This is a genomic window from Rhizobium sp. CF122, from assembly GCF_000282035.1.
Classification (GTDB): domain Bacteria; phylum Pseudomonadota; class Alphaproteobacteria; order Rhizobiales; family Rhizobiaceae; genus Rhizobium.
This window is the reverse complement of record NZ_AKKA01000095.1, coordinates 1-115,343: the sequence shown is the minus strand read 5'-3', so window position 1 is coordinate 115,343 and position 115,343 is coordinate 1. Positions and strand designations below refer to the sequence as shown.

The 115,343-nt window shown below is 59.5% G+C and carries 103 protein-coding genes and 8 pseudogenes (1 of these 111 running past the window's edge); 65 read left to right on the top strand and 46 right to left on the bottom strand.

The window, feature by feature from the left end:
- The 3 genes from PMI09_RS24495 to PMI09_RS24485 all read right to left on the bottom strand — a co-directional run.
- On the bottom strand, positions 1-463 hold the 5' portion of the coding sequence (locus PMI09_RS24495; protein WP_007800772.1) for a maleate cis-trans isomerase family protein. It extends 290 nt beyond the left edge of the window; the window shows 463 of its 753 coding nt (coding positions 1-463); it begins with the start codon at positions 461-463; the stop codon falls past the left edge of the window.
- 74 nt (positions 464-537) lie between these two features.
- Positions 538-1,338: an alpha/beta fold hydrolase gene (locus PMI09_RS24490; RefSeq protein ID WP_007800770.1), complete on the bottom strand. Its 801-nt coding sequence runs from the start codon at positions 1,336-1,338 to the stop codon at positions 538-540.
- Positions 1,335-2,471 carry an FAD-dependent monooxygenase gene (locus tag PMI09_RS24485; protein ID WP_007800768.1) on the bottom strand — a complete coding sequence of 379 codons (1,137 nt, stop codon included), beginning with the start codon at positions 2,469-2,471 and terminating at the stop codon, positions 1,335-1,337. The genes PMI09_RS24490 and PMI09_RS24485 overlap by 4 nt, the downstream gene beginning before the upstream one ends.
- A 358-nt stretch (positions 2,472-2,829) precedes the next feature.
- Here PMI09_RS24485 and PMI09_RS24480 point away from each other — a divergent pair, with 358 nt between their 5' ends.
- The 11 genes from PMI09_RS24480 to PMI09_RS24430 all read left to right on the top strand — a co-directional run bounded on the left by PMI09_RS24480 (position 2,830) and on the right by PMI09_RS24430 (position 19,571).
- The gene (locus PMI09_RS24480) at positions 2,830-3,369 is read left to right on the top strand and encodes a (2Fe-2S)-binding protein (RefSeq protein WP_007800766.1); all 540 of its coding nucleotides are present in this window, start codon (positions 2,830-2,832) and stop codon (positions 3,367-3,369) included.
- A complete protein-coding gene (locus tag PMI09_RS24475; protein ID WP_007800764.1) occupies positions 3,366-6,908 on the top strand; it encodes a molybdopterin cofactor-binding domain-containing protein in 3,543 nt (1,180 codons plus the stop codon). The genes PMI09_RS24480 and PMI09_RS24475 overlap by 4 nt, the downstream gene beginning before the upstream one ends.
- A gap of 13 nt (positions 6,909-6,921) precedes the next feature.
- On the top strand, positions 6,922-9,606 hold the full coding sequence (locus PMI09_RS24470; protein ID WP_007800762.1) for a hypothetical protein: 2,685 nt from the start codon (positions 6,922-6,924) through the stop codon (positions 9,604-9,606).
- Between the two features lie 17 nt (positions 9,607-9,623).
- Positions 9,624-11,879: an MGH1-like glycoside hydrolase domain-containing protein gene (locus PMI09_RS24465; RefSeq protein WP_007800760.1), complete on the top strand. Its 2,256-nt coding sequence runs from the start codon at positions 9,624-9,626 to the stop codon at positions 11,877-11,879.
- Between the two features lie 355 nt (positions 11,880-12,234).
- Positions 12,235-13,311, top strand: a complete 1,077-nt coding sequence (locus PMI09_RS24460; protein WP_007800758.1) for an ABC transporter substrate-binding protein — start codon at positions 12,235-12,237, stop codon at positions 13,309-13,311.
- Positions 13,301-14,215, top strand: a complete 915-nt coding sequence (locus PMI09_RS24455) for an ABC transporter permease (RefSeq protein ID WP_007800756.1) — start codon at positions 13,301-13,303, stop codon at positions 14,213-14,215. Before PMI09_RS24460 ends, PMI09_RS24455 begins: the two co-directional genes overlap by 11 nt.
- A gap of 10 nt (positions 14,216-14,225) precedes the next feature.
- The gene (locus PMI09_RS24450; RefSeq protein WP_007800754.1) at positions 14,226-15,005 is read left to right on the top strand and encodes an ABC transporter permease; all 780 of its coding nucleotides are present in this window, start codon (positions 14,226-14,228) and stop codon (positions 15,003-15,005) included.
- A complete protein-coding gene (locus PMI09_RS24445; RefSeq protein WP_007800753.1) occupies positions 14,992-16,041 on the top strand; it encodes an ABC transporter ATP-binding protein in 1,050 nt (349 codons plus the stop codon). The genes PMI09_RS24450 and PMI09_RS24445 overlap by 14 nt, the downstream gene beginning before the upstream one ends.
- A gap of 2 nt (positions 16,042-16,043) precedes the next feature.
- On the top strand, positions 16,044-16,640 hold the full coding sequence (locus tag PMI09_RS24440; protein ID WP_007800751.1) for a cysteine hydrolase family protein: 597 nt from the start codon (positions 16,044-16,046) through the stop codon (positions 16,638-16,640).
- Positions 16,641-16,695: 55 nt separating this feature from the next.
- A complete protein-coding gene (locus tag PMI09_RS24435) occupies positions 16,696-17,184 on the top strand; it encodes a MarR family winged helix-turn-helix transcriptional regulator (RefSeq protein WP_007800749.1) in 489 nt (162 codons plus the stop codon).
- Between the two features lie 38 nt (positions 17,185-17,222).
- A complete protein-coding gene (locus tag PMI09_RS24430; RefSeq protein ID WP_007800747.1) occupies positions 17,223-19,571 on the top strand; it encodes a beta-glucosidase family protein in 2,349 nt (782 codons plus the stop codon).
- 292 nt (positions 19,572-19,863) lie between these two features.
- On the opposite strand, the gene PMI09_RS24425 is transcribed toward PMI09_RS24430, so the two are convergent.
- Positions 19,864-20,859: a LacI family DNA-binding transcriptional regulator gene (locus PMI09_RS24425; protein ID WP_007800745.1), complete on the bottom strand. Its 996-nt coding sequence runs from the start codon at positions 20,857-20,859 to the stop codon at positions 19,864-19,866.
- A 175-nt stretch (positions 20,860-21,034) separates the two neighbouring features.
- Here PMI09_RS24425 and PMI09_RS24420 point away from each other — a divergent pair, with 175 nt between their 5' ends.
- The 6 genes from PMI09_RS24420 (at position 21,035) to PMI09_RS24395 (ending at position 26,363) form a co-directional block, all read left to right on the top strand.
- The gene (locus tag PMI09_RS24420; protein WP_007800743.1) at positions 21,035-21,982 is read left to right on the top strand and encodes a sugar ABC transporter substrate-binding protein; all 948 of its coding nucleotides are present in this window, start codon (positions 21,035-21,037) and stop codon (positions 21,980-21,982) included.
- Between the two features lie 124 nt (positions 21,983-22,106).
- Positions 22,107-23,228 (top strand): ABC transporter permease, encoded by a 1,122-nt coding sequence (locus PMI09_RS24415; RefSeq protein WP_007800741.1) that lies wholly within the window; start codon positions 22,107-22,109, stop codon positions 23,226-23,228.
- A gap of 2 nt (positions 23,229-23,230) precedes the next feature.
- A complete protein-coding gene (locus PMI09_RS24410) occupies positions 23,231-24,025 on the top strand; it encodes an ATP-binding cassette domain-containing protein (RefSeq protein ID WP_007800739.1) in 795 nt (264 codons plus the stop codon).
- 82 nt (positions 24,026-24,107) lie between these two features.
- Positions 24,108-24,911 (top strand): TIM barrel protein, encoded by an 804-nt coding sequence (locus PMI09_RS24405; RefSeq protein WP_007800737.1) that lies wholly within the window; start codon positions 24,108-24,110, stop codon positions 24,909-24,911.
- A gap of 42 nt (positions 24,912-24,953) precedes the next feature.
- Positions 24,954-25,946, top strand: coding sequence for an inositol 2-dehydrogenase (gene iolG, locus PMI09_RS24400; RefSeq protein WP_007800735.1), 993 nt, complete (start codon positions 24,954-24,956; stop codon positions 25,944-25,946).
- 129 nt (positions 25,947-26,075) lie between these two features.
- Positions 26,076-26,363, top strand: a complete 288-nt coding sequence (locus PMI09_RS24395) for a MurR/RpiR family transcriptional regulator (protein WP_007800733.1) — start codon at positions 26,076-26,078, stop codon at positions 26,361-26,363.
- 472 nt (positions 26,364-26,835) lie between these two features.
- Here the strand turns inward: PMI09_RS24395 and PMI09_RS24390 are convergent, their stop codons facing one another.
- The 5 genes from PMI09_RS24390 to PMI09_RS24370 form a co-directional block, all read right to left on the bottom strand.
- On the bottom strand, positions 26,836-28,020 hold the full coding sequence (locus PMI09_RS24390) for a M20 aminoacylase family protein (RefSeq protein WP_007800731.1): 1,185 nt from the start codon (positions 28,018-28,020) through the stop codon (positions 26,836-26,838).
- 72 nt (positions 28,021-28,092) lie between these two features.
- Positions 28,093-28,872 carry an amino acid ABC transporter ATP-binding protein gene (locus PMI09_RS24385; protein ID WP_007800729.1) on the bottom strand — a complete coding sequence of 260 codons (780 nt, stop codon included), beginning with the start codon at positions 28,870-28,872 and terminating at the stop codon, positions 28,093-28,095.
- Complete coding sequence (locus tag PMI09_RS24380) at positions 28,869-29,795, bottom strand: amino acid ABC transporter permease (protein ID WP_007800728.1); 927 nt, start codon at positions 29,793-29,795, stop codon at positions 28,869-28,871. Before PMI09_RS24380 ends, PMI09_RS24385 begins: the two co-directional genes overlap by 4 nt.
- A complete protein-coding gene (locus PMI09_RS24375; protein WP_007800726.1) occupies positions 29,792-30,679 on the bottom strand; it encodes an ABC transporter substrate-binding protein in 888 nt (295 codons plus the stop codon). Before PMI09_RS24375 ends, PMI09_RS24380 begins: the two co-directional genes overlap by 4 nt.
- A 60-nt stretch (positions 30,680-30,739) precedes the next feature.
- The gene (locus tag PMI09_RS24370) at positions 30,740-31,708 is read right to left on the bottom strand and encodes a hypothetical protein (protein WP_007800724.1); all 969 of its coding nucleotides are present in this window, start codon (positions 31,706-31,708) and stop codon (positions 30,740-30,742) included.
- Positions 31,709-31,811: 103 nt separating this feature from the next.
- Here PMI09_RS24370 and PMI09_RS24365 point away from each other — a divergent pair, with 103 nt between their 5' ends.
- The gene (locus PMI09_RS24365) at positions 31,812-33,137 is read left to right on the top strand and encodes an aminotransferase-like domain-containing protein (protein WP_007800722.1); all 1,326 of its coding nucleotides are present in this window, start codon (positions 31,812-31,814) and stop codon (positions 33,135-33,137) included.
- Positions 33,138-33,333: 196 nt separating this feature from the next.
- Here the strand turns inward: PMI09_RS24365 and PMI09_RS24360 are convergent.
- From PMI09_RS24360 to PMI09_RS24350, 3 genes and pseudogenes are all read right to left on the bottom strand, one after another.
- A pseudogene (locus PMI09_RS24360) lies at positions 33,334-34,072 on the bottom strand (cell division protein FtsZ); the annotation flags it as partial.
- A 73-nt stretch (positions 34,073-34,145) separates the two neighbouring features.
- Positions 34,146-35,444 carry a beta-ketoacyl-ACP synthase II gene (gene fabF / locus PMI09_RS24355; protein ID WP_007800719.1) on the bottom strand — a complete coding sequence of 433 codons (1,299 nt, stop codon included), beginning with the start codon at positions 35,442-35,444 and terminating at the stop codon, positions 34,146-34,148.
- 200 nt (positions 35,445-35,644) lie between these two features.
- Positions 35,645-36,238 carry a TetR/AcrR family transcriptional regulator gene (locus PMI09_RS24350; protein WP_007800716.1) on the bottom strand — a complete coding sequence of 198 codons (594 nt, stop codon included), beginning with the start codon at positions 36,236-36,238 and terminating at the stop codon, positions 35,645-35,647.
- 98 nt (positions 36,239-36,336) lie between these two features.
- Here PMI09_RS24350 and PMI09_RS24345 point away from each other — a divergent pair, with 98 nt between their 5' ends.
- From PMI09_RS24345 to PMI09_RS24330, 6 genes and pseudogenes are all read left to right on the top strand, one after another.
- A complete protein-coding gene (locus tag PMI09_RS24345) occupies positions 36,337-37,452 on the top strand; it encodes an efflux RND transporter periplasmic adaptor subunit (protein WP_007800714.1) in 1,116 nt (371 codons plus the stop codon).
- Positions 37,449-40,559: an efflux RND transporter permease subunit gene (locus tag PMI09_RS24340; RefSeq protein WP_007800712.1), complete on the top strand. Its 3,111-nt coding sequence runs from the start codon at positions 37,449-37,451 to the stop codon at positions 40,557-40,559. The genes PMI09_RS24345 and PMI09_RS24340 overlap by 4 nt, the downstream gene beginning before the upstream one ends.
- 81 nt (positions 40,560-40,640) lie before the next feature.
- A pseudogene (locus PMI09_RS32565) lies at positions 40,641-40,748 on the top strand (TetR/AcrR family transcriptional regulator); the annotation flags it as partial.
- Positions 40,749-40,796: 48 nt separating this feature from the next.
- The gene (locus PMI09_RS32365; RefSeq protein ID WP_244423819.1) at positions 40,797-41,186 is read left to right on the top strand and encodes a TetR/AcrR family transcriptional regulator; all 390 of its coding nucleotides are present in this window, start codon (positions 40,797-40,799) and stop codon (positions 41,184-41,186) included.
- 29 nt (positions 41,187-41,215) lie between these two features.
- Positions 41,216-41,341: a hypothetical protein gene (locus tag PMI09_RS32560; RefSeq protein ID WP_007800709.1), complete on the top strand. Its 126-nt coding sequence runs from the start codon at positions 41,216-41,218 to the stop codon at positions 41,339-41,341.
- 199 nt (positions 41,342-41,540) lie between these two features.
- Positions 41,541-42,374: an SDR family NAD(P)-dependent oxidoreductase gene (locus PMI09_RS24330; protein ID WP_007800707.1), complete on the top strand. Its 834-nt coding sequence runs from the start codon at positions 41,541-41,543 to the stop codon at positions 42,372-42,374.
- 445 nt (positions 42,375-42,819) lie between these two features.
- Here the strand turns inward: PMI09_RS24330 and PMI09_RS24325 are convergent, their stop codons facing one another.
- Both PMI09_RS24325 and PMI09_RS24320 read right to left on the bottom strand, forming a co-directional pair.
- Positions 42,820-44,247, bottom strand: a complete 1,428-nt coding sequence (locus tag PMI09_RS24325) for an aldehyde dehydrogenase family protein (RefSeq protein ID WP_007800705.1) — start codon at positions 44,245-44,247, stop codon at positions 42,820-42,822.
- A gap of 165 nt (positions 44,248-44,412) precedes the next feature.
- Entirely contained in the window at positions 44,413-44,823 is a 411-nt protein-coding gene (locus PMI09_RS24320) for a winged helix-turn-helix transcriptional regulator (protein ID WP_007800703.1), read from the bottom strand.
- Between the two features lie 100 nt (positions 44,824-44,923).
- Between PMI09_RS24320 and PMI09_RS24315 the strand changes: the two genes are divergently transcribed.
- On the top strand, positions 44,924-46,045 hold the full coding sequence (locus tag PMI09_RS24315) for an NADH:flavin oxidoreductase (protein ID WP_007800701.1): 1,122 nt from the start codon (positions 44,924-44,926) through the stop codon (positions 46,043-46,045).
- 242 nt (positions 46,046-46,287) lie between these two features.
- On the opposite strand, the pseudogene PMI09_RS24310 reads toward PMI09_RS24315, so the two are convergent.
- Positions 46,288-46,896: pseudogene (locus PMI09_RS24310) on the bottom strand (HEPN domain-containing protein); the annotation flags it as partial.
- 2 nt (positions 46,897-46,898) lie between these two features.
- Between PMI09_RS24310 and PMI09_RS31035 the strand changes: the two are divergent.
- Positions 46,899-47,186, top strand: coding sequence for a hypothetical protein (locus tag PMI09_RS31035; RefSeq protein ID WP_007800698.1), 288 nt, complete (start codon positions 46,899-46,901; stop codon positions 47,184-47,186).
- On the opposite strand, the gene PMI09_RS24300 is transcribed toward PMI09_RS31035, so the two are convergent.
- A complete protein-coding gene (locus PMI09_RS24300; RefSeq protein WP_007800696.1) occupies positions 47,180-47,497 on the bottom strand; it encodes a DUF736 domain-containing protein in 318 nt (105 codons plus the stop codon). The genes PMI09_RS31035 and PMI09_RS24300 overlap by 7 nt on opposite strands.
- Positions 47,498-47,628: 131 nt before the next feature.
- On the opposite strand from PMI09_RS24300, the gene PMI09_RS24295 reads away from it, so the two are divergent.
- Positions 47,629-47,901 (top strand): CopG family ribbon-helix-helix protein, encoded by a 273-nt coding sequence (locus PMI09_RS24295; RefSeq protein WP_007800693.1) that lies wholly within the window; start codon positions 47,629-47,631, stop codon positions 47,899-47,901.
- Positions 47,889-48,182, top strand: coding sequence for a type II toxin-antitoxin system RelE/ParE family toxin (locus PMI09_RS30670; protein WP_081499108.1), 294 nt, complete (start codon positions 47,889-47,891; stop codon positions 48,180-48,182). Before PMI09_RS24295 ends, PMI09_RS30670 begins: the two co-directional genes overlap by 13 nt.
- Positions 48,183-48,720: 538 nt before the next feature.
- Here the strand turns inward: PMI09_RS30670 and PMI09_RS24285 are convergent.
- From PMI09_RS24285 to PMI09_RS24235, 11 genes are all read right to left on the bottom strand, one after another.
- Positions 48,721-49,269 (bottom strand): sugar O-acetyltransferase, encoded by a 549-nt coding sequence (locus PMI09_RS24285; RefSeq protein WP_007800688.1) that lies wholly within the window; start codon positions 49,267-49,269, stop codon positions 48,721-48,723.
- Positions 49,270-49,769: 500 nt separating this feature from the next.
- Positions 49,770-50,951, bottom strand: a complete 1,182-nt coding sequence (locus PMI09_RS24280; protein ID WP_007800686.1) for an amino acid aminotransferase — start codon at positions 50,949-50,951, stop codon at positions 49,770-49,772.
- A 63-nt stretch (positions 50,952-51,014) separates the two neighbouring features.
- On the bottom strand, positions 51,015-51,797 hold the full coding sequence (locus PMI09_RS24275; RefSeq protein WP_007800684.1) for an ABC transporter ATP-binding protein: 783 nt from the start codon (positions 51,795-51,797) through the stop codon (positions 51,015-51,017).
- Position 51,798: 1 nt separating this feature from the next.
- Positions 51,799-52,659 carry an ABC transporter permease gene (locus PMI09_RS24270; protein ID WP_007800681.1) on the bottom strand — a complete coding sequence of 287 codons (861 nt, stop codon included), beginning with the start codon at positions 52,657-52,659 and terminating at the stop codon, positions 51,799-51,801.
- Positions 52,660-52,683: 24 nt separating this feature from the next.
- Positions 52,684-53,700, bottom strand: a complete 1,017-nt coding sequence (locus PMI09_RS24265; RefSeq protein WP_007800679.1) for an ABC transporter substrate-binding protein — start codon at positions 53,698-53,700, stop codon at positions 52,684-52,686.
- A gap of 23 nt (positions 53,701-53,723) precedes the next feature.
- On the bottom strand, positions 53,724-54,236 hold the full coding sequence (locus PMI09_RS31500; protein ID WP_007800677.1) for an alpha-hydroxy acid oxidase: 513 nt from the start codon (positions 54,234-54,236) through the stop codon (positions 53,724-53,726).
- Positions 54,237-54,239: 3 nt separating this feature from the next.
- Positions 54,240-55,529 (bottom strand): hypothetical protein, encoded by a 1,290-nt coding sequence (locus tag PMI09_RS24255; RefSeq protein WP_007800676.1) that lies wholly within the window; start codon positions 55,527-55,529, stop codon positions 54,240-54,242.
- 32 nt (positions 55,530-55,561) lie between these two features.
- Positions 55,562-56,293 carry a histidine utilization repressor gene (gene hutC / locus PMI09_RS24250; protein WP_007800674.1) on the bottom strand — a complete coding sequence of 244 codons (732 nt, stop codon included), beginning with the start codon at positions 56,291-56,293 and terminating at the stop codon, positions 55,562-55,564.
- Positions 56,294-56,329: 36 nt separating this feature from the next.
- Entirely contained in the window at positions 56,330-57,343 is a 1,014-nt protein-coding gene (locus PMI09_RS24245; protein WP_007800672.1) for a zinc-dependent alcohol dehydrogenase, read from the bottom strand.
- Positions 57,344-57,347: 4 nt separating this feature from the next.
- Positions 57,348-58,676, bottom strand: coding sequence for a histidinol dehydrogenase (hisD, locus tag PMI09_RS24240; protein WP_007800670.1), 1,329 nt, complete (start codon positions 58,674-58,676; stop codon positions 57,348-57,350).
- Between the two features lie 281 nt (positions 58,677-58,957).
- The gene (locus PMI09_RS24235; protein WP_007800668.1) at positions 58,958-59,728 is read right to left on the bottom strand and encodes an SDR family NAD(P)-dependent oxidoreductase; all 771 of its coding nucleotides are present in this window, start codon (positions 59,726-59,728) and stop codon (positions 58,958-58,960) included.
- Positions 59,729-60,389: 661 nt separating this feature from the next.
- Here PMI09_RS24235 and PMI09_RS24230 point away from each other — a divergent pair.
- A complete protein-coding gene (locus PMI09_RS24230; RefSeq protein WP_007800666.1) occupies positions 60,390-61,568 on the top strand; it encodes a Fic family protein in 1,179 nt (392 codons plus the stop codon).
- A 97-nt stretch (positions 61,569-61,665) separates the two neighbouring features.
- Here PMI09_RS24230 and PMI09_RS24225 read toward each other — a convergent pair whose 3' ends face one another.
- The 3 genes from PMI09_RS24225 to PMI09_RS24215 form a co-directional block, all read right to left on the bottom strand.
- The gene (locus PMI09_RS24225) at positions 61,666-62,442 is read right to left on the bottom strand and encodes an SDR family NAD(P)-dependent oxidoreductase (protein WP_007800664.1); all 777 of its coding nucleotides are present in this window, start codon (positions 62,440-62,442) and stop codon (positions 61,666-61,668) included.
- A 119-nt stretch (positions 62,443-62,561) separates the two neighbouring features.
- Positions 62,562-63,455 (bottom strand): NmrA family NAD(P)-binding protein, encoded by an 894-nt coding sequence (locus PMI09_RS24220; protein WP_007800662.1) that lies wholly within the window; start codon positions 63,453-63,455, stop codon positions 62,562-62,564.
- A 68-nt stretch (positions 63,456-63,523) separates the two neighbouring features.
- Positions 63,524-63,949 (bottom strand): MarR family winged helix-turn-helix transcriptional regulator, encoded by a 426-nt coding sequence (locus PMI09_RS24215; RefSeq protein ID WP_007800660.1) that lies wholly within the window; start codon positions 63,947-63,949, stop codon positions 63,524-63,526.
- A gap of 201 nt (positions 63,950-64,150) precedes the next feature.
- On the opposite strand from PMI09_RS24215, the gene PMI09_RS24210 reads away from it, so the two are divergent.
- Positions 64,151-64,555 (top strand): hypothetical protein, encoded by a 405-nt coding sequence (locus tag PMI09_RS24210; protein ID WP_007800658.1) that lies wholly within the window; start codon positions 64,151-64,153, stop codon positions 64,553-64,555.
- A 76-nt stretch (positions 64,556-64,631) separates the two neighbouring features.
- Here the strand turns inward: PMI09_RS24210 and PMI09_RS24205 are convergent, their stop codons facing one another.
- Positions 64,632-65,603 carry an alpha/beta fold hydrolase gene (locus PMI09_RS24205; RefSeq protein ID WP_007800657.1) on the bottom strand — a complete coding sequence of 324 codons (972 nt, stop codon included), beginning with the start codon at positions 65,601-65,603 and terminating at the stop codon, positions 64,632-64,634.
- Positions 65,604-65,696: 93 nt separating this feature from the next.
- On the bottom strand, positions 65,697-66,383 hold the full coding sequence (locus tag PMI09_RS24200) for a glutathione S-transferase family protein (protein ID WP_007800655.1): 687 nt from the start codon (positions 66,381-66,383) through the stop codon (positions 65,697-65,699).
- 104 nt (positions 66,384-66,487) lie between these two features.
- Between PMI09_RS24200 and PMI09_RS24195 the strand changes: the two genes are divergently transcribed.
- Entirely contained in the window at positions 66,488-67,063 is a 576-nt protein-coding gene (locus PMI09_RS24195; RefSeq protein WP_037083978.1) for a TetR/AcrR family transcriptional regulator, read from the top strand.
- Between the two features lie 667 nt (positions 67,064-67,730).
- Here PMI09_RS24195 and PMI09_RS24190 read toward each other — a convergent pair.
- A complete protein-coding gene (locus PMI09_RS24190) occupies positions 67,731-68,681 on the bottom strand; it encodes a PhzF family phenazine biosynthesis protein (RefSeq protein ID WP_081499107.1) in 951 nt (316 codons plus the stop codon).
- Between the two features lie 109 nt (positions 68,682-68,790).
- Here PMI09_RS24190 and PMI09_RS24185 point away from each other — a divergent pair, with 109 nt between their 5' ends.
- Both PMI09_RS24185 and PMI09_RS32360 read left to right on the top strand, forming a co-directional pair.
- The gene (locus tag PMI09_RS24185) at positions 68,791-69,381 is read left to right on the top strand and encodes a sugar O-acetyltransferase (protein ID WP_007800649.1); all 591 of its coding nucleotides are present in this window, start codon (positions 68,791-68,793) and stop codon (positions 69,379-69,381) included.
- A gap of 363 nt (positions 69,382-69,744) precedes the next feature.
- Positions 69,745-69,939: pseudogene (locus PMI09_RS32360) on the top strand (hypothetical protein); the annotation flags it as partial.
- A gap of 46 nt (positions 69,940-69,985) precedes the next feature.
- Here the strand turns inward: PMI09_RS32360 and PMI09_RS24180 are convergent.
- On the bottom strand, positions 69,986-70,894 hold the full coding sequence (locus tag PMI09_RS24180) for a LysR family transcriptional regulator (protein ID WP_007800647.1): 909 nt from the start codon (positions 70,892-70,894) through the stop codon (positions 69,986-69,988).
- Positions 70,895-71,042: 148 nt separating this feature from the next.
- Here PMI09_RS24180 and PMI09_RS24175 point away from each other — a divergent pair, with 148 nt between their 5' ends.
- The 7 genes and pseudogenes from PMI09_RS24175 to PMI09_RS24145 all read left to right on the top strand — a co-directional run.
- Entirely contained in the window at positions 71,043-71,789 is a 747-nt protein-coding gene (locus tag PMI09_RS24175; RefSeq protein ID WP_007800646.1) for an RraA family protein, read from the top strand.
- A gap of 4 nt (positions 71,790-71,793) precedes the next feature.
- The gene (locus PMI09_RS24170) at positions 71,794-72,795 is read left to right on the top strand and encodes a D-2-hydroxyacid dehydrogenase family protein (protein ID WP_007800644.1); all 1,002 of its coding nucleotides are present in this window, start codon (positions 71,794-71,796) and stop codon (positions 72,793-72,795) included.
- Positions 72,792-73,580: an SDR family NAD(P)-dependent oxidoreductase gene (locus PMI09_RS24165; protein WP_007800642.1), complete on the top strand. Its 789-nt coding sequence runs from the start codon at positions 72,792-72,794 to the stop codon at positions 73,578-73,580. Before PMI09_RS24170 ends, PMI09_RS24165 begins: the two co-directional genes overlap by 4 nt.
- Before the next feature lie 38 nt (positions 73,581-73,618).
- On the top strand, positions 73,619-74,905 hold the full coding sequence (locus PMI09_RS24160; RefSeq protein WP_007800641.1) for an MFS transporter: 1,287 nt from the start codon (positions 73,619-73,621) through the stop codon (positions 74,903-74,905).
- A 25-nt stretch (positions 74,906-74,930) separates the two neighbouring features.
- On the top strand, positions 74,931-75,335 hold the full coding sequence (locus PMI09_RS24155; protein ID WP_007800639.1) for a RidA family protein: 405 nt from the start codon (positions 74,931-74,933) through the stop codon (positions 75,333-75,335).
- A gap of 161 nt (positions 75,336-75,496) precedes the next feature.
- Entirely contained in the window at positions 75,497-76,462 is a 966-nt protein-coding gene (locus PMI09_RS24150; protein ID WP_007800637.1) for an MBL fold metallo-hydrolase, read from the top strand.
- Between the two features lie 242 nt (positions 76,463-76,704).
- A pseudogene (locus PMI09_RS24145) lies at positions 76,705-76,881 on the top strand (Re/Si-specific NAD(P)(+) transhydrogenase subunit alpha); the annotation flags it as partial.
- 88 nt (positions 76,882-76,969) lie between these two features.
- On the opposite strand, the pseudogene PMI09_RS30655 reads toward PMI09_RS24145, so the two are convergent.
- A pseudogene (locus PMI09_RS30655) lies at positions 76,970-77,526 on the bottom strand (glycosyltransferase family 2 protein); the annotation flags it as partial.
- Positions 77,527-78,192: 666 nt separating this feature from the next.
- On the opposite strand from PMI09_RS30655, the gene PMI09_RS24135 reads away from it, so the two are divergent.
- Both PMI09_RS24135 and PMI09_RS24130 read left to right on the top strand, forming a co-directional pair.
- On the top strand, positions 78,193-78,522 hold the full coding sequence (locus PMI09_RS24135) for a hypothetical protein (protein WP_007800631.1): 330 nt from the start codon (positions 78,193-78,195) through the stop codon (positions 78,520-78,522).
- 125 nt (positions 78,523-78,647) lie between these two features.
- On the top strand, positions 78,648-78,830 hold the full coding sequence (locus PMI09_RS24130) for a hypothetical protein (RefSeq protein WP_007800629.1): 183 nt from the start codon (positions 78,648-78,650) through the stop codon (positions 78,828-78,830).
- 154 nt (positions 78,831-78,984) lie between these two features.
- On the opposite strand, the gene PMI09_RS24125 is transcribed toward PMI09_RS24130, so the two are convergent.
- Positions 78,985-82,116: an ATP-binding protein gene (locus PMI09_RS24125; RefSeq protein WP_007800626.1), complete on the bottom strand. Its 3,132-nt coding sequence runs from the start codon at positions 82,114-82,116 to the stop codon at positions 78,985-78,987.
- 418 nt (positions 82,117-82,534) lie between these two features.
- Between PMI09_RS24125 and PMI09_RS24120 the strand changes: the two genes are divergently transcribed.
- The 7 genes and pseudogenes from PMI09_RS24120 to PMI09_RS31495 form a co-directional block, all read left to right on the top strand.
- A complete protein-coding gene (locus PMI09_RS24120) occupies positions 82,535-84,133 on the top strand; it encodes an ABC transporter substrate-binding protein (RefSeq protein WP_007800623.1) in 1,599 nt (532 codons plus the stop codon).
- 183 nt (positions 84,134-84,316) lie between these two features.
- Positions 84,317-85,282, top strand: coding sequence for an ABC transporter permease (locus PMI09_RS24115; RefSeq protein ID WP_007800622.1), 966 nt, complete (start codon positions 84,317-84,319; stop codon positions 85,280-85,282).
- Positions 85,283-85,323: 41 nt separating this feature from the next.
- The gene (locus PMI09_RS24110; protein WP_085990708.1) at positions 85,324-86,121 is read left to right on the top strand and encodes an ABC transporter permease; all 798 of its coding nucleotides are present in this window, start codon (positions 85,324-85,326) and stop codon (positions 86,119-86,121) included.
- Positions 86,122-86,129: 8 nt separating this feature from the next.
- Complete coding sequence (locus tag PMI09_RS24105; protein ID WP_085990710.1) at positions 86,130-87,953, top strand: dipeptide ABC transporter ATP-binding protein; 1,824 nt, start codon at positions 86,130-86,132, stop codon at positions 87,951-87,953.
- A 1-nt stretch (position 87,954) separates the two neighbouring features.
- Entirely contained in the window at positions 87,955-88,164 is a 210-nt protein-coding gene (locus PMI09_RS24100; RefSeq protein WP_037083973.1) for a hypothetical protein, read from the top strand.
- 49 nt (positions 88,165-88,213) lie between these two features.
- Positions 88,214-88,891: an HAD hydrolase-like protein gene (locus PMI09_RS24095; protein WP_007800615.1), complete on the top strand. Its 678-nt coding sequence runs from the start codon at positions 88,214-88,216 to the stop codon at positions 88,889-88,891.
- Positions 88,892-89,084: 193 nt separating this feature from the next.
- A pseudogene (locus PMI09_RS31495) lies at positions 89,085-89,198 on the top strand (LacI family DNA-binding transcriptional regulator); the annotation flags it as partial.
- Between the two features lie 16 nt (positions 89,199-89,214).
- Here the strand turns inward: PMI09_RS31495 and PMI09_RS32355 are convergent.
- Together PMI09_RS32355 and PMI09_RS24085 are read right to left on the bottom strand one after the other, a co-directional pair.
- Positions 89,215-89,327 (bottom strand): annotated as a pseudogene (locus PMI09_RS32355) (integrase); the annotation flags it as partial.
- Between the two features lie 11 nt (positions 89,328-89,338).
- Positions 89,339-90,196: a helix-turn-helix domain-containing protein gene (locus tag PMI09_RS24085; protein ID WP_037083985.1), complete on the bottom strand. Its 858-nt coding sequence runs from the start codon at positions 90,194-90,196 to the stop codon at positions 89,339-89,341.
- 228 nt (positions 90,197-90,424) lie between these two features.
- Between PMI09_RS24085 and PMI09_RS24080 the strand changes: the two genes are divergently transcribed.
- The 9 genes from PMI09_RS24080 (at position 90,425) to PMI09_RS24040 (ending at position 99,513) form a co-directional block, all read left to right on the top strand.
- Complete coding sequence (locus PMI09_RS24080) at positions 90,425-91,654, top strand: amino acid ABC transporter substrate-binding protein (RefSeq protein WP_007800609.1); 1,230 nt, start codon at positions 90,425-90,427, stop codon at positions 91,652-91,654.
- 67 nt (positions 91,655-91,721) lie between these two features.
- Entirely contained in the window at positions 91,722-92,594 is an 873-nt protein-coding gene (locus tag PMI09_RS24075; RefSeq protein ID WP_007800607.1) for a branched-chain amino acid ABC transporter permease, read from the top strand.
- Positions 92,591-93,544 (top strand): branched-chain amino acid ABC transporter permease, encoded by a 954-nt coding sequence (locus PMI09_RS24070; RefSeq protein ID WP_007800605.1) that lies wholly within the window; start codon positions 92,591-92,593, stop codon positions 93,542-93,544. Before PMI09_RS24075 ends, PMI09_RS24070 begins: the two co-directional genes overlap by 4 nt.
- Positions 93,541-94,269, top strand: a complete 729-nt coding sequence (locus PMI09_RS24065; RefSeq protein ID WP_007800602.1) for an ABC transporter ATP-binding protein — start codon at positions 93,541-93,543, stop codon at positions 94,267-94,269. Before PMI09_RS24070 ends, PMI09_RS24065 begins: the two co-directional genes overlap by 4 nt.
- A complete protein-coding gene (locus PMI09_RS24060) occupies positions 94,262-94,975 on the top strand; it encodes an ABC transporter ATP-binding protein (RefSeq protein ID WP_007800600.1) in 714 nt (237 codons plus the stop codon). The genes PMI09_RS24065 and PMI09_RS24060 overlap by 8 nt, the downstream gene beginning before the upstream one ends.
- A gap of 21 nt (positions 94,976-94,996) precedes the next feature.
- Positions 94,997-96,448 (top strand): aldehyde dehydrogenase, encoded by a 1,452-nt coding sequence (locus PMI09_RS24055; protein WP_007800597.1) that lies wholly within the window; start codon positions 94,997-94,999, stop codon positions 96,446-96,448.
- A 67-nt stretch (positions 96,449-96,515) separates the two neighbouring features.
- Entirely contained in the window at positions 96,516-97,217 is a 702-nt protein-coding gene (locus PMI09_RS24050) for an SDR family oxidoreductase (protein WP_081499106.1), read from the top strand.
- 17 nt (positions 97,218-97,234) lie between these two features.
- Entirely contained in the window at positions 97,235-98,956 is a 1,722-nt protein-coding gene (locus PMI09_RS24045; protein ID WP_007800593.1) for a thiamine pyrophosphate-requiring protein, read from the top strand.
- Between the two features lie 23 nt (positions 98,957-98,979).
- Positions 98,980-99,513 (top strand): 2,4'-dihydroxyacetophenone dioxygenase family protein, encoded by a 534-nt coding sequence (locus PMI09_RS24040; RefSeq protein ID WP_007800590.1) that lies wholly within the window; start codon positions 98,980-98,982, stop codon positions 99,511-99,513.
- A 170-nt stretch (positions 99,514-99,683) separates the two neighbouring features.
- Here PMI09_RS24040 and PMI09_RS24035 read toward each other — a convergent pair whose 3' ends face one another.
- The gene (locus PMI09_RS24035) at positions 99,684-100,163 is read right to left on the bottom strand and encodes an Lrp/AsnC family transcriptional regulator (RefSeq protein WP_007800588.1); all 480 of its coding nucleotides are present in this window, start codon (positions 100,161-100,163) and stop codon (positions 99,684-99,686) included.
- A 165-nt stretch (positions 100,164-100,328) separates the two neighbouring features.
- Here PMI09_RS24035 and PMI09_RS24030 point away from each other — a divergent pair, with 165 nt between their 5' ends.
- The 5 genes from PMI09_RS24030 (at position 100,329) to PMI09_RS24010 (ending at position 104,373) form a co-directional block, all read left to right on the top strand.
- Positions 100,329-101,108, top strand: coding sequence for an ABC transporter ATP-binding protein (locus PMI09_RS24030; protein ID WP_007800586.1), 780 nt, complete (start codon positions 100,329-100,331; stop codon positions 101,106-101,108).
- 45 nt (positions 101,109-101,153) lie between these two features.
- Positions 101,154-101,927, top strand: a complete 774-nt coding sequence (locus tag PMI09_RS24025; protein ID WP_007800584.1) for a transporter substrate-binding domain-containing protein — start codon at positions 101,154-101,156, stop codon at positions 101,925-101,927.
- Positions 101,928-101,939: 12 nt separating this feature from the next.
- Positions 101,940-102,662, top strand: coding sequence for an ABC transporter permease (locus PMI09_RS24020; protein WP_007800583.1), 723 nt, complete (start codon positions 101,940-101,942; stop codon positions 102,660-102,662).
- A gap of 12 nt (positions 102,663-102,674) precedes the next feature.
- Positions 102,675-103,364, top strand: a complete 690-nt coding sequence (locus PMI09_RS24015; RefSeq protein WP_007800581.1) for an ABC transporter permease — start codon at positions 102,675-102,677, stop codon at positions 103,362-103,364.
- A gap of 100 nt (positions 103,365-103,464) precedes the next feature.
- The gene (locus tag PMI09_RS24010) at positions 103,465-104,373 is read left to right on the top strand and encodes a homocysteine S-methyltransferase family protein (protein ID WP_007800579.1); all 909 of its coding nucleotides are present in this window, start codon (positions 103,465-103,467) and stop codon (positions 104,371-104,373) included.
- Positions 104,374-104,641: 268 nt separating this feature from the next.
- Here PMI09_RS24010 and PMI09_RS24005 read toward each other — a convergent pair whose 3' ends face one another.
- The 7 genes from PMI09_RS24005 to PMI09_RS23975 all read right to left on the bottom strand — a co-directional run bounded on the left by PMI09_RS24005 (position 104,642) and on the right by PMI09_RS23975 (position 112,469).
- On the bottom strand, positions 104,642-105,640 hold the full coding sequence (locus tag PMI09_RS24005; protein WP_007800577.1) for an Ldh family oxidoreductase: 999 nt from the start codon (positions 105,638-105,640) through the stop codon (positions 104,642-104,644).
- A gap of 1 nt (position 105,641) precedes the next feature.
- The gene (locus PMI09_RS24000) at positions 105,642-107,627 is read right to left on the bottom strand and encodes an oxidoreductase (RefSeq protein ID WP_007800575.1); all 1,986 of its coding nucleotides are present in this window, start codon (positions 107,625-107,627) and stop codon (positions 105,642-105,644) included.
- A gap of 281 nt (positions 107,628-107,908) precedes the next feature.
- The gene (locus tag PMI09_RS23995; protein ID WP_007800572.1) at positions 107,909-108,985 is read right to left on the bottom strand and encodes a quaternary amine ABC transporter ATP-binding protein; all 1,077 of its coding nucleotides are present in this window, start codon (positions 108,983-108,985) and stop codon (positions 107,909-107,911) included.
- A complete protein-coding gene (locus tag PMI09_RS23990) occupies positions 108,978-109,865 on the bottom strand; it encodes an ABC transporter permease (protein WP_007800569.1) in 888 nt (295 codons plus the stop codon). The genes PMI09_RS23995 and PMI09_RS23990 overlap by 8 nt, the downstream gene beginning before the upstream one ends.
- A 96-nt stretch (positions 109,866-109,961) precedes the next feature.
- Positions 109,962-110,963 (bottom strand): ABC transporter substrate-binding protein, encoded by a 1,002-nt coding sequence (locus PMI09_RS23985; RefSeq protein WP_007800567.1) that lies wholly within the window; start codon positions 110,961-110,963, stop codon positions 109,962-109,964.
- 69 nt (positions 110,964-111,032) lie between these two features.
- Positions 111,033-111,827 (bottom strand): pyrroline-5-carboxylate reductase family protein, encoded by a 795-nt coding sequence (locus tag PMI09_RS23980; protein ID WP_007800564.1) that lies wholly within the window; start codon positions 111,825-111,827, stop codon positions 111,033-111,035.
- Positions 111,828-111,839: 12 nt separating this feature from the next.
- Positions 111,840-112,469: a TetR/AcrR family transcriptional regulator gene (locus tag PMI09_RS23975; RefSeq protein ID WP_007800562.1), complete on the bottom strand. Its 630-nt coding sequence runs from the start codon at positions 112,467-112,469 to the stop codon at positions 111,840-111,842.
- Positions 112,470-112,613: 144 nt separating this feature from the next.
- Here PMI09_RS23975 and PMI09_RS23970 point away from each other — a divergent pair, with 144 nt between their 5' ends.
- Together PMI09_RS23970 and PMI09_RS23965 are read left to right on the top strand one after the other, a co-directional pair.
- Positions 112,614-114,650 carry an NADH:flavin oxidoreductase gene (locus tag PMI09_RS23970; RefSeq protein WP_007800560.1) on the top strand — a complete coding sequence of 679 codons (2,037 nt, stop codon included), beginning with the start codon at positions 112,614-112,616 and terminating at the stop codon, positions 114,648-114,650.
- A gap of 40 nt (positions 114,651-114,690) precedes the next feature.
- Positions 114,691-115,326, top strand: a complete 636-nt coding sequence (locus PMI09_RS23965) for a dimethylsulfonioproprionate lyase family protein (protein ID WP_007800558.1) — start codon at positions 114,691-114,693, stop codon at positions 115,324-115,326.
- Positions 115,327-115,343 lie beyond the last annotated feature (17 nt).

The window sequence follows — 115,343 nt, the reverse complement described above, 5'->3', positions numbered from 1 at the left end:
CGAAGCCCTCTTCGCGAATATAGTTCACGACGAGTTCGGTGAGGGGCTTCATATACGGTGCGACGACGGCAATCTTCTTGGCCTTCATCACCTTCAGGCCTTCGATCAGCGCGCCGGCGCTGGTAACAACCGGAATGTTCGTGTCGTTTTCCTGAGTGCGGCCGGTGAGGCGCTTTTCCGACTGGCGGTGATAGCCGAGGCCCATCGCCATGATCGCAACCAGGCAGGCGTATCCGAGAACATCGACGCGGGCGTCGGAAAGCTCGACGGCGCAACGGTCGGATTCGGCGTCCATCGCTGCCAGTTCTTCCTTGACCACTTTCTTCATCCGCATGCGGCTGGAGTGGAAGGTGAAGCGCTCGGGGCGGATGGACTGGCGTGCCGTCAACATGGCGGGAATTTCGGTCTCCATCGTTGTATTGGAGCTCGGAACGATCTGGCCGATACGGTAATATTTCTGCACGGATGGAATCCTCTGCGTTGCAAAAGCGAGTGTCAAACAAACGCCGGTGGATCGTCGATCCGCCGCCGTTCCAATCAACGGGAGAGAAAATCTCCAAGCGCGGCAAAGAAGCCGTCGAAATCATCCCAAGGGATCATGTGCCCGGCATTGGGCACCCGGGTGATTTCCAGCGCCGGATACAGCGAGCGGGCCTCGTCCTCGTCCACGGTTTCGATCACGCCTCCTCGGCCGGCCACCATCAGCATCACCGGCCGCTTGAGCTTCGGCAGATCCGGGAGGATGTCGTCCTTGTGGAAGTCCTCGAAGGCGGTGACGATGGCGGGCTCGTAGCAGGTGTGCAGCCATTCGGCGCGCAGTTTCAGCTGTTCGTCGGTCCATGTCGGGCAAAACGCCTTCATGCCTTCCGCATCGATGCCCTTCAGCGCAAGGCGGATGCTGTCGACATACCAAGGCAGCTTGCTCGGGTAGGCGCGGCGTCCGGGGCCAGAAACCGGCGGATCGATCAGCGCGAGCCTCGAAAACGCCTCGGGCGCCGCAACGGCGGCGCGGATGGCGATGCGCGCGCCCATCGAATGGCCGAGTAGGGCAGGGGCAGGAAGCCCGAGCGCTGTGGCGAAGCCGACCACGTCGGCGGCCATCGCGTTGAGGCCGTAATCAAGGTCGGGCCCCGTCGAAGACAGCCCCCGGCCGCGCACGTCGATCACGTAGACGTCGTAGCGTTCGGCGAGCCGCTCGGCGACGAAACCCCATGTGATCGCCGGGCTGGTGATGCCAGGGATCAGGATGACCGCAGAGCCGCTTCCGCCGTAGCGCAGATAGTGTTGCCGAATGCCGTTGGCGAAGACGTTCGCACCGTACAAGGCGCCGCCGCTCATGCTGCGGTCTCGCTCTTCAGCGGCTCGGCATAGATGTCGTAGCCATAGACCCACGCGGGATCCTCCTGCTTGAGCAGGAAGGTGTTGGCGTTCGAAACGCTCTGGACACGCGTCGCGCGGTCGCGGCGGTTAGTCTCATACAGTCCGAAAGCGGCGCGGAAATCGTTGATGCCGGTTTCCTGCAGGCAGCGGGTCAGCATGGCGGCGTCTTCGATCGCCATCGCGGCACCCTGCGCCATATGGGGTTTCATCGGATGGCAGGCATCTCCCAGCAGCACGAGGCGGCCCTTGCTCCAGAGTGGCAGCGGGTTACGGTTGAACAACGGCCACTTCGTCACCTCATCGGTGCTTTCGATCAGAGCCTGGATGATCGGATGATAACCCTCGAACGCCGCCGCCATCTCGTCGCGGCTGCTGTCGACGAAAGCCGAATCGAACTCCCAGGCTGGATGCGGAACGCCGGTGACATAGTAATATTCGTCGCGGCGAGCCGTCGTGTAGTAGACCATCATGTGACGGTCCGAACCCCACCACTTGACGCAATCCTCAAACGTCAGGTCGTATTTCTTCAGCTTGTCGGACGAGATCAGAGCGCGATGGCCGACCCAGCCGCTGTAATTCGGCCTTTCTGCGCCGAGCAGCGTTTCGCGAACGCGCGAATTGATACCGTCGGCGCCGATCACGATATCGGCGCGCACCGAGGTTCCATCTTCGAATTCGATCAGCACATCGGTGCCGTTGTCGTCGAGGCGGGCCAGCTTCTTGCCGAAATGCAAGGTGCCCGGCTGCAACGCATCGCACTGAATGGCCTGCAGGTCTCCGCGGTGAACGGTGCAATAGGTCTGGCCGTAACCTTCGAGCGGAACCCGCGCGGTGTATTCGCCGGTAATGCCGTCGCGGCTGAGCCAATGGCTCGGCGTGCTGCTGATGCGGATGACCTTCTTGTCGACGCCGATGCGCTCGAAAATCTTCAGGACGTTCGGCCCCATATGGATGCCGGCACCCAGGCGCGAGAAGCTCGGCGCCTGTTCATAGACGTTGACGTCAAAACCCGCGTGCTGGAGTAGCGCACCCGCGACGGCGCCACCGAGGCCGGCGCCGATAATCGCGATCTTTTCTTTTCCGTTAGACATAGCGACCCTTCTTAGCTGTCTTTCGACGCATTGTTCCCACGATTGGTGGCTTGGCAAAAGTCTAGCGCATACGCTCTAAATAGCAATAGCGAGGCTTTAATTTTCATCAAAATTGCGCAGAAATTCCTTCGTCAATTGAATATACTAGGGAAATCGCAATCGCCAAATCCGACTTGTCATCTGTCACTATAAAGCGTATACGCTTTTTAATAAAATAAAAGGGGCAATAGATGCGAAGAGTCGGTGACTGTCGCATCGTTATGATTTGTGGGCGTCCGCGCGATGTCTGCTGCGTAGCGGTTCGGCCGATGGAAAAAGGCGTGGTCTGTGTTTCGTTCTCCGGTGCGGAGGGCCTGCTTTGACACTGCCAGTTTGCTTCAGTTTGAATGTGAACGATGCCGTAGCGAGCGTCGAAGCAAGCCCGGAAACACCGCTCCTGTACATCCTAAGAAACGATCTCTCTCTCAACGGCCCGAAGTACGGTTGTGGGCTCGGGGAATGCGGGGCGTGCGCCGTTCTCGTGGACGGTCGTGCCGTCCGGTCCTGCACGGTGCCGCTCGGTGCGGTTGGCGCGCGCCGCGTAACCACGCTTGAAGGCCTCGGGACACCCGAGCATCTGCATCCGGTCCAGGCAGCCTTTATCGACGAGGCCGCCGCTCAGTGCGGATACTGCCTGAATGGCATGATCATTGCCACCGCTTCCCTGCTCAATCGCAATGTTGATCCGAACGAGGAAGACATTCGCGAAGCACTGCGCCATCATCTCTGCCGCTGTGGGACGCATATGGAAATACTCGCTGCAGCCAGGCGGGCCGTCGGCTATGCCAAAGCCGAACGTGCGCGCCGACCCATGCCGGATCCCGTGCCGCTGGACGCCGTGAAGGAGGTTTCTCCATGACCAATCACCGCGAAATGCCAAAATCCGGCTATATGTCCGCTGCAGACATGCTGCTCATCGTCAATGATGCGTCGCTGGGCGATGCCGCAGAGCTTTACATCGCGGTCGGTGCGGATAGCCGTGTGACCGCATTCAACGGTCACGTCGATCTCGGGACCGGCATCCGTACCTCGCTGGCGCAGATCGTAGCCGAGGAGCTCAGCGTGCCGTTCGAGCAGGTGGATATGGTGCTCGGCGCCACCTCGGCTGCCCCCAATCAGGGTGCGACGATCGCCAGCGAAACGATTCAGATCACTGCCATTCCCCTGCGCCAGGCCGCCGCCACCGCCCGCCATTATCTGCTCGCCAAGGCGGCAAACAAGGCTGGCGTGGCGCTTGAGCGGCTGATCGTGGACAATGGCATCATTCGTACGGATGGCGGCGAGAACTGGCAGCTCAGCTTCGGCGACATCATCGCCGGCGACCATGTGAGGCTGTCGATCGACAAGACAGCCGCGCTAAAGCCGGCGGCGGACTATCGGCTCGTCGGCTCGTCGCGTCCGCGTGTCGATATTCCTGAAAAGGCCACCGGGCGCTGGACCTACGTGCATGATGTACGCGTGCCCGGCATGCTGCACGGTCGGGTCGTGCGCCCTCCCTATGCCGGTTTCGATCACGGCGAGCATGTCGGCAATAGCCTGATTTCGATCGATGAAGGATCGGTCGCGCATATTCAGGGGCTGGTCGGTGTGGTCGCCATCGGCGATTTTGTTGGTATCGTCGCGACCCGCGAGGAGATCGCCATCGAGGCGGCCAAGAGCCTGAAGGTCGTCTGGCGCGCGCCGCCCGAGTGGCCGGATCTGAACGCACCTGAAAAGGCGATTCGAGCCAACCCGGCGAGGCCGCGCAAGCTTGCCGACCTTGGCAATGTCGATATGGCGCTGGCCGGCAGCGCCCAGCCGATGAACCGCACGTATGTATGGCCCTACCAGATGCACGGCTCCATCGGTCCGTCCTGCGCGGTGGCGGACTATACCGAGACAGGTCTCACGGTCTGGTCGGGCACGCAGAACCCATTCCCCATGCGCCGCGATCTGGCACTCCTTCTCGACATGCCGGAAGATCTCATCCAGGTCGAGCGGCTGGAAGCTGCGGGCTGCTATGGCCGTAACTGCGCCGACGACGTCACGGCTGACGCAGCACTGCTGTCGCGCGCCGTCAAGGCACCCGTGCGGGTGCAACTGACCCGCGAGCAGGAACATGCCTGGGAGCCGAAGGGCGCCGCCCAGATCATGGACGTGCGCGGCGGTCTCGATCTGGAGGGTGGTCCGTCTGCCTACGATTTCGAAACCCGCTATCCCTCCAATCTCGCCCCGACGCTCTCCCTGATCCTCACCGGCAAGGTGCCGCCGGTCTCCGATGTCGTGCAGATGGGCGATCGCACTGCGATCCCGCCCTATGCCTATGGCAATCTTCGCGTGACCGTGCATGACATGCCACCGATTGCGCGTGCATCGTGGTTCCGTGGCGTCTCGGCGATGCCGAACACCTTTGCCCACGAGTGCTACATTGATGAACTGGCCGCTGCCGCCGGCGTCGATCCGATCGAGTATCGGCTTCGCTATCTCCACGATCCGCGCGCCGTCGATCTGGTGCATGCGCTGGCCGAACGGGCGAAGTGGGTGCCGCATACGGCATGGGGCACCCTCGGCGGCGAGGGCGACCTGCTCTATGGGCGCGGGTTTGCCTATGCCATTTACATCCACGGGCCGTTCCCGGGCAAGGCCGCCGCATGGGCCGCTTGGGTCGCCGATGTCGCCGTCAACAAGAAGACCGGCGAGATCGCGGTGACCAAGGTCACCTGCGCGCAGGATTCCGGGATGATGATCAATCCCGATGGCGTGCGCCACCAGATCCATGGCAATATCATTCAATCCACCAGCCGGGTGCTGAAGGAGAAGGTCGAATTCTCGTCGACCGCCGTGCAGTCGAAGGAATGGGGCGGCTATCCGCTGATCACCTTCCCCGAGGTCCCCGCCATCGACGTGCTGATGCTGCCGCGGCAGGACGAACCGCCGCTCGGCGTCGGAGAGTCCGCCTCCGTTCCCAGTGCCTCGGCAATTGCTAACGCGGTCTATGACGCCACCGGCATTCGCTTCCGTGAATTGCCATTGACGCCGGAGCTGGTGCTCGCTGCGCTGAACGGCAAGAAGGATGAAACCCCTTCCGCCCCGCCCGCAAATAAGCGTAAGTGGTGGAACATCGGTCTGTCCGCCGTCGGTGCTGTCGCGGCACTGTCCGGCATCGTCACCGTGTCCTCGCCATGGCGACCGGCAATCAGCACCATTCAGCGGCCGGATACCAACGTCTATAGCGCCGCCACAATCGAGCGTGGACGGCTGGCGGCTGCTGCCGGTGCCTGCAATGTGTGCCATGTCGGCCCCGACGGTACGCCCTTTGCTGGCGGCCGACGCTTCGACACGCCTTTTGGGGCGGTCTATGCCACCAATATCACGCCGGACACCGAAAACGGTATTGGCGCGTGGTCCTATCCGGCCTTCGAGCGGGCCATGCGCGAGGGCGTGAGCCGTGACGGCCATCACCTCTATCCCGCCCACCCCTACACATCATTTGCGGGTGCCGATGATGCTGATCTTCAGGCGCTCTATGCCTACATGATGACGCAGGCCCCGGTTGCCAAAAAGGCGCCGGAGACGAAACTGAAATTCCCCTACAGCATCCGCGCGATCATGGCGGGCTGGAACGCGCTTTTCCTGAAAGCGGAGCCGTTCAAATACGTCCAGGCCCGTGATGCACAGTGGAACAGAGGCGCTTACCTAGTGGAAACGCTCGGCCACTGTTCGGCCTGCCACACCGATCGAAACGTGCTCGGCGCGGAAAAGAGCGGCAGCGCCAGGCTTTCCGGCGGCTTTGCCGATGGCTGGGAAGCGCCGGCCTTGAATGCCTTCGCCAAGGGTCCGGTCGGCTGGACCGCCGATGCTTTCTACGACTATCTGCGCACCGGTCACTCGCGCGATCATGGCAGCGCGGCAGGCCCGATGGCGCATGTCGTCGAAGTGATGCGGCCGCTGCCGGACTCCGATATCCGCGCCATGGCAACCTATCTCGCAAGCCTGAACGAAGCGCCTGCCGACACCAAGGCACAGAGTGAAGCGGCCGTTGCGGCGAGCGAAGCCGCCAAGGCCTCTGCTGCGCATATTTCACCGAAGGGCGAGCGGCTTTTCAACGGCGCCTGCGCCACCTGCCATACCGGAAACACTATCCTGTCGTCGCTTGCCCTCAACAGCAACCTGCATGCAGACACACCCGACAATCTCATCCAGGCGATCCTGAACGGCGTCGAGGCGCCGGCGATCCTTGCGCAAACCACCGGCCGCGAAGGCCCAGAGGTGATGTCGATGCCGGCGTTTCGCGAGACGTTGAACGAAAGCCAGATCAAGGATCTCGCCGCCTATCTCAGGGCGCGCTTTGCTCCTGACAAGCCGGCCTGGACGGAGACGACAAACGCCATACAGCGCGTCACGGCATCAAGCCACTGAGGGAGCAGACGAGTTGGCCCAGATCCGAACCGGACAGGATATCGACCACCGCGGCGTGTTCGAAAAACCGACAGCCGCCTTTCGGCCCTCGGCCTACTGGTTCTGGCATTCGATCCCGACGGAGGAGGTCTGCCACGCACAGCTCGACGATTTCAAACTGAAGGGGATCGGCACCATCCTCATCCAGGCGCGTCTTGCGATGTCGCGGGATGATTATCTGTCGCCTGATTACCTCAATGCCTATCGCGTTGCGGCCGAAATCGCCGGTAAGCTTGGCCTGAAGCTCGGCATTTATGACGACTACAACTGGATCAGCGGTCACGCCGGCGGGCGCACGGTTGCGGGCTGTGACGCGGTGCGCGAACGCCACCTGTTCTGGGCCTCGTCCGAGCAGGCTGAGGGGCAGATCAGCGGCATCCATCCGCCTTTCACGCAAAAGATGGGGTCGGACATTTTCGAGTGGCAATATGAAGGCGGTCGGGTCGAGTGGTGCGAATGGGTGGTCGCGTCCGCCCTGCTGCATTCCTCCGATGAGGTTGGCGGTCTGGACGAGATTGTCGATGTGATCACACAGACATCGGTCGTTAGAAGCGACGATGTTTCCTGCACCTACGCATTCGACGGCGAGATTAAAGACGGCCAGACGTTGACGGTCTTCATCAGCGCGCGCTCAACGACCTCCCGGCTGATCAACTACCTCCTGCCGGAAGCCGCGGAGCGGTTCATCGACGTCGGGCTTGATCCGCTCGTCGAAGCGCTTGGTGATCTCGTGCCTGATCCCGTCGGCTTCGTGTTCTATGACCAGCCGGCGGCCGGGTTTTACAAGTGGGATCAGATTTCGGGCAGTCTCGGCAACAGTCTGCTGTTTGCTTCGACGCTGCCGGATGCCGCTTTGCATAGCACGGGCCAGCCGTTCGCCAAGACGCTGCTGGCGCTGCTGCGCGATGTCGGGCCTGAAACCTTGCGGTTGCGCGCGCAATTCTATGCTGCCTATTCAGCCCTGATGAACGATGCCTTCTTCGGCACGCTGCGTCGATGGGCCGAGGGCAAGGGCATCGCGCTGACTGGACACGAGATCCTACCGCATATCAGCGCGTGGTCTTTGAACGGCGGTTTCACCAGCATAGACCCCAGGGTTGCGCTCGCTGTGGATTTCTTCGGCATCGACGCTTTCAGGCATGAGACGGCGGTCGATTCCAACAATTTCATTGCCCAGCTTGCGCCGAAGCTGGGCGATTCCGTTGCCCGCTCGAATGGCCGCAGCCGCTGTGTCGTGGAGACCTATGCCAGCGCCGAGCGAACGCCCGTGCGCGCCGCCGGCCAATGGGAGCTGACGCTGGAGACAATGCGCGCGCAAGCGATCCGGCTCTATTGCCTCGGCACCCGACAGTTTCTCTGGCACGGCGTTTACCAGAGCGATGGTCACGACGACGATCCGACGCCCTTTGCCAATCCGCGTTTTGATTTCGGGCCGGGCATCAATTTCGAGCCGTGGTGGAGTTATCACGATCTGTTCGCGCAGGAGACCGCACGCATCTCCGCCTTCATCGAGCCGGCCAAACCCCGTACCCCCGTTGCAATCCTCTATCCGCTTCAGACTGCGTTCGCAGAAGGCCCGCGCCACACACATGCCACCCACATCGGCGCATGGTGCGAAAAGCTTCTGACGCAGGGACGCGACTTCATGTTGGTGAGTGAGGCTGATCTTGCGACTGCAACGATAGAGAGTAGCCGTCTCCTGGCATCGGGCCTGGTTTTCGATGCGATCGTCCTGCCATCTGTGACCGTGCTGGAGACTAAGGCGACGTTGCAAACCCTTGATGCCTTCAAGGCTGCGGGCGGTGTCATCTGGTCGTCGGGCGATCACTTGTCCACCGTCTGCGATAGCGCAATACGGGATGCCGTCGAGGTTTCAGTGCATGTCGAAGGGATGCCCGGCGACAGCGATGTGATCGCTCTGTTGCAGTCGCTTCCGTCGTCCGGTCCCGACTTGGTCTGCCGCTCTGGGAACAAGCCATGGCAATGGGTCGGATACGAGCCCGACGGCTGGTGGCGTGTCGTGCTGTTCAACGATTGCTCAACGGAGCTCGTCAGCGAGATCTCCTTCGGAGACGGCTTCGAGTGTGAGGTTTGGGCCGCGACGACAGGCGAGGTGAATGAGGCATCCACCTTCGGTCGTCTGGCGGTCGCGCTCGCACCACAGGAAGTACGTTGCATTCGGCTGCGGCAAGTGCTGCAGAAGGCAACGATCCAAGGTCAACTCTCGGATCAACCGCTTCTTGATGCTGGACACGCGATATCGCTTGTCGACGGTTGGAGCTTTGCGCCGGGCACCGGTTTAGAGTTCGTGCCGATTTCGGTGCTATCAGGTTGGGAGATGCAGGGCTTTACCGATTTCTCCGGTACCGGCATCTATCGGCTGACGCTGGAAATAGGCGATGAGGCCGATTGGGTCCTAGAATTGCCTGAGGTCAATACCGTGGTCGCCGCGTGGCTGGACGGCAGGCAGATCGATCGCCGCGGCTGGCGGCCCTATCGTTTTGCCTTGGGTCGGTTGGTCTCCGGTGTTCATTCGCTGGAACTGCGCGTCGCCAACACGGCCGCAAATCGCTATTACAGCAACACACCCTATCTCGGCGACAGCCTCGACAAGAGCGGATTGACCGCAGCACCGAAACTCATCCCGCAGACAAACTGACCGGAAACCACCTAGCCATGCCAGAACATTCGACGATCCCCCTGATGCGCGCCTGGAACAGCTGGTCCAACCGGCCGGCCGAAATGGTTTTCCTGCCCCTCGGCGTGCGGATCACGCCGATTCTGTACTCGACCCGCAGCAAGTCGACCTCTGTCATCGAACCGCGCCGCGACTCGGTCCGGCTGGGGCGCCACACGATCGACGGCTCGCTGATCGAGCTGGAGACCGATCACAGCGGCACGACCGTGGCCTTTTCGACCACGAAGACCGATCCCTTCGCCGTTCGCGGCAGCTGGGACGGCAAGGTTTCGGCCGAATGGGGGCTGCGCTTCTGGGTGACGCTGGCGATCTCGTCCGATGGCAGTGAGCTAGCCGTCCATGATGCAGGGCGAAACGTCACTCTCTTGAAGATCGGCACCCGGTTCGTGGCGGTCGCGACCTCCGAACCGCCGATCCATGTCACCGGCCACGAGACGATCGACGCATTGTGCGCGGATTTCGAGGAGAACGGCTACTTCTACACCGCCACCCGCAAGAACGAGGCACCTGTCATCGCCTTGCGCTTCAATCTCGAAATGATGCGCAAGGGCGCCTATGCCGCAGGCGTTGCCGATAGCGCGGAGCTTGCCATTTCGAAGGCGCAGGCCTGTCTCGCTGCCGGTGCGCCCGCCGAAATCGGCGATGTCCAGGCAGGCGTGTTCGAAGGCGCGCTCGACGCCATCCGCGATGTGGTCGCCTGGAACACGATCTGGGACGAAATCAATGCGCGCCCCTATACGGCAGTGACGCGGATCTGGAACCTCGGGAAGTTCGCGGTCTGGTACAATGACCAGATTTTCGCGGCTCTATTGGCCGGCGTCTTCGACGCGGATCTGGCGCGCGAGAATATGGCCACTGCGGTGGCGGGTGCGACGCCGCAGGGAAATATCGCCTGCATCGTCACCTCCAACGACGCATGGGTCGATCGTACGCAGCTTCCGTTCGGTGCTTTGGTGGTCTGGCAGTTGTATCAGCGCACCGGCGAACGCTCGATGATCCAGGCAAGCTATGATGCGCTGGTCCGCAATCGGCGCTGGTGGCAGGAAAACCGCGATCCGGATGGTTTAGGGCTGCTCTCCTGCGGTACGTCGGATGTTGGCGAGGGCCTGTACAAGGGGACTGCCTTTGCCGCGCGCAATGAAACCGGCATGGACAATTCTGCGACCCATGACGAGGCGGTCTACGATCCCGTCACCCGCACCCTGTCGACGTTCGACCTCGGCCTCAACTGTGCAGCGGCTCTCGACGCCGAGATGCTGTCGAAAATGGCCGCGGTGCTCGGCAAGCCCGAAGATGCACGCGAATTCGCCGCCCTTGCCGAGCGCAGCCGCAAGCTGATCTCGGAAACACTGTGGGACGAAAGCCGTGGCATATTCGCCAATCGCCAGCGGCGCGGTGGCTTCGTGCGGTCGCTATCGCCGACCAGCTTCTACCCGCTGCTATGCGGCGCGGCCACGCCAGTGCAGGCCGCCCGCCTGCTCGAGCATCTGAGCGATGAAAGCACGTTCGGCGGCGACTACGTTCTTCCGAATGCTACGCGCGACGATCCTGCGTTCGCCGACAATGTCTACTGGCGCGGACGCATTTGGCCGAATGTTAACTACATGGTCTGGCTCGGCCTGCGCCGCTATGGCTTCGTTGCGGAAGCGAGCAAACTTGCCGCCCAGAGCTACGACCTCTTCATGAAGTCCTGGCGCGAGGATCGCATCGCCTCTGAAAACTACAATGCGGTGACCGGCGAGGCGATGGACCAGGGCGATACCGACCCGTTCTACATCTGGGCAGCGATGCTGCCTCTGATGGCCGCCGGCGAGATCGTCGAGTTCGATCCCTGGACGGGCTGGACCGTGCGCAACACTGGGCAGGATGTCGCTCTCGGGCCGATGGTGTCGCCGTCAGGAACGCTGCATCTGGCCGTTGAAGCAGGCATTCTTGCCTTGACGCTGAACCGCCGCACCGCGCTCAGGACCGACCTGCGGACCACGCTCTCGCGCATCACCATCGCAGAAGGGCGGATTGCCTGCACCGTCGCGCCAACCGCCGAAGACGGCTATATCGAGCTGCCTGACCTGAACATTCGTCAGGTCGTTGCTGTCCGTCTGGATGGGGAGAATGTCGCCTTTGTTGCATCACAGCAAGGGATACGCCTCATGATTGCCGAGAGCGCCCGTGACCGCCAACTCGACGTCTATTTTTCACCACGCGAGCCGCTCCCCACGCAAGGTAGCGCTTGACACAAGTCAATTCCTCATCAATAGTTTGTATACAAATAAAAAACGAAAAGACTGATACTAATATCAGAGGGTTTGAACTGAGGTCGGCGACAAATCGAATGATTGAAGTTGGCTTTCTATCGGCGTTATACGCTATTATCCGTCTATAAAACGATGTTCCGCAGCTGTGCGGCGCAGGTTTTCACTTGCCCGGAAAAATGCGTGTTCGAATATTCGATTTCCTCTGATGATAGTTTGCATACAAACAATTAGATGTGCCTGGCATGTCGCCTGTTTTCGGCTTAGCCGATCCGTTGAGGTCGCTGACTGCGGTCGCGATCGTCTATAACTGTGTATGTTCAAGAGGGGTGCCACAATGACTGAACTCACCAGACGCAATACGATGAAGTTGATGTCCGCAGCGCTTGTCGCTGGCGTCAGTTTCTCCAGCCTGCCGCGCAAGGCCTTTTCGGCTGGCACCATCACGGTATTGAACTGGCAAGGCTACGGCACGGACGAAGCATGGTCCGTCAAGGCTTTCACCGAAAAGACCGGCATTGCAGTCGTTCACGACTACTATAGCTCGGAATCGGAGATGCTGACCAAACTGCGCACCAATCCGGGCGCTTACGATCTCGTCGTTCTCAACGCCGCACGTTGCGCCCAGGCCGTTGCCGAAGATCTGCTGCAGCCGATCGATTTCAGCAAGGTTCCGAACGCAGCGACGGTCGATGAGAACCTGCGCTCCAACCCGAACTTCAGCAAGGACGGCAAGGGCTTCGCAGTTCCGTGGGTCTGGGGCATGACCTCGCTCGCCATCCGTGAAGGCATGCCGGTTCCCGATAGCTACGCCGTTCTCGCCGACCCTGCCTATAAGGGCCGCGTTGCCATGGACGACGATGCGATCATCAACGTTGCCGTCGGCGCCCTAATGAGCGGCCAGGACATCAACGATCCAAAGGATCTGGCCGCTGTTACGGCTGCACTCAAGTCGATCAAGCCGAACGTTAAGCTTCTCTGGTCCACGGAAGATCAATGGAACAAGTCGTTTGCCGCCAAGGAATTCGACCTGTCGCTCTTCTGGTCGGGCGGTTCGGTGCGCTCCAAGCGCAACTCGAAGCTTCCAGTTCAGTTCGTTGTTCCCAAGGAAGGCGGCATCGGTTGGGTCGATGGTCTCGGTATCCCGGCATCGGCTCCGAACGCGGAAGGCGCGCTTGTGTTCGCCAACTGGATGATCGATCCGGCATTCTATGTGGAATGGGCCACCAAGGTCGGTGCTCCGGCGTCGTCGAACTCGGCCGCTCTGTCCGCGCTTCCGACCGACGATCTGAGCCGCCAGGTGCACAAGCCTGAATACCTGAAGACAATGGGCATCATGTCGGCGCTGCCGGACGATCGCCGCGAAGCCTTCAACAACGTATGGCAGGAAGTGAAAGCCTTCTATGCAGAATGACCAACTGACATTGGCGTTAGTGCGTGGACCTTCGGGTCCGCGCAGTCGGCGCGCGCTCCCGTCATGGGTTTCGACGACAGCCTTGCTGCTGCCAACTTATGCTTGGTTGACACTTGCTGTCTTCCTGCCGCTGCTGACTATGTTCGTGTTCAGCTTCATGTCGGCGACACCGATGGGCAAGGCCCCGATCGTCTTTACGCTGAAGCAGTACCGCGCCTTCGTCGATCAGCCCTATCTGGTCGGCATCGGCATCACGTCATTGCTGATCGGCTTCTGGACAACGCTGTTTTGCGCCATACTCGGCTTTCTCGCCGCCGTTGCGCTGGTTCGATCGACCTTTGGCAAGACGCGCGAAATGCTGCTGATCCTGATCCTTCTGCCCTTCTGGACCAACGGTCTGGTGCGCGTGTTCTCTTGGACGATGGTGCTCCGGGAAAACGGCTTCCTCGACAATCTGCTGCACATGATTGCGCCCGAGGCCGGATCGATCGGCTTTCTCTACACACGCTATGCAATCGTGGTCGGTCTTGTTCACGGCTATCTGCCATACATGATCCTGACCTGTTACATCGCCCTGGTGGCAATCGACGACGCGATCATAGAGGCTGCATCCAGCCTCGGCGCACGCTGGTGGACCATTCTGTTCAAGATTCTGGTGCCGCTCGCGGCTCCTGGCCTGATCTCCGGCTCCGTCCTGATCTTCATTCCGGTCATCGGTTCGTTCATGGAGCCGCGCATCCTGGGTGGCCGTGTCGGCGTCACCATGGGGACGGTGATCGAAGACCAGTTCACGCAAGCCTTCAACTGGCCGCTCGGCGCATCATTGTCCTTTACGCTGCTGGCCGTCGTGCTCGCCATTTTCGCAACCTTCTCCGGCGTTCTGCGCCGTGGCACGACAGCTTGAGGAGGGGATCATGAACCCGCTTGGACGTCTCTATCTCATCGCGATCCTGATCTTCCTCTATACGCCCATTCTCGTGATGATGGCGATGGGCTTCAACGCTTCGCCGCTTTATCAGCTGCCGTTCAGCTTTTCGCTGCAATGGTACCAGGCGCTGTGGAGCAACACTGTTTTGCTGACGGCCGGCATCAACAGCATCGTTATTGCCACCATCACCGCGGTGCTGGCGACAGCGCTCGGGACCATGGCATCGGTGGCGCTGTCGCGGCGGACATTCCGCGGCAAGAGCCTGCTGCAGCTTATGCTTCTGCCACCGATTGCCATCCCATGGCTGATCACCGGCACGGCCATGCTGATCTTCTTCTACTGGAGCGGCATCGGGCGCGGCATGCATGCCCTGCTGATCGGCCACGTGGCCCTCGCCATCCCTTATGTGGTTCTGGTGGTCGGTACCGGTTTTCGGACCATTCGTGCCGATCTCGAAGACGCCGCGATGAGCCTTGGCTCCACGCCGGTCCACGCTTTCTTCTCGGTGACACTGCCGCTGCTTTATCCGAGTATCCTCGGCGCGGCACTTTTCGCCTTCGCCGTATCGCTCGACCAGTTCGTCATTTCCTACTTTCTCGCAACGCCCGGCTACACCACGCTGCCGGTGCAGATCTACTCCTCGATCCGCAAGGGCTTCACCCCTGAAATCAATGCGATCTCGACCGTGCTTCTGCTCGGTTCGATGACGATCATCCTGATTTTCGCGCGCTTCGCCAAGCCCGGAGACACCCGTGACAAACGTTAAAGTCAATTCCGTCGCCAAGACCTATGGCACCACGCCCGTCCTGTCAGATATCACCACCGAGTTTCCGGAAGGCTCCTTCACCAGCCTTCTTGGACCGTCCGGTTCCGGAAAGACTACGCTTCTGCGCATCGTCGCGGGCTTCATCAAGCCGGACCAGGGCGTTGTCACGATCGGCAACAACGATGTGACCGATATCCCGGTCTGGGGTCGTAACATCGGCATGATGTTCCAGTCTTACGCTTTGTTTCCGCACATGACGATCGCCCAGAATGTTGCGTTTGGTCTGGAACGTCGCGGCATCAAGGGCGCGGCCGCTCGCAAGGAAGTCGATCGCGCTCTGGAGATGGTGCGGCTTCCCGGCTTCGGCGACCGCACGCCCAAGCAGCTGTCCGGTGGCCAGCAGCAGCGCGTCGCGCTGGCGCGCGCCATCGTCATCAAGCCGAGCGTGTTGCTTCTGGACGAACCGCTGTCGGCGCTCGATCGGCGTCTTCGTCAGGAGATGCAGGTCGAACTGCTGCGTATCCAGCGCGAGAGCGGTCTTACAACGATCTTTGTCACCCACGACCAGGAAGAGGCGCTGACACTCTCCGACAAGGTCGCCATTCTCGACAAGGGGCGGATTGTCCAGATCGGCGAGCCGGAAACGGTCTACGAGCGGCCCCTGACACGCTTTGCCGCGGAATTTCTCGGCGATTCCAACTTCCTGACCGGTACGATTGATAACGGTGCCGTGCGCCTGAACGATGGCACCGTGGTGACAACCACCGGGACACTACCCGGCGACCGCTCGAAGGTCACGCTCGCCGTGCGCCCGGAAAAGATGTCGATCGTATCGGGCCCGACGGACGGCAACAGCCTGACGGCGCGCATCACCACCGTCATTTATGCTGGCCCGGTGCTTTCTTATCTCCTGGAAACCAAGGACGGACTGCCGCTCAAGCTGTTTGCACAGAACCGCGACGGCAAGGTCCTGAGCGATGGTGACACCATCACCTTGAGCTGGTCTCCGGAACACACGGTCCCGGTGGCTGAGTGACCATGGCGACCGTGCCGTTTTCGAAAAGAACGTTGCATGTCGTCATCGATATGCAACGCCTGTTTATCGAGGAGACGGCGTGGTACACGCCGGCGATTGCCGAGATTCTTCCGAACGTGATGGCGCTGTGCGCTGCAAGGCCATCCGATACCGTGTTCGCCCGTTTCATGGTTCCGCGGGATCCCGAAAGCGCCAAGGGCCGATGGAAGAACTATTATCGCCGATGGTCGGCTGTGACGCTGGATGAACTTGACGTCGCGATGCTTGATCTGGTCGCACCGCTTGCGGCGGTCGCCCAACAGGGATCGCTCGTCGACAAGGAAACCTATTCGGTCTTCGGGTCGCCCGGTTTTTCCGAGCGATTGCAGGCAGCAGGCATCGATACCATGATCTTTTCGGGCGTCGAAACCGATGTTTGCGTCTACGCCAGCGTTCTCGATGCAGTCGATGCCGGCTACCGTGTCGTTCTGGCAGAAGACGCGCTGGCAAGCGGCGACATGAAGGCGCACAGAGTCGTCGTCGAGAATTTGGCGCCAAGGCTTTCTGAGCAGATTGAAATTCTGTCGACAGAAGCCATCCTGAACTTATGGCGAGAATGAATTTAGGAACGCGGTTGCCTGCCTGGAAGACGAACAGATAGATTTGAGAGATCCCATGGACGTTCCGTTCAAAGATAAAGCCGATTCGCCAAAGGCAGCACCTTCATCCGCGGCCGACGCAAACGCTCCGCAGGCCGAATATGCGCTTGGCGAACAGATCGGATTTTATCTGCGCCAGGCCAACCAACGCCATGTCGCCATCTTCACAGGCCTGATGGCTGAGAAGCTGACCACGACCCAATGGGCAGCGCTGGTCAAACTCAAAGATCTGCAGCCCTGTTCCCAGGGCAATCTTGGCCGTGAGACGGCGATGGATATGGCGACCATCAAGGGCGTCGTCGACCGGCTCGTCAAGCGCGGGCTGGTTCACACCGCGCCGGATGCAGCCGATGCGCGGCGTCTTGTTTTGACGCTGACTGCAGAAGGGGAGGCGACGGTAGCGCGCAATCTATCAATCGCCCTTCAGATTTCGCAAGAAACGCTGAGCACCTTGACGCTTGCCGAGCGGATGATGCTGATGGAACTCCTGCAGAAGATCTGCTGACAGGACCATCTCTGCTGCCTAGAAATGAGAGAGTATCGATGTTTCAGCCCAGCGACGACGAAATCCACTCGCTTGTCGGCCAGATGACGGTTGCCGAAAAGGTCGATCTGCTGAGCGGACGTGGTCTGTGGAAGACAGGATCCATCGAACGGCTCGGCATTCCATCTGTTGTCATGACCGACGGCGCCTATGGCGTTCGTTACTCGACGACCCAAATCGACGCCGGTGACAGTGATGCAGACAGCCTGCAGGCATTCTTGGAACTCGTCGACCAGCAGGCCGATGCGCCAGGCGGTATGTTCGGCATGACCCGTCCCGCGACGTGCTTCCCAAACGGCAATCTGCTTGGCTGTTCGTGGGACGTCGATCTGGCCTATCGGATGGGGGCGGCGCTGGCGGCGGAATGCCAGAACTTCGGCGTCCATCTCCTGCTTGGACCGGGCATCAATATCCGCCGCACGCCGTTGGCCGGCCGTGCCTACGAGTATTATTCCGAGGACCCCCTCATCAGTGGGGACATTGCTGCGGCCGTCATCTCGGGCCTGCAGGATAACGGCATCGGGGCCTCGCTGAAGCATTTCGCTTGCAACAATTCCGAGATCGAACGAACAACCACCAGCTCAGAAGTCGATGAACGGGCACTGCGCGAGATCTACTTGGCTGGCTTTGAACGGGCGATCGAGAAGAGCGCGCCCTGGACCGTCATGAGCGCTTACAATCCGCTGAACGGTGTCCAGGCGGCCGAGAATCACTGGCTTCTCACCACAATCCTGCGCGAGGAGTGGGGCTATGACGGGCTTGTCGTTTCTGACTGGCACGCCATCAAGGATCGTGGGGCTGCGCTCTCTGCCGGGACAGATCTCGACATGCCGGAGAGCAAGCCACGCAAAGCGCGCCTGAGTGCTGCGATCAAGGCCGGTAAAGTGGCGCCCGAGGCGGTCGACGCTGCCTGCGCGAAGGTTCTGGCATTCGTGCGCCAATGCAAGTTGAACGAGCGGCGCGGGATGGCCGCGAACCTTGACGGGCACCATGCCCTGTCGCAGGAGATCGCCGCGGAATCGATCGTGCTGCTGCGCAACGAAGGCAATGTGTTGCCTATTGATCCGAGCCGCCCAGGCGAGATCCTCGTCGTCGGCGATGGCGCTGTCACCCCTGTCATTCAGGGTTCTGGGTCGGCCACGACCAACCCTTATCGCGTTGACAGCCCCTTCGTTCAGATCGCCGCCCGGGCGGGAAGTGACCTCAAGGCAAGGCATCTGCCATTTTCCTCCACTGTTCCGGTCGGCATGCCGGCATCGATCGAAACGATCGTCGAGGCAGCATCGAGTGCCGACGTCACGCTGGTGTTCGCGGAGAACGAGAAAAGCCGCCACGGCGAGGGCAACGACCGTGACTCACTGAGGCTGGCCGCCAGCCACGATGCTCTCATCAAGGCGTTGGCGGCAGCCGGACGGAAGGTCATAGTCGTGCTCTCGATGCCCGATACCGTCGAGATGCCGTGGCTCGAGGATGTCCATGCCGTGCTTGCCATCTTCTATCCGGGGCAAGGCGGCGGCGAAGCGCTCGCTCGCATTCTATTCGGCGAGCAGAACCCTTGCGGCAAGCTCTCCGCCAGCATGCCCGCGCGAATGCAGGATATTCCCGGCTGGCACACCTATCCCGGCGAGCACGGACGCCATGTCTACAGCGAGGGTATTTTTGTCGGCTATCGCTTCTACGATCTCAAAGCGATTGTCCCGGCGTTCCCGTTCGGGCATGGGCTCAGCTATACGACGTTCTCTTATGAGAATATCGAGATCGATGCGCGTGAGATCGGCGCAGCTGCGGATTGTCGGGTACGTGTCACTGTCCGCAACAGCGGATCGGCCGCCGGCAAGGAGGTCGTCCAGCTCTATGTGCGCCCGCTTGCGCCAGGCCTGAAGCGGCCGATCCGTGAACTCAAATCCTTTGCCAAGCTGCATCTGCAGCCCGGCGAGGCGAAGACGGTGAGCTTCACGCTAACGCAGCGCGATTTTCGCTATTTCGATACCTCACGCTCTACCTGGGTTCTTGATGCGGAGGCTTTCGTGATCGAGGCTGCGGCATCCTCCCGCGATATCCGCTTGTCCGTCACCCTGCCGTGCCGCCCGGAAGCTTCCGCTCTGCCTGTCATCTCGCCCAACTCTCCCACGGCGCTCGTTTTCGCCCATCCGAAGGCCGAGGCCGCCCTCGTCGACTTCTTCATCGCGGCGCTTTCGATTTCTGTTGCGGAAGCCACGGCACTTCTGGCCAAAACGAAAGGCTCCTTTCTTGGCTTCTACGACACCCTCAGCTGGTATGTCGGCGATAGCGTCAAGGAGAGCGATCTCGCCAGTGTCTTCGCTCGATTGAACGACCATCACTATTAGGCTCCGTCAAGATGATGGCGGCCGGCTATTCGAACCGTGCATCGCCCATCTTGCTGGGCGATGCATCCTAGCGTCGCGCGGTTCTTCGCTCCGCATTTGGGTGTGTTCGTCTGGTTGATGGCATTACGACAGGGTTTAAAATAGCCAAAGTTCCATAAATAGGCGCTATGCCATATCTCATAGGTTCTTCAGGGGGGGCGCTGGTAATGATCCTTTCAAGAGCTGACCATTTAGACGCCATTCGATCATGGTCAGAGGTGCGAGGTGCTCATTGGACGATCCTAGGGACATTTCATGCCGATGACCTCGGCACAAAACGCCCCTGCATGACAACCATTTCAGCGTCGCGCTTTCCGGTGATCATTGCGACAATGGCGTCGACCATCTCGCCGGCGGGCTGTTCGTAGCTTGTCAGTCCATAGGCGGGGGCGCCGCCGAGCTCGATATTGTCGAAGCCGACGACTGCCAGGTCTTGCGGGACTCCGAGACCGAATTCGCTCCGGGCGACATCCATCGCTCCCAGCGCCAAAATGTCATTTTCACACATCAATACATCGATGCGCGACGCGGGCGAAGTTGCACGCAAATAAGTTCGTGCTGCCTCGGCGCCGGCCTGGGCGCTGTATCTTTCCGCGGCCAATTCTGTGACGCCTTCAACACCCTTCCGTCGCCAGAAATTTGCATAATGATGGCGCCTGCCCAGCGCCGTCGACAGGGTTCTCGCCCCCGTCATAAAGCCGGGACGGCGATAGCCCTTGTCGAACAGGTAATCGACGATCTCGCTGAGAGCGAGTTCTGCATCGCAGGCAATCGCGGGAACGCCGGGAATTTGGCTGTCTCTCGCAAGAACGAACATCGGCGGGAAACCTCGGCCAAGGCGTCGATCACCGAGCGTTTCCTCGCGAAAGGCGGTACCGAATAGGATAACGGCGTCGAATTGTCGTTGGTCGGCGTTGATCAACGCGTGAACGTGATCGAAATGGCGGTTGATGTTGATCAATACGGTCAGCAGACCCTGTGCCTGCAGGCGCTCGGTCAACATCTCCAGAACCGGAAGCTTGTGCGGATTGGCGAAGTCGTCGACGAAGACGGCCACCTGATGGGTGGTGTTCGTCGCAAGACTGCGGGCAAGCAGGTTAGGCGAATAGTTCAGGACCTCGGCCGCCTGAAGCACTTTTTGTCTGCTTGCGTCCGTAATCGACGCACCTGGCGTGAACGCACGGATGACGGTCCATTTCGACACGCCGGCAGCCTCAGCCACCTCTTTTGCCGTCGCCCGTTTGCGCATGCCCGCCTCCTTCTGATTGGAATGAATATTCCACAAAAAAATAAAAATGGAATGGATGCTTGATTTTTGTCGACAATAAAGTAGCTTTATCGAGTTTGCTACCGGGTGCAAATGGAGTTGCAACCGGTAGCATTCGGAGGTTCGCGTAGCGCGGACTGTTTTTTGGGAGGGTAAAATGAAATTCGGTTTGAAATCGCTTCTCACGGGCGCGGCCGTTGCTGCTGCGCTCATGGGCTCTTCGGCAATCGCCAATGCCGCTGACATTCGCATCGTCACCGTCACTCACGGCCAGGCCAATGATCCTTTCTGGTCCGTCGTCAAGAACGGGGTCCACGCAGCGGCGAAGGACATGGGTATTAGCGTCGATTATCGCGCTCCGGAAACTTTCGACATGGTGTCGATGGGGCAGCTCATCGATGCTGCCGTCAATCAGAAGCCCGATGGGCTCATCGTCTCCATTCCAGACGCCTCAGCACTCGGTCCATCCATCAAGAAGGCCGTCGCCGCGGGCATCCCGGTTATTTCCATCAATTCCGGTTCCGACGTTTCAAAGGAGCTGGGAGCGCTGTTGCATGTCGGCCAGGACGAATATACCGCCGGCAAAGCCGCCGGTGGGAAACTGCATGAGCTGGGCGGCAAGGAAGGCCTGTGCGTGAACCAGGAGGTCGGCAACGTTTCGCTCGATCTGCGCTGCAAGGGCTTTGCCGACGGGTTCGGCGGCAAGGTCACGGTGGTACCCGTCAGCAACGATCCGGCAGATGTCCGCGCGAAGGTCAAGGCGGCACTGAGTTCAAATACCGCCGTCGACACCGTCATGGCGCTCGGTGCCAGCACGGCCGGCGAGCCGTCGCTCGCGGCCGTAGAGGATGTCGGAATGACCGGCAAGATCAAGGTGGCGACATTCGACCTTTCAGCCGATTTCCTGAAAGCCGTGGCCGACGGCAAGGCAGCATTCGCGATCGATCAGCAGCAGTTCCTGCAGGGCTATCTGCCTGTCGTATTTTTGGCAAACTACGCCAAATACGGGCTTATCCCGGGTGGTAATGTTCCGTCCGGCCCGAACCTCATCACCAAGGACAAGGCTGCCCAGGTTGTGGATCTTTCCGCCAAGGGCATTCGCTGACCGGAATTGCCGAAAGGCATTCTCCCAGAATCTCCTCCTCCTAGTGGGGAGGAGGTTTGGCTGACCGAACGCGCTGCCGAACAGCGCCACCGCTACTCTAAATTACGATCCAGTCGGAGGAGTTATGGCTTCGCTTGAGCAGAGAACGGCGGCTGCGCCGAAGGCCGATGAGCGCGTCAAACAAGTGAATTTTCTGACGCATATGATGCGGCGGCCCGAGCTTGGTGCTGTGGCAGGTCTTGTTCTCGTCATCGTCTTTTTCTTTCTTACCGCAGATTCGACGATGTTTTCGCTTTCCGGCTTGATGACCATCATGGCGCCGGCATCGCAATTGGGAATCCTTGCCATTGCGGCGGCACTTCTGATGATCGGAGGAGAGTTCGATCTCTCGATTGGCTCGATGGTGGCCTTCGCGGGACTGATTTTCGGCGTCATCCTCACGAATTTCGGCCAACCGCTTTCGGTCGCCATCGTCATGACGATGCTCTTTGCTGCGTTCATGGGGGCGATCAATGGGCAGATCGTTATTCATACGCGCCTTCCGTCGTTCATCGTGACCCTGGCATTCCTCTTCATTCTCCGCGGCCTGACGCTCGTCGGCCTGAAATGGGCGACAGGCGGCTCGACGCAGCTTCGCGGCATCAGCGACCGTGTCAAGGACAGTCCGCTGCTTGGCTTCTTTTCCGGCGATGCACTGAAGGGCGTCTTTGTCTGGCTCGCGGATCACGATCTGATCGACAGGTTCCCCAACGGCATGCCGAAGGTCACGGGCATCCCGGTCTCCGTATTGTGGTTTGTCGCGCTTGCCCTGGCTGCGACCTGGGTCCTCCTGCGCACCCGCATGGGCAACTGGATCTTTGCTGCCGGTGGCGATCCCAATGCGGCGAGAAACTCCGGCGTCCCCGTTCACAGAGTTAAGACCGGCCTGTTTGCACTGACAGCATGCGCGGCAGCTCTGGTTGCCATCATCACCGTGCTCGATGCTGGCTCGACTGACGCCAGACGCGGCTTTCAGAAAGAGTTCGAGGCGATCATTGCCGCCGTCATTGGTGGGTGCTTGCTGACGGGCGGCTACGGTTCGGCGATTGGCGCCTTCTTCGGCGCGATCATCTTCGGCTCGGTCTCGATCGGCCTGACCTACACCAAGTTCGATTCCGACTGGTTTCAGGTCTTCCTGGGTTCGATGTTGCTGCTCGCCGTTCTCTTCAACAATTTTATCCGCCGCAAGGTTACCGGGGAGCGCTGATCATGTCTGATGTCAATAATCGAACGCCGATCATCGAAGTGACCGACATCATCAAGCACTACGGCTCCGTGATTGCGCTCAACGGCGTGTCGATGCAAGTGTCGGCCGGAGAAGTGCTTTGTCTCCTCGGAGACAATGGCGCGGGGAAATCCACGTTGATCAAGACGCTCTCCGGTGTCGTGCGCCCAAGCGGAGGTTCGTTCCTGGTCGAAGGCAAGCCGGTCAATTTTCGCAGTCCGCGCGACGCGCTCGATGCAGGGATCGCGACCGTCTATCAGGATCTTGCCATGATCCCGCTGATGTCGATCACCCGTAATTTCTTCATGGGGCGGGAGCCTCGCAAGGGCTTCTTCCCTTTCCGTCGCCTCGACCTCACGCACTGCAACGATGTCACGCGGGAAGAGATGCGCAAAATCGGCATCGATATCCGCGATCCCAATCAGGCGGTAGGTACATTGTCCGGGGGCGAACGCCAGTGCGTTGCCATTGCTCGCGCCGTCTATTTCGGCGCCAAGATCCTCATTCTCGACGAGCCGACCTCGGCGCTCGGTGTGGCGCAAACCTCGATGGTGCTGAAATACATCCATCAGGTTCGACAGAAAGGACTGGGCGTCATTTTCATCACTCATAATGTCCGCCATGCCTATGCGGTGGCAGACCGCTTCACCATCCTCAATCGCGGCCAGACGCTTGGCACCTTTGCCAAGGCGGATATCGCGATGGATGAGCTGCAGAACCTCATGGCCGGCGGCAAGGAACTGCAGCAATTGTCCGAAGAGCTCGGCGGTACGATCTAGCCGGCCTGCTTCCGAAGCGGCGATCGCTTGGCTTTCAAAGGACGTCGCCGCCCTCTCACTCAATCAACCATGGAATACTGTTATGAACGACGGCTCGTCGAATGCCTCATCCCCCTTCACGCTCGCGGTCTGCGCCGAGATGGTCTTTAAGTCGCTTCCTGTCGTCGACAGGCTCAAGCGCATTACCGAACTCGGCTTTCAAGCCGAGATCTGGGACTGGACGAAACATGACATCGCTACCCTTGCAAGATCAGGAGCAGCCTTCTCGTCGATGACGGGCTATGTGACCGGCACGCTCGCCGATGACGAGGGCGCCGACGAATTGCTGCGAACTGCGAAGCAATCGATCCCGGTCGCAAGGGAGCTCAATTGCCCGCGCCTCAACCTGCACGGAACCGGTCTCGACGGCCAGGGCCTGCCGGTGGTCAACGCCGACAAAGTGACGGGCGCCATGTGGCTCAAGGCGCGCGACACGCTTAACCGCATCGCCGACCTCGGCGAGAAAGAGGGCGTCACCTTCGTGCTCGAAAACCTCAATGAAGCAGTCGATCACCCCAAGACACCGTTTGCCAAAGCCGAAGATACGCTCGCGCTCGTTTCGTCGGTGAACCGACCGGCGCTGAAGCTCAATCTCGACCTCTACCACGCCCAGATCGGCGAAGGAAACCTGATCGAGCTGTGCCGGCGCGCTCTGCCCCATATCGGCGAAATACAGGTGGCGGACGTTCCCGGTCGCATGGAGCCGGGCACCGGAGAAATAAACTACAAGGCAATCGCCCGTGCTCTCAAGAATATGGGCTATCGCGGGACGATCGGCATGGAGGCCTGGGCCTCCGGCGATGATGAGACGGCGCTTGCCCGTTTCCGCAACGCCTTCACCGTTTGAAGATTTCGATAGTCAACGCTTACACGTCATGGAGAAATATCAATGATCAGGTTTGGAGTGATCGGCGCCGGCCGGATAGGCAAGGTACATGCCGCGACTATTGCGGCGAACCCGAAGGCGAAGCTCGTCTATGTGGCGGATGCCTTCAAGGCATCGGCTGAGGCGCTTGCCGCGCAGACGGGCGCCGAGGTTGCCGAAGCGGCAGATGTCATCAAGTCCTCAAGTGTCGATGCGATCCTCATCGCGACACCGACCCCCAGCCACGCCGATCTCATCGAGGCGGCCGCGAAGGCCGGCAAGGCTATCCTCTGCGAAAAGCCGGTGTCCCTGTCGGTCGAGCGCATCAATGCCTGCCTCGACATCGTCGAGAAGAACAGGTCGACCTTGATGATCGGCTTCAATCGCCGGTTTGACCCCAACTTCGCCAGTGTGGAAGCACGTCTGCGCCGCGGCGACATCGGCGATATCGAGATCGTGACGATCACCAGCCGAGATCCCGCGCCGCCGCCGGCCGACTACGTCAAGTCCTCCGGCGGGCTGTTCCGCGACATGATGATCCATGACTTCGATATGGCCCGCTTCCTCATCGGGGAGGAATTCGTCGTCGTGAATGCACTTGGATCGTCGCTCGTCGACAAGGCGATCGGAGCGGAGGGCGATGTGGACACCGCCGCCGTGCAGATGCAGACGGCTTCCGGACGCATTGCGGTCATCACCAATTCTCGCCGGGCGACTTACGGCTACGACCAGCGCATCGAAGTCCATGGAGCTGCGGGCATGCTAGCAGCGAGGAATATCCACGCAACCAGCGTCGAGCTTTCCAATGCGAATGGTGTCAGCGGCGACCCCGTTCAATATTTCTTCCTCGAACGCTACGCCCAGGCCTACGCCAACGAGATCAATGCCTTCATCGATGCGATCGACAGCGGCAATCGTTCACCGAAGCCCGGCGGACTTGATGGCCTCCAGGCGCAGAAACTGGCGGAGGCCGCCACCGTGAGCTGGCAGACGGGCAGGCCGGTGCAGCTCGGTTAACAAGCCTCGATGCGGTGCGGCCAAGTCCTGACGTTGCCGCATCGCCACCGGGCTCACGTGCCGCCCCGCGATATGCGTCCGGATCGCACCGCGCTTTCCGGAAGACGGTTCTTTGGAAGGCGAAGCGCAATGCCACAGGAAAGAAACCACCATCCTCCCGCGACACTGCAGGAATTGAAGTACCTGATCGCCAAGCGGCAGATCGTCTTTCCCAATAGTCTCGAGCAGGTCGCGAGACAGATCATAGAACGGCCGGAAATGATTGCTTTCGAAAGTGCTGCTGCGATTGCACGCAATTGTAAGGTTTCTCAAACGACGGTGCACCGATTTGCACAGCACATTGGGTTTCAAACGTTGGGCGAGTTTCGCGCGGTGATAAGAGATCATCTTCGCAAGACTGCTGCAAATCGCCGCTAGGCGGACAGCAGCTGTGGGCTCCTGTCATCAGGATCATGTTGGGCACGGAACAAGAACAGCTCTGGGCGCCATCCGCGTTGGCAGCAGGGATTGAACCATGGCGCGGTATGCCGGTTTGCGTTTCGGAATTTCGTGGGGCACACTTGGAAGCGGGAGCGCGCCCGGACTGCCTTCTCATCGATCCCATGTGAATCGGGCAACGTCGAAGCTTCCCCGCTTCAATTGCCGCGAGACTTTTTTGTTGCCATGGACGCGGAACTTCGCATCGTAGCCACCGCATATCTTGATCTTCGATATCCGTTGCGGGCGCGGACCGACAGGCGGTCGACGTCCAGGAGCTTCGCGACTTGACGGGGGAAATCGCAGCGGATCGGCTCGACCCTGAACAACCCCCGGTGTCTGTCGATGAACGATGTCATCGCTTCAATTGGCGGTCGAGCTCTGGCCCGAGAACTCAACCCGACTACAAGCTCTAAGCGTCAAGATAACGCTCGGCCAGACGCGCCCAAATGGCCGCGCCGGTCGTCAGGCTGCCGTCATTGAAATCGTATTTCGACGAATGCAGGATCGGCGAGTCCTTGCCGTTGCCGAGACGGAGGAAACTACCGGGCCTACGCTCAAGGAAATAGGCGAAGTCTTCGCTGCCGGGCAGGAGAGGGCATGTGAAGACATTTTCAGCGCCAATCAGTTCCTCGGCCACTTCGCGAGCGAATGCCGTTTCCCTTTCCGAATTCACAACGACTGGATAGCCATGCTCATAGTCGATCTCGGCTCTTGCACCATGGCCCTCGGCAACGCTTGCCGCCAGCGTGCGGATGCGCTCCTCGAGGAAGGTGCGGATCGCCGGGTCGAATGAGCGGACGCTCATCGAGATCTTTGCCGTGTTCGGAATGACGTTCGACGCTTCGCCGGCATGGATCGTGCTGACGGTGACGACGGCCGTCTGGGTTGGATCGACATTGCGCGAGACGATCGACTGCAGCGTGACGACGAGGTTGCAGGCGACCAAAACCGGATCAACTGTGAGATGCGGTCGCGACGCATGGCCGCCCTTGCCGACAATGGTGATCTTTACCGTATCGCCGGCCGCCATCACCGGACCGGATCGGATGAGCAGTGCGCCGGCCGGCATGCCGGGGTGGTTGTGTAGGCCGAAGATCGCGTCGATCGGGAAACGCTCGAATAGGCCGTCGGCGATCATCCGTTGCGCGCCACTGTTCTGCCCGGCCTCTTCGGCCGGCTGGAAGATCAACGTCACTGTGCCGTTGAAGCGTCTTGTCCGCGCCAGATATTCGGCTGCACCGAGAAGAACCGTGGTGTGGCCGTCGTGGCCGCAGGCATGCATCTTGCCTGGTATGGTGCTGGCATAGGCGACACCCGTCTCTTCCTCGATCGGCAATGCATCCATGTCGGCACGGATACCGATGCTCTTGGTGCCGGTGCCGTTCTTCAGCGTCGCCACGACGCCATGGCCGCCGACATTGCGGGTGACAGCATATCCCCAGGCTTCCAGCTTATCGGCTACGTACCGGGCAGTCTCGGTTTCCTCGAAGGAAAGCTCCGGGTTGGCGTGCAGGTGATGGCGGGTCGCCTTCAGCTCGGCTTCCATGGCATCGAAATCGGATACGCGGGCGTAGAGATTGTCTTGCGAGGGCATCGGAGTTCCAGACTTAGCAAAATTCAAACAAAAGGCCCCGGCCTTTGGGGCCGGGGCTAGGCGGGGAGATTTTTAAAGAAAGCGCGACAGAAAAGCCTGCGTGCGCGGATGCTGCGGATTGCCGATCACATCCTCGGGCTTGCCCTGTTCGACGACCACGCCGCCGTCCATGAACACCACCCGGTCGGCCGCTTCACGGGCAAAACTGATCTCGTGGGTGACGACGATCATGGTGAGACCCTGCTTTGCCAGATCCCGCATCGTCGCCAACACTTCGCCGACCAATTCCGGATCGAGTGCCGAGGTCGGCTCGTCGAACAGCATCAGCTTCGGCTTGATCGCCAGTGCGCGGGCAATCGCCACGCGCTGCTGCTGGCCGCCGGAGAGCTGCCGCGGATAGGCATTGGCCTTCTCCGACAGACCGACGCGTTCCAAAAGGCGCTTGGCGTTCTCGATCGCATCCTTTCGGCTTTCACGATGGACGCCGACTGGCGCTTCGATGACGTTCTGCAGCACGGTCATGTGCGGGTAGAGGTTGAACTGCTGGAACACCATGCCGATCTTGCGGCGCTGCCTGGCAATGCCGGTGGGCGACAGCTTTTCCAGATGGTCGTTCTTCACCCGGTAACCGATCTGTTCGCCATCAACCTCGATATATCCCTTCTGGATATCTTCGAGGTGATTGATACAGCGTAGAAAGGTGGATTTGCCCGAGCCGGACGGCCCCAGAATGGCCACGACTTCCCCCGGCATGATGTCGAGGTCGATGCCCTTCAACACTTCGAGCTGGTCGAAGGACTTGTGGACATTACGAGCCTGGACGAGGGGCTTGGCGGTATCGACGATGGTCAATGGCTTGCCTCCTCCATGACGGCGGCGGGCTTGGGCGTGGCGCCATTGCGGCGGTCGCTGCGGCCGTAATAGGCTTCGATATAGCTCTGGCCGATATTCAGCACCGAGGTGATGAGTAGGTACCAGATGACCGCGACCAGCAGCATTGGGATGATCTCGAACGTGCGGTTATAGATCGACTGAACCGAATAAAGCAGGTCGGCCATGGCGATGACGCTGACGATCGAGGTCGCCTTGATCATGCTGATCAGCTGATTGCCGGTCGGTGGTACGATCGAACGCATCGCCTGCGGAATAATGATCCGCCATAGGGCTCGCGCCTTGGTCATGCCGAAGGCTTCCGCCGTTTCGGTCTGACCGCGGTCAACCGACAGAAGGCCGCCGCGGATGATTTCCGCCATATAGGCCGCCTCGTTGAGTGCGAGGCCGACGATCGCCGCGGTCAGCGGCGTGATGACAGAATTGGTATCCCAGCTGATGAGCGTCGGGCCGAAGGGAAGGGAAATCGATATCGTCGGAAACAACGTCGACATGTTGTACCAGAAGATCAGCTGGACTAGGAGCGGTGTGCCGCGGAAGAACCAGATGAACAGTGACGCGAACGAGCGTGCTAGCTTGTCGGACGACATGCGTGCAATCGCGATCACGAGGCCGAGCGCGACGCCGAGGATCATGGCGATCACGGTGAGGCCAAGGCTGACGTAAAGACCGTTCAAGACCGTCGGATCGAAGAAATACTGGGCAACAACCGGCCAGCCGAAGTTTTCGTTAGCGGCGATGATCCAGCCGAAGTCGACGACGACCAGCGCAATCACGATCCGGAGAGCAAGAGGGCCGCTCCGGAAAGGCGTGTGGGCCGTCGCCACATCGCGGAAGTCCTCGGCGCCCGAAGGCGCCGCATGTGTCGTAGTGTTCGCGCTCATTTGGGAAGCTGTCCACCGAGGTTGAGGCCGGGCTGCTTGATCATGTTGTTCTCAAGGCCCCACTTCTTCATGATCGCGGCATAGGTACCGTTGTCCATGAGAACCTTAATTGCGTCGATGAACAGCGGGCCGAGCGGCGAACCCTTTGGAACGACGGCACCCTGGAAAATGTCGTCAAAACCGTTCTTTTGCCCGACGCCGTTCAGTTCCAGCTGGCCGTTCGCCTGGCTGACGAAATAGGTCAGCGGTGCCTGCGAAGAGAAGAATGCGTCGGCGCGCTTAGAGCGGACGGCCAGGATGGATGCCGGCTGATCGGTATAGGACTGCACTTCCACCGGTTCCTTGCCTTCGGCCTTGCACTTGTCCGACTGTACCTTGATCACCCGTTCGGCGGATCCGCCGGCCATAACCGAGATGCGCTGGCCGCAGGCCTTGTCCAGCGAGGTGATGCCCTTCGGGTTGCCCTTCAGGGTGGCGAAGACGACGAATTCCTGCACCCAGTCGACGAAGTCGCTTGCCGTTTCGCGATCCTTGTAGTCGCCGACCGGACCGAAGGCGAACTGGTAACGGCCCGAGTTGACGCCGGCCAGCAGCGCCGGCAGCCCGCCAACTGTCGCATGGTCGATCTTGACGCCGAGCACCTGTCCGATTGCGTCCGTCAGGTCGGCGCTGGCGCCGGTCATGACGGTGCCGGTGACGATCTCGTAGGGAGGGAACGAGCCGTTATTGACGGAGATCATTTTGCCGGCCGACTTGATGTCGTCCGGCAGGCGATCGTGCAGCTCCTTGTTGACGTCCAGCTTGATGGATGCGTCCTGCGCCTTGGCGACGCTAGCAAGTGCTGCGCCGGCGAGGGCGAGAGCGATGAGTTTCTTATGCGACATGTTCATTCCCCTTGTTTTACTAAGCTACGTTTCTCGAGAGATTAAGGTTGCGACTGCCGGTCAGATCCGGCTGCCATCCGTATCGAATGCGAAAAGCTCTTCCGGCGTCATGTGGCGCTTCATGATGCCCTGGGCATGCAGCTCACTGGCGAAATCGTCGATCATCTTGCGGTTGGCGGTAAATCCGCTGGCATCCCAGCCCTTGGGCAGCTCGCGCGACGTTTTCAGTACCTCTTCGAACATCCACGGCGTGGTTTCAGCGTACTTGCGGCGCTTGGCGGTCCACATGCGCTGCGATTCGTCGACGAGCCGGCTCACTTCGGCAATCACCCACGGGTTCTCGGCAACGATCTCGGCCTTGATGCCGATCAGATGCATGCCCGGAACATATCCCACATCATCGAAATACTGGCGCTCTTCTTCGCGGAAATCAGCCAGCACCTGACGGAACGGCGAGCCCGGCTCGAAATAGCCATCAGGCATGAAGGGCGTAAAGATCGCATCCAGTCCGCCTTCGCGCAGAAGGTCTACCATCGGGCGTTCGCCGGGGCAGGCTTCGATTAGGCCGGGCTGGCCAAAGCCGTCGAGGCGATCGGTGACTGGGTGTGCCTCCGTCAGGCGGCCGGCATACCACATCGCGTCCTTGACCTCGACGCCTTCGCGGCGGATGGCCGCACGCGTCCAGGTGTTGCCGCTGTCGCGCCATCCGGTGACTCCGATGCGTTTGCCGGCCAGCTGGCCAAGAGTCGTGATGTCGCTGTCCCGGGTAGTCATGATGCAGCGATGGCGGAAGCCGCGCATGATGAAGTTGGGAATGCCAACGACACTGTCATCGCCGTCATGACGAAGCTGGGTATAGCGGCTGAATGAAATCTCGGCAGCCTCATGGTCGGGGCTTTTGCCGAGATGGGAGACAAGCGTTCCGATCCGGTCCACCTGTATGTCGAGCTTGTCGGAAGCGACATCGCCGAGAATCAGCGGGGTCATGTAATCCCAGTCACGCAGTGCAATTCGAAGGCTCAGTGTCATTCTGGATACTCATGTCAGGAAATGCTTACGAAGGGAGATTAAAATGTTCACTTCGTAATGATCAAATGTTATTACGTTATTGAACATTTAATCTGGTGAGAAAATGAGCGACGCCTACGATTCGATCTGGTTTGCCGAAAAATTAAGCGATCGAACAATTCGCGGAATCGCATTAGAAACCAGTGCCTTGATCAGGGCAGGGGCGCTTCCGGTCGGCGCCAAGTTGCCTCCAATCCGTGATCTCGCTTTTTCGCTCGGTGTCAGCCCGGCGACGATTTCGGAGGCCTGGAGCGAGCTTAGACGGCAAAAGATCATTACAGGCAGGGGACGAAACGGCACCTGGGTGAGCGGCGACCGCTTCATCGCAAAGCCAGAGCGCCTGGCAAGTTCCGGCCACTACGGTGCCGATGTGCTCGACCTGACGATGGCCGTTCCTGACCCAAGGCTGCTGCCGCCTTTAGAGAAGGCGCTGGCGTATGGCGCTTCCGCGGAGAACCTCAACAGCTACGAGCGCAGCCGTATTCTGCCGGAACTGGAGGCCGAACTTCGCAAGACATGGCCGTATGAACCGGAGGCATTGCTGGCGACCAACGGCGGTTATAACGCTGTGTATACCGCTATTCATGCACTGGTGACGCCCGGTGCGCCTGTCGCTATCGAAGAACCGACGGCGATGCGCCTCCTCGATATCCTTGAGCATCAGGGCGCACGCATCCTACCTGTGAAATGTGACGAGTACGGGCCGCTGCCCTCATCGCTACAGGATGCCATGCGCTACAAACCGGTCGTTTTCCTCTTCCAGCCGCGGCTGCATTCGGTGACCGGCCGGACAGTGACGGCGCAACGCCTAGGCGAACTAGCCGAAGTACTACGCAACAGCGACACCCTGATAATTGAGGATGATGGCATCTCCGATATTTCCGGGGTTGAGCGTCATTCGCTTGGCACCCAGTTTCCCGACCGGGTTATTCACATCATCTCGTTCTCTAAAACGCTCGGTCCCGACCTTCGCTTAGCCGTATTGTCGAGCACGTCGGCAGTCGTTGAACAGATTCAATCTTATCGCAGTTTTAGTGCAGCCTGGACCAGCCGCGTTCTTCAAGCCGCCGGCGCATGGTTGTTGCGCCAACCGGGAACTTGGGAAAATATCGCATCTGCCCGGGCTACCTATAAAAAACGACGCGATATGCTCGCTAGCGCCTTGCGAGTGCGCGGCCTCACCATCGAAGATGGGGAAGGGTTGTCTTTGTGGGTGCCAGTTGTTTCTGAACCCTTTGCAATGGTTACGCTCGCTGCCCGAAACATTGCAGTCAACTCAGGAAGCAAATTCTGCGTTGCTCATAGCAATAACATTCGCGTGGCAACGTCGATGTTGGATGAGCGCTGCGAGGAGGTAGCTGACGCGATTGCGCTCGCCCACATTATGTAGCTGCACGCGCAACGCGTTGACGGCTCTGGTGCAACCACAGGTTCACATCATATTCGAGAGAAACTAGTTTCGCTCGAACGCCTCTTCTATTGTCTTCGACGCACGGCTCGGACTGCGCACCTTTCCGATTGTTTGGCCGCAATGCATCCTTGCCTTGAACGACAACAAACCACAGAACCTTACGAGGCATCGAAGAGGGGTTCGCAATCGCTGCTTCCGCAGCGGCTCTGGCACGGCCTTCACCCATCGCTTCGCCGCTGCCCATCATCGCTCGACCCCATGTCGCGCATCACTGACTTTACGTCGGCAAAATCGAGATTGATCAGTCCTTCTTTGACAATCAGATCGATAACGGAGCCTACGCCTGCATAAAGTATCCGATCTGCCATTTCGAAGGCATCTGCGAACGTTGCCTTCACATCGGCCACACGGAATTAGATTCTGATTGGGAATGACAATGACTGGGCCAGCGCTCTCGCTGAGATGCTCAATGCCTTGCTGGGCCACTCGCATTCGATGCGTGCCCTCGAATGCAAATGGCGTGGTAACAAACAGCGCCCGTTAGTATCCCCGCCTGGCGGGCGGCGCGAGCGATGACGGGTACGGCCCCAGTTCCAGTGCCGCCTCCCATGCCCGCAGTCACGAAACGCATGTGTGTCCCGGCCAGATGGCTCATGATCTCATCAATCGTTTCCTCGGCCGCTGCATGTCCGATTTCAGAAAGCGAACCAGCCCAGCCCCTCCGGTTACGGTGAGACCGAGCTGGCTAAGCCGCGACGCTTTTGACATGGAAAGAGCCTGTGCATCGGTGTTTGCGACAACGAATTCTGCGCCTCGAGCTTCTGCGCGATCATGTTGTTCACAGCATTTCCGCCGCCACCGCCGACGCCAATGACTGTGATCTTTGGCTTTAGCGCAACGATGTTTTGCGGCATTGTTGGCCTCATAGCGGGTCCACCTCCTGGGCAACGAGACAGTCTGATATTCTTGTGGGGACGAGAATTCGCGTCAGCTAACGGCGGGTGAGCGGCCGGGGCTGCCTTCTGTCCAGCGTCGGAACAGTGCGCTGGCATTGACCCCGCCGAAGCCGAAGCCATTGGATATTGCGTATTCCGTCGCGACCCGTCGCGCGTTGTTCGCGACGAAATCGATACCGTCGGCTTCCGGATCCGGAGCTTTCAGGTTCAAGGTCGGTGGTGCTATCTGGTTGCTGAGCGCCAAAATCGTGAAGATGGCTTCCAGCCCTCCGGCCGCGCCGAGCAGGTGTCCCGTTGCTGATTTCGTTCCGCTGACAGCGACGGTATTGCCGGAACCGAAAACACTCTTGATGGCCCTGATTTCACCGAGATCACCGACCGGCGTGGAGGTCGCGTGCGCATTCAGGTGACCGATTTCATGCGGGGCTATCCCAGCTTGCGCAATGGCGATTTCCATGGCTCTGCGTGCACCATTCCCGTCTTCGGGACCGGAGGTAATGTGGTGGGCGTCGGCCGTTGTACCGTATCCGACGAGTTCGGCAATCGGGGTGGCGCCGCGAGCAAGCGCATGGCTCAGGGCTTCGATGACCAGGATTCCAGCGCCTTCGCCCATGACAAAGCCGTCACGCATCATGTCGAAGGGGCGCGAGGCCCGGCTTGGCGTTTCGTTGAAGCCAGTCGAAAGAGACCGAGCCGCGGCGAAACCGCCGAGACTGACGATATTCATGCAGGCTTCCGTTCCGCCGCATACCGCAATATCTGCCTCGTTTGCACGGATAAGTCTCGCCGCATCGCCGATCGCCTGAACACCGGCCGCGCACGCCGTCACGGGTGCGCCGAGCGGACCTTTGAAACCGAAGCGGATCGAAACTTGTCCCGCTGCTAGGTTGACGAGAAACGACGGTATGGTGAAGGGCGAAAGACGACGGACGCCGCGTTGATCGACCGTGCGAACCGCCTCGGTGATTGCCGGAAAGCCGCCGATACCGGAAGCGACGATGGTCGCGGTTCGCAGTCGGTCATCATTCGAAAGCGGCTTCCACTTCGCTTGAGCAAGCGCCTCTTCAGCAGCCGCCAGCGCGAAGAGGATGAATCGGTCGACCTTGCGTTGATCCTTTGGAGCCATGGCAGTATCCGGATCGAATCCGCCTTCAGGGTCTTCGGCGATCGAGGGGACGACTCCGCCCACTTTCGACGGCAGGTCTCCGACGACATCGTCCCCCAGTCGCCGAATACCGCTCCGACCCGCGAGGAGGCGCGACCAGGAGATTCCGACATTAGCTCCAAGGGGGCTTACAGCTCCCATTCCTGTGATAACGATACGGCGCATACGTTCTCCGCCTGTCTTCTCATTAAAAATTGGCACGATCTAAGCGTACCGACCGGCATTGCGACCAGTGCCCGCAACATGCAGTTTGCGCATACAAAGAGCGCGTTTCGCCCGCACATCCGGGCGGCGTATCAACGCGGTCCCGTAACCTGCACCAGATAATCGAATCTAGCGGCAGCCTTTAGGCGACAGCGATCGCTTCAGGCGACACCTTCACCACTTGCAAGACGCCTGACTTGGGCCGCGGCTGCGTCCAGAATGCTTTGCGACAAATTCTCGTCTTCGAGAATCCGCGAGAGCGTGACGGCACCCACCATAAGGGAGAGTATCACCATCGCATTGCGGCTTGGACTGGAGCTCGGGCTCTTGGTGTCATCCATCAGCTCATCCAGGACCTCAAAGTGAGCTCGGATCCCATCTTCAAATGGACGCCTGACCTCTTCACTTTGCCGCGCAGCGTCCGATCCCAAGGCCGCCAAAGGGCAACCGTCGGCTCTTTCTCCAAGATGTCCCGGTGAGAGATAGAACTCCATGACTGCTTCGAGGGGATTGGAGCTGGTCGCGGCCGCTGTCGACCATCTGCGTGTGGCGCTTTCCATCGCACGCCTGGATGCTAGGGCAGCAAGGTCGTCCTTGGACGAGAACTGCTTGTAAAATCCGCCTTGCGTGAGGCCAGCACCCTTCATCAGATCCTTTAGGCCAATCCCGTCGAAGCCGTGTTCTCGAAAAAGACGGCTTGCGACGTTGATCACGGTGTCCCGATTCTCCTCGGCCTGTGCGCGGCTTACTCTCATGTTGATCTCCGCTTAGATTTCGATTGACATCTATAGTGTAAATAGAGTTAGATCGCAATCTAATTCCTCAGGATCGCTCGTCAAGAAGAGAATGTAAAATGAATCGCAAACATGTCCTGGCTTTGGTGGGGCTCGTGGCAGCGGCGGGGGCTGCTGCCTTTGTCCTCGTATTCGAAACACCCAAACACGAAGCCGAGGCTGCAGATCCGAGGACAGCTCCACCACTGGTGAGGGTGGCAGAGGCGAAGAAGGCGGAAACAGCGGAACGTTCCTTTACCGGCACGGTCGCTTCCCGGATACAGAGCAACCTCGGATTTCGGGTCCCAGGTAAGATTGTCCAGCGGCTGGTGGATGTAGGTCAGCAGGTGAGACAAGGTCAGGCCCTAATGCGCATCGATGAGACCGATCTCCAACTCGCCCTGACAGCGAAGCGCAATACGGTCATCGCAGCACGTGCTGTCCTGATCCAGGCAGAAGCAGATGAGAAACGCTATGCGGCGCTGGTGAAAAATGGATTGGCTGCTACTCCACAGCGCTATGAACAAGCGAAGGCGGCTCTCGACACGGCCTCTGCACAGCTTGCCGCAGCTGAAGCTGACGCCGAGGTAGCGGAAAACGCAGCCACCTATGCCGTCCTTCTTGCAGATTCGGATGGAACGGTCGTCGATACCCTTGGAGACCCAGGGCAGGTCGTGGCAGCGGGCCAGACGGTCGTCCAACTCGCGCAGGCTGGGCCGCGTGAAGCCGTTGTCTGGCTACCTGAGACCCTGCGGCCGGAGATAGGGTCGGAAGCGGATGCCAGTGTCTACGGAGGGGAGAGTCTAAGCGGAAAAGCTAGCCTGCGACAGATTTCCGATTCAGCCGATCCGCAAACCCGGACCTACGAGGCGCGTTATGTTCTCGATGGCGCCGCCGCCTCTGCACCGCTTGGCTCGACTGTCACGATCAAGATCCTGGATGCGGGCAGGCAGTCGGAGGTCACTGTTCCGGTAGGTGCCATCCTGGACGACGGCAGCCGGACAGGTGTTTGGGTTGTTAACGAAGCCACTTCCACTGTGAATTTTACGCCAGTCGACATCAAACGTATCGGTGAGGAGACAGCATTTGTCACCGGGATCGGAATCGGTGAGCAGGTTGTCGCTCTGGGCGCGCATCTGCTGGAAAATGGCGCGGCCGTCAGGACGGGCGTGCAGCAAGAGGTGACAAAGCAATGAGCTTCAATCTCTCTGGCATCGCGGTTCGCGAACGCGCCGTTACCTTGTTCTTTATCGTTCTGTTGGCCGCGGCGGGGGTTTACGCGTTCGTCAAGCTAGGACGCGCCGAGGATCCCTCCTTCACCATCAAGACTTTGACGGTTACTTCAGTTTGGCCGGGTGCCACTGCGCGTGAAATGCAGGATCTTGTCGCCGAGCCACTGGAAAAGCGCATCCAGGAACTGACATATTACGACCGTGTCGAGACAACGACACGACCAGGCTACGCCTTTCTGACCGTCACATTGAAGGATAGTACGCCACCCGGTGCGGTCGAGGAAGAGTTCTATCAGGCTCGCAAGAAGCTTGGCGACGAAGCCAGAAATCTTCCTCCAGGCGTCATTGGTCCCTTTGTTAACGATGAATATTCCGATGTGAGCTTCGGCCTTTACGCACTGAAGGCGAGGGGGATGCCGATGCGTGACCTTGTTCGGCAGGCAGAGGTCATCCGTCAGGATCTCCTGCATGTTCCGGGCGTCAAGAAAATCAACATCCTCGGGGAGCGGCCCGAACAGATCTTCGTCGAATTTTCCTATGCCAAGCTCGCAACACTTGGGATATCGGCACAGGATATCGCCGCAGCTTTGCAAAGACAGAACACAGTCACGCCCGCCGGCTCGATCGACACGCGTGGCCCGCAGGTCTTTATCCGTTTCGACGGCGCATATAACAGTGTTCAGGCGATTGCCGATACGCCGATCGTTGCAGCTGGACGCACTCTCAAACTTTCCGACTTGGCTGATATTCGGCGCGGGTATGAGGATCCCGCGACCTACATCATCCGCCATGAGGGCGAGCCAGCAATTATGCTGGGCGCAGTGATGCAACAGGGCTGGAATGGTCTTGAGCTCGGCAAAGCGCTTGAAGCCCGATCCGCTGCTATCGCGCAGACACTGCCGCTCGGCATGACGCTTGCCAAAGTCAGCGACCAGGCCGTCAATATCGATGAGGCGGTCGGCGAGTTCATGCTCAAGTTCGCAATGGCGCTTGGTGTCGTGCTGTTCGTGAGCTTGGTCAGCCTCGGCTGGCGCGTAGGCATTGTTGTCGCGCTTGCTGTCCCGCTCACCCTGGCCGTCGTCTTTCTCATTATGCTCGAAACCGGCCGGTTCTTCGATCGTATCACGCTCGGAGCGTTGATCCTTGCGCTGGGGCTTCTTGTGGACGATGCCATCATTGCCATTGAGGTGATGGTCGTGAAGATGGAAGAGGGTATGGATCGCATCAAGGCGGCCGCTTACGCCTGGAGTCATACCGCGGCGCCGATGCTATCCGGCACCCTTGTCACAATCATCGGACTGATGCCCGTTGGCTTCGCAAGATCAACTGCAGGTGAATACGCCGGCAACATCTTCTGGGTCGTGGGCTTTGCACTGATCGTTTCGTGGGTTGTTGCAGTGGTCTTTACGCCTTACCTCGGCGTCAAGATGCTGCCTGACATCAAGCCGGTCGAAGGTGGACATCACGCAATCTATGATACTCCTAACTACCGTCGTCTGCGCTCGCTCATCGAGTTTGCCGTTCGGCATAAGTTCGTGACGTGCGGTGTGGTGGGGATCGTCATGGCCGTTTCTGTCGTCGGGATGGGAGGCGTGAAACAGCAATTCTTCCCGACGTCGGATCGCCCGGAGGTTCTCGTCGAGGTACGCATGCCTGAAGGCACGAGCATCGAGACAACGACAGGGGCGGTCGAGAAAGTTGAAAGCTGGTTGCAAAACCAGCCCGAGGCAAAAATCGTCACCAGCTATATAGGGCAGGGCGCGCCCCGCTTCTTCTTTGCCATGGCGCCCGAATTGCCCGACCCAGCCTTCGCTAAGGTCGTTGTGCTCACTCCGGATGCTCACGCTCGCGAGGCGTTGAAGCATCGCCTTCGAGCTGCCGTGTCGGACGGGCTAGTTCCTGAGGCATCCGTGCGCGTAACGCAGCTTGTATTTGGTCCGTATACGCCGTTTCCGGTCGAGTTTCGGATCATGGGACCCGATCCGGACGAACTCTACAAGATTTCTGAGCAGGCCCTGGCAATTATGAAAGGTGTACCTGATGTCCGGCAGGCCAACAGGGATTGGGGCAACCGAACCCCGGTGCTCCGGTTTATCCCCGATCAGGATCGGCTTAATCTGATCGGCCTTTCGCCGGCGGAGGCAGCCCAGCAGATGCAGTTGCTGCTGAGCGGCATCCCTGTCACCCAGGTGCGCGACAACATCCGTAACGTGCCTGTTGTCGCACGAAGCGCAGGCGAGAACCGCCTCGATCCATCACGGCTTGCCGACTTTTCACTGATGAGCAGGAATGGCCGTCAGGTTCCGCTTGATCAGATCGGCCATTCCGAGATCCGGTTTGAGGAACCGATCCTGAAACGTCGTGATCGAACGCCGGTTATCACGATACGATCCGATATCAACGAGGCGACGCAACCCCCCGAGGTTTCACAGCAGGTCATGAAGGCACTTCAGCCGCTGATCGCATCGCTCCCTGTCGGATATCGCATCGAGATGGGTGGAAATATCGAAGAATCCCTCAAGGCCAACGTCGCGCTCGTCCAGGTTTTCCCCGTTATGATTGCGGCCATGTTGATCGTCATCATCCTCCAGGTTCGCAGCCTGTCAACGATGACCATGGTTATGTTGACCGCACCCCTCGGGCTTGCCGGGGTGGTTCCGGCGCTGCTTCTGTTCAATCAGCCCTTCGGCTTTAATGCCATTCTCGGATTGATAGGATTAGCGGGGATCCTCATGCGCAACACGCTGATCCTGACAGAGCAAATCAAGGAAAACCAGGCTGCTGGTCTTGATGACTATCACGCTGTGATTGAAGCGACTGTGCAGCGGACACGCCCTGTGATCTTGACCGCGCTTGCAGCGGTCCTGGCCTTCATACCTTTGACCCATTCGGTGTTCTGGGGATCGATGGCCTACACACTGATTGGCGGAACGGCGGCAGGCACAGTCATGATCTTGCTCTTTCTTCCGGCACTGTACGCTGTGTGGTTCCGGATCAAGCCAGCGAAAGAAGACGGCCACGGAGAAACGATCGAGCGTCTCGAACCGCCGATAGCACTGGCTGCGGAGTAGGGAATCTTGTGCCCAGGACGACGAGCCCCCCGCACCCGTACAGAAACTCACAACGATCTCTGGCGGGAGCGCATCCTCGATGTGGCGGAAGAGCACTTTCGCCGCATCGGTTACCAAAAGACATCGGTAGCCGACATAGCATCCCACCTCGGGATGAGCAGCGCCAACATATATCGCTTTTTTCCTTCAAGGGCGGCGATCAACACGGCGATTTGCGGTCGCATCATCGGACGAACAATGCAGTCCGCAGATTCGATTGCACAGATGGAGGGGCCGGCTCACGAGAAGCTCGTAGAACTTTTCGATCAGCTTCACAAGGAACGGAAAAACACCTTCCTCCACGAGAAGCCGGTCCATGATCTGGTTGTCGCCGCAACGGCACAGAACTGGGCGATCATCGGTGCGCATAATAAGCATCTCGTCGCGATCATCGAGACGATCGTAAATGAGGGGATCGACAAAGGCGCGTTTCGTGTTGATGCGGTGAAAGCCGCCCGATCTCTGATGAACGCCCTCATGCCATTCTACCACCCTGTTCTTATAGAGCAGGGGGTCCGAGACGGCGAAGATACCGAAGAAGGTCTGCGTGATCAGATCCACTGTATTCTGAAAGCAATCGGTACGTGAAGAGAACCATCCTAGACATGGATTCGATCATGAATGCCATCCCAAGAATTGCCGATGCCGCGCGGCTCACGGCGCTTCTCGAGGCACAGCGCGCCGCATTCTGCGCGACGGTTCTCCGTCACTCGCCCGTCGTCGATCCGATCTCGCTAAACTGAGAAAGGCGCTGATCAGCCGTCGCGAGGCCATCGAGGCGGCCGTCGATTCCGACTTCGGCCATCGTTCCCGGCACGAGACGGCCGGTCATGGAGATCGGCGGACTTGTCTGGGGGATCGATTATTTACGCAGCAACCTGCGCCGGTTCATGCGGACGGAGCGGCGCCATATTTCCCTCCAGTTAATTGACAGGAAAACAAATGCAACACACTGCTGAAACGGGAACACAAATCTCCGTTGTTGAAAAGTTAGATGGCTCCTCCGGAAAACGTGCCCTGATCACAGGCGCATCAAGCGGCCTTGGCCTCGAATTTGCTGAACTGCTGGCGGCGCAGAAGGTCAATCTCGTGCTCGCAGCCCGGCGACGGGAGCCAATGGAAAAGCTCGCCGCCGCACTTCGCCGAAAACATGCCGTCGATATCGTTGTTGAGCCAATCGACCTTGCCGCGCCCGGTGCTGCTGCCCGTTTAAAAAGCAGCTTGGACGAAAGGTCGATACAGATCGACATCCTGGTGAACAATGCTGGGTACGGCTTGCACGGCGCATTTCTGCAAACGCCGATCGAGCGCACCACCGATATGATTCAGCTCAACATCACGGCGCTTACCGAGCTGAGCTATGCTTTCGGGCGTGACATGGCAGCCCGGGGATCCGGCCAGATCCTTCTTATTGCGAGTCTCTTGGCGTTTCAGCCCGTTCCCACCTTTGCTGCTTACGCGGCGACGAAGTCTTTTGTGCTGGCCTTTGGAGAAGCACTGCATGACGAACTTCATCCGCAAGGTGTGGTCGTCACCAGTCTTTGCCCAGGGCACACCGAAACGGGTTTCGATGCAGCGGCCGGCGCTCCTGTCTCGCCCATGCTGCGCCTTCTGACGATGAAACCCCGTCCCGTCGCCCAACGCGGTCTGCGAGCGCTATCACAGGGGAAAGCGTCCGCGATCGCCGGGTTCATGAACAACGTCGTTGCGTTTTCAAATCGCCTGACGCCGCGTTCGATGCAGCGAGCCACCATGAAAAGAATTCTGGGGCCATAGAATTTGGTATCGGTTGCCGCTCCACACTCCCGAAATCTGGGCCGGTCAGTTTCCAATCTGACAGCGTGCGATGCGTCTTCGACATGGAAATCTACCACCCCGAACGATCCCTTCAGTCGCTTACAGCATCCCCAACACCTAGGGATGATCAATGGTATCGACACGATGAGAGTGGTTGCTATCCGTGCCAGTGACCGCTGTACGGCTGACGGAAAGTTCCATAAATAACTATACTGATCTGAAAGCGGCAGGACGCTCCATCTGCCGGCGCCGCCTTCTATTTTCTTCCGCGCCGGGGTGAAGGATCGAGAACAGCGGGGGCTGCAAGAAAGCATCGCGCTTTCGAAAAGTACTGACAGATCACGGTTCCTCCGCCGGCGGTGGGAAGAAACAGCAGAATGCCCGGATCAATCGAGTTCCGGGCATCCATAATCAGATTAGGCTGTTAGGCTGCCTCACGGAAACCGATGATGGCCTTGGTCTCAAGGAATTCAGCGATCGCCATCGGACCCCATTCACGTCCGTTGCCGGACTGCTTGTAGCCCCCGAAGGGCGCAGCCAGATCAAGATTAACATTGTTCAGGTAGACTTGGCCGGCACGTAGGCGACGCGCGACAGCTTCGGCCGCAACCCGCTCACCCTGCACATAGGCGGCAAGCCCGTAGGTCGTGTCGTTGGCGATCCTCACCGCTTCCTCTTCGTCGGAATAGGCGATGATGACCAGGACTGGTCCGAAGATTTCTTCGCGCGCGATCGTCATGTCGTTGCGCACATCGGCAAAGATCGTAGGCCGGACGTAGAAGCCAGCATTAAGTCCGTCGGGACGGCCGAGCCCTCCAGTCACAAGCGTGGCGCCTTCATCGAGACCCGACTGGATCAGACGCTGGATTTTGTTCCATTGCGCTTCCGAGGCCACCGGTCCCATCTTTGCATTCGAAGCAGGATGGCCGACCGACCACGTTTCGGCGGCCGCCTTGGCATAGCTGATTGCTTCGGCAACCTGATCGACGTGGACCAGCATCCGAGACGGTGCGCTGCAGTTCTGCCCGCTGTTCAGCATCATCTGCGCCACGCCCCCTTCGACAGCAGAAGCGAGGTCCGCGCTACGCAGAACGATGTTGGGTGACTTTCCCCCCAGTTCCTGATGCACCCTTTTGACTGTGAGGGCACCGGTGCGAGCCACCTCGATCCCAGCCGCAGTTGAGCCGGTGAAAGATACAAGGTCGACGTCGGGATGGCTCGTCAAAGCATTGCCGACAACGCGGCCATTCCCATGAACAAGGTTGAACACGCCCTTGGGTACTCCGGCGTCATGGAGGATCTCGGCAAGGATCGTACCTGAGAACGGCGCGATTTCAGACGGTTTCAACACCACGGTGCAACCCGCAGCAAGTGCTGGTGCCACCTTTGCGGCCATCAGCATCAAGGGCCAATTCCATGGCGTTATCAGCGCGCAAACGCCGATCGGCTCGCGCACGACTTCGCTTGTGCCAAGCGGCTCATCAAAACGGTAGGTCGCAAGCGCTGCTCGTGCAATCTTGAAATGGGCAACGCCGACGGTCACCTGCAATTGCTCTGAAAGCCATTGCGGCGCGCCCATTTCATCAGTTACCGCTAGGGCAAGGTCGTTCGCTCGCTTGTCGTAGGCAGCTATAATCCGGTCGAAGAGCGAAATTCGCTCCTTAATCGAGGTGAGCGAATACGTTTCAAATGCCTTTCGCGCGGCTGAAACCGCATCGTCCACGTCACTCGCATCGCCCAGCGCGACTTGACCAACGACGGTTTCGTCCGCGGGGTTGATAACATCGATTACGGCTGTGCTTTTGGGCTGTACCCAGGTTCCGTCGATATAGAATTTAAGATTGTTACGCATGAGAAAGCTCCATCATTGTTGATGGAGCCATAAGTATCTTTTGTAAACTTGGCGTCAATCAGGCACTTAAAGTAGCCCTGGTAGGGCACGGTATACCTGTTCCGAGTTCTCTTTCCCGAACCGCCGCGAGCCAGTATCGGACCTCCTGCAGTCGATCTCGTCGCGTTAAAGGCGTAACTGGATTAGCGCTCTGTCCGCGCCCTTCTGTCCGCCATCTATGCTGTCGAAAGCCTCTCTTGCCGCGGTGACCTCCGGCAGTTTTACCAGTGTCCATTTGTGAAGTTCCTGGAGTGGCTCCCGTAACGTTCGGCCCAGCGGCGTCACCTGATACTGAACTGCGACCGGCGAGAGTGAAATCACCTCTCTCGCTATCAGGCCGTTGCGTTCGAGGCGACGGAGGCACTGAGTGAGGGCCTTTTGCGTGACGCCTTGCAGCCGACGGCGAATGGCGTTGAAGCGCTGCGGTCCGTCATCGAGCACGGCAAGCACCATCATCGACCACTTGTCAGCAATCTGATCGAACAAGGCCCGGCTCGGGCATTCAGAAGAAAAGCAGAGCGGTTCCAGTTCGAGCATGATGGTTTCCTTCGATATACCTAGGCGACTTGAAGTGCCTGATTGACGCTAGGTCTACATAATATACCAGTAGCGCCGTTAAACGCAACGGAGTCTACTAATGCCCAGTCTCGATACAAGCAGCCTGTTTCGCCCCTTCACCGTCCGATCACTCGAACTCAGAAATCGCATAGTCATGGCGCCCATGACCCGCCTTTTTTCGCCTGAGGGCGTGCCGGGGCCGGCAAGTGCTGACTACTATCGGCGCCGGGCAGAAGGTCGCGCCGGATTGATCCTGTCTGAAGGGACGGTGATTGATCGCCCTGCATCGCGCAACGATAGCGGAATTCCATTCTTTCATGGCGATGCAGCACTTCAAGGATGGAAGAAAGTGATTGACGCTGTTCACCACACTGGCGGTCGTATGGGGCCACAGATCTGGCATACCGGAGCGACGCGCTACATCAATAATTGGGAGCCCGGCGCCCCGGTGGAAAGCCCGTCTGGCCTCAACGCGCCTGGTGAGGCGCGCGGCGTTGCGATGACTGAGGAGGATATCGCCGATACTGTCGCAGCCTTCGCCAAAGCCGCGGCAGACGCCAAACGGCTTGGCTTTGATACTGTCGAAATCCACGGCGCGCACGGCTATCTGATCGATCAATTCTTCTGGGCGGGTACCAATCGGCGAACCGACCGGTATGGCGGGTCAACGATTAAGGAACGCTCGCGCTTTGCTGGCGAGATCGTTGGCGCCGTGCGCGAAGCGGTTGGACCTGATTTCCCGATCATTATGCGCGTCAGTCAATGGAAGCAGCAAGATTTCAGCGTGCGGCTCGCAGAAACACCAGCGGAGATGGAGACTTGGCTATTGCCTCTGGTTGAAGCAGGCGTCGATGTCCTTCACGTTTCGCAACGTCGCTTCTGGGAGCCCGAATTCCCGGAGATTGACGGCGAGAATGGTCTCAATGGCGCAGGATGGGCCAAGAAAGTGACGGGCGCCGCGACGATCGCTGTCGGATCGGTGGGCCTCGACAGCGACGTTACTGCCAGCGCTTTTGTCGGCAAGGGATCAACTACAGCTAGCCTCGATCGCTTGATCGACCGCATGGATCGCGATGAGTTCGACCTTATCGCTGTGGGGCGCGCCTTGCTCAGCGATCCTGACTGGGCGGCTAAGATCGAAAACGGCGATTATGGGACGTTAAAGGGCTTCGATGCCGCTGTATTGGCCGAACTGATTTAAGAAACACGGGGCGGGCGTTGGCAAGACTTGCGTCCGCGCGCTCATGCACTTGCGACATTGCCCCCTGGGGAAGAATGCAAATCGTTCGGCAGCCGCTTCTTCAAGTTCCATAAATTAGGCTACGCCGTAATGTGGTATTTTGATACCAAGCTCGCCTATCATTCCTCTGGAATGGATGGCGGCGACGGTCCATAGATGCCGCCGCCGAAGCAAGTTTACGGATACATCGGTTCGATTAATGGCTACAAAGAAAGCCGTTCGCGACAAATGGCTTCTACAAGGTCCTGCAGGGACTTAACGCGCTCAACCAACCAAATCAACTCTTCTTTACTGATTTCGAATTTCGATGAATATCGTGCCTCGAAATAAGCCCGCGACAGCAATTCGAAGCATCTTCGGGGAAACCGGCTGTCGCGCGGCCAAGCAGCGATCAGTCGGCTGTCGACTGCCTCGGCCTGAGAGCGCAACACCTTTATTCGATGTGACTTGGGGCTGTAGAGGGTGAGCGTCAGCAGGGCGCAATGATAGGCACGTTCAGTGGCTTGATGCAGCATGAATGCGCCGTCTCGCCAGATACCGTTGGAAATACTGAAGTCAGCGACCTTCAATGCGTCCAGTGATAACTGATACCTCTGCTCAAAGTAGCTCGCGGCCTCGCGATGCGCCTCCTCAACCGTGAGGGGCTTTGGCTCAGCCAGCGGATGGCCAGGTTTCTCGTAGAGGACGACGCCGTCCTTGGCGATGTCAACGAAGAATGGTCTGCCACGGGAAAGCTGATCGTTGACATCGGCCAGGGCGTGGATGATCGGCACGACGGGCGTTTCGATCCGATGACTGAGCTGCTCTTCCAATCATGTTCGACAACCTGCCGTCGTCGTCCGGCCACATGCGGGTCATCAAGGAAACCCGCAACGAACTCTTCCACAGCAATCCGATCAAGGACCGCAAGAAGATCATCGAGGCGTGCGAGCGCATCCTGAGCGGCCTGCAGTTCCATCTCGGCGACTACGACCACGATCTTGGCGCCGCGCAATATGTCCGAGTGCCTGCGACTGTCGCCCGCGCCCGCGCCACGTCATTCCGGCGCGGTGAGGGCGGGATGCGGATCCGCCTTGGCGGATCGGCAAAGCCGCTTCAGTGAACCGGCCGGTTCCAGATGATGGCAAAGACGTCTTGGTCGTCCTGGCCGGCGGCAATCCCGAGGTTGGCGTAGATCTTGCGGGTCAGCTCGGGCGTGTCGGTGAGCGAGAGGTAGTCGTCGCCGGTTTCCCTGTTCTGCCTGATCCAGCCGGCCCCGACTTCGGCGCCTTCGCTCATGATGCGGAAGGTGGGTGCGTTGGGCTTTGAGGCGGTGATGGGCACAATCCGGATCGGGGCCTTGATGGAGAGAGTGACCAGGCGGCCTTCATATGCGCCGTTTGCGAGTTTGGTGACGATACCGATATTTTCCAATGTCGCCTCGCTTCATCTCGGCTGGGCCGAGATGAAGCGGAAGCTCGCCGCGCAACGCTTTGCGCATGGACAGGACGAGATGGGTTTCTTATATTATCACAAGGTATCACCTTCGAATAAAGGCTGCAGACATGGCGACCTCGATCAAGATCGATGACGACCTCAAGGGCCGTATCCAACGTTTGGCCGAAACCAGACAGCGTTCTGCACATTGGATCATGCGCGAAGCCCTCAAGCAATATGTAGAGCGCGAGGAGGCGCGGGAGAGCTTCAAGCAGGAAGCTTTGGCATCATGGGAGGCTTATCAGGAAAACGGACGGTATCTCACGGGAGCGGAAGCCCGCTCCTGGCTTTCGACCTGGGGCACTGATACTGAGACGGAAGCGCCGAAGTGCCACGAGTAGTCCTAACCGAAGGCGCGGTTGTTGGCCTTGACCGCTGCCGCACCTTCCTAACAGCTAAAAATCCCAACGCGGCCCGCAAAGCCGCCGAAGCGATTGCCCATCATTTCCTTTTGTTGGAAACGGCGCCCGAAATGGGGCGCCCCTTCGGTGACGATCCCGAGTTGCGTGAATTGATCATTGAGTTTGGTGCTGCTGGTTACGCTGCGCTTTATCGGTATGTTCCGGTGAAGAACGAGGTTTTCGTATTGGCGTTCCGCCATGTGCGTGAAGCGGGATATTAACGGCGGACGCTTGCATTCGATCGTTTGCCCGAACTCAAAAAGCTTGCTCAACAAACTTTTCAAATGTTTGCAGGGTTTTGACGACAGCATGTTCGGAACCGTGACGGTGCGCTTCTTCTCACCGCAAAAACCGGGCGGTGAAATCGCTCTTTTCCAACATGTGGGAATCGTGTCGCTCATTTCGAAAAGAGCGGATGGAGTGAGAAGGGCGTATGAGCGGCAATGCTGAAGGTCTTTAGGATCTTCGTTCGATTCTCTTGAAGCCGGTCATTGTGAAAACTGACCGAGCAGCTCGGCCGCATCAGCAGCGGCTCGCGGATATCCGAAGCAGCGGGTGGGCGCTGGGTGGTTGGCCGGTCACGGAACTGGAAGCTGGCCGAACCCGGACCAGTTCTCCGGTGAAGGGGGAGGCGGCTAAGACTTGCATCCCTTCGCCGGAGGGTAGCTGATTGGTCGGATCAATCTGACGCGACCTTCGCCGTCGGCGGCGCCAGTAGCACTCGCTTCGAGCCCACCATCGAAGTGGCGGCTTTGTCCGTCAGACCTCCCGCGCGGGGTTTCCAACCACCGTTGCGCCTTCCGCGATGTCGCGGGTGACGACTGAACCGGCGCCGACGATGGCGCCGTCGCCGATCATCACACCGCCAAGGATGATAGCGCCCCCGCCGATCCAGACGTCGGTACCGATCGCCACGGGCCGGTCAATCTGCAGCCCGCTGCGCCTAAGAGCCGGATCCCTATGATGGTCGGCACAGTAGATGTGGACGCCAGGCCCCAGCATGGACCCTTCGCCGATCCGCACGCTCGCCGTGTCCAGGATGGTGCAGCCGGCATTGAGATAGACACGGTGGCCGAGTGCAATGTTCATGCCGTACGCGCAATGGAACGGCGCCTCAATGAAAGCATCGTCCGGTGCCTCAGCAAAAAGCGCCCTTAGCGCTGGCGCAATGTTGCCCCGGTTTTCGGGATCCAGTGTGTTGTGCTGATGCACTGCCTTGCGCGCAAGCACGCGCAGAGCGTCGAGCTCCGGGTCGAAGCAGCAATACCATTCTCCAGCGGCCATCTTTTGTCGTTCACTGTCACTCACGAGACCCTCCTCGGTTGTTCACATACCGCTGGCACGATGATGGACGAAGGTGTAGCGTCGCCGCAAGAGTTGCAATCGCGCCGCTCGGCTTGGGCAGATATTTGCGTCAGGGTTCATGCCGCCTTGTGCTTCCGCCACAAGGATAACCGAACCTCGATTGAAATACTGGTCATCACATCGCGCGACAATGGACGCTGGTCCATTCCCAAGGGATGGCCCATGGAGCGCAAAGCAATCTCGGCAGTGGCGACGATAAGTCGCTGGTCGATCGAAAGGAATCGTTTCCGGGCTTCGGCGCCGATTAATTGCGAGTGTGCGGTTGGGTTCCTTTCAAGAGCATGGAGAGCCCGAACTTCAAATCTACTTGAGACGATCCTCCGTCTCAGAACGCGTTGCCACGATAGCGAATGGCGTTGACGCTTCAATTTGCAGATTTACCCGTTCAAGTTAGCAGAACGCGCCCGCAGCTTCGCCCACTGAGCTGACAAAGGTTCTTGGGCTCAGAGCACCGAGACAACGGCCTTGGCGAGGTCGTCGAGCCGGTCTTCCCTGAGGCCTGCGACATTGAAGCGGGAATCACCAACCATATAGATGCCGAACTCATCTCGCAGGCGGTCGACCTGCGCTTCGGTCAGGCCGAGCCGCGAGAACATACCCCGGTGGTCGGCAATAAAGTCGAAGCGCGAGGAGTTGGACTGGCGACGGAGCGCCTCGGCAAAGCCCTTGCGCAGGTTGAGCATACGAAGCCGCATAGCTTCGAGTTCGGACTTCCAGTCGGCGCGCAGTGTATCGTCCTCGAGGATAAGGCGGACGGCGGCGGCGGCATGGTCCGGCGGCATGGAATACAGCACGCGAGTGGTAGCGAGCGCCTGACTGCCGGCGATCTTTACGCTTTCTGCGTTCTTGCCCATCAGGATAACGGCGCCGACGCGGTCGCGGTAGACCGAAAAATTCTTCGAGCAAGAGGTGGCGACAGCCATTTCCGGCACCCTGCTTGCGAGTAGGCGAACGGCGGCGGCGTCTTCCTCCAAACCGTTGCCGAAGCCTTGATAGGCAAGATCGACGAAGGGGAAAAGATCACGTTCGACGAGAAGATCCACGACCCGACCCCACTGCTCGATCGTCAAGTTGGCGCCGGTCGGGTTGTGGCAGCAGCCATGCAGTAGGATGATGTCGTCGGCCTTCGCCTGCTTCAATCCCTCGAGCATGGCATCGGCCTTCACCGTGCCGCTGACTGGATCGAAATAGGGATAGGTCGCGGTTTTGAAGCCTGCAGCCTTCAGGATCGGCACATGATTCACCCAGGTCGGATCGGAGAGCCAGACGGTGGCGTCAGGCCGGGCCTTTACAAGCAGGTCGGCGATCGTGCGGAGCGCGCCCGAGCCGCCCGCTGTCTGGCAGGCGAACATGCGCGAGAGATCGGCCTTCTCGCCAAAGACCAGCTTCAGCATGGCCTTGTTGAAACCTTCATCGCCTGCCATGCCGATATAGGTCTTGGTCGTCTGGCTTTCATAAAGGCGCTTCTCGGCGTCACGCACGGCCCGCATGATGACGGTCGCACCCTGCGAATCCTTGTAGACGCCGACGCCGAGATCCATTTTCGTCGGCCGTGCGTCATTTTTGTACAGAACCGAGAGGCTGAGGATCTTGTCCGGCGGCGCGGCAGTGAGGGTTTCGAACATGGCTTATCCTTTGAATTGAGGTCAAATGCGAGCTGCTTCAGCCGCCGCCCCGCATTGGCGGAATCAATGTTCCAATTCGCTTTGCGATCCGGCGCGGATTGCGGCAAGCACCTGCTTTTGAAGAGCAACGAATTCCGACGTCGAAATCATGTCCTGGCTCCGTGGACGGGCGAGCCCGACGTGGAAGGTCGCGTTGATGCGTCCCGGATTGATACTCATCGCGACGATCCGGTCGGACAGATAGACGGCCTCTTCCACGTCGTGGGTGACGAAGAGAACGGTCAGCCGATGCTCCTCCCAGATCTGCGTCAAGAGTTCCTGCATCTGGTGTCGGGTCAACGCGTCAAGTGCGCCGAACGGCTCATCCATCAATAGCATTTTCGGGCGATAGGAAAGGGCCCGTGCAATGGCGACGCGCTGCTTCATCCCGCCCGACAGTTGCGACGGAAATGCATCGGCGAACTTGGTGAGCTTCACCAGTTCAATGTGCTGACGGGCGACATCTCTGCACTCGGCTGCCGGCCGCCCGGCCGCCTGCAGGGCAAATTCCACATTCTGTTGTGCAGTCAGCCACGGCAGCAGTGTGTAGGATTGGAAGACAACGCCGCGATCGAGCCCTGGGCCGACGATCGGCGCACCGTCCGTCAGAAGAACGCCATTGTCGAAGCCCTGAAGTCCAGCCACGATAGACAGCAGCGTACTCTTGCCGCAGCCGGATGCGCCGACCAGGGAGACGAACTCGTTGTCGGCAAGTTCCAAGTCGATACTGCTGAGCGCATGAACGCGGTTCTTCCTGCCACCATACCACTTGTCGAGACCCTCAATCTTAAGTTTGGATTCGCTCATCTCAATGCCTCGAAGCGTAACGGAAGAAGACACGCTCGAGGGCCTTCATGCTCTGGTCTGTGATCAGACCGAGCAAGCCAAGGAGCAAGATGTAACCAATGATCGTCTGCGTCTGGAAATATCGCTGAGAGACGACGATGCGATAGCCGAGGCCGGATGTCGCCGCGACAAGCTCTGCCAGCACAAGCCAGGTCCAGGCCCAGCCAAGACTGATGCGCAGCGTGTCCCAGATGCCGGGGAGGGCGGACGGCAGGACGATGCGGCGCAGGATCTTGGTCTCCGACATGCCGAGTGTACGGCCCAGTCCGACGAAGTCGGTTGGCACACGCTTGACGCTGTCCATGACCATCAGCACCTGCTGGAAGAAGGTTCCGATAAAGATGATGACGAACTTCTGGATATCGCTTGTTCCGGCCCACAGAATGGTCAGCGGGACAAAGGCGACGACTGGCATATAGCGGACGAAGTCCACGAAGGGCTCGATGGCCGCTTCCCAGGTCTTGAAACAGCCGATCATGATCCCGATCGGGATCGCCAGGGCCGATGCAATCAGAAAACCGACGAGCATTCGATAGATGCTGATCCCGGCATCGGTCCACAGCGTGCCATCCATCGCCAGTTCCACCATCTTGGCCCACACCGCTCCGGGCGAGGGCAGGAAGATGGGCTTTACCCATCCGGTGACGGTAGCAACCCACCACACGGCAAAGAGCAGCGCAAAAACGGCAACCGCAATCAGAAAAAACGACCGGCCGCTGATCGGATCCCCGATCCGAAAGGCACTGGGTGGTCTACCGACGCCCGCGCGCGATTGCGCGCGGGGCCTTTCCTTCGTTGTCGACGACAATTCTGAGCTAGACATTACGGTCCCGTTGGTGGCCAGAGGTCACTTGTTCGCTGCATCGACAAACGATGTGTCGATCATGGCGTCGGCGGAAACGTCCTGGGTCACGAGGCCGGCTGTTTTGGCCGCCCTCAGAACGTCGGCGAAGGTCTTGGTCTTGAAGTCACCGGCAAAGGCCTTGGCTGCTTCAGCAGAGGTATAGTACTGGACGCCGTCGAAAGCCGTTTTCAGATCATCCGGGGAGGCGCCCACGGCCTTCGATATGATGGTGCGGTCCTCCTCGGTATTGGCCTTGTAGTCGGCCAGGGCCGCATCCCAGGCCTTGATCATGGCCAGAACCTGCCCAGGCTTCTGCTTCAGCACCTCCTCGCGAACGACGAGGACGTCGGAGACAAGGCCCGGATCCTTGCCGGCTTCAAAAAGCAGCTTGATGTTCTTGTCCTGGGCCAGCGCCGTTGAAATGTAAGGCTCGTAGGTGACAGCGACGGGAACACGGCCTGCAATCAATGCCGTTCCGGCATCAGCTGCGGGCATTGGCACGCGCACGATATCGTCGATCGTCATGCCGTTGCTGGCAAGCGCGTAGTTCAGCAGGATGTCGCTTGTCGTGCCTTCCTCGAAGGCGATGTTCTTACCCTTGAGGTCAGCGACGCTCTTGATGTCGCTTCCGGCAAGGATTGCGTCCGCCTTCAGGCTGAAATCGAGAAGTGAGACGATCTTCACCGGCAGGCCGGCGGCGACCATGCCCATGGCCGTGTGCGTGGCGATATTGGCAGCGTCGAGCTGACCGCTGGCAAGTGCTGCGTTGATGTCCTTGTCTTCGCTGAAGTTGACAAGCTCGACATCCTCAAGGCCGGCTTTCTTGAACAGGTCTTTGCTGGCGGCGACGTGCCACTGACCGTAACCGAGCCATGGCTCGATGCCGATCTTGAAGGTGCCCGGCTCCGGCTTGGACGGGATTTGATCCTGGGCGTTTGCCTGCGCACTGGCAAGAACGCCGACGATCCCGAGCGCGATCGCTGCGCGGGCAAACTGCTTGCTGATGGATTTGTAGTTCATTGGGAACCCCTCTTTTGATGATTTTAACGGATCATACAGCTTTCATCTTCTGAAGTCTGATGCCCACCCATCAAAGTCATGACGGGCGAATATCGTATGTAAGTGTTTGTCTCCTTTCGCCGGCGTTCGCGGTCACTGTTTGAGTTCAGATGCGAGCCACGTTTCTTTAGGTCGGCGATCGAGCTCACACCCATCAAAGCCGAGGTAATCGAGAACACGCGACGCAATGTCTCGATCGCACGGTCGACGCGGGCCTGGCCTGCAGGTGCAAGAGCGTAAGCATAGGCTCGACCCAGGAGACCGACCGGTCCCAGCATAAAGGGAAGAGGATGTCGCCGTCCGAGGTATTCGGTCGACAGATCAGGCTCGGCATAGTCGACGAGAACGTGCTGACGCAGCCGCAAAAGCGAGAAATCGTCCTTGTTTCGACGATAGGTTTCCTCCGCAAAGGAGCCACCGTCGATGTAATCGAAGAAGAGCTTAGGCAATCGCCGGCGAGCGGCCAGCCGGAGGTCATCGATATTGACGATCGTCACAATCTACCCCTCCGGATCTATCTTTGCGAGGAAGCGGGTTACCAGGTCCGCGCCATCATCAGGCTCCGCCCCTACCATCATCGCCACTGAAAGGCCGATCAGGGAGGATGTCGGATTGTGGCTTGTCGCACCGGCCCGAAGATTCATGACAAGTGTCGGGCAGAGGAAAAGTCCGAGCCGGACGACCTTTCGCCAATCAGAAGGAAGCATGTCCCGCTGCTTGAGGGCGGCAAGCAATGGCTTCCACATTGCTTCGGCCTTCGTTTCCAGAAGTGCGGCTCGAACCGGGCTTAGCGTCCAGTCGAAATCCGCAAAGAGACGGCCGTTGTCGTACCTGGCTGTCGCGTTGAATTTCTGTTCGGCAAGAGCCGGATCATAGAGCCAGTAGGGATGGGCGAGGATATTGTGGAAGGTCGTCTTCACCTCGGCCAGAAGCGTCGGGATGTGCTCGCCGGCAAAGGCTGGGTCAAAGAACGACAGGCTTGCGCGCCCTTCCTGCCGTTCGAACCAGACATTGGCGTTATGAGCGTCGCCGTGTCCCGTCACCCCGCCACTATCCGCCAGACGGACAGGGTTCAGTCTTTCATGCGCGGCGTCGAACAGCTCCCCAAGCGTGTTGCGGTATTCGATGCCATTGATGGCAAAGCGGGCTTTCGAGAGTGCGTCCCAGGAAAGCGTCACGCCGGGAAATTCAAACGCCTTGCCGACATAAAAGCTCGCCAGCCGGCCACCGGGATACGTCCCGTCGGGCGCAGTGACCAGCCGGTCGTAGAACAGCCGGTGGATCGGCTCCTTTGCGACTTGGTCAGGCGTGACCGGATGCAGCGTCTTCAGATAGACGGACAGGACGGCCTCATTGAGCCTGCGCTCCGCATGTACGGCCTGGCTTGCCATTTCCTTATCATGAAGCTCGTCGAGCGCGCGCAGAACATCAGAAAAGCGCGGATCCGTCCTGCGTCTGTAGACGAGGATCTGTTCGCCCGGAAGAGTCGACATCATTATCGGCTGGTCTACCGGCAGGCCGGCTTTGGCAAGGATATCGGCGCGATAGTACTCGCCGCTCATCTCCTCCTCATTTTCCTCCTGATGGAATTTGAAGAAGTACGGCTTCCGGTCGGCCTCAAAGAACCCATTCAGCGAATTGAGGCTGTATTGGTCGTGGTTGATCGCCAGATCACGTGCTTCGATCCCAAACAGATCTCGCAACAGGTCGGCAAGAAGAGCTTCGGCACTGCCGTCGCGCTTGTTGGCTTTTTCCCGGATGGCTGCGGTCCGACTGTTGGGCTGCCCCATGATCTCTCACTCCTGGAATGACGCGAAGGTTTTCATTTTTTGGGCGGCAAGTATCTGCTGCCGAGCGGGTAGCGGCTGCCGACATAGGTGAAGGTATTGACCGTTGCGATCGCCTGCCCCGTCCACGTTTTTCGGTTGAGAACCAGGCAGCTGTCCCGCTCACGAATATGTAGGAGGCGTGCATGTCTCTCCGTCGCCGGGATCGCGCTGATGAGATGCTCGACCTCGGTTAGCGGCGTGCTGTGCTGCAGGTAATCGTAGGTGCCGATGGACGTAAAATCCTGATCGAGATAGTTCTTCACGAGCTCTGTATTGACGTAACGCTCCTCCAGTTGAACAGGGACGCCATTCTCGTAGTGAACGACCATCGAGTGATCGACGGGGCAAAGCTTTCTGAACTCGAACGCGTCCAATAGCATTTGATCCGGCCGCTCGATCCGCTCGAGCAGGATCACCTCCGCGCGGTGTTGGCTTCCACGCGCTTTGATCTCGGTGATGATATTGCTGATCTCGATGAGGGTCGACTGCGCCTTGGGAGGCGACACGAATGTCCCGACGCCCTGGACCCTGCGCAGATAGCCTTCGGCAGTCAGTTCGCGAAGCGCGCGATGAACCGTCATGCGAGAAACCCCGAGCGAAGACGTCAATTCATGCTCGGACGGGAGCTTTTCATTCTGTGGCCAACTGCCGTTTCCGATATTGTCGAGGACGAAGTCCTTGACTTTTTCGTAAAGCGGACGCGCGGTGTTTGAAAGACCGGGCAATTTCTATCTCCGTCTCACGCCGAGGCGTATGCTCGATCAATCGGCTATTCGAATGATCGTTTTTAATTTGGTTGAGCGACCATCGATCAGTCGGTAGTACGCGTCAGGAATTTCGTCGAGTGAGCTCCGGATCTCGCTGAATTGCAGAAGTGAGGACTGCAGTTTTGGCAACAGCGCGATGGCGTCGACGAGTTCGTCTTCAAAGGCGTGGCAGCCAACGAGGGAAATCTCGCGCTCGACCAGGACATTGGGATCCAGATCCAGTTTCCCATGACTAATGCCCACAAGAGCGAAGGCGCCGCCCCCGTCCAGAAGTTCGATGCCTTGCGCGATGGCCTTTGTGCTCCCCGTTGCATCCACCGCATAACGCAGTCGCGCGTTGCCGAGAGCAGTCCTTGCTTGCGACTTATCCAGCAAGACCACCGAGCCTCCGCAGAGGCCGGCCACCATTTCGGCACGACTGCCATTCAAATCCGCAAACAACAGCTTCCCATCGTGGAGATGTGAAAGCAGCAAACCGCAGAGACCGCCGATTGTCCCGCAACCGATAAGAATAATCGCTTCGCCTTGGGGCGGATTGAGCCGTCGTACCGCATGAAGGGCGACGGCCAAAGGTTCGGCCATGGCCGCCACTGCAGGATCAAGTGACGGCTCGTGCTTGAAAACCAGACGAGCGGGTAGTTGGGCCTGCTCCGCAAATCCTCCGTCGCATACCTCGCCGACGAAACCGAGATGTTCGCAGATATTGGTGCGGCCTGATCTGCATGCTTCACATTGGCCACAGTAAAGGCGGGAGTCAGCTGCGACGAGGTCACCGATCGCGAGACCTTCGACGCCCTCACCAATTGCGGAGACGCGACCGCAGAACTCGTGTCCAGCGGTGGATGGACGCCTGCTGATCCACTGGCCGGTTCTGTAGTTGTGAAGGTCCGAGCCGCAGATGCCCACGGCGCGAACATCAATCGTCACGTAACCTTCCGGGGGCGACAGAGGTCTGCCGACTTCTTCGACCCTAAGATCAAGCGCGTCGTAAAGCCGGACCGCCTTCATCCAATCAGCCCCGCTTTGGCAGATAGTCGTCGCGGACCGCCGAGACCGCATACGCGTGAGATGAGAAGCCTTCATACTCCGCAAGCGTATGGGCACGCTTCGCAAACTCGGGATAGGCCGACGCTGTCACGTAGCCGATCGAACTGCGCTTCACAAAATCGGTCACCGACAGCGGGCCGAACGTGCGCGCCCAGCGGCTCGTCGGCAGCACGGCATTTGGACCGAGGCAGAAATTGGCGATGCTGACAGGGGTATGTGGACCCATGAGGATTTCTGCAGCCTCCGTGATCTGTCCGAGATGGGCGAAGGGATCCTGCGAGAGGATTTCGAGATGCTCCGGCGCGTAGGCGTTGACGAAGTCGTAGCTTTCCTCGATCGAGGAGGTGAGGATGATCCCACCGCATTTGCCCGAAAGGACGGCACTCGAGAACTGGACGCGCTGTTCGGTCATACGTGCCCAATGCTCAGGCAGCGCGGCGAGGGCCTCCTCGGCCACGCGGCGGCTATGGGTCACGAGATAGGCGGAAGAGTCGGGACCATGCTCGGCCTCGATCAGGAGATCGAGCGCGGCAAGGCCGCCATGGATAGTGTCGTCCGCGAAAATGATCGCTTCCGAAGGGCCAGCAGGCAGGCCCGTGTCGATGATGCCTGACAGGCTCCGCTTGGCTGCGACCACCCAAGGGCTTCCCGGCCCAACGATCTTCAGAGCCGGCTTGATCGTTTCCGTCCCGTAGGCAACCGCTGCGACTGCCTGAGCGCCGCCTACCTTGTAGACAGTTTCCACGCCGGCCAGACGCGCTGCCACGAGCGTTGCGGCGTCCACGCTACCGTCCGGGGCAGGCGGAGTGACGATCGCCAGATTCGGAACACCTGCCACGACGGCCGGCACGGAGGTCATCATCGTGACCGACGGAAACGAACCTTTGCCGCGCGGAACGTAGAGGGCGGCGGACTTGATCGGGGTGAAGCGGTCGCCGGCAAAGGCGCCTGGCTTGATCTCCTTCAGCCACATGGCCTCGGGCTTCTGCTCTTCATGAAAATGACGAATATTCTCGATGCCGAAGGTGATGGCCTCGATCACATCTTCGCTGACGAGCTTGAAGGCGGCGTCGAATTCCGCATCCGTTGCCTTGATCGTTGCTTCTGTAATATTTGCCTTGTCGAGGTCGCGGCCGAAGCGGGCAACGGCGCGGTCACCCTCGGTGCGCACGGCCTCAAGGATTGGTGTCACTTTCTCGATGAAGCCCGAGATGTCTGTTTCAGACCGTCGCAAGAGCGCGGCCTGCTCATCCGGTCCAAGATTGGAATATTCATGAAAAGTGACGTCGGTCATTGCTCATACCCTTGTTGGCGCACAGAGGCGCAGACAGCCGCTGTCGTCCGCGCCCTGACGGCGCGACGATGTATCGTCCCTACAGGTCATGCTGAAACGCACCGCAAGTCGGTGGCCACCGGCGCAATACCCTGCAAGCTGTTCGTGCGAGGACGCCGGATGGCTATCCGGCAAATTCCCAGGAAGTCGAAGACTTCGTTCCCGTTTTTATTGTCTAGAGTTGTCTATACATCTATAGACAATATGATCATTCATGTGCTGTCAAGCGTCAATTTCCGTTTCTATATCGACGCCAGAAAGCCGCCGTCGACAGGAATGCATTGGCCAGTAATGTAGGCCGATGCGCCACTCGCAAGGAAGACGACGGCGCCGCCGATGTCGGAACCATCACCGAACCGCTTCTGTGGGATCTTGTCGAGCATTTTCGCAGACCAGCCCTTATCCTGATAAAACCCTTCGGTCATCGCTGTTCGGAAATAGCCCGGAGCCACCGCATTCACGCGGATGCCCAGCGGCGCCCATTCCGCCGAAAGCGCGCGCGTCATGCCGAGCAGTCCCGACTTCGAGGAGCCATAGGGCACAGCGGTCGGGATGCCGACGTAGGACGTGAGGGAGCAGAGATTGATTATGCTCCCACCGTGGGCTCGGCGGGACATCCGGCGTGCTGCGGCTTGCGACCAGAAGAACGCGCCCTTGAGGTTGGTGCCGATGATCTTGTCCCAGATCTGTTCATCGACGTCGAGCGAGGGAGATATCTGTTCGTAGCCGGCATTGTTGACAAGGATATCGACAGCGCCAGTGATGTTTTCGAACTTGCTTAGCGTTTCGTCGATGGACGAGATGTCTGTCACATCCTGGGCGCTCGTGATGCAGGTCCTGTTAAGCGCCTCAATCTTCTCTTTGGTTTCGCTTAGCGAATTTTGATCGCGCGCCGTAACGCAAACATCGGCACCCGCTTCGGCAAGCGCCAGCGCAATCCATTGGCCCAGGCCGCGGCTCGCTCCGGTCACAACTGCCACTCTTCCTGCCAGATCGAACATCGTATTGGCCATGATGATCCCCTTACTTTTGCAGGATAGAACCACCGTTCAACAATAATGTCTATACATGTATTGACAAAGAGTGGCATTCCGATTTGTGCCTGAAAGACGCGCCATGGCAAAAGTTGCCACAGGACATTACGTTCAGAAATCCCGATCCGCAGCCGCAAAGACTATCATTAGGTTTGAGATTGATTGCCCAGGATCTGCCGATCGGATCGAATGCCCGATTGTCAATGGCATTCAGCTTCACATCGGTGCGATCAAGGTGAAGATTGCGGTATATAATTAGGCTGATGAGGTAAGGGCGGATATTCCCCAGCACCCGCTTCGGAGCTATCGGCGCGATGCGCACCTCGCAGAATTCCGAGATTTTTCGCTGACAAGGACGTGATGAAAGGTCTTGTTAGGTCATGCTCATTCCATTTCTCTCGGCACCAATGCCGAGGGCGAGCGGGAATAGGAGCGCAGTTTTAAGAAATGATGTATTGGCGGACGGTCCGTCGGATGGCGGCCATCGGCACCGTGGTCTCATGGAGCTGGCCTGGAATCGGTCGCCTGCGCTTGACGCAGTGACAACGATCTACGTTAATTAAGCCCGCTTACCTAAGCTTGATGCTTATTTAAATAGAAGGGCGCTTGCTTAAATAACGGACGGAATTCATATTAGGCTATGTCTGATTCCGAACCTAATTTGCGCCTGGGTCGTTTTGTCGAAACAACAGCAGCGAGCGAAACAGTACGGGCGTTCGTGCCTCCGCCATTGCCGCCCGAGCCATCCATCGATGTCCTTTCGCTATTGCAGCGCCTCAGTCTGGCAGAGCGTGCGCTCGGTCGCCTGGATGGCATCACAATGCTGCTCCCGCGCCAGGAGCTATTCCTTTACATGTATGTGAGAAAAGAGGCAGTTCTTTCCTCGCAGATTGAAGGTACACAGTCGACTCTTTCCGATCTTTTGCGGTTTGAGACCGAGGCTCAAGCGTGGCAACCGGTCGATGATATTCGTGAGGTTTCCAATTACGTTGATGCGATGATGTACGGTTTGGAGCGTTTGGAAACGCTGCCAATGTCATTGCGCCTGATCCGAGAGATGCACGCACGACTGCTGCAAAGCGGGCGCGGAGGCACTAAGGATCCAGGAGAGTTTCGGCGCTCGCAGAATTGGATTGGAGGCACGCGACCCGGTAACGCACTCTTCGTGCCACCACCTGTGACGGAATTGGGTGGCTGCCTAGATGCGTTCGAGCGCTTCATGCATGACGATCAATCACGATTACCGGCACTGATCAAAGCCGGCCTCCTGCATGTCCAGTTCGAAACGATCCATCCATTTCTCGATGGCAATGGCCGTATAGGTCGTCTGCTTGTCACTCTTTACCTGTGTGTGAACGGCGTTCTACGCAAACCATTGCTCTACCTCAGTCTTTACCTCAAGGCTCATCGAAGGGAATATTATCGATTACTGCAAGAGGTCCGTGAACATGGAAACTGGGAAGGTTGGTTAGACTTCTTCCTGACAGGTGTAGCCGACACCGCCAACCAAGCATTTGAAGCTGCCACTCGGATTGTCGATCTTTTCAAGGAGGACAGGGAGAAAATCACAACCGAGAGCGACAGAGCTGGATCGGCCCTTCGTATTCACGAACTCTTTCAGCAAAACCCCTTTCATACGGCAAATCAGATCGTTCAAATGACAGGCCTTTCCGCACCGACTGTCAATGCAGCGCTCGCTGACTTGGAGCGCTTGGGGATTGTCGACGAGGTGACAGGTCGCAAGCGTGGCCGTGTTTTTAGCTACCGTAGATATCTCGCAATCCTAAGCGAAGGCACTGATCCCCTGCCGGCTACGTGATTAAATCACGGGTCGAAAGTTCGAATCTCTTCAGGGCGACCACTCTTCAGCGGTCTGAGAGGCTGGAGAACTGGCGGGCGAGCCTTTGGCTGGAGCGCTAGACGAGCGAGTCCACGACGCCGCCGTCGACTCTCAGCGCCGCACCGGTCGTGGCGGATGCGAGGGGGGAGGCGAGATAGACCACCATGTTCGCGACTTCCTCGACCGTTGCCGGCCGCTCGATGATGGAGGTCGGACGATGCGTCTTGACGAAGTCGATGCCGACTTGCTCGAAGGACCGCTCGGCCGTGACATGTCCCTTGAGCATCTTGGCGGCGCCTTCGGACATGGTCGGGCCCGGTAGCACCGAGTTCACCGTCACTCCGGTGCCAGCCATGCGCTTGGCGAGACCGCGCGCAACGGCGACGTCGGCGGTCTTGCTGACGCCGTAGTGGATCATCTCGACAGGAATATTGAAGGCGGATTCCGATCCGAGGAAGATGAAGCGCCCCCACGACTTGGCAGCCATTTTTGGAAGGTAGGCGCGCGCCAGGCGCACGCCTGCCATGACGTTGACCTGCCAGTGGCGGTCCCAGATCGCATCGTCGGTCTCGAAGAAGTCCAGCGGCTGAAAGATGCCGAGATTGCTGACGACGATGTCTGGCTCGGGTTCGGCCCGGATCATGGCGTCACATCCCTCGGTGCTTGCGAGGTCGAGCGCATGACCGCGCGCACGGCCGCCGAGGCGCGCCACCGCTGCATCGACCTTTTGCTGGGTGCGGCCGTTGATGATGACTGCCCCGCCCGCCTCATGGAGCCCACCGGCAATGGCAAATCCGATGCCTTCGGTGGATCCTGTGACCAGGGCGACTTTACCTGATAGGTCGATGTTCAACTTGTTTCTCCTGGAAAGACTGGCTGGGCGGCGCGTTTATCGCGCCGCCATCAGCTTGTGACGGAGCCGGTTTTTCAGACGCGGTGATGCCGATGCTCGTCGGCCCGCGCCGAAGCGGCTTACGCCGCCGCGTCCAGCGTATTGAAGGCGGCCCGGTGCGAGGTGACGAAGTCCTGCACGGTCATCGGTGGCACGCCCGTCACTTCGGCGATGATCTTGTCGGCGCCCGAGAAGATGCCATTCTGGTAATCAAGGGCGATCGCGCAGAAATGCTGGATCAAAAATTCCGGCAGCCCGAACTTTTCCAGGCGATCGCGGTAGGCGGGGATGGTCAGCGGCCGGTAGCTGATCTTGCGGCCGAGCACCTCGCTGATGGCTGCGGCGATACCCGGCTGGTCAAGCTCGGTCGGCCCATGAAGCGTGTAGGTCTTGCCGATATGGGCGGCCGGCTCCACCAGCAGCGCTGCGATGAGGCGGGCCTGGTCCTCGGCAGCGATGGGAGCATGACGGCCAGCCCCGTAGGGAAGGTCGATGATGCTCTGTTCGACGATCGTCTTGCGTGCGAACGGGTAGAGCAGCCATTGCGAGAAGAAGGTCGGCCGCAGATGGATGGTGGGAACGCCCGACCAGTCGAAGACCCGCTCGGCGATCCAGTGATCGCGCGCGGCATGACTCTTGGAGTCCTCGCGCGCGGAGATCTGCGACATGTTGATTACGGCCTTGAGGCCGGCGCGCCTGGCCGCATCCGCGAAATATGCCGTCGTCTGGATGATGCCGGGACGGACGGGGTAGCAGAAATAGGCGGCGGCGGCGCCGGCGGCGGCGCGGATAACGTCGTCATGCTCGAAGAGGTCGCCGACCACGACCTCCGCGCCGTCGCTGCGAAGCGCCTCGGCCCGCTGATCCTCCTTGTGGACCATAGCCCTGACGGCATGACCCTTTTCGAGCAGGCGTTGGACGGTGTAGCGGCCGGTCTCACCGGTAGCGCCGGTAACGAGGATCGTGTCAGTCATTTCTATCTCCTTGTGTTTGGCTGCATCATAATGTGTGTAATTACACAGTTTTGAGTAAAAAAAAGGAGCTACCCGCCGAGGCTCAGCTCCAGGATTTCATCGCGCATGCGCACGGCACGGTCCTGTCCGACCTCACGCTCAAACGCGGCCTGGGCGTCTTCCCAGAGAGGAATGGCCTCCGCCACCTTTGCAACGCCCGAGGGGGAGAGGGTGACATCGAAGGCGCGGCCGCTATCGGCTCTGCCGGCCGCAACCCAACCGGCCGCCTGCAGCGGCTTCAGCGCGCGGACGAGCGTCGTACGCTCCATGCTCAGCATTTCGGCCAGTCTGGTAATCTTGAGGCTCTGATAGGCCTCTAGCAGCGACAGGATGGAGAACTGTGAGACCGACAGTCCGGCAGGCGCCAGATGACTGTCGTAAAGACGGCTCAGATGCCGCGCGTTCTGGCGGGCGGCGAGGGCGTAACAGAGATGGGGACCAGTGGGTGTCGGCATGGGGCATATCTAAATGTGCAATTGCACAGTGTCAAGTCCGAACCTTGGCGCGCTCGGCCGACAAGAGCCGGACTCGGCACAACCCGGCTCCAAGGCTCATTGCTAGAAGTGCAATTACACACTAAGTTCAGGAACGTCGCAGTTGAGTTTGGATCGCGCTCACGCGGCCATCCCAGAAATCGCGCCATCCGGAGAAACGACATGTCGAGCAGCAACGGAGAAAAGCACCCATTCCTCGATGATCTTGCCGGTGACGCCGAACTGAGAGGGACGGTCCTGCGCCGCCCGGTTTCGGGCCGTGACAATATCAAGCATCTGGTCGAGGCCGTCGGCACGCTCTACGCCTCGCAGACGCCCACCTTCTATGGGGCGATCGACCAGCGTCATTTCCTGCAATACAAGGCAACACTTCGCACCGGCCTCGAGCTGGAAGCGGTTGGTGTCATCGAGCGTGACGAGACCGGGCTCGTTCGGCGCGTGACGATGACGTTTACGCCTTTGGACGCCGCGCTGTCGCTGTCGTTAGGATTGGGCAGCATCGTCGGGGAGGAGTTTGGTGACGATCTCTTTTTCGACGCATCGGTGAACGAGATCGCGGCTTCCTGATCGCCAGCCCCGCATGCGATCGCATGCAAGGCGCCGGGGGCCGGGCTACGGCCAGCCCCCGGCCTTTCGTACGCCATCAGCCGCGAAGGAACGCCAGCAGGTCGGCGTTCAAGCGGTCCTTGTCGACATGCAGCAGCCCATGGGAGCCGCCTTCGTAGACAATGAGCTTGGCATGTGGAACGAGCCCGGCGGTCAGTTTCGCGGAGATTTCCAGCGGGACGATCTGGTCGTCGCTGCCGTGGACCACCAGCGCGGGAACGGTGATCTTCTTGAGGTCGTCGCGGAAATCGGTTTCTGAGAAGGCGCCAAGCGCGTGATAGGCGGCCAGAAACCCGGTTGCCTGTCCCTGACGCCAGTAGCTCTCCCTAAGACCTTCCGAGACGTGCGAGCCCGGACGGTTGAAGCTGTAGTACGGCATGGTGACGTCGAGATTCCACTGCGACCGGTTTGCCTGCACGGCGGCCCGGAACGTATCGAACAGCTCTTTCGGCGCACCGTTCGGATTGGTTGCGGTCTTGAGCAGGAAGGGTGTCACCGAGGAAACGAAGGCGACCTTGGCGACGCGGCTCTGGCCGTGACGCGCGATATAGCGTGCGACCTCGCCACCGCCCATCGAATGACCGACGAAGGTCGCCTCGCGCAGATCGAGCGCCTCGACCAGTTGCGCCAGATCATCGGCGAAGGTGTCGTAGTCGTAGCCACCGGACGGCTGGCTCGACCGGCCAAAACCTCGACGGTCATGGGCGATGACGCGATAGCCATTCTGCAACAGGAAGAACATCTGGTCCTCCCAGGCGTCGGACGAGAGCGGATAGCCATGGCTAAACACCACGGCCGGCCCAGTGCCCCAGTCCTTGAAATAGAGGCTGGTGCCATCTTTCGTGACTAGGCGATCGCCTTGGGGCTTGCCGGCGGGGACTGACGCGGGGGGCTTTGCATCGGCGGGGGATGCGCCGGCGCCAGCCGCTGCAAGTCCGACGCTGGCGATGGCGGCCCCTTTCAGCAGGTTGCGCCGGGAAGCGCTGTCGGGTGTTGAGATCGTGAACATGAGGACTCCGTGAGAATGACCGCCGGCGGCGGCGTGATTGGCGAATGTGGTTGGGTGGGTCTCGTGGTGCTCGGACCGCTGCGATGTGTGCGATTAGAAGCCGAGCCTGCGCAGATCCTCGGCGACGAACATCTGGCCGCTGCGGTTCTTGACGCTCGGCAACTCAGAGACCTTTGCGCGCCAGGAATTGAGCGCGGAATGATCTTCAGGGATGGCAATGCCGGCGGCGTCGGCGAACATCAGCCCGGCAAAGACTGTAATGTCGGCCATCGAGAACACATCGCCGGCGACGAACGACTGGTCCTGCAATACTCTGTCGAAATATTTCATGCCGGTGACCGCCTTATCGCGCTGGCGGTTGCCCCAGTCCTGCCGGCCAGCCCATTCCGGACTCTTAAAAACTTGCAGTTCGGCGCCGAGGCCCGGCGTCGCGTGATGGAAGTAGTTGCCGACGGCATCGAGCAGCTCTGTCTCGGCCCGCTTCTGCATCATGTGGATGACGGCCTTTTCCTTCGGCGTCTTGCCGGTGAGCCGCGGATCGCCATCGAGATTGTCGAGGTATTCGGTGATCGCGGTGGCCTCCGCGATGTAGGTGCCGTCCTCGAGCTGGAGGACCGGCAGCACGCCCGAGGGGTTCTTTTCGAGGAAAGGCGGTTGTTTGTGCTCGGCGCCAATGAGGTCGACGGAGACGAACTCGACCTGCGGTTCAAGGCCTTTCTCGGCGAGCACGATGCGGATGCGGGCCGGATTGGGAAATCCTGTGCGATCGAAGATTTTCATGGGAGACTCCTTTGTCTGTCTATCGATAGATAGATTGCAGCCGTCGTTTATTCCTTCCCTTTTCCGGCGTCAACAACTATCTATCGAGTGATAGGTACGGATCGATGATGGCTAGAACCAAAACGGATATGCGAGAGGCGGTCATGACCGCTGCAAGAGCGACGGTGCAGTCGCACGGCTACAACGCGCTCAGCTTTCGCGAACTCGCGAAAGAGGTGGGGATCAAAAGCGCCAGCGTGCATTACCATTTCCCCACCAAGGGCGACCTCGGCGCCGCCTTGGCGCGTCGCTATACGGAGGAGGGGGCAACCTTTCTGGCGGAACTCCTTGCGACGTCCGAGGACGCGACCTGGTGCATGGACCGATACACCGAAATCTTCCGTTCTGCCCTCGCCAACGACAATCGCATGTGCCTGTGTGGCATCATGAGCGCGGAACTTGACGATCTTCCCACGGAGGTTCGGATTGAGGTCGACAAATTCGCCGCCATGAACGTCGGTTGGCTATCCAAGGTGCTCTCGCGGGCTAAGCCTTCCGCAAGCGACCAAGACCTGCAGGAGCACGCGATGGCAATCTTCGCAGCCATCGAGGGGGCCCAGCTGGTCGCGCGCGGCTGCCGGGACATCGGCATCTATGACCGGACGATCCGAGCTTATCGAGCGACTGGTCTCTTCCCATAACAGTCGACTGGGCGCCAATCGGTCCGTGCTCGCGGGTGACCGAGTCTTCGCGGTGTTTTTTCGCACGGCCGGTCGACTCAGTGCGGCGCATTTCCAGCGTTCCGCAACGCTGCGTCTCGACCATAATGGCCGAAAAATAAGCACAGGACTTATATTGCATTGCAACATGTGCATGGCTGCACTGCGATCTGGGCGCTGGCGGTCGGAGCAGCCTCTGGGTATTTTCAGATCATCGAAGCAATGCACCTCCTCCCGCAAAGCTTCGTGTTTCAGGCGACCCATTTCTCCTCCCAAGGGGCGCCTGACGGAACAGCGGCACTCCTCCTCCCAGCCGTTGTTCAATTCTTTCGAAAAGCCTGCCGCACCTCCTCCCGCGGCAGGCTTTTTCGTTGTGCGCCAGGCATGGCGCGTGGTGTGAGGGCACCCGTTTGACCTGGATGGTATCCGGTCGATGACTTGGCATCGGTACGTACCGCTTTGGGGCGTAGAAACCCCGAAGACAGCGGCTGATACCGGCCGAAAAAATATCGGATCCTCTGGCTTTCGGCCGGGGGCCTGCGGCGGGATTGAAGAGTAACGTCCATACCCGGCGGGATGTGATTTGCGACGAGCGTAGGGATGCGCACGCCAGGTGCTATTGTCGATGGCCCAAACCAGTCATCAGCATTCAGTAGATAAGCTTGCCATCGGCGCAGGTGACGCACATGCCGCCGACGCTCACATTGCCTTCACCGTCGATGATCACCGAGACCTGACCATCTCGGCCAACCTGACGTCCCTGCGATGCAGTGTAACTGATACCGCTCCTTACCGCCGCTTCCCGGTCTGCGCGGAAAAAGCCCACGCTTCCATTGCCGGAACCACACACCGGGTCCTCTTCGACACCACAGGACGGCGCGAAAGAACGGACTTCTATTCCCGCATGGCTGCCCCCATGGCTCCCAAAGATCGTAAGACCAGTTGCTCCCAACTTCCTCTCAAACTCGGCAGAACGTGCGAAGTCAGGCTTCAGATCGAGAACGGCTTGGGCATCTTCCAACCGCGCCACCACCCAGACTGCGCCGACGTCTATGATCGCCGGGGCTTCATCCTTGCGAACGGCTCTTCCAAGAATTGCTTCAAGCTCCCTTACCTCATCGTCCGTAAGCGTTCTGAGTTTTGCAGGGGGCATAGAGAGCGTCAGAGTTCGACCCTTCCCTTCGCCTGCCACTGCAATGCTGATGAGCCCTGCGCCACATTCCTGTATCAGCACCCCTGAACGGGGGGAAATGCGACCTGCCTCAAGAACGGCATGAGCGCTGCCCAGCGTTGGATGTCCAGCGAACGGCAACTCGCTGCGAGGAGTGAAGATGCGGAGCTTGTAGTCTGCTTCGGGGCTTGATGCCGGGAGAACGAAGGTGGTCTCGGAAAGATTGGTCCATCGGGCAATGGTCTGCATCTCGACATCAGTAAGCCCGCTTGCGTCGAGGACAACGGCAACGGGGGGCGCGAATGCATCCACGACCTTATAGTTTCGCACTGTATCGCTCCCGTAATGGCTTGGTTGGTGTTGCCGTACTACCCGTGCCCGCGCTGTGACAACTTCATTTGCATGATGATTTTCATCAAGGTCGCCCATGCTTAGTGGGGATCGAAACCTCGACCAAGCTTCGAGCTAATGTTCATCCGTTCAGTTGCAGTTCATTGCTCGATCTTAGAAGCACAAGCAGGACTTGAAAGGAGATCACATGACGCTCGACCACCAGTTCGATCTGATCCGCTCCGGGAAGATGTACAACGACCTCACGCCGGAGCTTGTCGCCGCCCGTGAGAAAGCCGTCTTCCTGACGAATGATTACAATGCGAGTTTCGGCAAGAAGGCGAATGTCAGAGTCGCGATCCTGCGCAAGCTGCTAGGCGCTGTCGGGGGGCAGGTCCACTTCGAACCCACCTTCCGCTGCGAGTTCGGGCGGAACATCCGCATCGGCAATAACTTCTATGCCAACTTCGATTGCGTAATGCTTGATGGTGGTGGCATCGAGATCGGAGATGACGTTCTGTTCGGTCCTCGGGTCGGCATCTATACATCCAATCATGCCTTAGATGCCGCCGAACGTGCAGCGGGTGGCTGCTACGCCAAGGCCGTGAAGATCGGAAACCGAGTTTGGATCGGTGCTGGAGTGCATATCAATCAGGGCGTCACCATTGGTGACGGTGCGATTATCGGCTCCGGCAGCGTCGTGACGAAAGACATCCCCGCAGGCGTCATCGCCGCAGGAGTTCCTTGTAAGGTGCTCAGGTCGATCACCAACGCGGACAAAACTGGCTTCACGCGGTGATGTGCTGATGGCCGCTAGTGGCGCATAGTTGCCGTCCCCGTCATGGCTCCAGCCGAGCGGCACACCGCTCTGATGTCCTTTGTCAATGTTTTGGCCACAGAGAATCACACGCTCGAAAGAGCATCCAAGAATGATGATCGCGTATGGGTGGAGACGGAACTCTAGGACGTCGGAGATCAAGCTCTGATGCGCGGATTGGATACCGCATTCCCGATAATGCGTCCGGGCTGTTCCTATCTTGCTGCTCTGCGTCATCGGCAAGCCACCGAAGAATCCCACGTCTCGCGGTTGAGCTAGCCTTGTGATGACGGCCCTCCATTTCCGAGGGTGGCGCCGCGGGCGCGACGGCAACGCGTTTGTCAGAGCGGTGGCACCCAACGCTTCGTAACGGTCTTTTCGGCAGTCCGTAATCTCTTCGTCGCACCGCATCAAAAAGGTTCAGCTCTCGCCGTCCACATCCGCCGCATTCGCGCCATGGCGCAGTGGAAGTCGGTGACTGGTGCACGTGCCGAACTCCACAGACACGTACCCTCTCCAATCATTGATGAAACAACGTGACACCGTCCCTCCCCGCAGTCCGTCACTGCTCGACCAATATACCCTTCTACTTCGACGGCGTACCGCAGACCTCAGACACGAGAGAACGAAACCATTGGTGGGCCGGATGTGTATTGACGCGCTCATGCCAGACAAGTTTGTAGACCAGCTTCTCGGTCTCGAACGGCAGATCGCGAACGACCAGTCCGTGTTCCGTCGCAAGCGGTTTGCCGTGTCCGCCGACGAAGCCCTTCGGAACGCATGTCAGGAGATTGCTCCCGGCTACTATTCGCAGGGCATCTGCAAAATGGTTGATCACCACGGCGACCGACCTCGTGCGCCCGTGCAGGCTAAGCCAGCCGTCGATGACGCCAAGGTCGATGCCGGAGGGGGTCACCAGCACGTGGGAAGCGGAGACAAACTCGTCGAGGTCCATCCGCTTCGCTAGAGGGTGTCCAGACCTCATTACGCAGACGTATTGGTCCGTCCGGAGCCCCTGGACGTGAATGTCGCGAGGAAGAGATGGAAACATGCCGACGGCGGCGTCGAGCGTCCCGCGGTCTATGCCTTCCAGAGAATTCGCATTCGTATGAAACGAGAAGGCGACCCGAGCATAGGGCGAAATCGCATGCACCTTCAAGGTAATGGCGGACACGGCTTCGGCCGCCAGACTGTCCGTAATCGAAATCCGGAAGCTCGTCGGATCCGTGCGCGGATCGAAGTGCTCGGGCGCGATGGACGCCCGGATCACAGCCAGAGAACGATGCAGGTCCGGCCAGATGGCCAGCATGCGAGACGTGGGCTGGACGCCGTTTGCAACCTTCAGAAAAAGCTGGTCGTGCGTCAGCTTTCTGGCACGCCGAAGCGCGTTGCTGACGGCGGGCTGGCTCATCGACAAGCTGGCCGCGGCGCGTGTGACATTGCCTTCCAGCATGATGGCCTCGATGACCGCAAGAAGGTTGAGATCAAGCCTCATTATTCACCTCGATGATAACGGGTCTCCAAAAATGGAAATTGGACCATCCTCTCATTTTCAGCAATCTATTCGCAAGCTTCTTGCAGCGCCTCGATTCACGAATGCGGCAGCGGTAAGCGGAAAGGCCGAGGTTTGGGAGATTTACTCTATGAATGATATGACCGCCGAAGGGATGGCTCCGAAGCTGACCGGGAAGATCAGCCGCGATCGGATCCGGTTGCTGCGAACTCCGCGTCCGCCGGAAGGCCTGATCGAGGGCTTCAAGCGCATTCCGGACGCCAGCAGCGTCGTCTCCGACGTGATGGACGAACTCGGCATCACGGGAGCGATCGGAGCGTCCTTTCTAAAGCCGACGCTGCCGAACGCGAGCATCGTCGGTCCGGCCATCACAGTCCGCAACATCATGCAGCGCGAGCACGTTTATGAAACGGCCCGCGAGCATGTGAATCGCATGGCGGAATTCGAAGCGCACAATCTGGCGTTTCCCGGCGACATCGTCGTCATCGACGGCGTGGCCGGCATCTCCAACATGGGCGGGATTTCTGCACAGACCGGAAAGCGTCAAGGCGAGGCGGGAGCAATCGTGTCCGGCGGGGTCCGCGACATCGGTCATTCCCGCCGCGTGGATTATCCGCTCTGGGCGACGGAGATTACCCCGGTCACTGGCAAATGGCGCATCGAGACGGTGGAGATCAACGGCGACATCCAGATCGCCGGGATCCGCGTCTCGCCCGGGGACATCGTTGTCGCCGACGAGACCGGTGTCTGCTTCATTCCGATCGCACGGGCCGCCGAGGTGCTGGAGCGGGCGCTGAAGAAGGCGAAGTTCGAAGAGGAGAAGTGCAGCGCGATCGACGCCGGCACCTCGGTTGCCGACCTCCCGAGCAAGGAGTGACCGTATGGCCGATTCAAAAACCTTGCGCGTCTCGATCCTCGACGACTACCAGGATGTCGTCCGCACCCTCGACTGCTTCGGCAAGCTCAAGGGTCACCAGGTCACGATCTGGAACGACGCCGTCTCCGACGTCGACGTGCTGGCAGACCGGCTCGCTGATGCGGACGTTCTGGTGCTGCTCCGGGAGCGGACGAAGGTCGACGAAGCGCTCGTCAGCCGTCTTCCGGACCTCAAGCTCATCACCCAGAACGGCCATGTGCCTCACATCGACCTTGCCGCATGCACACGGCATGGAATCGTGGTCTCGTCGGCCCTCATGCCTCGTCCGTCCTATTCGACGGTCGAGTTTACCTGGGGTCTGATTCTCGCCGCCATGCGCAACATCCCCTTCGAGAGCGTGGCACTCCGGGCGGGTTCCTGGCAGAGCACGATCGGCCTCGGCCTCCGCGGCCGGACGCTCGGGATATACGGCTTCGGCAAGCTCGGCTCGATGGTCGCGCGCATCGGTGGCGCATTTGGCATGGAGCTGCTGATCTGGGGCCGGGAAGGCTCTCTGGAGCGTGCACAGGCCGAAGGTTATCCGGTGGCCAAGAGCAGGCAGGATTTTTTTGAACAGTCCGACGTGCTTAGCCTGCACCTTCGCCTCAATGCCGAGACGACCGGCCTAATCGGGCCTAGTGATCTCGCTCTCATGAAACCGACGGCCCTTCTGGTGAATACGAGCCGCGCCGAGCTCATCGAACCCGGTGCGCTCGTTGCCGCCCTTCGCGAGGGCCGCCCAGGAAGGGCGGCGGTCGACGTGTACGAGCACGAGCCGCTGACCGATCCGAACGAACCGTTGCTGAAGCTGCCGAACGCCTTGTGCACACCTCATCTCGGCTACGTGGAGCGGGACAACTACGAGTTCGGATACGGAAATGCGTTCGAACAGATCGTGGCCTTCGCGCTCGGCACGCCGATCAATGTCCATAACCAAGATGTGCTGAATAGGGAGGGCTCGAAATGAACCTGGAGCTTGACGGGAAAGTAGTACTGGTCACCGGCGGCAGCAAGGGCATCGGCCTTGCCTGCGCCCGCGCGTTCGGCCAGGAAGGCGCGCGCGTGGCAATCGTCTCGCGCAACGCGGAGAACCTGCGCGCGGCCAAGGCGTCGCTCGCGGCGGACGGTGTCGACGTCGCGACGTTCGTCGCGGATCTGTCCGATGGTGCTGCGGCGGAGCGTGTCGTGGGCGACGTCGAGGAACAACTCGGACCGATCGCGGTGCTGATAAATTCCGCCGGCGGTGCGGTCCGGGTGCCCCCGAGCGAACTGACGCCGGACAAATGGCGTACAGCGATGGATGCCAAGTTCTTCACCTACATGAACGTGATGGACTTCGCCCTGCCTCGCATGGTCTCGCGCCGCGAGGGATCGATTGTCAATATCATTGGGACTGGCGGCAAGGTCGCCTCGCCGATTCATATCCCCGGCGGCGCTGCGAACGCGGCATTGATGCTGGCGTCGGCAGGTTTGGCGGCAGCATGGGGACATGCAGGAATACGGGTCAACGTCATCAATCCGGGAGCGACGATGACCGACCGGGTGCAGATGTCGCTCGCCGCAGAATCCCGCGCCACCGGAAAATCGCCCGACGAACTGCTGCGTCAGAACCAGCAGCGCATACCGCTAGGACGCTACGCCGAAACGTCGGAGGTGGCCGACGCGGCCTTATTCCTCGCCAGCGCCCGAGCATCCTATGTGACCGGCGCGTCGCTGACCATGGATGGAGGTCTGACGCCGCTCGTCATCTGAACGGCCAGGCCGGAGAGCCAACATTGGGAGGAGACCAAATGTTCAGTTGGTATCGAGAGTTGACTAAGAAAGAGCGTAATACCTTCTGGGGATGCTTTGCGGGCTGGGCGGTGGACGCCATGGACGCACAGCTCTTCAGCTTCGTGCTTCCCATCTTGATCGTCGCCTGGGGAATGACGACCGCGCAGGCAGGCTACCTTGCGACCGCAACACTCCTTTCGGCGGCCGTGGGCGGTTGGGGATGCGGCTATCTAGCTGACCGCTTCGGCCGTGTCCGCGTCATGCAGCTCACCATCCTCTGGTTCTCCGTGTTCACGTTCCTCGCGGGTTTCACGCAGAACTTCGAGCAGCTCATCGTGGTGCGAGTGCTCCAGGGGCTAGGCTTCGGCGGCGAATGGGCAGCCGGGGCGGTACTGATGGGAGAGATCATACGGCCGCTCCACCGAGGCAAGGCGGTAGGCAGCGTTCAGAGCGGGTTCGGCGTCGGCTGGAGTGCGGCGGCAATTCTGGCAGGTCTTGTCCTGGCATACGCGCCTTCGGAATATGCGTGGCGAGCTCTTCTGATGATCGGCGTTCTGCCCGGCCTACTCGTTCTCTACCTCCGGCGTAAGCTCGAAGAGCCGGCGCTGTTTGAGAAGACCCGCGCCGAGATAAAGGCGACCGGGCAAGGCCCCGGACCTGGGGCAATCTTCCGCCCGGGCGTGCTGCACGTGACAATCCTGGCATCGCTTCTCGCATTCGGCGTGATCGGCGTTGGCGGGGCCATCGTGAACTGGCTGCCGACATTCATGAAGACGGTACGCCATCTCTCTCCGGGCGAAGCCGGCTACTACGTGTTCCTCATCACAGGCGGATCCTTCTTCGGCTTCCTGGCTAGCGCCTACCTATCGGACATGCTCGGACGAAGGCGGACATTCCAACTGTTCCTGGTCTGCTCGTGGCTGATAACCATTGCCTACATGTTCCTGCCGCTGTCGGGTTGGGAGCTGCTTCTGCTGGGCGTGCCGTTCGGGTTTTTCACGATCGGTAACTACGCGGCGCTGGGGCCGTACTTCACGGAGCTGTTTCCGACGGCTATCCGCGCCAGCGGCCAGAGCTTCGCCTACAACTTCGGCAAGGCGGCAGGTGCCGTCGCCGTGTCATGTATCGGCATTCTCGCGCAGTGGCTCACGCTTGCCGAGGCCATCGGACTGATCGCACTCCTTGGCTACAGCGTCGCGATCATCGCCACGCTTCTGCTTCCCGAGACGAACGGGATTAGTCTCACCACAGGGTTCGGGCGAGCCGGTGGCGCACGAGGCTCCCGAGCCCGTTGTCGAAGCTAAAATCGTAAGATCATAGGAGAACCAAATGGCAGACACGAAAAACCGTCGCCGGAGCGTCATAGCCGAAGGCCTTGCCCACAAGTTCCCGGTCCCAAACGCCTCCCGCATAGGCAACCTGGTCGTCTCAGGTGCCATCCATGGTGTCGATCCCAAGACCCACGTGATGCCGCAGGAGATGGCGGGCCAGTGCGCTCACGTGTTCGCGAACATGAAGGCTGTCGTGGAAGCCGCGGGGGGCACCGTCGAGGACATCATCAAGATGACGGTCTACATCCGTGACCGGGACAATCGCGGGCCGCTGAACGACGAATGGGTCCGCATGTTCCCAAATGCCGAATCCAGGCCTGCCCGACATGCCCAGCTTTTGAACATCGAAGGTCCCGCACTCATCCAGTGCGATTTCATGGCGGTCATCGGGGACAGAGCCTGAGTTCATGTTGAATTCTTCCGGATATTGGGGCCGAGAGACCGTGACACCGCGCATGTTGGATCAGTCCGCCCTCCGGCGAGCCATGAAGCTTGGTGGCACAGAGCGTTTGCGTGCCCGGAATTCTCAAACTGAAATAGCGATCTAACCACAGGGAAACCGCGATGTCAGACAAGAAGCTCACCAGTCTCGGCCGCCGCTCTCTTCTCGTTGGAGCGTGCGTCTGCTTTGGATGCGCGCTGCCGGGCGCGTCATTTTCCGACGCATCGATGGCGGGGGGAGAGGCACCGGGCTTCTACCGCCTGACAGTCGGCGACTTCGAGGTCACCGCGCTTTCCGATGGCAAGTCGCCGCTCGCAGCGATGAAACTGCTCCAAGGCGACAAGGGCGAGATCGCGCAGAAGCTGAAGAGCAACTTCCTCGCGGAGGAGGTGGACACGTCGCACAACTCGTTTCTAGTGAACACCGGAAGCAAGCTCGTTCTGGTCGATGCCGGCGCAGGTTCTCTTCTGGGTTCGCGCTTCGGAAAGCTGCTGGGCAATCTCCGTGCCGCGGGCTACTGGCCCGAGCAGATCGACGATGTTCTCCTGACCCACATGCATACCGACCACATCGGTGGCCTTATGTCCGGGAGCGAGCTGGCCTTTCCGAACGCCACGATCCATGTGGACAAGCGTGACACAGCCTATTGGCTGAGCGAGGAAAACAAAAACGCCGCGCCCGCCGAGGCCAAAAGGTTCTTCGAGGCGAGCACAGCTTCGCTGTCGCCGTATTTGAAGGTTGGCAAGCTGCAAACCTTCGACGGGTCGGTCGAACTCGTATCCGGCATCCGGTCGCAGCCGGCCTATGGCCATACGCCGGGTCACACAATGTACGAGGTGGAGAGCAAGGGCGACAAGCTGCTTCTTTGGGGCGACATCGTGCACGTGGCGGCAGTGCAGTTCTCCGATCCCACCGTCACGATAGGGTACGACGCAGATAAGGCCGAGGCGGAACGGGAGCACTTCCGGGTCTTCGACGAAGTGTCGAAAAACAGGCACATGATCGGAGGCGCTCACCTACCGTTCCCTGGGCTTGGCCATGTACGATCGGATGGGCAGAAAGCCTACTCTTTCGTGCCACTGATTTAGGCACCGAAGCCGGGCACTCTAGGTCGGCATCGCCGAACGATTATCCAGCAGGCGACGCCTGCCGGGTCCGGTCCGGCCTGGGTCATACAATACCAAAGTCTCCAGCATTGGGAGCGATCGCTGTCGCCAACCGGTTTGCCCGATTGCGGCCTCGGACGCTTTCGCTCGTCTCATCGTCGCATTCGCGGCCGGTTTGAGAACAATCCAGACACAATGGGAGGACGGCATTCGCCGGAACTGGAATGGGTCTGAAGATAGGAACACCAAAAGAAGTGGCTGCGGGAGAGGCGCGGGTGGCGATGACACCCGACAGCGCGCAGCAAATCGCGAAGCTCGGATATGAATGCCTAATCGAGACAGGAGCCGGATGCGAGGCCGGGTTTCCTGATGATGCCTACCGCTTTTCAGGCGTGTCGGTTGAGCGTCGTTACGTGCACCTTTTGATGTCTGGCATTTCCGCTAAGTCGAAAAATGCAAGCATGGAACCTTATGCACAAAACACCTGAAGGAAGTTACCGGGAGACAATGCGTCGGCGTGACCCAGAGCATCAAAAGGAAATAAGCAGTTAGAACCGGTAGCTGGTTTGAGCCGTAGTCGTCGACCCTGGTGAACCGCAGTGGCACAGCCCCGAACCAAAGTTATGCGATCGGTACGAGGAGGGCGCCGAGGCGGACTACATACTGCACCAGCCATGACATTGGGAGAAACATGGGCTGGAAAGGCGACAATCCCGGTCCGCGCAAGGGTCCGTTGTGCAGGTAGAGCGTCTGGATTCCGCCCTGGCACCATTGCTCACGCTGGACAAAATAGCCGGTCAGGTTTTCGGCAACCAGCCCATCAACAGGCGCTCATTCAGGTAGCGCGTCTTGTAACCCTTGTTGAGCATCGACAGCGTCGTTAGCAAGTCTTCCGTGATCGATTGGGTGGGGAAGCCGCCTATGGCATCAATCGCCTTGCGACAGGCGATCTGGCAGGAACCGCAGCAGAAGCTTACGTCCCAGACGTCGCGGCTTGGCGCAATCTCATCGAAAAACAAACGCTGCTCGTCTGGCCAAATGTTCTCGCAGCTCTGTTGCCACTGCGAGCCCTGCGACTGGCGCTGCTTCAATGGGCGTACGACAGCCGAGCCCTATGAGATCGCCCGATCCCGCGCCTGCGACGTGGGTGCGGCCATACCAGCGCCGTTGGCTGCTGAAAATCGACACACCACCCGTTCCAGAACGCACGCAATCACGACTACAGCATTCACCGGTGCTGCGGGGCCTGACTTTCACGTGCCGGTGAGCTGAGCTATTGCGGATCTGCGTGTAATAAATAGATGAAAAGCAGGTATGAAGTTAACTCGAAGGTCGGAGTCCGGTTTGCGTCGTTACGCCTTGCTCAGTGGCAGTCTCAAAGCCAAGATAGTTCTGAACGGTTTCTTACGGACCGGGCGCGATACAATGGTGCTCTATTCCATGCAGCCAAGAGCTACATAAATGATATATAGAATGAAATAATGTGGTTGTGCAGACGAGTATAAAACAAAGACGAGATTTCACTACTGGCAATACTGTTGTTGAAATAAACGTTAATCTAGTGCGATGTTATCAAGTTATGCAAATTACATTTTATTCGACGTTAGTTTTTATATAGCTCATTTCAGAAAAATCGGACATATTGGACGGCGTGCTTAATCTCTTGTTTATGATTTCGGGCGCGTTGCCCCTACAGCGATTGGAGATCAGTCATGCCAGCCAATTGGGACGCCGTGCAGCAAATAACCAATGGTCGTGTCGAACTTGCAAAGGGTCCGCTCGATTTGACTGTCAACCAGAAGGCGAAGTGGGTCGACGCCTGGATAGTCCAGTCGAGCACCGGGAGTGCCCAGACCTACTACGGATCGGAATCCAGTGGTGCCTTCGCGGTAGCAGGCAAGTGGATTGCAAACACTCGGCTCTATAATCGGGGAACATTCCAGCCAGGACCAGCGGTAGGAATAGCGCTCGTCTATTGGAAAGACGGTAATCAAAATGGCTATATCTGGTGGTCTGAAGATCCAATTGAACTTGTGTATTAGCATGCCGAAGTATCGGTGTCGGAGAATTTCCAGAAGGCAATAGGATACGCGGCTCCTTGCCCCATCAACACATTTCCCGTCCGCGTGTTTTGCCTCGTGTCCGACAAGAAAGAGGAGAACGCAAAATGAAGGACGTAACGATCACCATCGTGAAATCGGAAAAGGGCGACTATCGTGTCATCGTCAACGATGACACTGGCACTGACGAAAATGTCGGAGGGTCGAAAGGCAACGACTCGTCCTTTCCTTACGACGACAAGGCCAGCGTCAAAAAGAAGCTGGACGAGATTTTCGAAACCCTCGAATAGGTCGCGGAAATTGTTGTGTATATGTCGAAGACGATGGGTTGATACTCCTCGAAGCCTTCGGAACGAAGTGCCATTCCTCTAAGGCACGACACGGTCGATGATTTTGAGAGGCCGTCTCACTTGGTAGAGACGAGTGCTTCCGTCCGTTAGGGTGTCAGATACTCGCGAGTTTGCGCAGGTAGCGTTGGGTCGCTTCCGCGGCCACTATGTTTCCCTTGAGTTGGTATAGATGCAACGCTGCGGACGCTGCGCCGACCGCGTCGTTCCGCCGTCGCGAAGTCTCAAGCACGTGAGACAGGTCGACTAGAGCATCGGCCCGGTCGTTGACGAAGTCGGTCTTTTCAGCGATCGCCAATGCCTCTCGTGCGAACGCCTCCGCTTGACGGATCTCTCCTCGACGTGCGAGCACGCGGGCGCGCACGCGACGCCAACGGACTTGCGTCACCAGGTCGCCGCTCGCAGCCAGCTCGGCACTGAGCTTGGCAAAGCCCTCGGCCTCCTCATCGCGTCCCTGTTGGAGGATCACGACGGCGAGGGACGCGGCCATCGTCGAGCGGAACGCTCGCTCGCCCATCTCCTCGAGCGCACGGTATGCTTCGCGGGCACTTCTCTCGGCCGCAACGGCGTTCCCGGCGAGCAACTCGACGACGGCCTCGTGTTCGGAGGACGCCACGTACAGAGTGAGCCCGAGGTCAGCGTAGGTAGCGTTGCTTGCCGCAATGAGCGCGCGAGCAATCTCGAAGCGGCCAGCAATTGCATTGAGGCATGCGAGCTGCCGGAGAATTGCTGCCTCAGATTCGAGGCTTTCGCCCACGTCCGCGCGCATCGCCTCGCAACGGCGGATTCCCTCGGCGGCCGGGGTCGGACCGAACCAAAGTGAGGACGCGATCCACGTAAGAATCTCGTGGTACTCGTGCAGGTTCTTTGCTCGTCGTGCGTGGGCAGCCGCGCGCTCCCACGCTCCAGCGGCTGCCTCGCCGCGTGCCGCGTTGAAAAATAGCCACGCTTCGAGCCGCCGTGCACGGCACAGACCGAGGTCGTCCCCCAGGCGCTCGAAGACCGGGAGCACGACTGCCGCTGCGCGTTCCGCCTTCTCCAGCGCGCCTTCCTCGCCATGGAGGAGTTGCAGGAACTGCCGCTGGACCAACACATGCGCTGCCAAGCGCTGGTCGTTGCTGGCGGTTGCAAGCCGCTCCGCCTCCTCCAACACGCGCCCGGCATCGTCCAACCGGCCGCTTTCGATCAGAGCGCCGCTCAACTCGGCGAGCAGCGCAATTCGCTGTGGATCATCGGTGGGAAGCAGACGGGAAACCCGCTCGAGTAGGCTGATCGCCGCAGGAAGGTCGCTGCGGACAAGCGCCCGCCGCCCGGCTGACTTAAGCCGTTCGCACGCCCGAAGCGCAAGCGCAGCCGCGCGCTCGTCGCGCGGGCCGAGCGCGACCCGGTACTGAAAGGCCCGCTCGAGGTGATAGCCGATAATCTCCTCGAACTCGCGTAGCCGGTCTTTGGCCGTTGGCTCGAGCCAGGCAGCGAAGCGCTCGTGCAGGTCGGCGCGGGCGTTCTTCGGCAGGGAGTGATATGCCGCGTCGCGGATCAAGACGTGACGGAAGCGATAGGCCTTCTCGCCGACGAACGACGGCGCCTCCGGGCGGATCAGATCCCGGCGTACGAGTGCGAGCAGACCGTCCTCCAGTACGTCTAGCACGAGGTCGGCGAGCTCGTTGACGGCACTCCGATGGAATACTGCGCCCTCGACTGCTGCGGCCGTCAAGATGGTGCGCTCAAGGGACGGGAGACTCTCTAGTCGAGCAGCTAGAAGGGCGTTAATTGTCGACGGGACCGGTAGCTCCGAGAGATCCGAGCGAGCGACCCAGCAGTCCTCATTGCGCCTGAGCAGCTCTTCCTCAACGAGCATTGCTACAAGCTCTTCCGCAAACAGCGGGTTACCCCCGACGGCGCGTGTGATCCTTGACTCGACCGCGGGTGATAGCGGGAGGCGGTCGAGCAGATTCAATATCATTTCACGGGATTCCGCTTCGCTCAGCGGTTCAAGCGCGACCGTCGTCGCATTTATCTTCCCACGTCCCCAATCCGGCCGTGTATCGAGCAATTCTGGTCGTGCCGACCCAACTATCGCGATGGGGAAACCGCGCGAGAAATCTACAAGATGTTCGATCAGGTCCAGGAACGTTGGGTCGGCCCAATGAAGGTCCTCGACCACAACCACCAGCGGTCGTTCTCGTGCAAAGACCTCGAAAAGCCGCCGAACGGCCCAGAAAGTCTCCTCACGGGTGCTTGTGTCTCCCTGGCCGAACCCGAGAACCTCAGCTATGCGCTCGGCGATGAGTTTGGCCTTATCGACTCCAGCTAGGATTTCCGCAATGTCCGCCACGGACTGCTTGCTAGGGTCTCCGCCTCGAGCTCGTGTGATCTCCCGGATGATGTCCGCAAGCGGCCAATAAGTAATGCCATCGCCATAGGGCAGGCATCTGCCGTGTGCGACAATTACCTCGCTTGGAAGGCTTCCGGCGGCCTCCGAAACAAGCCGCGATTTCCCTACCCCGGCCTCACCCAGCACGGTCAATAGGTGAGAGGTTCTACTATTGATCAACTCACCAAAGATAGTGCTGATCGCCACCCGCTGGTGCTCGCGTCCGACGAACGGCGCCTCGAACCGGCGTTGAAAGCCAGTGGCGCGGGCGATGAGGCCCACCACGATGATCGCAGGGAACGTCTCGCCGTGCTTGACCGCACGCGAGCTACTGGATTCTACAACGACCGCGTGGCGAACGAGCTTGTATGTTGCTTCCCCAATCAGGATTTCGTTGGGCGCTGCGGCCTCCTGGAGACGCTTTGTAACACGCACTGCCTCGCCAGTGAGAAATCGATGTCCCTGCCTGTCGATGCCAGTAAAAACCTCCCCGGTGTTGAGGCCAATTCGGTGAGCGAGTTGGACGCCCCAAACGGTCTCAAGCTCGTGGTTGAGCGTCGCAAGCGTATCGCGCATTTCGACAGCGGCGGATACTGCCCGTATTGCGTCATCCTCGTGTAGTACCGGCACACCAAACACGGCCATGATCTCGTCACCGAGATATCGCTCTACGACTCCGCCATACCGCTGGATAGTGGCGATCATCTGATCAAAGTAGCGGGCGAGTAGGTTCCGGAGTGCCTCCGGATCGAGGGCGAGGCTAAGGCGTGAGGAATCTACAATGTCGGCGATAAGAATTGTTATCGTCTTCCGAACGTCTTGTGCCGGCTTTCGGCCGGGGTCAGGCCCGGCCATCACAATACCCCCCCTCGGGTCATTGTCATGCCTCCACTGGCACCGCCTCGGCTGGATTTTGAGCTTGGGTTCCGGATGTCAAATTCCATGAGAGCCTTCCATGAGTTCTAGGGGGGTATGCTAGCACCTGTTCCCTCGGCGCTCCAGCAGTGTGCATGGCTAAGACAAGCGCCCGCCTGGTCTAGTACACCTGAAGCCTGCTCCCGATTTTCAGCAGGGGACGCGGCCAATGACTTGGTCGGATGGACCTCTGAGAAGCGTCCTGCTCAACCTCGATGTTGGGTTGCGGGACGCGAAACTCTCCCAGTTTGCCGTAACGAACGGCCGCCTTCTTCACAAGCGACATTGATTGCGCGACAATCACTTATCCTGTGCGCCCGGCTTGCACATAGGACCGGCTTTCATGGGGGAGGAGCTAATGGCAATCGGGTTGACACGACGTCACGTTTTAGTTGCGGGAGTGACGCATGCCGCCGTCTCCATGGCGGGAACTTTCGCGAGGGTGTCTTTGGCACAGGCGGGGGAGCAGATTGACTCGATTACATGGGCTTTATCCAATATCCCGAATACGCTTTTCATTCCGGATGCCTGGCTGACCTCTACTGGCGCGATCATGTCGCTTGTCCAGGAAGGACCGCTAACCTTCGGCGACGATCTCATTCTCCAGCCTGCATCGGCTGATAAATGGGAGCAGGTTGATCCACTGACGATCAAGTATCATCTGCGCAGCGGCGTCACGTTCGGTGACGGAAGTCCGCTCACGGGCGGAGATGTCGTCGCCACTTTCAAGTATCACATGAGCCCGGACTCCCACTCGCCACTTGCCTCTTTCTACGATTCAGTCGCGGAGGTTGAGGCGCTGGCGCCCAAAGAGGTGATCGTCAGATTGAAGGCGCCGAACGCGCAGTTCGCCTTTACCGCTGCTCATATGGCGGGGTTCGTCTTCAAGAAGGAACAGCTCGCAGACAAGAAGATCGGCTCGCCAGAGCTTCTGCCGCTGGGGACCGGCCCGTACAGGCTTGTTGAATTCGTTCCGTCAGATCATGTCATTCTCGAGGCGCGCGACGACTATTGGGGAGCGAGGCCAGTGGTCAATCGGATTACTCTCCGAGCGATTCCAGATCGGCAGACCCGCCTTCTCGCCATGCGGCAAGGCGAAATCGACGGTGCCTTCGATCTCGCCCTCTCGGACGTCGACCAGTGGAATGCGCTGGAAAACGTCAAAATTATCGCCAGGCCGTCCCTTGGTGTGTTTGCCCTTACTCTCGACCATTCCGCGCCGCCGTTCGACGATATTCATGTGCGTCGTGCCGTGGCCCATGCTGTGGATCGGGAAGGCCTGGTCAAAGCGCTCCTCAAGGGCAAAGGCGAGCCCGCGACGGAATTGAACCCACCCGAAATGTGGTCCGGGGTGCTGGCCGATGACGTTCGCGCCTTCTACGCAACGTTGCTGCCGCACTATGGTTTTGACTTGGACAAGGCGAAGGCCGAACTGGCACAATCCAGCCATCCGGACGGCTTTGACGTTACCGTCCCCGCATCGACCGACGATCCTTATATGGTCAACATCATGGAGTCGGTGGTGGAGAACCTGAGGCAGATAGGTATTCGCGCCCACATCCAGCCCGTTGACAACGCCACCTGGTTTGCTGGCTACATCAACCACGACAAATTAGGCATGCAGATCATGGCGTACTACCCGGATTACGCCGACGTTGCGAGCTATCCCGACCTCTTCTTCGCGAAGCGAAATGCTAAAAAGGGTGGTATGAACGGGTCGAACTTCATTGACGACCAAGTCGAAGCTAAACTGAAGTTCGCCACCGAAAACGCTGACCCGAAGGCACGCGCGGATGCGCTGAGGGTCGTGTTCGAGATCGCTCACAGGGAAGTCGCAGTCGTGCCTATCTTCTGGCCTTACTCGGCGATGGCGATCAACAAAAAGTACAAGCTCACCGGCTACACCGCCTTCTGGTACAGTGTTCCGTGGGCGATACGGGGTTTCGGCCTAGCGTAAAGGATCACTGCACTGCTTGGGCACGGCCATTTTCGTGGTTTTCGCCACGGATCGACGCCCGTGCGCTCCTCCAAGGATTGAAGGTGTCTGCAGAATGGACCTTTTGGAAGCGAAATTCGGACGACTTCGCAAGCTTCGCCGCCGCACGATGGGCTGGTTCGAGCGCAATCTCGGGTCTCCCCAATGACGGGCTCGAGCCTCGTCCTCTTCGTCATGCGGCGGCTCGCCCTGGCGATCCCACTGTTGCTTATGATCTCTTTCGGCGTCTTCGCACTGATCCACATCGCGCCCGGCGACCCAGTGCATTCGTTGCTTGGCACGCGCGCGCCAGACCCGTCAACGCTCGCAGCCATCCGCGCGCGTTACCACTTGGACGATCCGCTCCTCCTCCAATATGGAAAGTGGCTTTCGCAGGTGATGCGAGGCGACCTCGGCGTCTCCATCCAGGGTAACCGGGCGGTGACGGGCACCATTGCGGATCGGCTCGGCGTCACGATCTTCCTTACCTTGATGAGCACTGTTCTTGTTCTCGGCCCCGGGATCCTGCTCGGTGCGGTCGCCGCCTTCCACTGTGGCACGAGGCTCGACCGGCTAGTCGTCGCGCTCGGCGTTTTCGGCGCCAGTTCGCCGGCTTTCGTCACCGGTATATTCCTTCTCTATGTCTTCGGTGTTCTGCTGAACTGGTTTCCGACCTACGGTCCAGGAAGAGGGTTCCTCGACCGTGCCTGGCACCTAGCGCTTCCGGCGCTTGCGCTTGCGATCTCGGTCATGGCGATCGTCGTCAAAATCACCCGCGCGGCGATGATCGAGGAGCTGGCCCGAGACTATGTTACGTTTGCGCGGGCTCGTGGCCTGAGTTGGCGTCGCATCTTGTTTGCCTACGTGCTCAGGAATTCTCTTATTCCCCTGGTCACGGCCGCAGGGTTCATCGTCGTCGGCATCGTGGCCGGCGCGATCTACGTCGAGGTCACCTTTTCTTTGCCAGGTCTCGGCTCTTTGACGGTCGATGCGATCCAGAAGCGCGACATTCCGACAATCCAGGGGACCACCCTGCTTTTCTCCGTCTTCGTCGTGCTGGTCAACCTTGCGGTCGACGTGATCTATACGATGATCGACCCGCGCATCCGTTTCGGTAGAGTCGAGGCATGAGGGCCCCAGCCATCGGCGAGACGCGAAGGAGGAAGCAGCCATTGCGCATTCCAATCGTCATTCTGGTTGCTGCGCTGACTATCACGACGGTGGTGGTCTGCGCCGTCCTTGGGGAGAGGATCGCCCCCGATTCGCCCTTCCTCCAGCGTCTCGAGCTCGGCGATGCGTCGCCTTCGTCAGTCCACATTGCCGGGACGGATCTACTCGGCCGCGATGTGCTGTCGCGTGTGATCTACGGTGCGAGAACGGCCTTGGTCGGCCCAGTCGTTGTCGCCGCCGGAGCTTTCGCGATCGCGACCCTGCTTGGCCTTCTTTCGGGCTATCTTGGCGGTTTGGTCGATTCTGCGATCATGTGCTGGGTGGATTTCATGCTCGCGTTGCCGGGACCGCTCGTGGCGGTCGTCGTCGTCGGCGTAGTGGGAGGCGGATACTGGACCGCCGTCCTCGTCCTGGTCGTCCTTTTCACCGCCCCCGATACGCGCATTGTGCGGAGCGCGGTCCTTGAGCAGCGACCGCTTCCTTATATCGAAGCCGCGCGCACTCTCGGCATCTCGAAGACGCGTATTTTGTTCGTGCACATCCTCCCGAATGTCGGCCCGATCATCCTCGCCTATGTCGTCCTCGACTTTGCCTTCGCCTTGGTCAATCTCGCCGGGCTATCGTTCCTCGGCCTTGGCATTGAGCCCGGTGCTCCTGACTGGGGTCGGATGCTCTTCGAGAACCGCAATATCCTCTTCTCCAATCCTGTTGCGCTGCTCCTGCCGGCAGGCATGATTATCCTTACCGCGGTCAGCATGAACCTCATCGGCGACTGGTTGTTCGAGCGGTTTGCAAAATGAACACGGCCGTGACGCACTCAGGTCAGGAGGGTCCGCTCCTCGAGGTTGAGGGGCTAGCGATTTCACACGCCGCGGTTCCCATTACGACGCCCTTGGGGATCGTGGTGGAGCGGGGCGAGACCATTGCGATCGTCGGCGAATCCGGGTCCGGAAAATCGCTCACGGCGCGGGCAATCGCCGGCATATTGCCGCCAGGCATCAATGCCACTGGCGCCGTCACGCTCGACGGCATTCCCCTGATGCGGCTTGCCGAGAGCGAACTCCGGAAGATTCGCGGGTTTCGTGTGTCGATGCTTATGCAGGATCCGTTCACGATGCTGAATCCGCTCATGCGAAGCGGCGACCACATTGACGAGATGCTGCGCGACCGGCCCGAATTCGCCTCACGCGCAGCAAGAGCGGAGGAAGTGAAAAGACGCCTCGCAGAAGTCGGCATAGTCGACGAGGATGTCGCCCGCCGCATGCCATTCCAGCTGTCGGGGGGCATGTGCCAGCGCGTCGCACTTGCCGCCGCGCTCGCCCGCGACCCGGAGCTGCTCATTGCCGATGAGCCCGCGACGGCGCTCGACGTTACGACTCAGGCGGAGATCATCAAGCTCCTGCGTCGTGTCCAGCGCGAGCGGCAAATGGGCCTCATTCTCATTACCCACAACCTTCGGCTCGCGTTCTCGACCTGCCAGCGCATCTATGTGCTCTACGCCGGCTCAATGCTCGAAGTCGGCGACGCCGCAGCTGTGGAGCGTCAGCCGTTCCATCCTTACACCTTGGGACTCTTGCTCTCGGAACCGCCGGTCGATATTCGCGTGCCTCGGCTCGTCGCGATCTCGGGCTCCGTGCCGCGCGCGGCCGATGTTGTCGACAGCTGTGGTTTCGCCGACCGCTGCGACTGGGCGAAGCAGATTTGTCGCGCGGGCAAGCCGCCGCTGGCCGCTCGTGACGCGACCCGGTTCACTGCATGCATCCGCCAGGACGAGATTCAGGGCGAACTCGACGCTGTGCGCACTGCGACGCTCTCGGCGGCGCCGACAACGCCGCGCCGGGGAGGAGCCGCAGGGGCGCTCGTTCGCGTCGACGCGCTCGTCAAGACATTCGTGGGCAGACGGGGCCGCCCGATCTGCGCGGTAAAGGACGTATCGCTACACATTATGCCGGGGGAAAGTGTCGGCCTCGTCGGCGAATCTGGCTCGGGCAAGACCACACTTGGGCGCTGCCTCGTCGGCCTCGAAACCCCGACTGCTGGCGACATCCTTATCAACGGGATCGCGGCAGCGGATTTCGGCGCCATGCCGAAGGCGGACCTCGCCCGCGTTCGGCGGACAATTCAGATGGTCTTCCAGGATCCGTATTCAACACTAAATCCTAGGCATAGCGTCGGGCAGGCCCTGGGCGAGGCGCTCGGGGCGTCGGCGGGCGCTACTAGCCCAGCGACGCCGGAACGGATCGCGTCGCTGCTGGCGGAAGTCGGCTTGTCTGCCGCGTACGCCACACGCCGTCCGGCGTCGCTCTCGGGGGGTGAGCGCCAGCGAATCGCCATCGCACGCGCGCTTGCTGTCAAACCGGCAATCCTCGTTTGCGACGAACCAGTATCCGCCCTCGACGTCTCGGTGCAGGCGCAGGTGCTCAACCTATTCAGGCGCCTGCAAGTTGAGCACGAGCTCTCATATCTCTTCATCACGCACGACCTCGCTGTCGTCCGCCAGATCACCGAGCGCATTTATGTCCTCTATCTTGGCGAGATCGTCGAGGAGGGGCCGACGGAGCGGGTGATCGGTAACCCGCAGCACCCGTATACACGTCGCCTCGTTGAATCGATCCTGCGCTCGGCCATCTAACGTGCTGACGCGACTCGCCAGCACGAGCCGGATGTCGAAGCAGCCGGGAGGGGAGGGGGAGAAAGTCGCTGACGTCACCAACACGCTCGACGCCGAGATTGCCGCTATCGATGCGGTCAGCATAGCGACGGCCAACGGCCGGTACACGGGACCGACTGCCCCCGGCGAGCGGCTCCGCTTTGATCCTGCTTCAATTTCCGCGTGTGTTTGAACGCCGCATCCGCTATTGCACCTATTAGCCAGTCAATGAGAGCCGCACCATGTCGTCTGATGTTCCCGCAATCCTTCTTGATCTCGACGGCACGCTGATCGCATCCGAGCCCGGCATCCTGTCGAGTTGCCGCGCAGCTTTGCGCGCACTCGGGCATGAAACCGACCCTGTCATGGACATCGCATCGATCATCGGCCCGCCGATCGAGGATGTCATGCGTTACCTCCTTCGGGAGTTCGGCGACGATCGCGTCGCGGACGCGGTCGATGCTTACAGGCAGGATTACGGGGCGAGGGGGCTGCTGCTCAGTGAGCTTTACGATGGGATCGCGGAGGCACTCACCGCGATGCGCCAAAACGCCTGGCTGTATTTGGCCACGTCGAAGCGGGAGACCTTCGCGCGCAGGATTCTTGAAAACAAGGGACTGGATTCGATCTTCAACGGCATCTACGGATCGACACCGGCCGGCAACATCGACCACAAGCCAGAATTGATCGCCCATATCGTCCATGAAAACGACCTTGCCGCCGATCGCTGCGTCATGGTCGGCGACCGTCGATACGACATAGCCGGTGCGCACGCGAACGGGATGCGGGCGATCGGCGTGCTGTGGGGATACGGTACGCGAGACGAGCTGGAGAATGCCGGTGCAGACCGGCTGATCGAAGAGACCCGGGAATTGCCCGAAGCAGCTCTCGCCATAGCGTCGGCAACCATGCCAAACTGATAGAGCCCCGACCGTGTCGGACGATTTTCTGCAGGAACATTTGACGAAGCTGTTCGTCGACGGCTACCAGGCCAATCCGCCGGCATTTGCGAAACTGATCGGGTGGAATCAACTGATCGTGCAGGTCACGATGGCGGATCACTATCTCGCCGAATTCGCAAAACCATTGCAACACGAACCGGATACGACCGATCTTTTCCGCCGCACCGTGGATCCTGAGGCAGGCGATGTCCAGATTTCGACGGTGATGATCAACTGCAGGCCTCAGACGAACGAACTGTTACCGTCGATCGAGCCCAATGACTACCACGACGTGCGGATCCGGGGGGAAGGGGAGCGAGGTTCTGCCGCCGGCACCAGGCGGAAAAATGCTTCCAGTCCGAGGCATGGCCTTGCGGGTGTTGGCGGAACTCGCCGCCTCGACATAAGTGGAAGCTACTCCGGGGCTCAGGGCCAGGCAGCGTAGCTTGTTTCTACGCTCGGCCTTTTCAGGACGACGCCGGCGCGATGGGCACGCGGGGAGACGCCGGTAAGGCGTTTGAAGAAGCGGCTGAAGTATGCCGGGTCGGAAAAACCGAGCGCTTCGGCAACTGCGGCGATCTGCAGTCCCGAGCCGTCCAGCATGGTTGATGCCTCCGAGATCAGGCGTGAATGTATCAGTTCCAGCGGGGTTCGGCCTGTCGCGCGGCGGATTGCACTGTTTAAACGGTCGGCAGTGACGCCAAGTGCGTTGGCGTAATCGTTGATTGTCCAATGATCGCGGATATGCAGCTCGACCAGATGCACAAAGCCGCGAACGATGGCGCGCGGCGAAGGTTGCTGTCGTTCGTCCGCAGGGCTGGTCAGGCGCCATATTGCAAGAAGAAGGAGTGCCAGGTGATGGCGAATGACTTCCTGCGAGCCAGGGACGTCTGCTTTCAATTCCTGTTCAATGATGCTGTGTGCTGCCGAGAGGCGGCGCGCTTCCTGCGTGCTTAGACGAGCGCCAAGGATCGGGCGCGAGATTGCTTCGCGAACCTGTGCGAAGACCGCGCCTGACGGCATCGCGGAGCCAAGGACGATGTCTGGAACGGCGAGCGAGGCGCCTTCCGCGCCGGCGTCGAAGGTGATCAAGCCGGTCTCTCCCGACGGCGCCCATACGATGGCAGGGCCGTTGATCGGCACTTCATGCGTGCCGAGCCGGATGTGTCCGCTACCGGAAACAAGGACGAAGGCACGATTGCGGGTCCCGCGGAAGGTCCACGTCGAGTGCGCGAGCGCGCCGTGGAAAATGCGGGCCTCGACGGCTTCGGGCGCTCGGGGCAAAGGGTGCGCTGCAGGATTGGTAGGCATGATGACCGGAGACGTGGCCGCCCTTTTCGAGTTTCCGTGAAAAGTACAAGTATCTCTTGTAAAAGTCTATCACGCTTCGACTGGACGGCGCGTAGATTGAACATGTCAATGGATGCAGCCCCGCCCCAGGAGGAGAAACGGGTCGTGGTTGGCATGTTGGCCTGAACAGCCTGTGGGAGCAGGCTTATGGGAGGAAAATCGATGAAAACCTTTCAACGCAGGCAAGTCCTGCGAAGTGCTGCGCTTGTCGCAGCGGTTGCTGCAACGGGCGTCGGACGGGCCGCCTTTGGGGAAGAGCGCAAGTCCGTTCGTATCGGCTATGCCATTTCAAAGACCGGGCCGAATGCCGGCGGCGCCGGGATTACCACGCTTCCAAACTACCTGCTCTGGGTCAAGGACGTGAATGATGCCGGCGGCCTGGAACTGCCGGACGGCAAGAAGCTGCCGATTGAGGTCATCGAATATGATGACCGTTCGTCGTCGGAAGAAGTTGTGCGGGCGACGGAGCGCCTGGCGACGGACGATCAGGTCGATTTCATTCTTGCGCCATGGGGTACGGGCTTCAATCTTGCTGTTGCGCCACTTTTTGACCGCTACGGCTATCCGCAACTCGCTGTCTCGGCTGTGACGGACAAGGCTCCTCAATTCGTTCAACGTTGGAAGAAAAGCTTCTGGATGCTGGGCGGCGGCCATGATTACGCCAAGGCACTGGCCAGTATCCTCGTCGAAGCCAACAAGGCCGGTACGATCAACAACAAGGTTGCCATGGTCTCCGTTGCCGATGGTTTTGGCATCGACCTTGTCAGCGCGGCCCGTCCGGCCTTCAAGGAGGCTGGTATCGAGGTAGTCTACGACCAGACCTATCCGCTGGCGACATCCGACTTTTCACCGGTCATCAATGAGGCGATGGCGAGTGGCGCTGACAGCTTTGTGGCCTTTTCCTATCCGCCGGATACGTTCGCATTGACGCAACAGGCACAGGTCGCGAGTTTCAATCCCAAAGTGCTCTATCTCGGCGTCGGAACGGGCTTTCCGGTCTACGGCAAGAACAACGGGGAGAATGCGACAGGCATCATGAGTCTTGGTGGTATCGATCCTGCCAACAAGGCCAATGAGGAATATCGCAAGCGTCATGAGGCGCACACCGGGATTGCGCCGGATTACTGGGGTAGCGTGATCACATATGCCAGCCTTCAGATGCTGCAGGAGGCAATCAAGCGCAAGGGACTCGATCGGGAAGCAGTATCGGCCGAGCTTGCCAGTGGCACCTTTGAAACTGTCCTGGGCGAAACGAAGTTCGAGGAGAACCAGCTTCGCAAGCTCTGGTGGACCGGCCAGTGGCAAAACGGCCAGTTCGTCGGCGTCGCTCCATCCGACCGTCAAGGGGTGAGCAAAGTCGTGCTGCCCAGGCAGGAATGGAAGAAGGCCTGACACCAAAGGCGGTGCGCGTCCAGGAATGCGCACCGCCCTTTCGCATCTCGATTGAAGGAGGGGGCTGATGCTCGGCACAGCCATACTATCCGGGTTGGTGCTCGGCGGGACCTACGCGCTCGTCGCCATGGGATTGACGCTCCAATACGGCATTGCGCGGATCATGAACCTTGCCTATGGCGAGACAATCATCGCTGCCGCATTCCTGGCGTACGTGATGTTTTCCCAATGGGGCGTCAGTCCGGTACTCGGCCTTCTCATTGCCATACCGGGGGGCTTTTTCCTCGGCTACATCGTCTATGGCCTGCTGATGCGCCCGCTTGTTGCCCGCGCCCGTGACAAGGCGAGCCTCGAGATCGACTCGATCCTGGCGACGTTCGGTTTGCTCTTCGTGATCCAGGGCCTGCTGCTGGTGGTGTTTGGGGCGAATTTCACAAACTACAGCTACCTCAACATTCCCGTGAAGGTGCTTGGCACAACGGTCGCCGCAAATCGGTTGCTGGCGCTTGTGATGGCCGTCGTCTCCGGCCTTGGCATCTATCTCGTTCTAACCCGAACTCTCTGGGGCACTGCACTGCGCGCCGTTGCGGTTTCGCCATCGTCTGCCGCCCTCGTCGGCATAGATGTCGACAAGGCCGCACGCACGGCGTTTGCGATCGGGGGAGCTCTTGCGGCCGCCGGCGGTGTCGTCATCTCGATGTATCAGACGTTTACGGCAACCTCGGGCGTCGTTTTCACCATGAAGGCGCTGATCGTGGTCATCATGGGCGGCGTTGGCAATATTCTCGGCGCACTTTCGGCAGGCTTGATTCTCGGTCTGGTGGAGACCTTCGTGGCGACCTTTGTGTCGCCGGGGCTCACGCTCGCGGCGACCTATCTCATCTTCCTTGGTGTTTTGCTGTGGCGTCCGGCCGGTATGTTCGGAAGGACCACAAGATGAGCCGCAATTCTCTTTTACAGGCCGCGATCATCACCGTTGTTGTTGGCGCATTGGCCTGCCTGCCGTTCTATGCCAATCCCTATACCGTCACACTGATGATCGGGATGCTCGGCTATGTCACCCTGGCAACAGCCTGGGCGCTGTTTTCCGGTCCAACGCGCTACGTGTCGCTCGCAACCGTCGCTTTTTTCGGCATCGGCGCCTATACCTGCGCAGTCTTCAGCGAGAGCGTTCCTTATGTTCTGCTCCTTCCGATTGCCGGCGTTATCGGCCTTGCAGTCGCACTCATTGTCGGCTTGTCGACCCTGAGGCTTGCCGGCGTCTATTTCGTCATCTTCACCTTTGGTCTTGCCGAACTGGTACGCCAGCTCGTGACCTGGTACGAGGTCAATATGACGGGAACGCTCGGTCGCTATATCTTCCTGCCGGTGACGCCGGAAGGGATATACTGGCAGCTTCTGGCGCTGGCGACGGCCACTTTGCTCATCTGCTGGGGTGTGGGCCGCAGCCGTATCGGATTGGCCCTGAAGGTGATCGGTGACGACGAGGTCGTTGCTGCCCATTGCGGCATTAACATTGTCCGCGTGAAGCTTGCGCTATTTGCCATAAGTTCCGTTATCATCACGCTCGTCGGTGCCATCCAGGCGCCGCGCTGGACCTATGTGGAGCCGGCGATTGCCTTCAATCCCACGCTTTCCTTCCTGACGCTGATCATGGCCTTGCTTGGGGGCGCCAACAGGCTTTGGGGACCGCTCTTGGGTGCCGTGCCACTCTTCCTGCTATTTGAATGGCTGTCGGCCAACTTCCCGAACCATTATTCGATCATCCTCGGCCTGCTATTCATCGCGATCGTCTTCGTGTTGCCGCGTGGCGTGCTGGCCTTCATCGAAGAGAACTGGAAGCGCCGGCACAATGGCAAGATCAAAGCAGTTCCGGGAGTTGCCGAATGAGCGAGCTTTTGACGATCTCCGGCCTGACCAAGCGTTTCGGCGGCCTAACGGCGGTAAATGCGGTGTCATTCTCGATGGAGCGTGGCGAGGTCGTCGGTCTGCTTGGCCCAAACGGTTCCGGCAAGACCACGGTTCTCAACATGATCTCCGGGCATCTGAGGCCGACGGGGGGAACGATTGCGCTCAGCGATCATATCATCTCCGGACTGGCGCCGCACCGGGTGGCTTTGAAGGGAGTGTCACGCACCTTCCAGTTGGTGCGCGCGCTGCCGTCGCTGAGCGTCATGGAAAATGTTGTGGTCGCGCTTGCCTTCGGCCGTGGCAAGCTATGGGGACGTGCGGCTGAGGAAGCGGCGCTCGCCAAGCTTGATGAGGTCGGCCTGGCCCATCGCGCGCATCAGGCGGCACAGGACCTGACCTATATCGACCTGAAGCGCATGGAACTTGCCCGCGCACTTGCAGCCGAACCGGAACTGCTGTTGCTGGACGAGTGGCTGGCGGGGCTCAATCCGACGGAACTTAGAACGGGGATCGATCTGATCCTCACGTTGAAAAATCGCGGTATCACCATTCTTCTCGTGGAGCACGTGATGGATGCCATCCGCGCGGTCTGCAGCCGCTGCGTCGTCATGAACGCCGGCCGCAAGATCGCCGACGCATCAACAGCTGAAGCGCTCGCCAATGCTGACGTCGTCACCGCCTACCTCGGAGAGCGCCATGCTTGAGGTTGCTCATCTTTCGCTGCACTACGGCCGCCACAATGCGCTTGATCGCGTATCGATCAAGGTCAACAAAGGCGAGACCGTGGTCATTTTAGGCGCCAACGGCGCGGGCAAGTCGTCGCTGCTGAAGTCGATCGCCGGGATCACCCGGCCAGACCCTGGTGCCGTGGTGAGTTTTGCCGGGAACAAGATATCGGGCGTGCCTGCGCATGAAATCGTCGAGGCCGGCATCGCCCTCGTGCCGGAGGGAAGGGGAGTGTTCGGCGATCTCACCGTGGAGGAAAATCTTCTCCTCGGGGCCTACTCCAGGCGCGCTCGCAAGTACGCGGCCGAGAGCCGCCAATTCATCCTTGAGCTCTTTCCCAAGCTACGCGACCGGGCCGGGCAGTTCGTCAATACGATGTCAGGCGGCGAGCAGCAGATGGTGGCAATTGGCCGGGCACTGATGTCGAAGCCGGATCTCTTGATGCTGGACGAGCCGAGCCTTGGCCTAGCGCCCCTTGTCGTCGGCGAGCTGTTCGAGAGCCTGGCTCGGATTCGAAAAAGAGGACTTGCACTTCTGATCGTCGAGCAGAACGTCAAGAAGAGCCTTTCCATCGCCGACCGTGGCTATCTTGCCGAGGCCGGCCGGATCACTGGCGAGGGACCCGCCGGCGAACTGATAAACGATCCCGCAGTGCAGCGCGCTTTTCTCGGCGCGATGGTTTGATTTGGTGACACGGAGATCCCCATGAACATGCTTGGCCTGAAGATCAACAATGCCGAAGTGGAAGCGACCGACGGTCGCAGTTTCGAGCGGCTGAACCCGATTTCCGGAGAAGTCGCCTCGACCGTTGCCGCAGCTTCGGTGGAAGATGCCCGCCAAGCCGCAAATGCTGCCGCCAAGGCGTTTCCTGCCTGGGCCGCGACCGGCCCCGGCCAGCGCCGCAAGCTGTTGCTCGCTGCCGCCGACCGGCTGCAGGAAAAGGCGCCCGAGTTCGTGGCGGCCATGGCTGCGGAAACGGGTGCAACCGCTGGATGGGCGATGTTCAACGTTGGCCTTGCTGCGGATATGCTTCGGGAGGCGGCATCTCTGACGACCCAGATTTCAGGCGAGGTCATTCCGTCTGACCGGCCCGGGAGCCTCGCCATGGCGATCCGCCAGCCGGCAGGCGTGGTGCTTTCCATCGCGCCGTGGAATGCGCCGGTTATTCTAGGCGTCCGCTCTTTGGCAACGCCGCTTGCTTGCGGCAATACCGTCGTGATGAAGACCTCGGAGATCTGCCCGCGAACCCACCGACTGATCGTCGATGCGCTGCACGAGGCCGATCTGCCAGAGGGAGTGCTGAACGCAGTGTCGAACGCACCGGAAGATGCGGGCGAGATCGTCGAGACGCTCATTGCCCACCCTGCGGTGCGCCGGGTAAATTTCACCGGCTCCACGCGTGTCGGCCGCATCATCGCCGAAACCGCTGGCCGGCATTTGAAGCCTGTGCTGCTGGAGCTTGGCGGCAAAGCGCCATTCGTCGTTCTGGACGATGCCGACATCGAGCAGGCCGTCGCCGCTGCAGCGTTCGGGGCCTATATGAACCAGGGACAGATCTGCATGTCCACCGAGCGGATCGTCGTCGACGACAAGATCGCTGACACCTTCGTTGAGGCATTGGCTGCCAAGGTCAAGACGCTCAAGGCGGGCGACCCGCGCAAGGCAAACACGCCGCTTGGCTCTGTCGTTGATTCCAGGGCAGCGCAACGCATCGACGCACTGGTGCGGGACGCGGTTTCCAAGGGGGCGGTTCTTGCCGGGGGTGGCGACGTCAATGGCACAATCGTCGATGCAACGCTGCTTGACCGTGTAACGCCTGCCATGCGGATCTATGCAGAGGAGAGCTTCGGGCCGGTTGTCTCGGTGGTGCGTGTCGGCTCGATCGATGAGGCCGTCCGCGTTGCCAACGACACGGAGTACGGGCTTTCGTCGGCGGTCTTCGGCAAGGACGTGAACCGCGCCATGGCCGTTGCAAGAAGGATCGAATCGGGCATTTGCCACATCAACGGTCCAACCGTGCATGACGAGGCACAGATGCCGTTCGGCGGTGTCAAGGATTCCGGCTATGGCCGCTTTGGCGGCAAAGCCGGAATTGCCGAGTTTACCGAACTGCGCTGGATCACCATTCAGGATGGCCCGATCCACTATCCGATCTGATGGAGAGCGCCTTGGGTATGCTTGATGGGAAAACCTGCATCGTTAGGGGTGCGCAGGAAGTCTCGGCCTGGCGGCCGCCAGGCTGTTTCTCGCAGAAGGAGCAAACGTTGCCCTCGTCGATCTCGCGCGACAGGCACTTGCGCAGGCGGCAGCGGATTTGCCGGCGGATCGGGTGGAATTGATTGCGGCGGATGTGTCGAATGCGAAAGACACAGCGCGCTACGTCAAGCGCACGGTTGATCGGTTCGGCTCGATTGATGTGCTGTTTTCCAATGCGGGCAACTTCGGTACGGTGTCGCCGATCGAGGACTATCCGGAAGATGCCTTCGATGCCGTACAGGCGGTCCACGTGAAGGGGGCCTTCCTTGCCGCGAAGTTCGTTGTGCCTGCCATGCGCGACGGTGGCAGCATCGTGATTACCTCGTCTGTCGCCGGTGTCCGCGGTGATGCCGGCGTCTATGCCTACATCACCGCCAAGCATGCACAGGTCGGTCTCATGCGTTGTCTTGCCAAGGAGTTGGCGCCGCGTGGTATCCGCGTCAATACCATCCATCCCGGTCCGATCGACAACAGCTTCCAGCTCGCCGTTGAACAGGGACTGGGTGCTGCGATTGGTGCTGATGGCACTGAATTCTTCAACCGGATCATTCCGCTCGGACGACATGGAACCGCCGGCGAGGTTGCGAGATCGGTGCTCTACCTTGTCTCGGACCAGTCGAGCTTCGTCACCGGAACGACGCTCATGGTCGACGGCGGCATGAGCGTCTAGGCAACGGGGAACGATACATGGACAGCAACATCGAGCGCCAAGCCAGGGGAGAGACGATAACCGCTGGCGGGGCGCTACTGGCACGGCTCAAGGCGATCGGCATCGACTATATTTTCGCCAATTCGGGAACCGATTTTCCTCCCATCATCGAAGGGTTGGCTGAGGCTGATGCCAAGGGCATCCCCCTGCCGGAGGCGATCGTCATCCCACATGAGAGCGCGGCAATGGGGATGGCGCACGGCTATTACCTGGCGACGGGGCGTCCGCAGGCGGTCATGGCGCACACAAATGTCGGCCTTGCAAATTGTGCGATCGGGGCGATCAATGCCGCGACCGAGCATATTCCCCTACTGCTTTTTTCGGGCAAGACGCCGGCTTCGGAGATGGGTCATCTTGGGTCGCGCACGGTGCCGATCGGCTGGGGGCAGGAGATGCGCGACCAGGCGGCATTGGTGCGCGAGGCCGTGAAATGGGACGACGAACTCCGCTTTCCGGAACATGTGCCACAGATGGTCGACCGCGCACATGCCATTGCAATGTCGACGCCGCGCGGGCCAGTTTACATGAGCCTGCCACGCGAGGTTCTGTGTCAGCCTTGTCCGACAGAAGGTTTGGGGGCTACCCTGCAGATGGAAGCCTTTATCCACGCGCCAGATCCAAGGGCGATTGAAGAGGCGGCGCGGCTCCTCTCATGCGCACGCCAGCCGGTGATTTTTGCGCAGCGCGGTGCTGGATCAAAACAGGGGTTTGCAGCGCTTCGTGCCCTTGTCGAGGAATGGGCAATTCCGGTTTGCCAGTATTGGGCCGTGCAGCTTGCGCTCCCGAGTGACCATCCGATGGCCGCGCAGGCCGACCCCGAACCCTTGTTGGCGCAGGCCGATGTTGTGCTCGTTATCGATGCACTCGCTCCATGGTCGCCCGATATTCATTCGTTGAACGATGGGTGCAAGGTCATCCAGCTCGGGCAGGATCCGTTGTTCCAGCGCTTTCCGGTCCGCTATTTCCGTTCGCACGTGACAATCGCCTGCGACGTGGCCGATGGATTGGCAGCGTTGCGTGCGGCGATGTCGCGATTGTCTCCGGCAACGGACATTGAGCGCAGATCCGCAACCTTGACCAAGCGGAATGGTGAGGCACGGGCAGCGGTGCTGGCGCGAGCAGAGGCCGGATGCGCTGAGCCAATGACCAAGGAGTGGGTGAGCCTTACGCTATCCAAGACAATCGGCGGCCGTCCGGCGACGGTTTTGTCGGAGCTTGGATGTCCGCTTGCCCCAATGCAAATTGCTGACCATCGTGGCTGGTATCAGGAGCCGCATTCAGGTGGTCTTGGCTGGGCCTTCCCTGCCGCGCTCGGGATGCAGCTTGCAGATCGCGACCGCCTCGTCGTGGCGACGATGGGCGACGGCTCCTACATCTTTTCCAATCCGGTTGCCTGCCACCAGATCGCCGAGGCACTGGCGCTTCCGATCCTTTTGATCATCGTCAACAATGCGGAATGGGGGGCCGTGCGCCAATCCGTGGTTGGCATCTATCCGGACGGCTATGCCGCCAAAGCGAACCGGATGCCGCTGACGTCGCTTTCGCCAATCCCGGACTTTACCAAGATTGCGCAGGCGAGCCGGGCACACGCCGAAAGAGTTGAGCGTGGCGGCGATCTTGATGCCGCGCTTGCGCGAGCCATCCGCCACATCGACGAAAACCGGAGCATGGCGCTGCTCGACGTGCGTGTGCGCGCCTGAGACTATGAGAATGGGAGGAAAGCATGCCTGAACTCGCGACCACAGAATTCTGGAAAGACTTGCAGCCGATCAGCAAGGTCTTTCAGCCAGACGCGCTGCCCGAGGTCTACCTTCAAAATGCGCCGACAGAGGATGAGCGCTATTATGTTCCGTTCACGGATACTGTCTCTTCGCGACCGCTCTGGATTTCGCCGACGCAGAACAAGTGGTGCGACATCCTCATGGCCAAGAAGGCAGGCCTTGTAAACCGGCACTATCATCCGCACGAGGTTTTCGCCTATACGATCTCGGGCAAGTGGGGATACCTCGAGCATGAGTGGACGGCAACGGCTGGCGATTTTGTCTACGAGACGCCGGGCGAGGGCCATACGCTGGTCGCCTACGAGCACGAACAGCCAATGAAGGTGTTCTTCCAGGTCAAGGGGCCACTGATCTGGCTCGACAAGACCGGCGAGCCGGACGGGTTCTTCGATGTACACAACTACATTGCGCTTTGTCGTGACCACTACGAGAAGGTCGGACTCGGGCGCAATTATGTCGAACGGCTCTTCCGGTAACCTTAAGCTGTGCGTCCTGCTCCGGTGGCGTGTCGATCCGCTTGAAGCCGGCCGGGTGTCGCTTCGCCTTGATCGCGCGTAGTCCCGGTATCCATCCGGCCGGCGCCGTCGCAGCTGCTGGTTTGTAAAGACAATACCGGCGTCGAATGCGACGTGCGTGCAGTTCCCTATCAGTCGTCGGCTCCAGCTGCCAGCGGGACGAAGAGCCCAAGCTTTACGTCTCGAAGTACCACATTGGTGTGCATGCGCCGGATCTGAGGGTTTTCCGCCATGATCAAGGCTGCAATATCGTCATAGTGCTCGACGTCACGGGCGGTGACGATGGCAATGAGATCCACGGCTCCCGTGACATAGTAGACCTGCTGGATATGATCCTGTTTTTCCGCCCAAAGCCGGAATTTCGCCAGTGCATCGTAATTGTCCCGCTCAATTTCCATGCCGACGATAAACACCATAGGTGTGCCGGTTGCCTTGCGCTCGACGACCGCCACCTCCGCCTTGATGATCCCATCTTCGCGCAGGCGCTTCAGACGCCGTTGAACGGCCGACGTTGAGAGGCCGACGTCGTCGGCGATGCTCTCGGCGGTTCGCTGGCAATTACGCTGAACGAGCTGGAGAATGTCGCGGTCAAAGTGATCCAGTTTTTCCATTTTGTCTCCTTTGGCCATCGCGCCGTAAGCTGCTTCGTTCGTTCTATCCGAAAACAAGCAATGGGAAGAGATTTTTGCACATATTATTCATTTTAGTTTAGCTTTGCGCGCAAAATTCGCGCACATCCGCGATATTCTGCCCAAATTGCTTTTACGGAATTGTGAATGCCAGAACCAACCTCTCAGGCACTATGTGTCGATGATCTACACAAGAGCTTCGGCTCGCACGAAGTCCTCAAGGGCGTTTCGGCAAGGGCCCGTCAGGGTGACGTGATTTCGATCATCGGATCGTCCGGGTCTGGAAAGAGCACCTTTCTGCGCTGCATCAATCTGTTAGACGTTCCCGACCGCGGTCGTATCATCGTGAATGGTGAGGAAGTCGCCTGGAAGCGGACGCATCGGGGGCAATTGCAGCCGAAGAGCTGGCGGCAGATCGAGCGGATGCGCGCCGGCCTCGGCATGGTCTTCCAGAGTTTCAATCTGTGGGCACACAAGACAGTGCTCGAAAACATTATCGAGGCCCCGGTTCACGTCCTGCGCATTCCGCGCCGCGAGGCAATCGAGAAGGCAGAAGCGCTCCTTAGCAAGGTAGGCCTTTACGACAAGCGCGATGCCTACCCAGCTTTTCTCTCCGGCGGCCAGCAGCAAAGAGCGGCGATCGCCCGCGCACTTTGCATCGAGCCGTCAGTGATGCTCTTCGACGAGCCGACGTCGGCACTCGACCCGGAGCTGGTCGGCGAGGTGCTCAAGGTCATACGCGACCTCGCCGAGGAGGGGCGAACCATGCTCATCGTTACCCACGAGATGCGTTTTGCGCGCGATGTCTCGAGCCACATCCTCTTCCTGCACCAGGGGCGGATCGAGGAAGAGGGGCGCCCCGAACAGATCTTCGACGCTCCCCTTAGCGCGCGCTGCCGCGAATTCACCGGCATGCTCACGCGCTGATCCTTGGCGCCTTCACATACGACAACATCAGGAGAATCTTGAAAAATGAAACTACTCCCCATGCTTCTTGCCGGCGCTACGCTGGCTTTTTCGGCCATCACCGCTCAGGCTGAGGTTCGTTTCGGCATTATGAACGAATCTTATCCGCCGTTCTTCGCCAAGGATGCCTCCGGTCAATGGCAGGGCTGGGAAATCGATCTGATGAACGCCGTCTGCGGAGAGATGAAAGAGCAATGCTCAATCGTGGAGCTGTCCTGGGATGGCCTCATTCCTGCCCTGCAGAGCAAGAAGTTCGACGTCATTTGGTCGTCCATGTCGAATACGCCTGAGCGTTCGAAGGTCATCGATTTCACAGACAAATATTACAACACCCCCAGCACGCTGATCGGGCCGAAGGATGAGAAGGTCGGCGCAAGTGCAGAGGATGTGAAGCGCAAGACCATCGGCATCCAGGTCTCCACCATCCAGTCGGACTACTTCAAGAAGTATTTTGCCGGGGTCGCGGACGAGAAGACCTATCAGACGCTCGATGAGGCGTTCCAGGACCTCGCTGCCGGACGCATCGACTACGTATTCGGGGATTCGCTTGCTCTGGATGCCTTTCTGAAAAGCGATAGCGGCAAGGATTGCTGCGCCAAGGCCGGTGACGTGGCAGATGACAAGGAGATTCTCGGGGCAGGAGTGTCCGGCGGCCTGCGCCAGGAAGATACCGAACTGAAGGCAAAGCTCAACGCCGCGATCGCTGCGGTACGCGCCAGCGGCAAATATGACGAAATCACCAAGACGTACTTCGACTTCGACATCTACGGCGCAAAGTAAGCGGTCCGGACGATGGCGGCCACCCAAGGAATCCTCGAGCTTCTTTCACCCTATCCACCTGGATGGGGTGGGACGTTGCTCGTGGGTGCCGTCTCCACGATTGCGATTTCTGCCGGCGCCTTCCTGATCGGCCTTCTGCTCGGGACGGGAGGCGCTCTTGGCAAGCTTTCCGGCAACCGGCCGCTTCGTCTGGTACTCGATCTCTATACGACGGCTATTCGAGCCATTCCGGAACTGATCTTGATCGTCGGGCTCTATTATGCCGGCATGGACGGCCTCAATCGGCTGCTGGCAACGTTTCGTCTGCCGGAGATCGAGGTGAATGGCTTCGTCGTCGCCGTCGCTGTGCTCGGCTTCGTACAGGGTGCCTACATGACGGAAGTGCTGAGGGGAGCGATCCTCGCCATTCCCGCTGGCGAAATCGAGGCGGCGAAGGCCTTCGGCATGGGGCCACAATTGCGTTTTCGTCGTGTCATCTTGCCGGCACTCTTGCCGAACGCGTTGCCGGGCCTTGCCAATCTCTGGATGTCGATCACCAAGGACAGCGCGCTGGTTGCCGTCGTCGGTTACCAGGAACTCGCGCTCGCCACTCGCCTGGCCGGCGCGAGTACCAAGCATTACTTCATCTTCTTCCTGGCCGCAGCGCTTCTTTACCTCGCCATCACGCTCGTCTCCAACGTCGTCTTCAGTCTGATCGAGCGTCATGTGCGGCGCGGCCAACCGAAGCCCGTCTGAGGAGTGGGCAGCATGACCTTCACATGGATGGCCTCTTACTGGCCGCTTCTACTGGCAGGCGCCGCACAGACCGTTCTGCTCCTGGTGATCTCGGTCGTCTTCGGCTTCGCAATTGCGATCGGTCTTGCCTTTGCGCAGGTAAGCGGCGGCCCCCTCGTCAGGTATTTCGCTAGGGGCTATTGCACCTTCTTCCGCGGCACGCCTCTGCTCATCCAGCTTTGGCTTCTCTACTATGGTGTTGGTTCGCTACTGCCGATGATTCCCGGTATCCGCCAGAGCCTGTTCTGGCCCATGCTGCGCGAGGGTTTCTTCTTTGCGGCCGTGAGTTTCACCCTGAACTACGCCGCCTACGAAGCGGAAGTGTTGCGCGGCGCGCTGCTTGCCGTACCGAAAGGTGAGTTGGAAGCAGGCCGCGCATTCGGCATGTCGCGCTTCACGCTAATCCGGCGCATCTGGCTGCCGCGGGCCATCCGCATAGCATTACCAACGATTGGCGGTGAAATCGTCATGCAGCTGAAAGCGACCCCACTCGCCTTCACCGTCACCGTGATGGATCTCTATGCGGTCGCAAGCAAGGTGCGCCAGGACACATTGCTCGTCTACGAGCCGCTGATCGTGGTGACGGTGTTCTATCTCATTCTCACCGCCACTATTGCCCGCGTCTTCCGCCAGCTTGAGGCGGAGGTGCCGGTGCGACGGTAACAAGAGGAACGATCATGTCTTCTCAACTTCCAGCGGCTCCAACGATGATTGCGGCTCTCTGGCTCCTGATAACCCCCTGATCCAAGTTCGGAATCCTTCCATGAATGAAGTCTGCATCCTCGACGGCGGTATGAGCCGCGAACTTTTACGGCTTGGCGCCGAGCTGAAGCAGCCGGAATGGTCGGCTCTCGCGCTTATCAATTCGCCAGACATTGTTCGCAAGGTCCACGACGAATTCGTTGCCGCGGGCTCCGACGTCATTACGACCAACAGCTATGCTCTCGTGCCGTTTCACATCGGCGAGGACCGATTTTGGGAGGAAGGCGCCGCATTGATCGCGCGCTCAGGCAAGCTTGCCCGCGACGCCGCGGATGCCTGCAGGGACCGCAAGGTCCTGGTTGCCGGTTCGCTACCGCCCGTTTTCGGTTCCTACGAGCCGCAGAATTTTGATCCTCTGCGGGTACAGAAGTATCTTGCGGTACTCGTGCAAAATCTCGCTCCTTATGTCGATGTCTGGCTAGGCGAAACGCTGAGCCTCATCGCCGAAGGGGATGCCGTTCGCGAGGCGGTTGCGCAAACCGGAAAACCATTCTGGATCTCATTCACCCTGGCCGACGATGCAGTGCAGACAAGCGGCGCACCACCAAAGCTCCGCTCGGGCGAGTTGGTAGAGCAGGCTGCGTCATGGGCGGCGCAATCGGGTACGGAGGCGCTCCTGTTCAACTGCAGCAAGCCGGAAGTCATGCGTGCGGCCGTCGGCGCGGCGGCCCAGATTTTCAAGGATCGGGCCTCGCCCCTCAAAATCGGCGTATATGCGAATGCCTTTGAGGGCGAGCAAGGAGATGCTGCTGCCAACCAAGGCCTCCACGAGACTCGGAGCGACCTGGATGATGACATCTATTCGCGCTTTGCCTGTTCGTGGGCGGAGGCCGGTGCAACGATGGTCGGCGGTTGCTGCGGGATCGGTGCTGGACACATTCACCGCCTCCGTAGAGTGCTTAGGGGTTAACGGCCACAGCTGAACGGTGGTGATCTCGCGGATGGTGTTATCGTGAACGAAGGAGCATGGCCTGGCCGTGGGGCTTTCGTGTCTTTTGACAGGAAAGTATCTCGACAGGCTGGCAAGGCCAACCGACGCGTTTTCATGACGCCAATGATGAGTGGCATGACAATGCCCATTCCGGTGGCGCCGTGAGGCTCCCCATCCGTTGTCGTACCAGCCGGATACGCGCAGCAGTCTTCCCTTGAAGAGTTTGAGAAGGGCTTCCAAGCCTCGCCTATTTGGTCGTGATGGCGACGATCTTTTCATAGACGCTGCGGGGGATGGATAGTTCCCCTGATGTCTGAGCGGACTCTATTCCACTAACGCCTGGAACGAACACGCCTTTGTCCTGCAGGCGACGTACTTGGCGGAGTGCTCGATCAATCCGCCCGTCAGCTCCTTGCCCAGGCACGATTGCGACGACACTCAGCCCGACGGCGGGCGATGCCGTACCCGACCTGAAATCCGGCGCATCCAGAGACCAGGGGCCACCGGAAAGGCCAGCCGACAGCATTTCCACAAGGAGCGCGATATTTGCGCCTTTGCGGCCGCCGAAGGGCAACAAGGCTCCCGTCAGCGCCGTTTTTGCATCTTGGGTTGCGTTACCGTCTGCGTCCACCGCCCAACCTTCAGGGATCGCCGTTCCTTCTTCCGCTGCCCTCACGATGTTTACGTAAGCGGTTGCGCTCGACGCCTGATCAATGATCATTGGGGGCGTGCACTCGCCGAGCGGAAATCCGAACGCCATCGGATTTGTGCTGTAGACGACAGGTCCTCCGGCTTTGGCCACCATCATGGCATTTGCATTCGTCGCTGCCAGTCCAACCACACCTTCATTGCAAAGTCTGCGGACGTAATATCCGAGCTCTCCGGTCGTATAGCTGTTGGTCTGCGTGAAGACAGCAACACCAAAATTGCGAACGGCTTCGAGCAGATGGGTAAAGGCAAGATCGAAACCCAGCTGGGCGATGCCGCGATCTGCGTCGGAAACGAGAAATGCAGGAAAGGCACGCTCCAACCGCGGGTTTGGATCGCGATTTATCCGTCCCTTGCGGAAGCCATCGAGATAGTCCACGAGGTGCGGAAATCCGAGGGTAGGTGGCCCGTAGATTGCCGCCGACAACGTAGCATCCACGAGAGAACGTGCGCTCGATACGGCCGTACCGCAAGCCAGGCACGCTTTCATTGCAAGTTCCTCGGCGTCCTTCCGACTGAGTACGACCGCGTCGGACATGTCAGATCTCCAGCCCTGCTTTTCTGCCTTCGTAGAACGCGTAAGGAGCCTGGCGCGGTGCCGCGCAATCTCCGATCTGTCGCGTGGCAACGCCCAATTCAAGAAGGCTTGGCATCAGCCAGTCCATCGGATGATTGGTCGTTGCGGTGACCAACCCCTCCGCCTCGAAGAAGCGGCGCTCACCGGTGTTGTGATCCAAAATCGTTGCACCGTTGCCGTGCCATTTGACGACACTGACCTCCGTGATCCATTGAACACCCAGCCTTTTCAAAACCTGTCGCATCGGCACATCGGCGGCCGTTCTTTGAAGTTCCTTTCCGACGAACGGGTCGGGCGTAAGAATTGTGACATGATGGCCATCTTCCGCCAGCTTCCAAGCCGTCCCGCATCCACGCCAGCCACCTCCCTCATCCAGGAGAAGGACACGCTTGCCTGGTCTTGCCTGCCTTGCCATTACCACTTCGACGGTGAAAACGCTGCGCTTGTCGATGCCGGGCATCGCCTCAACGGTTGGCAAAGCTTTCTGAAAGCCGGTCTCAGGGGAATAGGAACCAGTGGCCACCACAACGACATCCACCTCCGATAGGTCGATCTCGTCGGCTTCCACGTAGGTGTTCAGCCTGACGTCAACGCCGAGCTTGTCCAGTTGGCGTTCGTACCAGCCGAGCAGATCAAGGATCTGGGCGCGCCGGGGCTGCAGACCAGCGAGCAGAAAATTGCCGCCGAGGCGCATGCCGGCTTCCGAGAGGACGACGCTATGACCGCGTTCCGCCGCTACCCTTGCCGCCTCGAGCCCTGCTGGACCGCCACCGATGACAAATACTCGCTTTGGATCAGAGGTCTTGGTGAATCGATCGCCGTTCCATTCGAATTCACGCCCCGCCGAAGGATTGATCAGGCAGCTTATCCAGTAGTCTCTAGAGCGTCGCCCCCAGCACATCTGGTTACAGGAGATGCACCCACGAATGTCTTCAGGACGTCCTTCGCTGGCCTTTTGCGCCAGATGAGGGTCGGCGATCTGTCCGCGAACGATGGACACAAGGTCGCACGCGCCTTCGCCGAGGACCGTCTCGGCATTCTCAGGTGTTCGGATGTGACTTTCGGCGATGACGACGGCGTTCTTCACGACCGTCTTCAGACATGCGGCAAGATCGGCGCCGAGCTTTTCTGGATAGATAAACGTCGGCATCAGCTTGTAGAAGTCGAGGTAGCCTCCCGACCCGCACGTTACGTAATCGACGAGACCGAGCGCATCGTGAAGCTTCACGATCTCGGCAAGTTCTTCTCGCTGGAGAGCTGCCTTCACGTCCGGCTCGTCACTAACCGCAAGACCTATAATGAAATTCGGTCCACAGGCCTCACGTATCCGGGAAAGAATCTCGCGAGACATACGTGTACGGTTTTCGAGCGACCCTCCCCATCGATCTTCACGTCGATTGCTCCATGGCGTCCAGAATTGGTCGACCATGCCCAGATACGCTGCCCAGACTTCCACGCCGTCGAAGCCGGCCTCGCAACATCGCCGTGCCGCTTGAACAAACCCGTCGATCGTTTCCCAGATCTCGGCTTCGGTCATCGGATGCGATCCGTCGCTGTCGTGGTAGCTCGGTAGACCAGACGGCGACCAGTGAGGATGGAAGGAATTGTCGGAGTCGCCGTGCGCTCCAACGTGATAGAGCTGCTGGATCGCGACGGCCCCGTTCTCCTTGATGGCCCGAACAACCTTGGCAAAGTGGGGGACGACGGTATCGTCGCAATGACGGAAGTTTCTCTGTGTCAGAACCGCAGCAGCATGGACCGGCATCGGTTCGACGACGATCATCGCGGCGCCGCCGATCGCGCGCTCGGCGTAATAGGCGACATGGCGCTCGGTTGGCAGTCCGTCGACGGCCATGTTTGCTGTATGAGCGCCAAATACGATGCGGTTGCGAAGGGTGTGCCCACGGATCAGGAGCGGACTGAACAGGCGGGGAAACTTTTCGGGCATGATCGCTTCCGGATTGCGGGTCTTTGCTAGATTCTGGCTACGATGGTCTTTCGGATGTCATCGACTTGAGAGCAGGGGGCAATTGCCGCGCCAGAGAAAAGGAGTGCTTGCCCGAGCGCGTCGTCGACGCCCTATCGTCGGGAGAGAACATGCTTCCGAGGATTTCGACGGGCAAACCTGAATCCTGGGAGGCGCTGTAGTGCATGGAACTCGCGAGAAATCCCATGCAAAGGGGGATCCGTTCCAACTGGCATTGTGGTCGAACCTTTGCGCGAAAAGCCTCACCGCACGAGGGCAACAGCATCGTCGCTTATTTGAGCGACATCCGAGTTGACCATCGCGGCCGCAAGCTGGCGGAAAGTGACGACACCGACAGGACGAGATCCTTGCCCGACGACTGTTACATCGCCATCGGGCGCCAACGCGAGCAGACGAACGGCCTCCTCGACAGTCGTCGAAGCGTCGACGGTGAAACTGCTGACGGCGGCTCCAGGCCGCAAAGGGCTCATGACGGCGCTTACCTGAACCACGCGACCGCGGTTGACCTCCTTTACGAAGTTGGCGACATACTCATCTGCCGGCCGCAACACGATGTCCTGGCTGCTGCCTTGCTGAATGATTTCGCCATCGCGCAGGATAGCGATCTGATCTCCCAATCTCAACGCCTCATCGAGATCGTGTGTGATGAAGACGATCGTCTTCTTGATCTCCTGCTGGATGTCGAGCAGCACTGTCTGCATATCCGTTCGGATCAGCGGGTCGAGCGCAGAATAGGCTTCATCCATCAGAAGGACCGGGGCGTCGTTCGAGAGTGCGCGCGCCAGGCCGACGCGCTGCTGCATGCCGCCTGAAAGCTGGTTCGGGTATTTCTCCTCAAAGCCCTTCAAGCCGACGCGCTCAAGCCATCGCATTGCGACGTCGACGGCCTTCGAACGCTCCACACCCTGGACTTCAAGGCCGAAGAGCGTGTTATCGAGAACGTTGCGATGCGGCAGGAGCGCAAACTTCTGGAACACCATCGCCGTCTGGTGCCTGCGGAATGTGCGAAGCTCAGTCTCGTCCATCTTGACGACGTCTTTGCCGTTGACCAGCACTTCGCCGGCCGTCGGGTCGATCAGTCGGTTGATGTGACGAATGAGCGTCGACTTTCCCGAACCGGACAGGCCCATGATGACCTGGATGTAGCCCGACGGCATTTCGATGTTGATATCGCGCAGTCCAAGGACGTGGCCGTGCTTTCGGTTCAATTCGGACTTGGTCAGCCCGTTCTGGACCGCCTCGATATAGGAACTGGCATTCGGACCGAAGATCTTGAAGAGGTGGCGGATCCTGATGCCGCCGAAATCATGATTAGCCATGGACGATCTCCCGATGCTTCTGGAGCCGCTTGCCGTATGCCTGGCTGACTCGATCGAAGATGATGGCGATGCCGACGATGGCAAGGCCGTTGAAAATGCCCAGCGTGAAGTACTGATTGGCAATCGCTTTCAGAACAGGCTGTCCAAGCCCCTGGACGCCGATCATCGATGCCACCACGACCATCGCCAGTGCCATCATGATCGTCTGGTTGATCCCAGCCATGATGGTTGGCAATGCAAGCGGCATCTGTACCTTGAAAAGCTTCTGGGAATTCGAAACTCCGAAGGCATCGGCTGCCTCAAGCACGTCCTTGTCGACCAGTCGAATGCCGAGGTCGGTCAGTCGGATCATCGGCGGAATTGCATAGATCACGACGGCGATGAGGCCGGGAACACGGCCAATCCCGAGCAGCATGACGACAGGGATCAGGTAGACGAAGCTCGGCATTGTCTGCATGACGTCGAGGATCGGATGGACAACGCGCTGGAACCGGTCGGAACGCGCCATCAGAATGCCGATGGGCAAGCCGAGCGCGATAGACAAGACCGTGCAGACGAAGATCATCGAGACAGTCCGCATGGTGTCGTCCCACATGCCGAAGTAACCGATGAGCAACAATGTCACGAGACAGCTCAACACAATCTTCAGGCTGCGGCTCGCTAGCCACGCAACAACGAGGACCATAAGGGTTATGATCGGCCATGGCGTCTGAGTCATGAACCGGTCGACAGCGATCAGGAAGTGTTGCAACGGAGAAAAGAAGCTCTCGATCGCATCACCATAGGCGCGCGTGAAACCTCGAAATCCGTCGTCGATCATCTTCTTGAGATCGCGAAGACTGTCGTCGTTCATATGCGGAAATTTGTAAAACCATTCCATTCGGTTCCCCTTTCTCTGAAAGAGCCGTGACAAGTCTTTTGATTATTTCCGGCTTTTGAGGTGGCGGCGCGTCAGCACGCGCCGCCCACTCAACTATCAAAGCGAGGCTTCGACTTTCTTTGCTGCGTCTTCCGACACCCACTTGGTCCAGATGTCCTTGTTTTCCTTGAGGAAGTGCTTTGCAGCATCTTCGCCGCTTGCCTGGTTGTCGGTCATCCACGCCATGACCTTGTTGACCGTGTCGTTGCTCCAGGAGCGCTTCTGCAGGTAGGACATGACATCCGGGCCAGCCTTTTCGGCGAATGGCTTCGCCACCAGTGTGACAATCGTGTCGACAGGCCATGCGTTCGGCTTGGGATCTGCGCAATCCGCCACCGTGTTGCAGCGTTTCCATTCAGCGGCATCAGCAGGGACGCCGGCTTCCAGCTTCACCATTTCATACTTGCCGAGCAAAGCGGTCGGGGCCCAATAGTAGCCGACCCAGCCCTGCTTGCGCTCGTATGCCTTCGCAATCGAGCCATCGAGACCGGCCGCGGAGCCCGTGTCCACAAGCTTGAAGCCCGCCTTCTCTGCATCGAAAGCCTTATAGAGCTGAGAGGTGACGACCGTTCCGCCCCAACCTTGCGGTCCGTTGAAAATTGCGCCCTTGGAAGAATCCTCCGGGTCAGGGAACAGTTCCGGGTGCTTGAGCATGTCCGGAATCGTCTTCACATCAGGGTGGGCTTCCGCGAGATATTTGGGGATCCACCAACCTTGGATACCGCCATCGGGAAGGGGCGAACCAACTTTGACGATGCGTCCTTCATCAGTGCCTTTCTTCACGACGTCCGGAAGAAGATCAATCCAAGCCTCCGGCGCGATGTCGGGTTCGCCCTTCTCGGCCATTGAGGTGATCGTCGGGACGGTGTCGCCGACGGTAATTTCCGCCTGGCAGCCGTATCCCTCGTTCAAGATAATCTTATCGAGATTCGAAAGAACCTCGGCGCTCTGCCAGTTCATGCTGGCGATCGTCAGGGAGCCACAATCGGCGGCGTTCGCATATGAGGCCACTCCCAGCAGTCCGAACATCATGCATGTGGATGCCAATAGTTTTTTCATTCCCGTTCCCTCTTTTATTGCGGCGCATGTTTTGAGAGTGGGATGCCGCGTAGTCCCACCCCACGGTCATCATGAGGTATCTCCCATGCTCTCCGATCTCTTGAACGCGACGGTCAGTCCCCTGGAGACGGCCTCGTTGAGGCCTGCTGCACGCATTTCCTCGATCGCCGCCGCGGTCACCCCGCGGTAGTCGACAAAGGCGCGCACGATGTCGTTGGGACATTCCTGGCGTTTTTCCAGAAGGCGACCCGTCCCTTTAAGAAGCGTGACCGCCGCGCGACGTGCCACGTCGACGGAAAGTCCATGGCCGACCGCGTGCTCCATCATTGCCGAGGCCAGCAACGACGGAAAGGCAGGCCCAGTGCCCGAGAAGCCGGTTAGATGGTCGATGTCGCGTTCGCTCTTAACCTCGTCCTGGATTCCGCAGGCACTAAAGATGGCTTTGACGATATCTCGGTCGTGTTCCTGCACAGCTTTCGATGCGATCCATGGGGTATAGGACATCGAAACTTCGGCCGCAGCATTGGGAAGCGTTCGCACCACCCGTTCGGTCTTATGCCTTTCCTGTAGCGCGGAAATACGAATGCCCGCCATCACCGAGATGAGCAGCTTCTGGTTGGCGTCGATCGAGACCGCGTCCCAGTCCTGCGGTCGAACTGACATGATCACGACATCGGACCTGTCCACCAGCTCCTGGTTATCCTTCGTCCAAAAGGCGCTGGGGAAGCGTTCCGGTTTCGCGCTGCGATAAGAAAGCGAAAGGTGCTCTGACGTGACGATGCCGGCATTGAGCATGGAGTTGGCAATTGCGCTTCCGAGCCATCCGGCTCCGCCAATCACTCCGATCCTCAACGAGACGTTCATCGTCCTTTCCTCCTAGCCGGGCCTGTATCCGTGTCTTGCGTAAAAGCGATCGAGCTCTCGCTGCTGCGGTATCTCGCCAGTGTAGATCGCGATGTATTCCGGGATTCTCTTCATCCTTACCGCCACGTCTTCCTTGGCCTGCATGGAGATGTAGCCGATCTGCACGAGGTAAGTCGTTCGTGCGCGAACGTCGGCCGTGTTCTCGGCGTGGCCGAACCGCATGAACATGCGCGTGAGCGCCTCCATTCTGGTCCGATCGGCCTCGCGGACCTCTGCGAGGATCCCGTCTGACTGGAGCGCCCAACTTCTGACGGCAAATTCGAACTTGCTGTCAAAAAGCCTGAAATCGAGCCAGCAGTCGAACACGTTTAGCATCGCCTCGGCCAGAGTCTCGGCATAGGCTTCCGATTGCTTGACGATGCTGCCGGTGTTCTTTTCGCGCCAACGCGACACCAGTCCGGCCAGCAGCTCCTCTCGATCCTTGAAGAACCAGTAAAAGCTTGTGCGCGAGAGATTGAGCTTCTTCGCCAGAGGCAAGATCTTCACGGAATCGACCCCGGACTCCAGCAGGGAGTCGTAGGCCGCCTCCAGCCATCCCTCCTGCGATCCACGCCAGCCACTGTCGCTTAAACTCTGGTCCATAACCAACTCCTAGCAAATCGTTAAGGTCGACGCAATCAAAATGTACATCACTGTCCATTTAATGCGACTGCTGTGTTTTCATGATTGACACATATGTACATTGTGCTTAGCGTCCGAACCAATTCCTAATTCGGAGCACGACCGATGTCGAATGATCCCCTCCTGCAGCCGTATCAACTCAAGCATCTGACGCTACGCAACCGCATCATCGTGACATCCCATGAGCCGGCCTATCCTGAGGACGGCATGCCCAAGGAACGCTACCGGGCCTACACGGTCGAACGGGCCAAAGGCGGTGTCGCCATGACGATGACTGCGGGGTCGGCAGCCGTGTCCAAGGACAGTCCGCCCGTCTTCAACAATCTGCTCGCCTACAAGGACGAGATCGTCCCGTGGATCCGGGAGATGACCGATGCAGTGCACGAGCAGGGCGCGGCAATCATGATCCAACTCACCCATCTCGGTCGGCGTACGCGCTGGGACAAAGGCGACTGGCTTCCGGTCGTCGCCCCGTCGCATCATCGTGAAGCGGCCCACCGCGCGTTTCCGAAGAAGCTGGAAGATTGGGATATCGAGCGCATCATCAAGGACTTTGCCGACGCCGCCGAGCGCATGAAGGCTGGTGGCATGGACGGCGTGGAACTGGAAGCCTATGGACACCTGATCGACCAGTTTGCCTCTCCGCTGACCAACGAGCTCGAAGGTCCGTACGGCGGACCGCTCGAAAACCGCATGCGCTTCTGTCTGGACGTGTTCAAGGCGATGCGCCAGAGGGTCGGCGACGATTTCATCCTCGGCATCCGTTACACCGCCGACGAGTGCCTTCCAGGTGGTACAGGCAAGGCCGAAGGGATCGAAATTTCGAAGCGGTTGCGCGACAGCGGTCTAGTCGACTACCTGAACGTCATTCGTGGTCACATCGACACGGATCCGGGCCTGACCGACGTCATTCCGATCCAAGGCATGGCCAACTCGCCCCACCTCGATTTTGCCGGCGAGATCCGCGCTGCAACGAATTTCCCGACGTTCCATGCCGCGAAGATTCCGGATGTTGCTACTGCCCGTCACGCTATCGCCGCGGGCAAGGTCGATATGGTTGGCATGACGCGTGCGCATATGACGGATCCTCACATCGTCCGGAAGATCATCGAGAAGCGCGAGGACGACATCCGCCCCTGCGTCGGCGCCAACTACTGTCTTGATCGCATCTACCAAGGTGGCATGGCGTTCTGCATTCACAACGCCGCCACCGGCCGCGAACAGACCATGCCTCATGTCGTTCCCAAGGCCGAGACTCGCAAGAAGGTCGTCGTCGTTGGCGCTGGCCCGGCGGGCCTCGAAGCGGCCCGCGTCGCTGCCGAGCGCGGCCACGAGGTCATCGTCTTCGAAGCCGCGAGCAACCCGGGCGGACAGATCCGCCTGACTGCCCAGAGTGAACGTCGCCGAGAGATGATCAGCATCATCGACTGGCGGATGGCCCAGTGCGAAAAATACGGTGTCGTCTTCCATTTCAATAGGTGGGCAGAAGCAGACACGATCACCGCGGAAAGGCCCGACGTCGTCATCATCGCGACAGGAGGCCTTCCTCACACGGAGGTTCTGACCAAGGGCAACGATCTTGTCGTGTCGTCGTGGGATATCATTTCCGGCGACGTGAAACCGGGATCGAATGTCCTCGTCTTCGACGATGCCGGAGATCATGCAGGCCTGCAGGCAGCCGAGTTCCTTGCCAAGGCAGGCGCAAAGGTCGAGATCATGACGCCCGACCGCTCCTTTGCGCCCGAAGTCATGGCCATGAACCTTGTCCCGTATATGCGGTCTCTCCAGAAGCTGGATGTCACCTTCACAGTCACCTTCCGCCTTGAGTCCGCCGAAAGGAACGGAAACCAGCTCGTTGCCAGCGTCGGAAGCGATTATGGCGGCGTGTCGAAACAGCGGGTGGTCGACCAAATTGTCGTCAACCACGGCACGATCCCGCTCGATGAGCTCTACTTTGACCTCAAGCCTCTTTCGAGCAATCTCGGCGAGACCTCCTACGACCAGCTCTTGGCAGGCGAGCGCCAATCGGTGGTCCGCAACGCTGAAGGAAAATTCCAGCTATTCCGGATCGGCGATGCGGTCGCGGCGCGCAATACCCATGCGGCCATATACGATGGTCTGCGCATCGCGAAGGACCTCTAGACCGCGCAAGAACGCGTTTTGAACGAACGGAGATCTGTCAGTGGCAGAACGTCGTGATCAGCTGCAGCTTCTAATCGACGCCGCATATCTGGCGTTCGACAGCCATGCCCAAGATCCCCAAAGCCGGCGATCGCTCAGCCAGGTCTTTTCGATCCTCCAGATGTCAGGCGAACAGCGCCCGGGGAAAGGAAGCCGACTACCAGCGTGCCAGTTCTTGTCCATGATTTCGGTCGATGCCGGTTCGCAGCTGTTGCGGGACCTTTATGCTCGCTTCCAGGCACTTGAGCCACTTCTTACCTGGCGCCGCCGCCAGGATGCCTCCGGTACTGCAAGCGACAACTTTCAGGATGGGCATGCGAATGCGATGATCATCGGACCGGGAGGCTTGGAGGAGCGCAATGACGTCTGGTTTGGCGCCACCTTAATGGCGCCGAACGTGCGATACCCCGATCACGACCATGCCCCCGAAGAAGTTTATCTCGTGATGTCCGAGGGAGAGTTCCAGCACGGGGATTCTGCCTGGTTTTCACCCGGTATCGGCGGGTCGTTCTACAACCCGCCGGGAATAAGACATGCCATGCGATCGACGGATAAGCCGCTTTTTGCGTTCTGGGTGCTCCTGCCCGGTCGAAGCGATGACCCGGCTCTGAACTCTAACGAACAGGTGCAGTCATGAAAATTCTCGTCCCCGTG

Coding starts and splice junctions, on each gene's coding strand:
- PMI09_RS24255 (WP_007800676.1), bottom strand. CDS start 55,529: ATGGGGCAGCCCAACAGTCGGACCGCAGCCATCCGGGAAAAAGCCAAC.
- PMI09_RS24010 (WP_007800579.1), top strand. CDS start 103,465: ATGAATGAAGTCTGCATCCTCGACGGCGGTATGAGCCGCGAACTTTTA.
- PMI09_RS24125 (WP_007800626.1), bottom strand. CDS start 82,116: ATGGCCGGGCCTGACCCCGGCCGAAAGCCGGCACAAGACGTTCGGAAG.
- PMI09_RS24380 (WP_007800728.1), bottom strand. CDS start 29,795: ATGAGCGCGAACACTACGACACATGCGGCGCCTTCGGGCGCCGAGGAC.
- PMI09_RS24430 (WP_007800747.1), top strand. CDS start 17,223: ATGTTTCAGCCCAGCGACGACGAAATCCACTCGCTTGTCGGCCAGATG.
- PMI09_RS24220 (WP_007800662.1), bottom strand. CDS start 63,455: ATGACTGACACGATCCTCGTTACCGGCGCTACCGGTGAGACCGGCCGC.
- PMI09_RS24440 (WP_007800751.1), top strand. CDS start 16,044: ATGGCGACCGTGCCGTTTTCGAAAAGAACGTTGCATGTCGTCATCGAT.
- PMI09_RS24450 (WP_007800754.1), top strand. CDS start 14,226: ATGAACCCGCTTGGACGTCTCTATCTCATCGCGATCCTGATCTTCCTC.
- PMI09_RS24000 (WP_007800575.1), bottom strand. CDS start 107,627: ATGCCCGAAAAGTTTCCCCGCCTGTTCAGTCCGCTCCTGATCCGTGGG.
- PMI09_RS23980 (WP_007800564.1), bottom strand. CDS start 111,827: ATGAACGTCTCGTTGAGGATCGGAGTGATTGGCGGAGCCGGATGGCTC.
- PMI09_RS24325 (WP_007800705.1), bottom strand. CDS start 44,247: ATGCGTAACAATCTTAAATTCTATATCGACGGAACCTGGGTACAGCCC.
- PMI09_RS24170 (WP_007800644.1), top strand. CDS start 71,794: ATGGCCGATTCAAAAACCTTGCGCGTCTCGATCCTCGACGACTACCAG.
- PMI09_RS24340 (WP_007800712.1), top strand. CDS start 37,449: ATGAGCTTCAATCTCTCTGGCATCGCGGTTCGCGAACGCGCCGTTACC.
- PMI09_RS24410 (WP_007800739.1), top strand. CDS start 23,231: ATGTCTGATGTCAATAATCGAACGCCGATCATCGAAGTGACCGACATC.
- PMI09_RS24270 (WP_007800681.1), bottom strand. CDS start 52,659: ATGTCTAGCTCAGAATTGTCGTCGACAACGAAGGAAAGGCCCCGCGCG.
- PMI09_RS24055 (WP_007800597.1), top strand. CDS start 94,997: ATGAACATGCTTGGCCTGAAGATCAACAATGCCGAAGTGGAAGCGACC.
- PMI09_RS24150 (WP_007800637.1), top strand. CDS start 75,497: ATGTCAGACAAGAAGCTCACCAGTCTCGGCCGCCGCTCTCTTCTCGTT.
- PMI09_RS24045 (WP_007800593.1), top strand. CDS start 97,235: ATGGACAGCAACATCGAGCGCCAAGCCAGGGGAGAGACGATAACCGCT.
- PMI09_RS32560 (WP_007800709.1), top strand. CDS start 41,216: ATGAATGCCATCCCAAGAATTGCCGATGCCGCGCGGCTCACGGCGCTT.
- PMI09_RS24080 (WP_007800609.1), top strand. CDS start 90,425: ATGAAAACCTTTCAACGCAGGCAAGTCCTGCGAAGTGCTGCGCTTGTC.
- PMI09_RS24035 (WP_007800588.1), bottom strand. CDS start 100,163: ATGGAAAAACTGGATCACTTTGACCGCGACATTCTCCAGCTCGTTCAG.
- PMI09_RS24420 (WP_007800743.1), top strand. CDS start 21,035: ATGAAATTCGGTTTGAAATCGCTTCTCACGGGCGCGGCCGTTGCTGCT.
- PMI09_RS24075 (WP_007800607.1), top strand. CDS start 91,722: ATGCTCGGCACAGCCATACTATCCGGGTTGGTGCTCGGCGGGACCTAC.
- PMI09_RS23975 (WP_007800562.1), bottom strand. CDS start 112,469: ATGGACCAGAGTTTAAGCGACAGTGGCTGGCGTGGATCGCAGGAGGGA.
- PMI09_RS24350 (WP_007800716.1), bottom strand. CDS start 36,238: ATGAGAGTAAGCCGCGCACAGGCCGAGGAGAATCGGGACACCGTGATC.
- PMI09_RS24175 (WP_007800646.1), top strand. CDS start 71,043: ATGAATGATATGACCGCCGAAGGGATGGCTCCGAAGCTGACCGGGAAG.
- PMI09_RS24425 (WP_007800745.1), bottom strand. CDS start 20,859: ATGCGCAAACGGGCGACGGCAAAAGAGGTGGCTGAGGCTGCCGGCGTG.
- PMI09_RS24345 (WP_007800714.1), top strand. CDS start 36,337: ATGAATCGCAAACATGTCCTGGCTTTGGTGGGGCTCGTGGCAGCGGCG.
- PMI09_RS24465 (WP_007800760.1), top strand. CDS start 9,624: ATGCCAGAACATTCGACGATCCCCCTGATGCGCGCCTGGAACAGCTGG.
- PMI09_RS24475 (WP_007800764.1), top strand. CDS start 3,366: ATGACCAATCACCGCGAAATGCCAAAATCCGGCTATATGTCCGCTGCA.
- PMI09_RS24155 (WP_007800639.1), top strand. CDS start 74,931: ATGGCAGACACGAAAAACCGTCGCCGGAGCGTCATAGCCGAAGGCCTT.
- PMI09_RS24190 (WP_081499107.1), bottom strand. CDS start 68,681: ATGGGCGACCTTGATGAAAATCATCATGCAAATGAAGTTGTCACAGCG.
- PMI09_RS24115 (WP_007800622.1), top strand. CDS start 84,317: ATGACGGGCTCGAGCCTCGTCCTCTTCGTCATGCGGCGGCTCGCCCTG.
- PMI09_RS24395 (WP_007800733.1), top strand. CDS start 26,076: ATGCCACAGGAAAGAAACCACCATCCTCCCGCGACACTGCAGGAATTG.
- PMI09_RS24195 (WP_037083978.1), top strand. CDS start 66,488: ATGATGGCTAGAACCAAAACGGATATGCGAGAGGCGGTCATGACCGCT.
- PMI09_RS24375 (WP_007800726.1), bottom strand. CDS start 30,679: ATGTCGCATAAGAAACTCATCGCTCTCGCCCTCGCCGGCGCAGCACTT.
- PMI09_RS24490 (WP_007800770.1), bottom strand. CDS start 1,338: ATGAGCGGCGGCGCCTTGTACGGTGCGAACGTCTTCGCCAACGGCATT.
- PMI09_RS24390 (WP_007800731.1), bottom strand. CDS start 28,020: ATGCCCTCGCAAGACAATCTCTACGCCCGCGTATCCGATTTCGATGCC.
- PMI09_RS24135 (WP_007800631.1), top strand. CDS start 78,193: ATGCCAGCCAATTGGGACGCCGTGCAGCAAATAACCAATGGTCGTGTC.
- PMI09_RS23985 (WP_007800567.1), bottom strand. CDS start 110,963: ATGAAAAAACTATTGGCATCCACATGCATGATGTTCGGACTGCTGGGA.
- PMI09_RS24435 (WP_007800749.1), top strand. CDS start 16,696: ATGGACGTTCCGTTCAAAGATAAAGCCGATTCGCCAAAGGCAGCACCT.
- PMI09_RS24005 (WP_007800577.1), bottom strand. CDS start 105,640: ATGTCCGACGCGGTCGTACTCAGTCGGAAGGACGCCGAGGAACTTGCA.
- PMI09_RS24245 (WP_007800672.1), bottom strand. CDS start 57,343: ATGAAGGCGGTCCGGCTTTACGACGCGCTTGATCTTAGGGTCGAAGAA.
- PMI09_RS24070 (WP_007800605.1), top strand. CDS start 92,591: ATGAGCCGCAATTCTCTTTTACAGGCCGCGATCATCACCGTTGTTGTT.
- PMI09_RS24040 (WP_007800590.1), top strand. CDS start 98,980: ATGCCTGAACTCGCGACCACAGAATTCTGGAAAGACTTGCAGCCGATC.
- PMI09_RS24060 (WP_007800600.1), top strand. CDS start 94,262: ATGCTTGAGGTTGCTCATCTTTCGCTGCACTACGGCCGCCACAATGCG.
- PMI09_RS24460 (WP_007800758.1), top strand. CDS start 12,235: ATGACTGAACTCACCAGACGCAATACGATGAAGTTGATGTCCGCAGCG.
- PMI09_RS24160 (WP_007800641.1), top strand. CDS start 73,619: ATGTTCAGTTGGTATCGAGAGTTGACTAAGAAAGAGCGTAATACCTTC.
- PMI09_RS24025 (WP_007800584.1), top strand. CDS start 101,154: ATGAAACTACTCCCCATGCTTCTTGCCGGCGCTACGCTGGCTTTTTCG.
- PMI09_RS32365 (WP_244423819.1), top strand. CDS start 40,797: ATGCAGTCCGCAGATTCGATTGCACAGATGGAGGGGCCGGCTCACGAG.
- PMI09_RS24205 (WP_007800657.1), bottom strand. CDS start 65,603: ATGTTCACGATCTCAACACCCGACAGCGCTTCCCGGCGCAACCTGCTG.
- PMI09_RS24020 (WP_007800583.1), top strand. CDS start 101,940: ATGGCGGCCACCCAAGGAATCCTCGAGCTTCTTTCACCCTATCCACCT.
- PMI09_RS24030 (WP_007800586.1), top strand. CDS start 100,329: ATGCCAGAACCAACCTCTCAGGCACTATGTGTCGATGATCTACACAAG.
- PMI09_RS24120 (WP_007800623.1), top strand. CDS start 82,535: ATGGCAATCGGGTTGACACGACGTCACGTTTTAGTTGCGGGAGTGACG.
- PMI09_RS24235 (WP_007800668.1), bottom strand. CDS start 59,728: ATGGCCAATACGATGTTCGATCTGGCAGGAAGAGTGGCAGTTGTGACC.
- PMI09_RS24180 (WP_007800647.1), bottom strand. CDS start 70,894: ATGAGGCTTGATCTCAACCTTCTTGCGGTCATCGAGGCCATCATGCTG.
- PMI09_RS24230 (WP_007800666.1), top strand. CDS start 60,390: ATGTCTGATTCCGAACCTAATTTGCGCCTGGGTCGTTTTGTCGAAACA.
- PMI09_RS24405 (WP_007800737.1), top strand. CDS start 24,108: ATGAACGACGGCTCGTCGAATGCCTCATCCCCCTTCACGCTCGCGGTC.
- PMI09_RS24215 (WP_007800660.1), bottom strand. CDS start 63,949: ATGCCGACACCCACTGGTCCCCATCTCTGTTACGCCCTCGCCGCCCGC.
- PMI09_RS24065 (WP_007800602.1), top strand. CDS start 93,541: ATGAGCGAGCTTTTGACGATCTCCGGCCTGACCAAGCGTTTCGGCGGC.
- iolG (WP_007800735.1), top strand. CDS start 24,954: ATGATCAGGTTTGGAGTGATCGGCGCCGGCCGGATAGGCAAGGTACAT.
- hisD (WP_007800670.1), bottom strand. CDS start 58,676: ATGACCGACGTCACTTTTCATGAATATTCCAATCTTGGACCGGATGAG.
- PMI09_RS24275 (WP_007800684.1), bottom strand. CDS start 51,797: ATGAGCGAATCCAAACTTAAGATTGAGGGTCTCGACAAGTGGTATGGT.
- PMI09_RS24415 (WP_007800741.1), top strand. CDS start 22,107: ATGGCTTCGCTTGAGCAGAGAACGGCGGCTGCGCCGAAGGCCGATGAG.
- PMI09_RS24485 (WP_007800768.1), bottom strand. CDS start 2,471: ATGTCTAACGGAAAAGAAAAGATCGCGATTATCGGCGCCGGCCTCGGT.
- PMI09_RS24210 (WP_007800658.1), top strand. CDS start 64,151: ATGTCGAGCAGCAACGGAGAAAAGCACCCATTCCTCGATGATCTTGCC.
- PMI09_RS24200 (WP_007800655.1), bottom strand. CDS start 66,383: ATGAAAATCTTCGATCGCACAGGATTTCCCAATCCGGCCCGCATCCGC.
- PMI09_RS24455 (WP_007800756.1), top strand. CDS start 13,301: ATGCAGAATGACCAACTGACATTGGCGTTAGTGCGTGGACCTTCGGGT.
- PMI09_RS24095 (WP_007800615.1), top strand. CDS start 88,214: ATGTCGTCTGATGTTCCCGCAATCCTTCTTGATCTCGACGGCACGCTG.
- fabF (WP_007800719.1), bottom strand. CDS start 35,444: ATGCGCCGTATCGTTATCACAGGAATGGGAGCTGTAAGCCCCCTTGGA.
- PMI09_RS23970 (WP_007800560.1), top strand. CDS start 112,614: ATGTCGAATGATCCCCTCCTGCAGCCGTATCAACTCAAGCATCTGACG.
- PMI09_RS24320 (WP_007800703.1), bottom strand. CDS start 44,823: ATGCTCGAACTGGAACCGCTCTGCTTTTCTTCTGAATGCCCGAGCCGG.
- PMI09_RS24265 (WP_007800679.1), bottom strand. CDS start 53,700: ATGAACTACAAATCCATCAGCAAGCAGTTTGCCCGCGCAGCGATCGCG.
- PMI09_RS31035 (WP_007800698.1), top strand. CDS start 46,899: ATGTTCGACAACCTGCCGTCGTCGTCCGGCCACATGCGGGTCATCAAG.
- PMI09_RS24295 (WP_007800693.1), top strand. CDS start 47,629: ATGGCGACCTCGATCAAGATCGATGACGACCTCAAGGGCCGTATCCAA.
- PMI09_RS24185 (WP_007800649.1), top strand. CDS start 68,791: ATGACGCTCGACCACCAGTTCGATCTGATCCGCTCCGGGAAGATGTAC.
- PMI09_RS23990 (WP_007800569.1), bottom strand. CDS start 109,865: ATGGAATGGTTTTACAAATTTCCGCATATGAACGACGACAGTCTTCGC.
- PMI09_RS24130 (WP_007800629.1), top strand. CDS start 78,648: ATGAAGGACGTAACGATCACCATCGTGAAATCGGAAAAGGGCGACTAT.
- PMI09_RS24315 (WP_007800701.1), top strand. CDS start 44,924: ATGCCCAGTCTCGATACAAGCAGCCTGTTTCGCCCCTTCACCGTCCGA.
- PMI09_RS24280 (WP_007800686.1), bottom strand. CDS start 50,951: ATGTTCGAAACCCTCACTGCCGCGCCGCCGGACAAGATCCTCAGCCTC.
- PMI09_RS24165 (WP_007800642.1), top strand. CDS start 72,792: ATGAACCTGGAGCTTGACGGGAAAGTAGTACTGGTCACCGGCGGCAGC.
- PMI09_RS24015 (WP_007800581.1), top strand. CDS start 102,675: ATGACCTTCACATGGATGGCCTCTTACTGGCCGCTTCTACTGGCAGGC.
- PMI09_RS24370 (WP_007800724.1), bottom strand. CDS start 31,708: ATGACACTGAGCCTTCGAATTGCACTGCGTGACTGGGATTACATGACC.
- PMI09_RS24330 (WP_007800707.1), top strand. CDS start 41,541: ATGCAACACACTGCTGAAACGGGAACACAAATCTCCGTTGTTGAAAAG.
- PMI09_RS23995 (WP_007800572.1), bottom strand. CDS start 108,985: ATGGCTAATCATGATTTCGGCGGCATCAGGATCCGCCACCTCTTCAAG.
- PMI09_RS24365 (WP_007800722.1), top strand. CDS start 31,812: ATGAGCGACGCCTACGATTCGATCTGGTTTGCCGAAAAATTAAGCGAT.